Below are 109,717 nucleotides of genomic sequence, written 5' to 3' on the forward strand. Positions count from 1 at the left end.
CAAACCTATTGGTGCGCCGCGCTTTTTTATTGCTTTTGGAAATCGCGAGATTCCGCGAAAAGCCTTACCGCGCCTAGGTCTGTAAGCTCGCCCAAATTGTTGTGGGTGTCGAACGATGCTAAACTGACGAACATTGAGAATGGTTCGTATTAACGTTCACAGAGTTGTGCTAATGCGCCTCTGCGACATGTCGATTGCGGACGTTCCAACGGGAGGTATTGCCCGGCCGACGCCTCTCTTTGAGGCGTCCGGCGCGCCGGTCCGGTACTTCAGTGGCAAGGCTCGCGTGGCACGCGTGCCAGTCGATAACAACAAGGAGTTTCTGATGGGTTCAACGTTGGTGCGCGGCCTCGTCGCCGCCGCAGGTCTCACGGCGATGATGGCAGCATCGGCCGCCGAATATCCGATCGGCAAGCAGCACATCGAAGGCGGCATGGAAACGGGCGCCGTGTACCTGCAGCCGATCACGATGGCGCCGGAAGGCATGATGCGCAAGGCGTCGGATTCGGACATCCACCTCGAGGCGGACATCCACGCGGTCAAGAACAACCCGACCGGTTTCGCCGAAGGCGACTGGATGCCGTATCTGAACGTCACGTATGAACTCACGAAGGTCGGTACGACCCAGACCCTCAAGGGCGACCTGATGCCGATGGTCGCGAGCGACGGCCCGCATTACGGCGACAACGTGAAGCTCTTCGGCCCGGGCAAGTATCACCTGAAGCTGCACATCTCGCCGCCTTCGCAGGAAGGTCATATGGCGTTCGGCCGTCACACCGACAAGGAAACGGGCGTGGGTCCGTGGTTCAAGCCGTTCACGATCGAATACGACTTCCCGTTCGCGGGCATCGGCAAGAAGGGCGGTTACTGATCGTCCCAGGCGCCCGGCATCCCGGACCGGGCGCGTTCATCCTCAGGAAGTACGCATGAAACTGAAAATACAGGTGGCCGCGCTCGCGATGTCCGTGTTCGCCTCCGGGACCGCGTTCGCCGCCGACCTGCCGACGTTCAAGCTCGAAATGAACGACGGCAAGCTCAATCCGGCGCGCATCGAGGTGCCGGCGGGGCAGCGCATCAAGATCGAAGTGCACAACATCGGCAAGGGCGCCGCCGAGTTCGAAAGCGTGCAGCTGCGCAAGGAGAAAGTCCTCGCGCCGGGCGCCGATTCGTTCGTCGTGATCGCGCCGCTGGACCCGGGCGAATACAAGTTCTTCGACGACTTTCATCAGTCCGCGCAGGGCGTGATCGTCGCGAAGTAAGTGTCGTGCCAGCGCGAGGCGTCATGTCGCGCGCGGCCGATCGAAGTGGAATTGCTGGAGGTTGGGAATGGGGCAGGTACTTTTCATCGTGTGGCGGGAGAGCGTCGAGGCGTTGCTCGTCGTCGGCATTCTCTACGCGTGGCTGAAGAACGGCGACCATCAGGCGCGCCGCGGCCTGCCTTATCTGTGGGCCGGTGTCGTCATCGGCCTGCTCGCTGCTGTGGCGCTCGGCGCCGCGCTGATCGGCTTCACCGAAGTGCTGTCGGGCAATGCGCAGGATTACTTCCAGACCGCGATGGTGCTGGTCGCGTGCGTGCTGATCGTGCAGATGGTCCTGTGGATGAAGCGCCACGGCCGCACGCTCAAGCGCGACATGGAGTCGTCGCTGCAAAAGAGCACGCAGGACGGGCACTGGTGGGGCATCGCGCTGCTCGTCGCGCTCGCGATCGCGCGTGAGGGCAGCGAAACGGCCGTGTTTCTGTATGGCGTCGGCTTCGGCCAGTCGGGGCATGTCGACGTGTCGCAGTACGTCGCGATCATCATCGGCTTCGGCCTCGCGCTCCTGACGTTCTATGTGCTGCAGCTCGGCGGCAAGATCTTCTCGTGGCGCTCGTTCTTCCGCGTCACCGAGATCATGCTGCTGTTTCTCGCGGCGGGCCTGTTCGAGACCGGCGTCGACAAGCTGATCGACATGGAAGTGCTGCCGGTCATCGTCAATCAGGTGTGGAACACGTCGTGGCTGCTCGACGATTCGAGTACCTTCGGCTCGCTCGTTGCTACACTCACGGGTTATCGCGCGCATCCGGCGGGCATGAACCTCGTCGCGTATGCGCTGTACTGGATCGTCATCTATCTCCTGATGCGCCATTCGAAAAATCAGATGGCGCAAAAACAAAAGGCGGCAAGCCGTCCAGCATGAGTTCTGTGATACCTAGACCGGGCCGGCTGCAACAAGCCGGTCACTGGATGCAACGTCACGGCAGCGCGATCCGCATGATTCAGTGGGTCGTCGTTGCCGTGTACGCGTTTCTGATCGCCGTTCCGGCCGTGATGCCGCTGCCCGATGGCTCCGCGCATTTGTGGAGCAATCTCACGCTCGCCGCGCAGTTCGTGTTCTGGGGCATCTGGTGGCCGTTCGTGCTGCTGTCGATGGTCATGCTCGGCCGCGTCTGGTGCGGCGTGTTGTGTCCCGAGGGCGCGCTGTCGGAGTTCGCGAGCAAGTTCGGCCGCGGCTGGGCGATTCCGCGCTGGATGCGCTGGGGCGGCTGGCCCTTCGTCGCGTTCGGACTGACGACGATCTACGGCCAGATGGTCAGCGTCTATCAGTATCCGAAAGCGGTGTTGCTCGTGCTCGGCGGTTCGACCGTGGGCGCGATGATCATCGGCGTGCTGTATGGCCGCGAGAAGCGCGTGTGGTGCAAGTATCTGTGCCCGGTGAACGGCGTGTTCTCGCTGCTCGCGCGGCTCGCGCCGTTCCACTACAAGGTCAGCGAAGACGCCTGGCGCCGCTCGTACAAAGAGGGCGAGCACGGTCATCGCGTCATTCCGATCAACTGCGCGCCGCTCGTCCCCCTGCGCAACATGAAGGGCGCCGCCGACTGCCACATGTGCGGCCGATGCAGCGGCCATCGCGATGCGATCGCCCTCACGTGGCGCTCGCCGTCGGAAGAAGTCGTGTCGCTCGGCGACAAGGCCGCGAATCCGTGGGACACCGCGCTGATTCTGTATGGCCTGCTCGGTATCGCGATCGGCGCGTTCCACTGGACCGTGAGCACGTGGTTCGTCGATCTGAAGCAATATCTCGCGGCGTGGCTCATCGATCGCAACATTCTCTGGCCGCTCGATACCAACGCGCCGTGGTTCCTCTTCACGCATTACCCGGAGCAGAACGACGTCTTCTCGTGGCTCGACGGGACGATGGTGATCGGCTATATCGTCGTGACGGGAATCGTGTATGGCACCGCGTTGCTCGCGCTCCTTGCGATCGGCACGCGCATGCTCGGCAAGATGAACGCGACGCGCCTGCATCACCTGACGCTCGCGTTGATTCCGATTGCGGGCGTCGGCGTGTTTCTCGGCCTGTCCGCGACCACGGTATCGCTCTTGCGTGCCGAGCATTTGCCGTTGTGGTGGGTGCCGGGCCTGCGCCTCGGTTTGCTCGGCGCGGCGAATCTGTGGAGCGCGTGGCTCGCGTGGCGCGTGACGCACCGCTATGCGTCGACGCTTGTTCCCCGCATGCTCACGATGGTATGGTTTGTCGCTGCGCTGGCCGTCGCGGACAGCGCGTGGTACCTGATGTTCTGGGGCTTCAGTCGATAAACCGTCCACGCCGTCACGCGCGGCAACGAGAGCGAGAAGTGAGAACCAAACCCGTACTGACCGATGAAGACGTGAAGGCCATGGCCGCCGCCGCCGAGGCGCATGCCAGGGAGCACAACTGGAACGTGACGATTGCGATCGTCGACGATGGCGGGCATCTGCTGCATCTGCATCGTCTGGACGGGACGGGCGCGAGCACCGTCGAAATGGCGACGGGCAAGGCGCGCACCGCCGTGCTGGGCCGCCGCGAAACCAAGGTCTACGAAGACACCATCAAGCAGGGCCGCACGGCATTCCTCAGCGCGCCCATGACCGCGATGCTCGAAGGCGGCGTGCCGATCTTCGTGGGCGCGGATATCGTCGGGGCGGTGGGCGTGTCGGGCGTGAAGTCGGATCAGGATGCGCAGATCGCGAAAGCGGGTATCGCGGCGCTGGGTATCGAGAACGTCTGAAGCTTTCGCGCGATGCGCGCAATAAAAATGGCACGTCTTCGTAATGAAGGCGTGCCATTCTGTTTCCGATGCGGCGCTCGTCGGCGCGCATCGTGAGAACCCAAGCAGGAACCAAAAAAAGCGGCTTCGCTTGCTATCGACGACTGGCTGGTATTTGCACGAAGGGGTCTAAATTCTCGCGTGCAAGTCGTCCTCGCTGGCTAAGGCCAAACACCTCTTGGCGAGGTGGTCCCCACAATACCCGGTACGTCCTGCTGTTCTTGCCTGTCTTGCGCGTTACTTCGTCAGTATCAGTTTGCCCAGACGCGTCGCGCGCAACTGATACGTCTCCCCGTTATGCACGATGCTCACGTGGCTGCGTCCCTGCAGCAGCGCGTCGCTCTTGAGGGAGCGCTCGCCGTTGCTTTCCGCTGCGTGGGCGACGTGAACCGTCGTGACGGTCGTCGCCTTCGGGCGGGTGATCGCGGCGTCGCGGACAGCCGGGCGGCGCAGCCTGAGCGTGGAGGATCGCAGCGTGTCGGTCATGTCGGAAGTGTGCGTTCGTTGATTCGATGGGTCTATAGTAAATGATAACTATTCCTATTTGCAACTAGACTTTCCGATTGAAGCGCAACTTTTGATAGCCAGGCTCGATGCAGCGGCAAAGCAATCGCCGCCGCATCGGGCGATACGCTCAATGCAGCGGACTCTCGTCCTTGCGGCCGTGCACGAACTGGCGAATCAGCCGCACGGTGTCGATATCCGACTCGCGATAAGCCGACTTCACGATTTCCTGCGTCTGACGCTCATCGGGCGTGGCGTTTTCGTTCTCCGGCAGCGTCGTGCTGTAGGTGAAGCGCAGGAATAGCTGAAGCGAGTCGGGCTGCACGATCGCCATCGTCAGCGAGCCGCCGACGTAATCGGCAGTCGGCAGGATGTCATAGCGCACGCTCGACCCGGGCGTCAGCGTCACGCGATCGCGCACGGTGGCCTGGCCGTAGTGCAGTTCGCGCTCCATCGTATCGCCATCGCGCGAGAGGATGTCGCAGCTATCCAGCCCCAGCACGAACAACTGCGGCTGTTCCGCGCGCAGGACGAGCCCTTCCCAAAGCTGTTCGGGCGTGAGCGAATCGACGAGCGGGTTGAGCGGATCGTTGATCTGGATCAGGTGTTCGAAATTCAAGACGACGTTTCCTTGGACGTTCGTGGTGCCCGCGATGCATCACTGCGGCGTGAGACCGGAGTCGATGCGAATCGCGCCGGACAGGACCTTGTGGATCGGGCACGCATTGGCAATTTGCAAAAGCCGTTCCCGCTGTTCATCGGACAACGCACCCTGGAGCGAGATGCGGCGATCGATGTTCGTACCTTCCGCGGTGCTTTTCATCGACAACTCGACATGGACGCCTTCCAGCGGCCATTCCTTGCGCTTCGCGTACATCTTCAGTGTGATGGACGTGCACGCGCCGAGACTCGACAGCAGCAGCGACGCCGGTTCCGGTCCCGTATCGCCGCCGCCGAGGCTTGCCGGCTCGTCGGCGATCCATGAATGCGTGCCATCTGCGAGACGGACTTGATAGTCGATATTGCCGATGTCGGCGGTCACGGAAGGTCCGGCCATGCGTTGCTCCTTGTTTTGAGAGGGACTGCAAGAATGACGAAAAACGGCGCGGCAAGAACGGTCATTGTGACGCAATGTGTCCGTTCATGCCGCACCGTCTCGTCGAATGCGCGCTGGTACGTCGGCGAGGACGCTCAGTGCGTGATCGCGCCCATCCGGCCCGCCTGATAGTCGACCACCGCCTGACGGATCTCGTCCTCCGTGTTCATCACGAACGGGCCGTAGCGCACGACCGGTTCCTTCAGCGGCACGCCGCCGATCAGAAGCAGTTCGACGGGCTCATCGCTGGCGGCGAGCACGATCGTATCGCTGTCGTCGCGAAAGATCACCATCTGCTGCGCGCGCACCGGCTGGCTTTGCGGACCATACAGCGCGGTGCCCGACAGCGGATAGGCGAAGACGCGGTAATCGCGTGGCACGGTCAGCTCGATCGACGCGCCCGGTTTCAGCGAAAAGTGTTGATACAGAATCGGCGTGCGAGTTTCGATCGCCGCCTTCACGCCGAGCGCCTCGCCCGCGATCACCTTCATGCTGACCTTGCCATCTTCGCTGGTCGCGACAGGAATCTGCGCCGACGGAATCTCCTGATAGTGCGGCGCGATCATCTTGTCGCGCTGCGGCAGGTTCACCCAGAGCTGCAGGCCGTGCACGCGGCCGCCACGGCGCGTGAAGTCCTCGGCCGGCATCTCGCTATGCACGACGCCCGCGCCTGCGGTCATCCATTGCACGTCGCCGGGGCGCAGCGTGCCCGAATGACCCGCCGAGTCCTTGTGGCCGAACTCGCCTTCGAGCATGTACGTCACGGTCTCGAAACCGCGATGCGGGTGGTCGGGCGCGCCCTTCGCCTCGCCGGGCGCGTAATCGGCGGGGCCCATTTCGTCTAGGAGAAGGAACGGGTCGAAATCCATCAGAAGACGGGTCGGAAACGGGCGATGCACGACAAATCCGCCGCCTTCGACAGTGCGGGTCGCCGGAATGATGCGTTCGATGCTGCGGCTGGTGGACATGGTTGCCTCGTGTCGCGTATGCGGAAATAGGGGAATAGCGATAAATCTGAAACACAGGTCTATTATATGGGCCGCGTTTCACGGTAAAAGACGCTGCCGCGCAATGGATTGTCGCGCTGGCGATAACGACGGCGTCAACCCGAATTCTTGTCTTCACGAGCGACCATGAAAGCCGACTCGCATGATCTGAACGATCTGATGTATTTCTCGCACGTCGTCGAGCACGGCGGATTTTCGGCTGCGGAGCGCGTGCTCGGCATCTCGAAGTCGCGTCTGTCGCGGCGCGTGTCTGAGCTCGAAGCGTCGCTCGGCGTGCGCCTGTTGCAGCGCTCGACACGCAAGCTCGCGCTGACCGAAGCCGGACAGCTCTTCTACCAGCATTGCCAGGCGATGCTCGCGGAGGCCCAGGCGGCCGTCAACGTCGTGCAGAGCCTGCGCGATTCGCCGCGCGGCACCGTGCGCGTGAGCGTGCCCGTGACGATCGCGCAGACGTTTCTCTCCGCAGTGATGCCGGATTTCATGCATCGTTATCCGGAAGTGCGCGTCGTGCTGCGCGTGACGAATCGTGTCGTCGATCTGTTCGAGGATGCCATCGATGTCGCGCTGCGCGTGCGCTCGGAGCCACCCGCGAGTTCGAACGTCGTCGCGCGGCCGCTGTGGCGCACGGAGCAGATGCTGGTTGCGGCGCCGTCGCTCCTGAAGTCGAACGCGCCGCCGATGACGCCCGCCGAGCTCGCCCAGTACGACACGATCGACACGCCTTCCGCCGATGGCCGCCACGTCTATCGCCTGATTGCGCCGGACGGCACGCGCCACGAGTTTGAGCACGAGCCGCGGCTCGTCACGGCAGACCTGTCGATGATCCGCGAAGCCGTGATGCGCGGTGTCGGCATCGCGGCGTTGCCCGAGATGATGTACGGCGCGCCGCTGCGAACGGGGCAACTCTCGCCGGTGATGCCGGGCTGGACGTTTCCGTCGCCGCAACTCTATGCGGTCTTCCTGTCGCGCCAGGGCATGGTCCCTGCAGTGCGCGCTTTCGTGGATTTTCTCGTCGAGTCGATAGGTAGCGGTCAGCGCTTCCCCGGAGAATGTCCTGTTCAGGAAACGCCGGAACGGGAAACAGTTTGACCGCATCCGCGTTTGTCATTGGTTTATGACATTGAAGCGCGCGTTTGCGATGGTCAGATTCAATTGAACGTCCCTCATCGCAGCGGTATATTGAAACCTCCTTCGCTAAGGAGCTCCTTATGCGAAAACTCACGGCTGCTCTGATAGTTAGCCTGATAGGGTTGATTGCGCTGTCCGTGTCGACCACGGCTGCCGCATGTGACGGAACTTCTGGCTCTGGCTATTCGAACCCGAAGTGACCGCCTCACCCGAATGCGCCGAGTGCGCACGAAAAAAGGCCTTCATCTGACGATGAAGGCCTTTTACTTTTGAGGCTTGCGCGAGCGCTTATTTGCCGCCTTATTTGCCGCTCTTAGGCTCCGTGACGAAACCGATCTTCGTCAGTCCACCTGCCTGCGCCGCCGACATCAGATCGGCGACCTTCTCGTACGCCACCTGACGGTCCGCGCGCAGATGAATCTCCGGCTGCGGATTCTGCTGCGAGGCCTGCGCGATGCGCGCATTGAGCGTCGCTTCGTCGATCGGCTGATCGTCCCACAGCGTCGTGCCGTCGGCCTTGATCGCGATATTCACGTGCGCGGGCTTCTCGTCTTGCGGCTGGCTGCTCGCGTGCGGCAGGTCGATCTTGACCGCGTGATGCATGGCCGGAATCGTGACGAGGAAGATGATCAGGAGAACCAGCATGACGTCGACGAGCGGCGTCATGTTGATTTCGCTCATCATGCCGTCGTCTTCGTCTCCGGCGAAAGGGCTCATGGCCATTGCGAGTCTCCCGGACTTACGAGGCGCGCGTCGCGAGACGCAGGCTGTCGGTCGAGCCGTTCGTCGCGCGCTTGGTCGACGAGAGTTTCGAGCCCGTGACGAAGAATGCGTGCAGGCCGTGCGCGAAGCGGTTCAGTTTCGTGACGATGCCCTTGTTCGCGCGGGTGAGGGCGTTGTAGCCGAGCACCGCCGGAATCGCGACGAAGAGGCCGAACGCGGTCATGATGAGCGATTCGCCGACCGGACCGGCAACCTGATCGATCGAGGTCTGGCCCGTCGCGCCGATGGTCAGCAGCGCGTGATAGATGCCCCAGACCGTGCCGAACAGGCCGACGAACGGCGACGTGGAACCGATCGACGCGAGAATCGCGAGACCCGACTGCATGCGGCCGACGCCTTCGTCCATCACGTCCTTGAGGCAGCGCGTTATCCAGTCCGACACGTCCATGCGGTCGTGCAGATGCGGCTGCGTCTGGTGATGATGGTCGGCGGCTTCCTGTCCGGCGAGCGCGAGCGCGAGGAACGGGTTGTCCGCCGGGCTCGACGACTGGCTGCCGAGCTTCTTGATGCCGTCGCTGAAGTCGTCGGAATGCCAGAACGCCTGTTCGGCGTTCTTGGTCAGGCGCTTCAGGCGCACGACATTCCACGCCTTTACGACGATCACCGTCCACGAAAGCACCGACATGATGACGAGTGCGAGCGCGATGCCCCGCGTCACGAAGTCGCCTTGCGCCCAGACGTGCGCAATCCCGTAGTTTTCCATTTTCTCTTTCCTTCCTTGTATCTAAAAAAATCGATCAGTCGTTCAGACTGAAAACGAATGGCACCGTGGCGGTCGCGCGAATCGCTTCGCCATTTTCCTTGTACGGGCTGCACGCGCTGCCGCGTACCGCTTCGAGCGCCGCGTCATCGAGCCGCGACGAACCGCTGCTCTTTTGCAGCGTGATGTTTTCGATCTTGCCCGACAGCCCCACCGTCAGACGAACGACGGCCGTGCCGGTTTCGCCGCGGCGTTTGGCTGTCGCCGGATAGTCTGGCTGCGCGATGTTACAACTGAGGCGCGCGACATTCTTCGGCGCGGCGAGATCCATGCTCGGCTTGCCGATGGCGGGCGCGGCAGGCGGCGGTGCGGGTTGGGCAGGCGCGGGCGGCGTCGGCTCGGGCGCGGCGATTTGCGATGGCGCCTCGGTGACCGGCATCGGCGTGGGCTTCGGCTCGATCTTCGGTTTGACCTTCGGCTTGGGCTGCGGCTTCGGAACGGGCTGCGGAACTGGCTTGGGCGGCGGCGTTTCGACGGCGACCGGCTGCGGCGCGGGTTGCGGCGTTTCGCTGATCAGTTGCGCCGTGATCGATTTGGCTTCGATCGGGCGCGGCAGCGGCTCATGGCGCATCGTCAGCGCGACGCCCAGTAGCGCGGCGTGAATGACGACGACAGCGGCGCACGCCGCGATGACGCGCGGATTGGCGTTCGATGCTGGCGCTGTCTGAAATGCGGCGGGAGTAGTGGTCGGGGACTGCATTGTTATTGGCTGCTTGCAATACTGCGTGAATGCTTGCTGAAAACGCTGCTTTCCAACTCGAGGTCCAGCGACTGCGCAGGCACGGTGCGGAAGAAACCAGACGACGTCATTTTCGGAAAATAAGCAGGGAGATAAACAGGGTGGCCACGAAGCCGATCAGCAGTTCCATCTTTCCCTCCAGGGGTAAAGGATTGCGCGGCTAGCTAAAAGTGACCGGAACTTCGAAGGTAACGTGGCTTGCTGGAGGCGAGAAAACGACCTGACGGCGCCGCTGGAGAACGACGGGCGCCGCCGGTTGTGCGCGGCGCAGCGGCTGCGCGAGTTGCTTCAGGCGGCTTGACGCTCGTAGAACGTGAGCGGCGCGACATGCTCGCGATGCTCGACGCCGCAGCGCGAGGCGCAGACGCCGCTTTGTGCCATCACATCGCGAACGCTTTCCTCACACTTTCCGCAGCACAGCGCGACGCCGAGCTCGAATTGCAACTCGTCGAAGGTATCCACTCCTTCGGCGATGGCGGTTCGAATCTTCCGGTCGGACACTGACTTGCAGACACAGACAATCATGATCGTTCGCAATAGTTAGCGTTAATGCGAATTATTATCATTCGGTATTGGCGCGTTTGCAAGCGAGGCTCGGTGTTTTTTGTAACAGAGCGCGCAAGTTAGCGGGGTTATTGCTAGAGAGCCTTGCCTGGCGGGGGAAAGCGCGCAGCAAGAGCGGCGGCGCGCGTGAAAAACCCTCAGACGATGTCGGGTTCAGCGAGGCGCGTGCGGCGCGAAGGGATGTCGACGTGCTCGACTTTGGCATCGAGTTGCAGCAGGGCCGCGGCGAGCTGACGCTGGGAATCGCCGTCGGCGGTGGAATAGAAGCGCGGCAGGGTGTCGGGCGGCGCGGCGACGTTCTTCAGCGCGTGAGCGTCCAGCAGACGATCGAGCTGCCGCGCGATGGCGACACTCGTATCGACGATCTGCAGCCGCTCCCCGGCGATATCGCGGATCGCGCGATCGAGAAAGGGGTAGTGCGTGCAGCCGAGCACGAGCGTGTCCGAGCCGGCGTCGAGCATGGGCGCGATATAGCTTTCCAGCAGCGCCATCAGCGCCAGCGACGATGTGTCGCAACGCTCGACCGCCTGAACCAGCCCGTGTCCTGCCTGACAGATGAAGCGGCAATCGCCCGCATAACGATCGAGCAGCGACTGAAAGCGCGCGGAGCGCAATGTGACGGCCGTTGCGAGCACGCCGACCACGCGCGACTTCGACACCGCCGCCGCAGGTTTCACCCCCGGCTCGACGCCGACGAGCGGAATAGGCAGGCGCTCGCGCACGAGCGCGATCGACTGTGCGGTGGCCGTGTTGCACGCGACGACGAGCGCCTTCGCGCCTTGTCCGACCAGCCATTCGCCGATCGCCATCGCACGGTCGACGATGAAGTCGTCGTCACGCTCGCCGTAGGGCGCATAACGCGAATCGGCGACGTAGATCAGGCGTTCGTGCGGCAGCGTCGCGCGAACGGCGCGCAGCACCGACAGCCCGCCGAGACCGGAATCGAAAATGCCGACCGGCGCGCTCGCGTCTGACGAGGCACGCTCGTTCGGCTTCAGGGAAGGCACTGCTCCGGGCATGCGATTACTCGTGATCGCCCATCATGGTTTGCTGATAATTCTGGATGCCGACCTTGTCGATCAGATCGAGCTGCGTTTCCAGCCAGTCGATGTGCTCTTCGGTGTCATGCAGAATCTTTTCGAAGATTTCGCGCGACACGAAGTCACGTACCGACTCGCAATACGCGATGGCTTCCTTGCAGGTCGACTGGGAAATCTGCTCGAGCTTCAGATCGCATTCGAGGATTTCCTTGGTTTCTTCGCCGATCAGCAATTTGTGCAGGTCCTGCAGATTCGGCAGGCCGTCGAGCATGAATACGCGCTGGATGAGCCAGTCGGCATGCTTCATTTCGCCGATCGATTCGTCGTATTCGTGCTTGTTGAGCTTCTCGAGGCCCCAGTGCTGATACATCCGGGCGTGCAGGAAGTATTGATTGATCGCAGTCAGTTCGTTCTTCAACTGCGAATTCAGATATTCGATGACTTTCGCGTCGCCTTGCATGATTTCGTGTCCTGTTCTTAACGTGGGGCTTCTGAAAAGATAAACCTTGAGCGTGACAATGCCAAGGTTGAGTAGAAATTTTTTGTTTCAGACGAAACTGAGAATGAAAACCTTTCTCGACTAGCGACGTTCGAAAGAAAAGAGCCGGGCGGATTGCCCGGCTCCTATCAGTCTCTAGCGGTAATAAACCGCCATTAAGCAGCGATCAAGCCGTCGCGACCGGAATCTTGCCGATCTTCGCCTGCCATTCGGCGGGACCGGTCTTGTGGACCGAGGTGCCGCTCGAATCGACGGCGACCGTCACCGGCATGTCCTGCACGTCGAATTCGTAGATCGCTTCCATGCCGAGATCTTCGAACGCGAGCACCTTCGCCGCGCGAATTGCCTTCGACACGAGATACGCCGCGCCGCCGACCGCCATCAGATATGCGGCCTTGTGATTCTTGATGGCCTCGATCGCGACCGGGCCGCGCTCGGCCTTGCCGATCATCGAGATGAGGCCGGTTTGCGCGAGCATCATCTCGGTGAACTTGTCCATGCGCGTGGCCGTGGTCGGGCCTGCCGGTCCGACGGCTTCGTCGCGCACCGGATCGACCGGGCCGACGTAATAGATCACGCGGTTCGTGAAATCGACCGGCAGCTTTTCGCCCTTGGCGAGCATGTCGGCGATGCGCTTGTGCGCGGCGTCGCGGCCCGTCAGCATCTTGCCCGACAGGAGCAGCGTCTGCCCCGGCTTCCACGAAGCGACTTCTTCCGGCGTCAGCGTGTTCAGGTCGATGCGCTTGCTGGTTTCCGTGTTCGGCGCCCAGGTGACCTTCGGCCATGCGTCGAGCGGCGGCGCTTCGAGCTTCGCTGCGCCCGAGCCGTCGAGCGTGAAGTGCGCGTGGCGCGTGGCCGCGCAGTTCGGGATGATCGCGACCGGCTTCGATGCCGCGTGCGTCGGCGCTGCCATGATCTTCACGTCGAGCACGGTCGCGAGGCCGCCGAGACCTTGCGCGCCGATACCGAGCGCGTTCACTTTCTCGTGCAGTTCCACGCGCAGCTCTTCGATCCAGTCCTGCGGGCCGCGCGCGATGATGTCCTGAATGTCGATCGGGTCCATCAGCGATTCCTTCGCCATGACCATCGCCTTTTCAGCGGTGCCGCCGATGCCGATGCCGAGCATCCCCGGCGGGCACCAGCCGGCGCCCATCGTCGGCACGGTCTTCAGGATCCAGTCGACGATCGAATCCGACGGATTCAGCATCGCGAACTTCGACTTGTTCTCCGAGCCGCCGCCCTTGGCCGCGACCTGGACGTCGACCTTGTCGCCCGGCACGATCTCGTAGTGGATCACCGCCGGCGTGTTGTCCTTCGTGTTCTTGCGGCCGCCTTCGGGCGGACTCACGATCGATGCGCGCAGCACGTTGTCCGGGTTCAGGTAACCACGGCGCACGCCTTCGTTGATCATGTCGGTGACCGACATCGTCGCACCGTCCCAGCGCACATCCATGCCGACTTTCACGAACACCGTGACGATGCCCGTGTCCTGGCAGATCGGGCGCTTGCCTTCGGCGCACATGCGGCTGTTGGTCAGGATCTGCGCGATCGCGTCCTTCGCGGCGGGGCTCTCTTCCAGCTCGTAGGCGCGGCCGAGCGCCTGAATATAGTCGAGCGGATGGTAGTAGCTGATGTACTGCAGCGAATCGGCGATGCTCTGAATCAGGTCTTCCTGCTTGATGACTGTCATGGCTTGGGCTCTGGGGGACGAAATTATTTGTGCGCGTTCTGTCGGACGCTTCAGTCGAGGGCGCTGCGGGGCGCGACGGTTTCGCTGTGAAAGTGCGTCGGATGCGTATGCGTGGTCAGCCGGTCGACATACGCCATGATGAGCGCGGAAACGAGGAAGGCGACGTGGATGATCACCTGCCACATCACTCCGTAGAACGTGTGCTGGTCGGGGTTGATGAAGGTTTTCAGCAGATGGATCGACGAGATGCTGATGAGCGCCATCGACAGCTTCACTTTCAGCACGCCCGCGTTGACGTGATCGAGCCATTCGGGCTCGTCGGGATGGCCTTCCACGCCGAGGCGCGACACGAAGGTCTCATACCCGCCGACGATCACCATGATGAGCAGATTCGAGATCATGACCACGTCGATCAGGCCGAGGACGACGAGCATGATGTTGGTTTCGTCGAGCGTCATCGCGTGCGTGACGAGGTGCCACACTTCCTTCAGGAACAACACGACGTAGACGGCTTGCGCGACGATCAGGCCCAGATAGAGCGGGACCTGCAGCCAGCGGCTCATGAAGATGACTTTCGGCAGCACTTTCATCGAGCCGGGCTGAGAGGGCGAGGCGGAAGAATGCTTGGGAGCGGACATGGGCGGCTTTTCAGTCGAGGTGGATCGGACCGGAAATGATGACGGGCGAATATGACGAAGAAAAACGTACGATGCGCCGGCAAACGCGCGTTTGAGCGCAATTGCGGTGTCAGGAAGCCCGCTATTGTAGCGCGTCGCCGCGCGGGCCTGCCGAAAGCTTTCAGAATCCGCTGAGGAACGGCCTAGCTGTTTCTAAACACCCGTTTCCCTCGGCACGGTTCCGGTGGCGCGCGATTTGAAACTCGCGAGCGCGATGCCCGTCACGACACACGCGAGCGCGACGCCGTGCGCGAGCGTCGGCCGCTCGTCGAGGAAAGCGATGCCGTAGAGCGCCGCCGCCACCGGCAGCACGGCGCAGAACACGCCGGCGAGACTGCCGTCGACGTGGCGGATGCCTTTCATCCACAGCCAGAACGAGAAGATGCTGGCGGAGAGTCCATACCACAGGACGAGCGCCCACGTGTCCCAGGCGACGCTGGTCCAGTCGAACTGCGCGAGCGAAGCCGCCCCGACGGGCAGCATCAGCAGCAGACCGATGGCGTGTGTGTACGCGCAGATGTCGATGGCGGGCAAAGTCTGCGTGAGACGGCGCGACAGGATCACATAGAGCGATTCGCAGCACACCGCGCCGAGCACCATCAGATTGCCGGGCAAGGAGCTCGCGCCCGTGTCGCCGGCCTGAGCGACATTGATGACGAGCACGCCCGCGATCGCCAGTCCGATGGACGCGAACGCGCGTCCGCCCGGCTTCTCCTTCAGGAAGATCCACGCGAAGAGCGCGACCACGGCCGGAATCGTGCTCGTGATGACGCCCGCCGCGACCGCGCTCGTGCGCGCGACGCCGCCCAGCATCAGCAACGTGAAACCAAATGTGCCGAACAATGCCTGCAGGAAAAGATTGACCCACTCGCCGAGCGCGACGCGCTTCATCTTCGACCAGCGCAACAGCGGCCAGAGCACCGCGAGCGCGATCACGAAGCGCAGCAGCGCGAAGAGCGGAACGGGAACGGAAGCGACGATCGACTTGCCGATGCCGACGTTGCTTCCGACGAGCAGCATGGAGCCGATGAGTAATAGGGCGTAGCGATTCAAGCTGGATACCGCGTGGGTAGTTCAGTTACGATTGTGGGGACGCATTGTAGAAGCCGCGTGGACTCCGTGTATACCCCGTGCCCATTGGGCCGGCCACGTAAGAAGCGGGTAAGTTGAACGGCTTATCTTGAATTCAATGCAGGATGTCATGGGCGGCCGAATGTGCCCTGACATGCTTTTCGTGCCGCCCGGCACGGTTCAACGGAGACAAGGTTGGATACGGGAACGCCGCACGCTTCCCGCGTTCGAACCTCATAAACATGCGGCGCACGCAGCCCATTCAGCGATGCGCGCGCCGCCGGATTTTGGAAACACCATCAGGAGAGGTTGTCGATGTCTGCGATCGAATCGGTTCTTCAGGAAAAACGTGTGTTCCCGCCGTCAGCCAAGGCAACGTCGGGTGCGGCAATCTCCGGCATGGACGCCTACAAGGCGCTGGCAGCGGAAGCAGAGCGCGATTACGAAGGCTTCTGGGCACGCGTCGCACGCGAGACGCTCACCTGGCACAAGCCGTTCACCAAGGTGCTGGATGAATCGAAAGCGCCGTTCTATACGTGGTTCGAGGACGGCGAACTCAACGCGTCGTACAACTGTCTCGACCGTCACGTCGAAGCGGGCCGCGGCAACGATAACGCGATCATCTTCGAAGCCGACGACGGCACCGTCACCAACGTCACCTATCAGGATCTGCTCGAACGCGTCTCGCGCCTCGCCAATGCGCTCAGGAAGCGCGGCGTGAAGAAGGGCGACCGCGTCGTGATCTATCTGCCGATGTCGGTGGAAGGCGTCGTCGCGATGCAGGCGTGCGTGCGCATCGGCGCGACGCATTCGGTGGTGTTCGGCGGCTTCTCGTCGAAGTCGCTCAATGAACGTCTCGTCGATGTCGGCGCGGTCGCGCTCATCACTGCCGACGAGCAGATGCGCGGTGGCAAGGCGTTGCCGCTGAAGAGCATCGCCGATGAAGCGCTCGCGGCCGGCGGCTGCGAAAAAGTGAAGGACGTCATCGTGTATCGGCGCACGGGCGGCAAGGTCGCATGGACCGAAGGCCGCGACGTGTGGCTGCACGAGATCGTCGAAAACGAATCGGCGACGTGCGAGCCGGAGTGGGTGAGCGCGGAGCATCCGCTCTTCATCCTCTATACGTCGGGCTCGACGGGCAAGCCGAAGGGCGTGCAGCACAGCACGGCGGGCATCCTGCTGTGGTCTGCGCAGACGATGAAGTGGACCTTCGACATGAAGCCGGGCGACATCTTCTGGTGCACGGCGGACATCGGCTGGATCACGGGCCATAGCTATATCGCGTACGGGCCGCTCGCGATCGGCGCGACGCAAGTCATGTTCGAAGGCGTGCCGACGTATCCGCACGCGGGCCGCTTCTGGGAAATGATCGACCGCCACAAGGTCACGATTTTCTACACGGCGCCCACGGCCATCCGCTCGCTCATCAAGGTATCGGAAGCGGACGAGAAGGTGCATCCGAAGAGCTACGACCTGTCGACGCTGCGCATTCTCGGCACCGTCGGCGAGCCGATCAATCCGGAAGCGTGGATGTGGTATCACGAGAACGTCGGCAAGGGTCAATGCCCGATCGTCGATACGTGGTGGCAGACCGAGACCGGCGGCCACATGATCACGCCGCTGCCGGGCGCGACGCCGCTCGTGCCGGGTTCGTGCACGCTGCCGCTGCCGGGCATCATGGCCGCGATCGTCGATGAAACCGGTCAGGACGTGCCGAACGGGCAGGGCGGCATTCTGGTCGTCAAACGTCCGTGGCCGTCGATGTTGCGCAACGTGTGGGGCGATCCGAAGCGCTATCAGACGAGCTACTTCCCCGAGGAACTCGGCGGCAAGCTCTATCTCGCCGGCGACGGCGCGGTTCGCGACAAGGAAACCGGCTACTTCACGATCATGGGCCGTATCGACGACGTGCTGAACGTCTCCGGTCACCGTCTCGGCACGATGGAAATCGAGTCGGCGCTGGTCGCCAATCCGATGGTCGCGGAAGCGGCGGTCGTCGGCCGGCCGGACGATACGACGGGTGAAGCCGTGGTCGCGTTCGTCGTGCTGAAGCGCACGCGTCCGGAAGGCGACGAAGCGAAACAGATCGCGACCGAGCTGCGCAACTGGGTCGGCAAGGAAATCGGTCCGATCGCGAAGCCTAAGGACATCCGCTTCGGCGAGAATCTGCCGAAGACGCGCTCGGGCAAGATCATGCGCCGTCTCTTGCGCTCGCTCGCGAAGGGCGAGGAAATCACGCAGGACGTCTCGACGCTCGAGAATCCCGCGATCCTCGATCAGCTCGGCGAAGCGCGCTGATCCTGCGCCGGCCGCTGCCCGAAGCGGGCGCGGTCGATCCTTATTGCCGATGCCATGCGGTTTTGTTAAAAAGCCGCATGTCCGATTTCTCCAGCCCGACGCCCGCCTCACCGCCGCCCGTATCGGCGGCGATGGCGCGTGCGCATCGGCGCTACTGGCGCTTCAACCTCGCGCTGATCGCCGTGCTGATGACGATCGGCTTCATCGTCTCCTTCGGTCTGCCGCTTTTCGCGCAACGCTTCGAGCATGTGCGCGTCGCGGGCTTTCCGCTGCCGTTCTACTTCGGCGCGCAGGGCGCGATTCTCGTCTACGTCGCGCTGATCCTCGTCTATATCGTGCTGATGCAAGTCGCCGATGCGCGCCTTTTGCGTGCCGCCCGCTCGGAACAGGGCGACGAAGCATGAAGCTCACGAACCGGCTGATCCTTTACTACACGCTCTACACGCTCGGCTTTCTGCTTTTCATCTTTCTAATGGAGCGCATCGAGCGCACGACGGGGCCGGGCATGTGGATCGGCTACGTGTTTCTGTTCGTGCCGATCGCGGTGTATGCGGTGATCGGACTTTTGTCGCGCACATCCGATCTCGTCGAATACTACGTGGCGGGGCGGCGCGTGCCGTCCGCGTTCAATGGCATGGCGACCGCCGCCGACTGGCTTTCGGCCGCGTCGTTCATCGGTCTCGCGGGATCGATCTACGCGAGCGGCTACGATGGCCTCGCGTACGTGATGGGCTGGACGGGCGGCTACTGCCTCGTCGCTTTCCTGCTCGCGCCTTACGTGCGCAAGCTCGCGCGCTACACGATTCCCGATTTTCTCGGCACGCGCTTTTCCAGCAATCTGGTGCGCGCGCTCGCGGCCGTCGCGGCGATTCTCTGTTCGTTCGTGTATCTCGTCGCGCAGATTCAGGGCATCGGCCTGATCGCGTCGCGCTTCATCGGCATCGAGTTTTCGATCGGCATCTTTTGTGGGCTCGCGGGCATTCTCGTGTGCTCGTTTCTCGGCGGCATGCGCGCGGTGACATGGACGCAGGTCGCGCAATACATCATCCTCATCAGCGCGATGCTGATTCCCGTGTCGATGATCGCCCATCGCGAAGGGCTCGGCTGGTTTCCGCAATTCAACTATGGACGCGTGATGGAGCGCGTCGAAGCGCTCGAACGCGCGGTCGCCGTCTCGCCCGATGAAGCGCGCGTGCGCGCCGATTTTCAGCGTCAGGCCGCGCAGATTCAGCAGCGCATCGATGCGCTGCCGCGTTCGTTCCACGACGAGCACGCGCGCCTCGTCGCCGAGATCGCCGAATTGCGGCGGCACAACGGTCCGCTGCGCGAGATCAACGAGCGTGAGCGCGAGCTCGCGGCCTTTCCGCGCGATCCCGCCGATGCGCAAGCCAAATGGTCGCGCGAACGCGATGCATTGATTGAGCGCGTCGCCGCGCCCGTGCCGATGACCGAGGCGTTCGCGCCCGGCTCGTCCGGCGACGAGAGTCCGCGGCTGCATCAGGTGAACTTTTTGTCGCTGCTCCTGTGTTTGTCGATCGGCACGGCGAGCCTGCCGCACATTCTCACGCGCTATAACACGACGACGTCGGTGTCGTCCGCGCGGCGTTCGGTCGGCTGGACGCTGTTCTTCGTCGCGCTGTTCTATTTGACGGTGCCGGTGCTCGCGGTGCTCATCAAACACGAGATATTGACGGGACTCGTCGGTCATCGCTTCGCGGATCTGCCGCAGTGGGTCACGCAATGGCGGCGCGTGGAGCCGTATCTGATCCGCATCAGCGACGTGAACGGCGACGGCATCGTGCGCTGGGCCGGCATCCAGATGCAGCCGGACATGGTGGTGCTCGCGGCTCCCGAGATCGCCGGACTGCCGTATGTGATCTCCGGTCTGATCGCGGCGGGCGCGCTGGCTGCTGCGCTCTCGACGGCGGACGGCCTGCTGCTCACGATCGCCAATGCGTTGTCGCACGATGTGTACTACTGCATGGTCGATCGTCGCGCGTCCAGTCAGCGGCGCGTGACGATCTCCAAGATTCTGCTGCTCGGCGTCGCGTTGCTCGCGTCGTATGTGGCGTCGCTCAATGCGGGCAACATTCTGTTTCTCGTCGGCGCGGCGTTTTCTCTTGCGGCGTCGAGTCTCTTTCCGGCGCTCGTGCTCGGCGTGTTCTGGAAGCGGACGACACAGCGCGGCGTCGTCGCGGGGATGATCGCGGGGCTCGTCGTGTGCGTGTATTACATCGTGTCGACGTATCCGTTCTTCGTGCAACTGACGGGCTTCGCGGGGCCGCGCTGGTTCGGCATCGAGCCGATCAGCTCGGGCGTGTTCGGTGTGCCGGCGGGCTTCGCGGTGGCGATCGCAGTGAGCCTTGTCGATCGCAAACCGGATGCGTACACGCGGGCGCTCGTCGATTACATTCGTCATCCGTAGGGGCTGGCGCACACGCGGGAAGTTGGTATAATCGCGGTCTTCCGGAGAGATGGATGAGTGGTTTAAGTCGCACGCCTGGAAAGCGTGTATAGGGTAAAACCTATCGGGGGTTCGAATCCCCCTCTCTCCGCCAGAATCTCAAGCCCTTGATCTTCAAGGGCTTTTTTATGCGCGATTGATATTCGATGTTGCGCATTGTCGATTGGCGTGGCGACGAAACGTCGAGCGCCGCCGTTTCGATGATCGTCTGATTTCGACTTCAGAACCCCGCGCACTTTCATCATTTTCCTAAGCCGTCACCGCCGTCGCGAACCGGGTTCATCGACGATTCACGCAGTCAAAATTTCGGATAACTATATAAAACCGACCGCGCAAGATTCGCAGCACGGCAAGCGCGCGAGTGAAGAAAAGGGGAAAGGCAGGAAGGGATGTCGTAAGAGTAGTGGGCGCCGGTATGGCTGCGCCTCTAATAATGCTCGATGAACTCTCGCACATGGCAGGGCGCAGCGGCCCATGCAACCCACCTCTTACGACATTCAGAAGGATAGTCGATACGCGCCAGAAAGGAATCGGATAAGTCGCGTTATGCGAGCGATAAACCTTTCAATTTCAAGATCGCTCAATGGCGTACCGGCTTTCGGGCGAACCCGGCGATAGGATCGTCGTCCGCCGTGGTGACCGCGGTCTGAACCGGTGCCTTATGCGCCGCCTTCCTGGTTTTCTGCGGTGCAGCAGACTTTGGCTGAGTGTGAGCGATCTCCGCGCTCGACATCCACTGCTCTATGTATCTCGCGCAGGCGGGCGAGGCGCTCGAAAAGAGCGCAACGGTGACCGTCGTCAGAATAACGCTGGGTGTTCGCATGGTTGTGATGTAGTTCTGGAACGATAAGGCACCGCGAAACGATGTCATTCGCGGCATGGAGCGAGATGGAAAAGCTCAGTGAAAGGAGAGAATCATCTGGGCGGTCAGATTCTGGATGTCGCGGCGCATCGATCCGGGATATGCGCAGATCTGTTCGAAACCAAGGCGAGCGCGACTCGCGCAATGCTCGCTGATCTGCACCGATTGCGAGAGCGTCGCGTAGCCGTTCGCATCGACAGAAATCTGCAGTTCCTTCATTTTTCAGGCTCTTGTAAAAACAGAAGGTCCGCATTTAAGCCGCTCAAGCATTAAAAAACGCTCGGACAAATCCGATTACCTCGGCACGCGACGATCCTTTACCTTCGGATGCGCTCGCTCACGCAAAAAGCCGCACGAACGCGCGCCAGAACGCGCTCCAGCGACCCTGCGTGACCGTGCGCGACGCGTCCATGTCGCGCTGCCAGGTTGCGTTTTCCTGATCGTCGCGCGCCCGCGTGACAAGTGTCCCGAAGTACATGGCGAATCCTCTCTGCGGATATCGATGACGGAAGGCGTCGCTGTGAGCGGCAGCCATGCGTTCAGGATGCCTGTGCGACCGCAGTCGCAACACCCGGATGACGGCTGCCAACCGAAGGAGGGAGCGCAGATGGACGAAAGGAGGGACCGGCTTGCGCGCGCGTCAGACGGAATGAGGCAGCGAGCGCAGACGCTTGAGCGCCGCGCGCGATTCGTCGCGGGCCGTCTTGTCGAGCCAGCGCGCCGCTTCGTCGATGGCGTCCTTGTCGTTCAGCGCCCGCGCGACACGTCGCAGGACCGCCTCGCTCGCGAGCACGTCGTGGAGTCGCACGAGCGCGGACTGTGCCGCGAGCAGATGCGTCATCGTGTGCCGATGCCCGCGTTCCAGCACCGGCGCGAACATTTCGAGCAGGCACTGCAGTTTCGTCGCCGCTTCCTCGATGCTGCGCAAGGTCTTCGCATCCACGCGCTTCATCTTCGACGCCCGATGTTCCCGCTTGCTGAGCATGTCATCGGCGAGCGAGACGCGCTGGCGCGCGAACTCTTCCAGCGTGCGATCCTCGCCGCGCGCCTCGAGACGCCGCCGCGCATCCGCGAGCGCGCGACGCAGCAATACATCGACGTGCGCCTTGCGCAGCGTGACGCAACTCATCGCCGATGCGTCGCGACGCTCCAGCCGCAGCGTGCGCACGACCGGCCCGAGGCGCATGCAATCCTCGTTGGCATGCGAGAGGAGATCGCACGCCGCATCGAGTTCATGCGGCTCGCCCGCGATGTCCGCGAGACGTTTGAAGCGCTTGCGCACCACGCGCGCTTCCTTCTCGTCGAGCAGCGGTTCGAACGCCCACCATATTGCGCGCAGCCGGCTCAGCGTCGAACGCAGCCGTTCCAGCAGTTCGATGTCGGTACGCTCGGCCATCAGTTCCGTCTGCTGGAATGCTTCGCTTGCGAGCGGGGCGGTCAGCATGATGAAAGCATCGGCGACGGGCTGATCGCGAAGGGCGTACGGATCGGACACGCGCGCGCGTGACTCGCCGGAGTAAGGGCTGAGCGAACCGCTCAGGCTCTTGCGAACAAGCGCTGGGTCGAAGTTCAGTGTCATCGTCTCTCGGTATGCACTTATATCGCACGACGCTTCTTTTATATTTCGGTTTCGTTCGTGCGCCGGCAGTTTTCGCCGTCATTCGGTGGGCGTGCTGGCCGGAAACATAGACATGCAGAATGTCACTCGTATGACAGCGCGGACTTTTCCCGATGAAATCGTTCTCGCGGCGACGGCACGGCTCTCGCCTGCGCATGGCGAAAGTTTTACGCGAGGTGTTGACACAAAAGATTCACAGTCGGCAAGGTCGGCCGAACGTATGCTTTGCACCGCTACGGTAAACGCGCGAGGCGATCATGCCGGATGTTGCATTTCCCCAGCAAGGCGGCGTGAGCGAACGCGCGCGCCGCACCAGTCTCCTCGTTTTCCTCTTCATTCTCATCGGCGGCGTCGGTTATGTCGGATTGCATCTGGCGACCGATCTCGAGTCCGTCCGGATGAGTTCCGCACTACCTTACTTTCTGCTTGGCGTCGCGCTTCTGATCGCGCTCGGATTCGAGTTCGTCAACGGCTTTCACGACACCGCCAACGCCGTCGCAACCGTCATCTATACGCACTCGCTGACACCGAACATCGCGGTGGTCTGGTCGGGTACGTGGAATTTCATCGGCGTGCTCGTTTCGAGCGGCGCGGTCGCGTTCGGCATCCTGCAACTGCTGCCCGTCGAACTCATTCTCCAGGTCGGCAGCAGCGCGGGCTTCGCGATGGTCTTCGCACTGCTCATCGCCGCCATCATCTGGAATCTCGCGACGTGGTATTTCGGCCTGCCGTCGTCGAGCTCGCATACGCTGATCGGATCGATCATCGGCGTGGGACTGATGAATCAACTGATGCGCGGGCCGAACGGCACGAGCGGCGTCGACTGGTCGCAGGCCGCCGGCGTCGGCAAGTCGCTGCTGTTTTCGCCGATCGTCGGCTTCGTCTGCTCCGCGCTGCTGCTGCTCGCTCTGAAAGCGCTCGTGCGCGTGCCGGCGCTCTACAAGGAGCCGAAGAAGAATCATCCGCCGCCATTCTGGATTCGCGCGTTGCTGATTCTGACGTGCACGGGCGTGTCGTTCGCGCACGGCTCGAACGACGGGCAGAAAGGCATGGGCCTCATCATGCTGATTCTGATTGGCACGGTGCCCACGGCTTACGCGCTCAACAAGGCGGTGAGTCCTTCGGAGACGCAAAGCTTCGTCGCCGTGGCGCACGAGGCATCCGCGACCTTCGCGAAGTATCTGAACAACGCGCCGCCTTCCACCGATGCGCGCGAAGACACGCAGTCCTATGTCCGAACCCGCCAGCTTTCACCCGCGACCTTGCCCGCGGTGAAGCAACTGACCGACATCATCGCGAACCAGGTGAGCGCGTCGGGATCGCTCGCAGCGGTGCCGAAGGACATGGTCGATAACGTGCGCAACAACATGTACCTCGTTTCCGAAGCGATCCGGCTGATGGAGAAGGCGAACACGCCCGCGTTCGCGCCCGAAGATCGCAGCGTGATCGACAACTACAGGAAGCAGCTCGATCACGCGACGAAGTTCATTCCGACGTGGGTGAAGGTCGCGGTGGCGATCGCGCTCGGTCTCGGCACGATGGTCGGCTGGAAGCGCATCGTCGTGACCGTGGGCGAGAAGATCGGCAAGCAGCATCTGACGTACGGGCAGGGCGCTTCGGCCGAACTGGTCGCGATGCTGACTATCGGCGCCGCCGATGCCTATGGCCTGCCGGTCTCGACGACGCATGTGTTGTCCTCGGGCGTCGCGGGGACGATGGCCGCCAACGGCTCGGGGCTGCAATGGAATACCGTGCGCAGCCTCGTGCTCGCATGGATATTGACCTTGCCGGCCTCGATCGCGCTGGCGGCCGCTCTCTACTGGGTCTTCCGAAATCTCTTCTGAGGCCCGGACGTTCAGGCGTTCGCGGGGCGGCCGGTCTTGACCGTTTCGAGCGCCTTGATTGCCTCGACGAGACGCTTCTCGGGCGCGGCGTCGAGCATCGCGAGCGCGGCGCGCAGCAGTTCGCTCTTCTTCACGCGCACGCCGTTTTTCTGGCACTTTTCCTTGAGCGTGGCGATCTTCGCGTAGTCCGACTTGGGCATCGTGAAGCTGTCGCGCACGACCTTTTCCTTCTTCACGCGCCTGGTTTTCGCGTCTGCCCTGGGCTGGCTCTCGACGGTCTTCGCGGTCTTCTTCGCAACAGCGGCGGCTTCGACCGAAGGCGTCTTCGCGGCTGGTTTCTTCGCGGTCTTCTTCGTCGTGGCCGGAGCCGCCGCCTTCGTCCGGGTCTTCGGCGTCGCGGCCGCCTTGGCTTGCGTCTTCTTGGCCACCTTGTCGTCGGCCTTCGCGGGGGCCTCGGCTTTGTCGGCGGCGCCCTTCGGGAAATGGAACGCCTTCTTGGTCGGCGCCTTGACTTGCGGTGTGCTCATCCGTTCTCTCCTCGCGTGTGTGGAGAAAACAGTATATACGGTTTATGCTCGTGCGGGCCGTGCGCGCGTTTCCCTAACGCCCGTCGCATCGACGTGACAGGCGCGCGGCGCGCGAGTTATCTACACGTTTGTCCACTGAAACTGTGGACAAGCCTACTTGCCGTGACCATGCGCGTGATCGTGATCGTCGCGATCATGGTCGTTGCGATCGGACCGGCAAGCCTTGTCGTCGCGGCCCTGTGCGCCGGGCAGACGTTGCGCGACATAGTCCGGCAGATCGGCGGCGTCGATCGCGAAGACGAAGAACTGATTCGGATTGTCGATGCCGTTCGGATGATTCGTGTCCTTCACGGTGCCGACGAAGTCGTTGTCGTTGGCGATGAAAAGCGTGTGCTTGAGCACGCCGCCGACGCGCACGTCCGGCCCGAACGCGAGGCTTTCGAGCTTCGCGGGAATCTCCGTCGATGCGATGCCGTGCGCGTTCAACACGCTGACGACGTCGAGAAAGAGCGTCTTCGCGAGCGCGTAGGGCGCAAGGCCGCTTTCGCCGCTCGTCTGGCTCACGTCTTGCGCGCCGGCGATATCGACGCGATACACGCGCTTGATCTTCGCGGTCGAGTCGTCGCCGAGTCCCTTGCCGTCGCGTTCGTCGAGCAGAAGCTCGTGATCGTTCACCGCGACGATGTCGCTGATCGTCGGATAGTTGGGCGCATCCGCCGTGCCCATGTTGGTGAGCGGATACGCGTATTGCGTGGTCTTGCCCGTGCGCAGATCGATGCGCAGGATGCGCGTATAGGCGCCGTTGGTGCCGCCGTCCTGCAGCAGCGGGCTTTGCATCACGCCGAAGAGCGTGTCGCCGTCGGGAGAGATCGCGACGCCTTCCATGCCCTTGTTCGCGACGCGGCCCGAGGTGTTCTCGCTGATCTCGTCGTTGCCGATCGGCGAGAGCGTCGTCACCGCGAACGACGCCGGCACGCGATAGGCCGCGATGCGCTCGCCCGTGCGCCGGTCGAATCGATAGATGTAGGGGCCGTACTCGTCGGAAATGAAGACGCTCGCGCCGTCGCGCGCCACGCGGATGCTTTCCGGATCGAAGCGGGCATCGCGCGGATAGGTGGACGGCTTCGTCGGCGTGAAGTTGTCCGAGCGGCCCGTGAAATAGTGCGTGTGATCCGACGCGTTCAGCGCGGGCGCGCCGTTGCCGACGTTTGCAGCAGCGCCGTCGCCATAGACGAGCGGTTCACGCGCGTGGAGCAGCGTCGTATCGACGAGCTTCGGATCGAGCGTGTAAGGCAGCTTGCCGCCTTGCGAGCCGGCTTCGAGGCGCAGGATCAGCGTCTGAAAGCGATTGATGTACGACGCGGTGTCGTCGATGGCCTTGTTGTACGAGATCGCGTTGGGGCCGCGGTCGGGCACGGCGACGAACGTGTCGCAGCCGGCATACGCGAGGCCCGAGCCGAGTCCGCCGAGCAGATTGCCCGGCGCGCCGTTTTCGAGCGGGGCGGCGGTCGCTTTCGAGCGATCGGCGGCGTTGCCGCTCAACTGGCCGATCGCGATGAGATCGACGCCCGCCCACGCGGACGAACACGCGACAGTCAACGCGGACCACGCAAACGACAAGGCACATGCACGAGCGCGAACCATGAAGCTCTCCTTTCGATGGATGAAGCGAAGCGTGAGCGAGCCTAGCGGCCGAGTTCGCGCAGATAAGCCGCGCGGAACGCAAAGCCGGTGTTGGCGAAATCGGTGAACACGCCGTCGACGCCGAGCCTGAAGAACTGCAGATATTCGCCGGCCGGATCGCCGTTATAGCTGGCCGCGAGATACTTCTTCTCGTTGCGGAACGTGAAGACGTGCACGAAAAGCCCGGCCTTGTGCGCATCGCTGATGACGCTGGTCGGGGTTTGCGTCGCCGCCTGCGGGGTCGAGCCGGTGAACGGCGTGCCGTCGGGATTGGTGGCGGGGAAGGGCGTGATCCTGAGCGGCACGATTTGCGGCTTCCACGGGCCGATGCCATCCGCGTAGGTCTTGATCTGCGCGAGTCCCGAAGGCGTGAGCATCGCGTCGAACCAGCGCGGATCGCCAGCGACGGTCCAGTCGAACGGCCGGCTGTCGGTGATTTCGTTGTAGATCACCGCGCCGGTGCGGAAATCGATGTCGTAGCCGTCGATCAGTTGCACGACCTTCGTATTCAGGCCGTGCGTGCGCATGTACTGGAGACTGCCCGGCTCGAAGCTCTGCACGAACACGGGCGCGTTGCGGGTGTTGAGGCCGTTGTCGTTCAGAATCTTGATGAGCGCGTCTTCCAGCGGATGACTGCCCGGCGCGCCGCAGCCATTCGCGATCGCCTGGGCGTTGTTCCAGGTCGGGTTCTTCGTCTCCGGATACACAGCGATCGCGCGCCCGGTCGAGGCGCTCTTCGCCTTCGCAATATCGATGATCTGCTGAAACGTGAGTATCGGAAACTTGCCGTTGAACTCGGTGGGGCGCTCGTTCGCGGCGTCGTAGGTCGTGCCGCCGAGGAGCGTGCCGAGTTCGGCGGCGGTGAAGTCGGTGATCGACCAGTCGCCCGTGTGATCCTCGCCATCGACGACCAGCGATTTCAGCACCGACTTCGGATCGGCCGGGTTGGTCAGATCCGTGAGATACCGCGATGGTCCCGTGTCGGGCGTGGACTGCCACTTCACATCGACGAGCACGCCGGGCACGGTGCGCTTTCTCGCCGCCACCGACGGGTTCGTCTTCGCCACATCGGCGATATTGGTGTTATCGGAGAGCCACGGATTGTGCCGCGCGACGAGCACGCAATCCTTCGAAAGATGCAGGTCTTCTTCGAGCGCATCGGCGCCACTATCGGCGGCGAGTTCGTAGGATGGCTGCGTTTCTTCGGGGCGCAGGCCCGGCAATCCACGATGGCCGATGACAAGCGGCATCTGACCGTCGAGCGTGGAGAACGCGGTGGGTGTTGCGGCTGCAGGCGGAGGGGTTGAAGCGCCGTCGCCGTGACAGGCCGCGAGCGCGAATGAAAAAGCGAGCGCGGCGCGCGCCGCGATGGAATGCCTACGATGCGTTCGTGCAAGCTTCATTTCGCTTCCTGTCTGCTTCGAATTGTCCCCGCGCATTATTACGAGCGGCGAGTGACGTTTGTATGACTAAGGAAGCGCCCCTTTAACTGTACGAACTATCGGCTGACTGTGGCGATCGCGGGTTACGAAAAAACGCCGGCGCGCGGCCGGCGTCGTGGACGAAACCGTGGGAGTTACTGCTTGATCGTTCCGGTAGATTGAGAACCTTGCGACTGATTCGGCGACATGCCTTGCTCGCGCTGCTGCATGAGCGTGCCGCTGCCGGACGTGCCGGACTGTACGCCGCCTTGAGAGGCGTCGCCTGTTCGCGGAGCGGGCATCGGCTCGTTTTTGCCTGGCTGCATTTGCTGCTGGCGTTGCATCAACTGATCGCGCGACATTTCCTGCGAAAGTGCGACCGTGCTGGAGAGCGCGAGGAGCGCTCCGGCAATCATGATGGGGGTCTTCATGTTCGTCTCCTTGAAACCGGCGCAAGTCGCGCCGCTTACAGGGTTGTCAGCATCGAACGTGCCGCATTGATGCGAATTAGGACTGTCCTTATTTATGTCTGAAGCGACGATAAACGGTCGATAAACGGATAGCATATTCGGTAGGCGATCAAGAGCGCGACTATTACAATTCGCGATCCAAACAATCTCGAATTGCCTGAATCCGACTCAAAAGGGCTGAACGCCACGGAGTATTTCATGTCGATCTCACTGAACGATTTATTGGTATGGCGCGATCGTTCGCTCGAAGAGTCGGGCGAAGAAGCGCACATGCTGCAAACACTAATCGCGCGCCGGGAAGCGGAGATGCGCGCGAGCATCGCGGATTTGATCGCACTGGCCAGCCAGCGCGAAAACTGGAAACTGCAACGCTGTGCAGCGATTGCGCGGCGCGTCGAGCAAGCGCCTGTGCAGCAACTCGAATCAATTCACGAATTTTTTCAGAATCGCGCCAATGAAACGCAGCGAGTCGAAACGCCTGCGGTACTGTCCGACTTCTTCGCCGATGACCAACAGGAACAGGATGCTCCGCGCGCGCCGGCGGAGATGCCTCACGTGGCTAATATCGGCGTCGACGTGCCTGCGCCGATCGAAAATCTGCATGGCGTGATGCGCATGCTCGAATCGCGCGTCGCCAATACGCCGGGATACGCCTGCGGCGTACAGGGCATTAGAATCATGCGCATGGTCGCGCTGATGTCGAAAGCGCGCTCCGCCCAGATCGCGAAGATGAGAATCAGCGGGACACAAGCGTCTTATCGTCACTCCTGATGTTTCGATAATTTCAATCAGCGCGTTCTGATTTCGTCGCGTTATTTTTTGTGGAATGCGCTTACCGCATCGGCGTTTTTCGCTTCAGTTGAAACGTCGAACGTCTGGCCTATACTTGATTCGACAGCTTATTTGATCAAGAACCAATCCGACGTCGTTCGTCATGCAGAATAATCGCGTTCTGCATTCAGGAAATTCGAATAACGTATGTTGCGGTCCTGTTTTCCGCAATGTCACTGCATGATCGCTGATACTCAACAAGGATCAGCCAGGGAGCCATCGTGAAAAGCCTGCTGAGCAGAAGAGGGAGCTTGCTCGACAATGCACCAACGTTTCTGCGCCAAAAAGCGCACAATCCGGTCCGTTTCGTCGAGCCTGAAATTCACGCGCAAGATGAACCGGACGCCGACGAAGTCCCGGTAACGGCTTCTTCGACACGGGTAACGCCGCTGCGGCCCGCTGCGGTTCCGGTGCAGCAACCCTCCAAGCAGGGGCTGCAAGCCGCGCAACTCACAGAGGTCGATTGGCTCGTCCAGCAAGGCGTGCTCTCGACGTTTCGCACCTTTCAGAGCTTCGGCTATTCCGCAAGTCTGCTGTTCTATCCGCGCGATCTTGTCTACTACGCGGTCCTGTATCACGAGGGCGCGATCTGGCGCGTGCTCAAGGCGGGCGACATCAGCGCAGCCGAGCCGGCATTCCGACATTACGTCGAACAGGCGATGCGCCTCGCCGACGCCGAAATGCGGCGCGCGCATCTCGAGGCGCAGAACGAACAGTTTTCGCGTCTCATCGCGGAATCGGAAGCGCAGATCGAGCGCGTGCGTGTCGACCTCGGTCGAGGCAGTGATCAGGATCAGGAGGTCGCGCTGAAACAGCAGGAAGTACGCAAGGCACTCGCGCAACTGGAAGGGCGTCGCGCCGCCTCGCAGGCGCAACTGAACAAATTGCGCCGCCAGCTTCATCAGCTCGAATCGACAGTGAACGAGAGCGTGCCGCACTTGCCGACCGTGCGATGAAGTCCACATCTATTCGTCCGAAGAAAACTTTCCGATCTCGCGTAGAATCGCCCCTTCGGGCAGCTAGTCGATTTTTTCGGCATACTTCGCACCGAACTTCGCAATATATGTGCTGAGCCCGCGTCCTGCGCGGGCGAGCTGCTTCATTTCCTCTACACGCGCGCGACCGGGCACGCGATAGTCATACAAGTATGTCCCGCCGCTGACAAAGCGCACCTTGATGCCATCGCGCAGGATGTCGAAGGCTTCGACCCCGGAGTTGCCGGCAAGATTTCGGTAGGGTTGCATGGTGCGTTCAAGCTCGAAAATGCGCAAACGATTGCGTGTTCGAAGCTGGCCTAAAGTTTTGTCGGCCGGGACCGTTAAGGGTGTCATGGATAAAGATCAATTCCCGTTCCTCGACTCGGACGACCCGCACTTTCAGCACGCACGCGCGCTGAGCCTTTCGGTCGGAGCGATCCGACGTGCACAGGGCAAGTGCAGTCCGAACGACTTCCCGGTCGGCTCGCTCGAATGGCACTTCGCCATCGAGGATTTCGCAGGCGATGTCCTTCGCGCGCTGATGGGCGAAACGGAAAACACCGACGTTCAAGTCGGCGAGCGTCGCCGCGACTGATCGCTCGCACGCGCTTCGCCGCATCCTGGCCGCCGTTCGGCGGCAATCTCCTTTTGTTTATAGCTTCACGCCGCCCGCTTCGGGCGCATCCACGCCGCCTGGCGGGATCGCGCCGCTCGGGCTGACGTCGCTCGCGCGATCGCTCGACCAGTAGGGCTCGCGTCCGTAATGCTGATGCACGGTGCTCGCCCAGACGCGGTCCGCCATCGACGGCCACGAATCCTTGTCGAAGCCCGGCGAGTTGCGCACCTGCTCGGCGGTCGCGTCGAGCCTGAAGCAGCGGTTGTCAGTATCGAGCGTGAGGGCGCTCCACGGCACGGCCAGCAGCTTATCGCCGATGCCGAGAAAGCCGCCGCTCGACAGCACTGCATACGCGACGCGTCCGCTCGTCACGTCGAGCATGATTTCCTTTAGCGAGCCGACGTCATGGCCGTCGCTGCTCATCACCGAATTGCCGTCGAGCGTGCTCGCCGCCATGACATCGGGTCCTGGGCCCGCGGCCGTCGCCGCGCCCTTGCCAACGATCTTCGCGCCTGCCGAAGACGGCTCCGTCGATTCAATCATGATCCGCTCCCTGACTGGTTGTGGGGATGCGTTTCAATCAGCAACGGTCATACCATGACGCGTCACGGACGTCTGCTAAGCTCGGGATTCGTTCAATCCCGTCGACACCCATGATTGCTTTCGAGGAACTGCTTGCCGTTGCGTACAAGAGGGAGCGTGTGCTGAGCCGCCGGCTTGCCAAAGGCGCGGCGATTTCCGAACATGTGGCTCTCGTCAGGACTCTGGAAAAAGCGGCGGCAGGGCAATCCTTGCGCGATCTGGTCGATGCGCGCCGCGCCGCGCAAACCCGACACGCCGACGCGCTGCGATCGCGCGAACGCCGGCACGCCGAGCGTGCGAATCGCACGAAGCGCAATACCGAGATCGAAACTCACGGATGGCGCGGCTGGTTCGACGGCTCCGCGCTGCCGAATCCGGGCCGTCTTGGGATCGGCGGCGTGCTGTTCGGGCCGCTGGGAGAAACCGTCGAGATCAGCGTCACCGCGGGCATGGGCGACAGCAGCGCTGCGGAATATCTTGCGCTCATCGCCGTGCTCGAGGCGGCGGAGCGCGCAGGCGCCACGGACGCGGTGATCTACGGCGACAGCCGCGTCGTGATCGATGACGCCGGCGCGCTGGACGGCGCAGGCATCCGCTCACTCGCGCATCATGCCGCGCGCGTCCGTACGCTCATTGCGCGGATCGGTGATGTGCGGCTGCAATGGATCCCGCGTGCGCGCAACGTCCGCGCGGACGCCCTGTCGCGCGGGGCGCTCGATTCTGCGCGCGCGACGGTCGAAGCGGCCTGACGCGGCGCGCGCGAGCCATAAGGCATTCATAAGCCGCTGGGTTCAATAATCCCTTCGGTCATTTCAAATCGCGGACGTCCGCCGTCGGCGTGTCGCCGAATGCATCGCTCAACAGATAATCGACGACCTTTTGCGCCGACTGCTCGGGCGTTGCGAGCTGGCCATCGCGTTTGAGCGCGTCGAAGCGTTCACGCAACGGAAAGCGTTCGAGTTCCGTGCCGCGAATTTCGGCCTGCATCTCGGTATCGACGACGCCCGGCGCGACGCTGCAGATGCGCAGCGCGCGATCGCCGTCGAGCGCGACCGCGCGCGCGTGATGATCGAGCGCCGCCTTGGTCGCGCAGTAGATGCTCCAGCCGGGATACGCGTTGCGTGCAGCGCCGCTGGAAATATGGACGATGCGCGTATCCGTCGCTGGCGCGGTCGCCTGGACCACGGCCGCCGCGAGCATCAGCGGGGCGGCGACGTTCACGCTGACCGCCCGCGCGACGGCAGCCGGTTCCTGAACCGCGAGACTGCCGACCGGCGCCAGCATCCCGGCATTGTTGACGAGCAGCACGCGCGCCGCACCGGACACGAAGCCGGACAAGGCTTCGCCCGACAGCCATTCGGTGAGCTTCGTCAGATCGGCGAGATCCAGTTCGATTTCGTGCAAGCGGCCGGGATAGCGCGCGGCGAGTTCGTCGTTGCGCTTTCGGGAGATCGCGAGCACGTCGACGCCTTGCGCGAGCAGAAGCTCCGCGAGCGCGGCGCCGAGTCCGCGGGTGTGGCCAGTGAGGACGGCGCGAGTCTGATGGGACATGAGCGTGATCGGGTTGGTGGAAGTTGTCCCGATTCTACGGACAAGCGTGGCCGCGTGTCGGCTACGCCCAGTCTTGACGATCGCGCAACATGAAAACGTGCGGAAAACGGTCGTTCGTTGGTTCCAGGACACAGCAGCGAGCGGCGGCCTTTTTCTGACTGACAAACGGCTTCACAAAATTGACAATCTTCTTCAAACAAGAATCGCCGGAGCCTTCCATGCCGAACCGCGCCAAAGCGTCCCGAGCTGTGCCGTCGATTTCAGGGGCCGGCCATGCCGTTGCGCCCGACACGCGTTCGCTGACGTTTTCGATGGCGGTATGCGCGACGCTCATCGGCTTGCCGGCGGCAGCCTGGGCGCAAAGCTCGGTGCAGCTTTACGGCGAACTCGACGCTGGCCTTGCCTACACCAGCAACGTGGGCGGCCATTCGCAATATCGGCTGACGAGCGGCACCGTCGATGGCAGCTACTGGGGTTTGCAGGGCTCGGAGGATCTGGGCGGCGGCGCGCGCGCGATCTTTCGACTTGAGCGCGGCCTGTCGGTCGCGACGGGCGAAGGGCTCAACGATCATCCGGTGTATGTCGGCATCGGCTCGGATACGCTCGGGACGGTCACGTTCGGCCGCCAGTACGATTCGATTCATGATTATTTTCAGACGTTCACGCTCACCGGCAACACCGGCGGCACCGCGTTCGCACACGTGCTGGACAACGACAACGCCAATAACTCGTTTCTTGCCTCGAACTCCGTCAAGTACACCAGCGCGAACTACGGCGGCTTCAGCTTCGGCGGCCTCTACGCGTTCTCCAACGAAGCGGGCGCGTTTGCGGACAACCGCGCCTACAGCGTCGGGGCGAACTATGCGGCCGGCTCGTTCAATGCCGGCGCGGCTTACCTGCACAACAACGGGCGCGGCAACACGGCGGGTGGCGCCTACGACTCGCTCGCGCTTCCCGGCTCGGGCAATACGGTCTTCAACGCGAACGTGCAGCAGCAGAACACGTTCGGCGTCGGCGTGAGTTACGAGCTCGGCGAATTCACCCTCGGCGGCGCGTTTTCCCGAGCGATCAACTCCGGCGTCACCGACGCCGATAGCGGCAACCTCCTGCCGTCGCTCGCGCTCAACAACTACGAGATCAACGGCATCTACAAGCTGACGCCGGCCATCCAGTTGTCGGGGATGTACGTGTACACCAACGGCGGCGGCGCGCACTGGCACGAGGGCGCGCTGCAGGTCGACTATCTGCTCTCCAAGCGCACGGATGTCTATCTCGAATCGATCTATCAGCGCGCGTCGGCGGGCGCGCCGGCGGTGATCAACACCAACGATCCGTCGAGCGGGCGCAATCAACTGATGCTGGGCACGGGCATCCGTCATCGTTTCTGATACTTTTGAGGGCGTCGCGCGCGTGCTAATTTAGCGGTCTACTTTCCGCTGGCCAGCAGGTGTCACATGTCGCTCCAGACCTTCTCGATTTTTCTGCCCGCGTGCTTCGCCATCAACATGGCTTTCGGGCCGAACAACGTGCTGTCGCTGTCTAACGGCGCGCGCGATGGCGTGCGCGCATCGGTGCTGGCGTCGTCGGGACGGATCGTCGCGTTCGCGATCATGATTGCCATCGCGGGGCTGGGGCTCGGCGCGCTGCTGCTGGCGTCGCAGACGCTCTTTACCGCGATCAAGCTGGCCGGCGCGGCTTATCTCGTCTGGATCGGCGTGAAGCTGATACGCTCCGGCCCGTCGCTCGTCATCGAGGAGGAGGGCGTGGCGCGCGGCCCCGTGAGCCTCGCACGGCTCACCAAACAGGAATTCTGGGTCGCCGCGGGAAATCCGAAGGCGATACTCGTGTTCACGGCATTCTTTCCGCAATTCGTCGACCGCGGCGCGTACGCGACCAGCTTCGCGATTCTCGGCGCGACTTTCCTGCTGCTCGAACTGGTGGCGATCGTCATCTATGCCGCGTTGGGCGCGCGCCTGCGTTCGCTCTCGCGCGGCGCGCGCGGCTTCACCTGGTTCAATCGCGTGAGCGGGGCGCTCATGATCGGGTTCGGCGTGATGCTGGCTTTCGTCCGCCGGCCTGCGACCTGAACCCACGAATATCGATATCGCGTTAATCGCGCGGATTATTACATTGAGTCATGGGGAATGACGGCGCATTAAGTCTTTAGGGCTATCCCCGAGTGACCCGAAACACAAATGACAACAAAATGCGGCACTCGCGAATCGCAATAAGCTTGCGATTCGCTTAATTCAACTGACACGCACGGAAGCGATCCTTCTGCGCGTTCGAATCCGCAACGATCGCATTCTCGCCATACGCGAGATTTCGGTCAGGAAAATGGAAGTTCAATGAAAGTTCAAAGCTCTGCGCGCCCGGCGATGCTGCGTCGCGCGTCTGTCTCCCGCTCCTTCTCCGATAACGCTTTCCGCCGCATCTGTTGACCGCAAGCAGGCTTTTGCCTGTAATTTGCGATAATCAGGTGCTTCGCCCACGGATAATCGCACGCGCTTAATCCGCGCAATCCGTGCGACTCGCTCGTTTCGTCATTGCTTGCGTCCGGCATATTGAATCGCGCCGATTCGCTTATCGTTGTCTGAAGGATCTTCTCCGATGCTTAATCACTCGTCCGGCACCTCGCAGACGCGCTCGTTCACGACCGTCTTTCTCATCGAAATGTGGGAGCGCTTTGGCTATTACGGAATGGCCGCGCTGCTCGTCCTGTTCATGGTCGACAAGATCGGTTTCGCCGATGACCACGCCAACCTCACCTGGGGCGCGTTCACGGCGCTCGTGTTTTCGGCGCCGTCTATCGGCGGCTGGATCGGCGACAAGGTGCTCGGCACGCGCCGCACCATGACCGCCGGCGCGATCGTGCTCGCGCTCGGCTATCTGATGCTCGCGCTGCCCATCGACACGCTCGGATTCATGTACGCGTCGCTCGGTGTGATCGTCGTTGGCAACGGGCTTTTCAAATCGAATGCGGCGAATCTCGTGCGCCGAATCTACGAGGGCGACGACGCGCGCATCGACAGCGCGTTCACGATCTACTACATGGCGGTGAATATCGGCTCGACTTTCTCGATGCTGGCGACGCCGTGGATCAAGGATCATTGGGGCTGGCACGCCGCGTTCGCCGTGTGCTGCGGCGGCATGGTGCTTGGGTTGCTCAATTTCGCGTTGATGCGCCGTACGCTCGCGCACATCGGCTCCGCTCCGGACGATGTGCCCATTTGCTGGAAGCACGCGTTCACGGTGGCGGCGGGCGGCATTGCGCTCGCCTGCTCGACCGTGTTCATCCTGCAGCACAAGGCGGTGGCCGTCGCGTGCGTTTATGCGGCGGGCGTCGCGATTCTCGCGATCTTCGGCTACATGCTCACGAAATGCGACCGCAGCGAGCGCGCCGGTCTTCTCGCCGCGCTGATCCTGACGCTCCAGGTCATCCTGTTCTTCGTGTTCTATCAGCAGATGTCGACGTCGCTCACGCTGTTCGCGCTGCGCAACGTCGATCCGTCGTTCTCGATCGGCGGCGCGGAACTGTTCACGTGGAGCGCCGCGCAGTTCCAGGCGCTCAACCCGATCTGGATCATGCTGCTGAGCCCGATCCTCGCGTTCGTCTACACGCGACAGGCGCGCCGCGGCCGCGATATTCCCGTGGCGGCGAAATACGCGCTGGGCTTCGTCGTCGTGGCGATCGGCTTCTTCGTCTTTGGTGTGAGCGGACGGTACGCGGTGGAAGGGCGCGTGTCTTCGTGGTTCATGGTGGCGGGCTACGGCCTTTATTCGCTCGGCGAACTGCTCGTGTCGGGTCTCGGCCTCGCGATGATCGCGCGCTACGTTCCGGTCCGCATGAGCGGCTTCATGATGGGCGCATATTTCGTCGCGACGGGCGTGTCGCAGTATCTCGGCAGCGTCGTGGCCAACTTCGCGCGCATGCCGTCCGGGAATCTAGAACCGCTGCAATCGCTGCCGCTGTACACGCATCTGTTTTTCGGGCTCGGCTGGCTCGCGGCGGCCGGCGCGGCGGTCGCGATGGCGCTTCTGCCTGTGCTCGGCAAACTGTCGCGAGCGCATCAGCGCGCGGTGGACCAGGCCGCCAATGTCACCTCGAAGGAGCGCACACAGCCGGCGACGGCGTTGAGTACAAACAACGTTTGACTTCGACGAATACTTCGGTCTATAATTTAATTCTTCAGACGCGGGGTGGAGCAGTCTGGCAGCTCGTCGGGCTCATAACCCGAAGGTCGTAGGTTCAAATCCTACCCCCGCAACCAAATCTTCAAGCAAAGAGCCCGGTTAATCCGGGCTCTTTGCTTTTCTGCGCGCGCTTTCTTCGCTTCTGCTTTATATCGACAGGGCGCGCGCCCAATCTCTCAGTCAAAAAAACGCCTCGCCAAGCACGAAAAGCCTGCATGAGCTTTCACTCATGCAGGCTTTGTGCAATCTTGCCAACTTGTATCGATTGGGGCGCAACTCAAAGTGCGCAAATCCGCGAGCTTTCACGCGACCTGCGCGCGAAACCGCGACCCGATCGATCTCAGGCTGCGATGCCGGTCCTCTCAGGACGGACGAGGGCGCGATGCCCCGCGTCGCTCAATAGAATTTCTTCGGCAATTGCGCGCGACGGATCTGCTTGCGCAGACGAGCGACAGCAGCAGCTTTCTTGCGCTTGCGCTCGGTGGTCGGCTTTTCATAGGCCATGCGCGACTTGAGCTCTTGAATCAGGCCCGTGCGTTCGACGGTACGGCGAAAACGACGCATGGCGACGTCGAAAGGCTCGTTCTCTTTCAACAGTACTTTAGTCATTGAAATCTCGGTTGATCTGGCCCTGCCAGAATTTAGGGCAAAACGCAATTGTACACTTTTTGAGAGTCGGCCTGCACGCACTTTGTACGAAAACCCGTACACGCGGACTCGGGAATCACATCGTAGGTCGTTGAATCGAGACGACAATCCCGAAATACCCGGGTTCAGAATCCGCGCGAACGGACAGACCGCGAATCGGGCGCAGCCTCGCGTGCGTCGGGCTGGTCGATGATCACGTCCGATCGAGCGAGCGCGACGCAGGGCAAAATCCATCCCTCGGTCTTTTCCTCGGCGGTGAGTCCCGGCCACTCGATGCGATACGCGATCTCGCCATCGACGAGCCGGCACATGCATGCGCGGCAGGTGCCGTTGCGACACGATCGCGGCAGCGACAGACCCGCCTGCAACGCTGCTTCGAGGAGCGTGACGCCGTCCCTTACCGCGACGAAGTGCCCGCCCGGATCGATGACCATCGCGAAGGCGCGCGGCGCGTCGTCGCTCACGCTTTCACCTCGACAGCCGCGCGGCCATTGGTGAGATCGCGCAGTTCGGCGGCGGCGGGCTCGCGCGCCACGGCGGGCATGCGCACCACCAGGCGCACGCTCATCCCGTATTCGCTTTGAACGAGTTCGGCATCGTGCTGCTCGATCCAGCGGCGCACGCGGGCTTCGTCGGCGTAGTCGATTTCGATGCCGATCAACCCGCGCTCGATGCGTTCGATGCGCTCGGCCAGTTGCATCGCGCTGGCGATCGCGTCGGTATAGGCGCGCACGAGCCCGCCCGCGCCCAGCTTGATGCCGCCGTAGTAGCGCACGACGGCGGCCAGCACGCCATCGACTTCGTGATGGCGCAGCACTTCGAGAATCGGCCGGCCGGCGGTGCCGGAGGGCTCGCCGTCGTCGGACATGCCCGACTGACCGCCCGCGAGCAGCGCCCAGCAAACGTGCGTCGCCGTCGGATGCTCGGCGCGCAGGCGTTCGAGCTCGCGCATGGCTTCATCGCGGTTCGCGACGGGCAGCGCGAGCGCGATGAAACGGCTCTTGCGGATGTCGATTTCGGCGCTGACGGGAGAGGCGAGGGTATACGTGGGCAAAGCGAGAATGCGCGGAAAGGCAAATGTCGAATCATAGCCGCTCGGCGCGCCCGCTTATGCGGCGGCGTCCGAGGCCGTGTTCAGCGCGCGCTGCATCAGCACCGTATCGACCCATCGTCCGTGCTTGAAGCCGACATCGCGCAGCACGCCGACATGCTCGAAGCCGAGCCGCGCGTGCAGCGCGATCGATCCGGCGTTGCCGCTGTTGCCGATCACCGCGATCATCTGCCGCCACGGTCCGCGTTCGCATCGCTCGATGAGCGCCGTGAGCAGCGCGAGGCCGATGCCGCTGCGGCCAGAACCCTCGGCGACATAGACCGAATCCTCGATCGTATGGCGGTAAGCCGAGCGCGGCCGGTAAGCCGACGCATATGCATAGCCCGCCAGCCGGCCATCGAGCTCGGCGACGAGATAGGGCAGGCCCGCCGCCGCGATCGCCGCGTGACGCGCGCGCATGTCGTCGACGGACGGGGCGACCTCCTCGAAAGTCGCGAGCGCGTGTTCGACGTAGTGCGAATAGATGCGCGCGATGGCGTCGAAGTCCCCGGGCGCGGCGTCGCGCACGAGCGGACGCGGGCAATCGTGTGAGTTCATAGTTGTCGTTCGATGCAAGGAAAATCACCGTTTCTGGTCTGGCCATTTTCGCACGGCGCACGGTCCGCAAAAAAAGGGCTCGCGGGCCGTGCGGAAGCCCACTAAAGGGGCGAGTTTTCGGGCAAAGAAACGTTGAATCGGGCGATGCGCGGCCCCTACACTAGGTCGTTTGTCCGAGACTCTCGCAAGAGCGGCGCAACACGAGCCGACGCAGTCGAGCAGGGAACGAAAAACGCGCGCGCGACGTGCCTCGCGCCGCGGTCCATAACACGCAATGAACAAAATTCAACGTGGTGCGCTGGCGGCGCTTCTGATCGTCATCGTGGTAATCGCGGCGCTTGCGCCAGCGGGGATCGGTTTTCTTTTCGCGCAGCGCAGCCAGCGGCATGACGAGGCCGAGCGCCTCAACACGGTCGCGAGAGCCGCGCTCCATCGCGCCGAAGACGTGACGCGACGTCTATCGGGTGCGCTCGGGGAGATCGGCAAGGTGGCGGCGACGCCATGCTCGCCGCCGTATCTGAAAGAGCTGCGGCGCATCGCGCTCACGCACGAACAGGTGCGCGACGCCGGCGCCTACGATCACGATGGCCGCTGGCAATGCTCATCGCTGCTCGGCGCGGTGTCGGCGGGCGTGCTCGATGGCCTCACGCTGCCGCCGCCCGACTGGCGCTCGCGCGACGGCATCATGGCGTGGTACGGCCTGTCGCGTCTGCCGGGCGGCAAGTCTTCGCTCGTGATGGGCCGAAACGGCTTCTACGTCGCCGCCGATCCTTCGCTTTACGTCGACACGCTCGATGCGAACGACGAAGTCGCGAGCGGCGTCGCCATCATCAACACGGAAGTGAGCCGCGTGATCGCGACCACGCCCGCCACCGACGCCAACGCCATCCTCGCCGTGTATCGCACCGCGCCGCCCGCGCGCGACTGCTCGCCGTATGTCGTGCGCCGTTCGGTGTCGATGCCGCTCGCGGTCGTCGTGAGCGCGCCGCATCAGACGCTGCATCAGCGCCTGCGCACGCTGCCCTGGGGCTGGCTGCTCGGCGGCGTCGTGGTGGGGCTCGCGTGCGCGAGCTGGGCGGCGTTCTTCATCGTGCGCCGGCTTTCTCCGCGCGGCCAGCTGACGGACGCGGTGCGGCGGCATCAATTCATCGTCGCGTATCAGCCGATCGTCGATCTCGGCACGAGACGCTGCGTCGGCGCCGAAGCGCTCGTGCGCTGGAAGTATCACGATCGCATCGTGCGGCCCGATCATTTCATCCCGCTCGCGGAACATCGCGGGCTGATTCAGGCGATCACGGATCAGGTGCTCGATACGATCCTGCTGGAGCTCGGCGATTTTCTTAAGCGCTACCCGGAGTACTACGTGTCGGTGAATCTTTCCGCGCAGGATCTCACGACGCATCGTTTTCTCGACGTGCTCGGCCCGGCGATCGCGCAACAGGGCGTGCGGCCGTCGCAAATCCGTATCGAGGCGACCGAGCGCAGCTTTCTCGATGCCGAAGCCGCCAAGGAAGTCATCAGCGCGTTCCGGGACGCGGGCCACGCCGTGTATCTCGACGATTTCGGCACCGGCTATTCGAGCCTTTCGCATCTGCAGAACTTTCGCATCGACGGCCTGAAGATCGACAAGTCCTTCGTCGATACCGTCGGACAGGATGCGGCGTCGAGCAGCGTCGCGTCGCATATCATCGACATGGCCACGACGCTCGACGTGCAGGTGATCGCCGAAGGCATCGAGCACGAGGAGCAGGCCGCGTATCTGCTCGCGCGCGGCGCCCAGTTCGGGCAGGGCTGGCTCTTTTCCGCGCCGCTCTCCGCCGCGGAATTCATCCGTTACGCGGGCAGGACGCGCGGCGCTTGATCGATACCGAATCGTCCTCACATTAGTCGTTTCCAGACGAGGCACGACCATGAACGACCAGACAGCCACCGCTTTCCTGCGCGACGTGCGGCATCCGCTGCTCGCGCTTCATCGCAGCGTGCTCGCGCATCTGCGCGCGCGCCACGAAGCCGAGTTCGGGCCGGTGTCGCCGGGCGAATTCCTGCAGATCGTGATCAACGGTTCGGCGTATCGCTGGCTCGCGCCGCTGTCGACGCTGATCGCGGCCATCGACGACGTGCTCGACGACGACGAAGCCACCGCCGACGCGCGCATCGCGCACGCGAAGGCGGTCGTCGACATGTTCAGCGCCGGGACGCGCGATCCCGTCTTCGCGGAGCAGTTCCTGCCCTTGCTGCAGGACAGCCCGGAGATCGCCGTGGCGAACGGGCAGGTCGCGCAGCTCGTGCGGAGCGTCGCGCGCGCGTGAAAGGCCGGCGCGCGGTCTATCGAAAATGCGACCTGAAAAACGCAAGTTTCGTCCGCCGCGCGTATGCGGGTTTTCCTGTCTGTCGCGCGCGGGCAGCGTTGCGCGGCGGGCGCATGAGCGCGCCGCCGCTCGCGTCGTCCTGATGCTGCGTCGCAGCAAACACACTTCCTCATCATTGAGCGATTGATCTTCGCTTGCGAGTATCGCCGCCATCGCCGGAGCGTGTCTTTCGAAGCGCGCTCCGTCTCTTTCCGATCAACACGAAAGACGTTGGAGGCGACACTTGAACCTGTACGGCTTCGGCCCGGTCCTTTGGGCGGGCGCTAAGGAAACGCTCGCGCTCGCGGTGCTGTCTCTCGCGGTATCGGTGCTGCTCGGCCTGGCCGGCGCATCGGCGAAACTCTCGCGTCACGCGCCGTTGCGCGGCATCGCGACCGCATACACGACGCTCATTCGCTCCGTACCCGATCTCGTGCTGATGCTGCTGCTTTTCTACAGCATCCAGATCGCGGTGAACAATCTGACCGATGCCTTCGGCTGGGATCAGTTCGACATCGATCCGTTCACGGCCGGCGTGCTCACGCTCGGGTTCATCTACGGCGCGTACTTCACCGAAACCTTTCGCGGCGCGTTTCTCGCGGTGCCGCGCGGCCAACTGGAAGCGGGCAGCGCATACGGCATGAGCGGCATGCGCGTGTTCGGCCGCATCCTCTTTCCGCAGATGATGCGCTTCGCGCTGCCGGGCATCGGCAACAACTGGCAGGTGCTCGTGAAGGCGACGGCGCTCGTGTCGATCATCGGTCTCGCCGATGTCGTGAAGGCCTCGCAGGACGCGGGCAAGAGCACGTTCAACATGTTCTTCTTCATCCTGATCGCGGCGCTGATCTATCTCGCGATCACGAGCGCGTCGAATCTCGTGCTGATGGCGCTCGAGCGCCGCTATTCGATCGGCGTGCGGCACGCCGAACTCTGACCTTTGCCAGCGAGCGACAAGCCATGATCCAGATCTTCGCCGAATACTGGCGTCCGTTTTTGTACTCCGACGGCATGCGCGCGTCGGGCCTCGTCGTCACCTTATGGCTGCTCGCGGCCTCGATCGTGCTCGGCTTTTGCGCGGCGGTGCCGCTCGCCTGCGCGCGCGTGTCGCGCAATCGCTGGCTCTCGACGCCGGTGCGCATCTACACGTACGTGTTTCGCGGCACACCGCTCTATGTACAACTGCTGCTGCTCTACACGGGCATGTACAGCCTGGAATTCGTGCGCACGCAATCCCTGCTCGAAGCGTTCTTTCGCAGCGGCTTCAATTGCGCGATTCTCGCGTTCGCACTGAATACGTGCGCCTACACGACCGAAATCTTCGCCGGCGCGATCCGCGCGATTCCCCACGGCGAAGTGGAAGCCGCGCGTGCCTACGGCATGAGCACCTTCACGATGTATCGCCGCGTGATCCTGCCGTCGGCGCTGCGCCGCGCCTTGCCTTTGTACAGCAACGAAGTGATCCTGATGCTGCACGCGACAACCGTCGCCTTCACCGCGACCGTGCCGGATATCCTCAAGGTCGCGCGCGATGCGAATTCGGCCACCTATCAATCGTTCGAGTCGTTCGGCATCGCGGCGCTCCTGTACGTGGCGATCTCGTTCGCGCTCGTCGCGGCTTTCCGGCGCGCGGAGCAGCACTGGCTCGCGTACCTGCGGCCGGCGGGCGCGGCGCGAACGGCACGGCGCGCCTGAGCGGTAGAATTCGAACCCATGCATCAGTCCCTGTCATCACCCGAGGAGAAAGCGTTGGAGCCAACCGCCAAAGACGTCGCGACCAAGCTCGTCGCCGAGGACATTCACAAGCGCTACGGCGACAACGAAGTGTTGAAGGGCGTCTCGCTCGCCGCCCGCGCGGGCGATGTGATCAGCATCATCGGCGCGAGCGGCTCGGGCAAGAGCACGTTTTTGCGCTGCATCAATTTTCTGGAGCGGCCGAACGCAGGGCAGATCATCGTCGATGGTGAAACGGTGCGCACAAAGGCCGACCGCGCGGGCAATCTCGAAGTCGCGGATCACAAGCAGTTGCAGCGCGTGCGCACCAAGCTCGCGATGGTGTTCCAGCATTTCAATCTCTGGTCGCACATGACGGCCATCGAGAACGTGATGGAAGCGCCGATGCACGTGCTCGGCGTGTCGAAGAAGGAAGCGGAAGACCGCGCGCGCACGTATCTGGAGAAAGTGGGCCTGCCGCCGCGCGTCGAGAAGCAGTATCCGTCGCATTTGTCGGGCGGCCAGCAGCAGCGCGTCGCGATTGCGCGCGCGCTCGCGATGCATCCCGACGTCATGCTCTTCGACGAACCCACGTCCGCGCTCGATCCCGAACTCGTCGGCGAAGTGCTGAAGGTGATGCAGAAGCTCGCCGAGGAAGGCCGCACGATGATCGTCGTCACGCACGAGATGGGCTTCGCGCGCAATGTGTCGAATCACGTGATGTTCCTGCATCAGGGGCGCACGGAAGAAGAGGGCGCGCCCGCGGAAGTGCTGAGCGCGCCGAAGAGCGAGCGTCTGCGCCAGTTCCTGTCGGGCAGCCTGAAATAACGTGGCAGGCGCGCCGCTGCAGGTTGCGATCGTCGCGCTCCCGCCGATGTCGATGAGCGGCATCGGCCCGATCATCGACACACTTTCTCTCGCCAACGAGATCGACGGCCATCGTCTCTACGAATGGCGCATCTGTTCCTGGGACGGCCGGCCCGTGCCGCTTTCGGGCGGCGCGCAACTCCCGGCCGATTGCGCGTTCAACGACGCGGTGCGCTGCGACTGGCTCATCGTCGTGTCGGAGCGCTATCAGCAATTCGCCGATTACCGGCTCTTTCTCGCGAGCCTTGCGCGCGTCGCGCCGCGCACGCCGCTCGTCACCGGCATCCATCACGGCGTGTGGTGGCTCGCGATGGCCGGCCAGCTCGCGCAATATCGCGTCGCGGTGAACTGGGAGACGTATCAGCAATTCACCGAGCAGTTCGAACGCGCGATCGTCAGCCAGCAGATTTTCGAAATCGACCGCGATCGCGCCACGTGTTCCGGCGGCCAGGCGAGCATCGACTTCATGCTCGCGATGATCGCGCGCGACCACGGCCCGGATCTCGCGGAGCGCATCGCGGATTCGCTCGGCATCGGCACCTTGCGCGCGGGCACCGAGCGTCAGCGCATTCCGTTCGTCACCGCGCCCGGCGAGCGTCATCCGCGCCTGAACGATGCATTGCAACTGATGGAAGCGAACATCGAAGATCCGCTCGCCACCGATGAAATCGCGAATCTCGTCGGCATTTCGCGCCGGCAGCTCGAACGGCTCTTTCGCCAGTATCTCGGCGCGATGCCGTCGAAGTATTACCTCAATCTGCGCCTGACGAAAGCGCGCACGCAGTTGCAGCGCACGAGCAAATCTGTGGTGCAGATCAGCCTCGCGTGCGGCTTTTCATCGGCGGCGCACTTTTCCAATGCGTATCGCGACCGCTTCGGCGTGACGCCGCGCGAGGAGCGCCGCAACTGGATCGAAAAGCAGCGCGGCGGCGCCATCGACGAGCCGCGCGGCGGCGCGCTGATCGAGCCGCCCGAACCCGCCTGAAAAGCAGCGAAAAAGCCCATCGAAGCATGTCGCGAACGCGCAAGACGGAACGCGCGCGATTGCCTAATATCGAACCTGACTGCCAAGAACCGGTGCACGACACCGATGCACGAACCTGACGAGGAGTGGCTCATGACCGACATCAATGTGAATCGCGGTACATTCGACGAAGTAATGGTTCCGGTGTTCGCGCCGGCCAGTTTCGTGCCCGACCGGGGCCGCGGCTCGCGCGTATGGGACACCGAAGGCCGCGATTACGTCGATTTCGCCGGCGGCATCGCGGTGACGGCGCTGGGCCACGGCCATCCCGAATTGCTGAAAGTGCTGCACGAGCAGGGCGAAAAGCTCTGGCACATCGGCAATGGCTACACCAACGCGCCGGTGTTGCGTCTCGCGAAACGCCTGACCGATCTGACCTTCGCCGATCGCGCATTCTTCGCGAACTCGGGCGCGGAAGCGAACGAAGCGGCGCTGAAGCTCGCGCGCCGCTATGCAATCGACAATCACGGCGACGACAAGATCGAGATCATCTCGTTCACGCAGTCGTTCCATGGCCGCACGTTCTTCACGGTGAGCGTCGGCGGCCAGCCGAAGTACGCCGAAGGTTTCGGCCCGCAGCCGCAGGGCATCCGTCATCTGCCGTACAACGATCTGCCGAAGGCGCTCGAAGCCATCGGCCCGAAAACCTGCGCGGTCATCGTCGAGCCGGTGCAGGGCGAAGGCGGCGTGCTGCCCGCCGATCCCGCGTTCCTGAAGGGCCTGCGCGAAGCGTGCGACAAGCACGGCGCGCTGCTTATTTTCGATGAAGTGCAGACCGGCGTCGGCCGCACGGGCACGTTCTACGCGTACATGCAATACGGCGTGACGCCCGACATTCTCACGAGCGCGAAGGCGCTGGGCAACGGCTTCCCGATCGGCGTGATGCTCACGACGACCGAGATCGCCGCGCATTTCAAGGTCGGCGTGCACGGCACGACGTATGGCGGCAATCCACTGGGCGCGTCGATCGCGGAGAAGGTCGTCGAACTCATCAGCGATCCGAAGCTGCTCGAAGGCGTGAACGAGCGCAGCCGCGCGATCAAGGCGCATCTTGAGCGTCTGAACGAGCGCTTCGGCATGTTCAAGGAGATTCGCGGGCGGGGTCTTCTGATCGGCGCGGAACTGAACGACGCCTACAAGGACCGCGCGAAGGACGTGCTCAATGCGGCGGCGGCGAACGGCGTCATCATGCTGATCGCCGGGCCGAACGTGCTGCGCTTCGCACCGTCGCTCATCATGCCGATGGCCGATCTCGACGAAGGTTTCGCGCGCATCGGCAAGGCGATCGAACAGGTCGTCGGCGCCGCCGCCGTCAAGTGACCCACAGGACCCGATGATGCTATTCGTCCGTCCCGCAAGACTCTCCGATCTCGACGAGCTCGAACGGATGGCGCGCGCAGCGCTTCCCGTGCTGCACTCGCTGCCGCGCGACAGGCGCGCGCTCGAAACGCGCGTCGCGCTGTCGGAAGACTCGTTTCGCGCCGAAGTCGAATTTCCCGGCGAGGAGTTCTATCTCTTCGTGCTCGAAGATTCGCAAACGGGCAGGCTGCTCGGCACGTCGAGCATCGTCGCGTCGGCGGGCTATTCCGAGCCGTTCTACGCGTTTCGCAACGACGCGCTGATCCACGCGTCGCGCGAGCTCAAGGTGAACCGCAAGATCCACGCGCTCACGATGTCGCATGAACTCACGGGCAAGAGCCGCCTGACGGGTTTCTACATCGATCCGTCGCTGCGCGACGAAGCGAACGAAGCAGCGGCGCATCTGCTGTCGCGCGCGCGCATGATCTACATCGCCGCGAACCGCAAGCGCTTCTCGGGCGAAGTCTTTTCGCTGATGCTCGGCGTCACCGACGATGCCGGCGCGTCGCCGTTCTGGGATGCGGTCGGGCGCAAGTTCTTCGGTCGCGACTTCGAGCAGGTGGAATCGGAATCGGGCGGACGCAGCCGCACGTTCATCGCGGAAGTGATGCCGAGCTATCCGCTCTACGTGCCTTTGCTGCCCGGCGAAGCGCAGCGCGTGCTCGGCGAGCCGAACGAAGGCACGCTGCTCGCCTACGACATCCATCTCGAAGAAGGCTTCGAGCCGGATCGTTTCGTCGATATCTTCGACGCGGGCCCGGTGCTCACGATCGCCGTCGGCAAGAGCGCATCGGCGAGTTCGAGCGAACTGCGCACGGTGCGCGACGGCGCGTCCGAAAGCGGCGCGCCGTATATCGTCGCGGCGGGCGGCGCGCATGAGTTCCGCTGCATCGTCGCCGGACTCGCGGGCACGCGCGCCGACGGCGCCGCACTGACCGCCGCCGCGCGCGCCGCGCTCGGCGTGGAGGACAAGGACACGGTGCGTTGCGTGCCGTTGCATCAGGCATCGGGAGAATTGCAATGATCGTCGTGCGTTGCACGCAGCCGGGCGATGTCGATGCGCTCGTCGCGCTCGCCCAGGAAACGGGTCCGGGACTCACCACGTTCAAGCCGGATCGCGATGCGCTCGCGGCACGCGTCGAACGCGCGCGCCGCACGCTCGACGGCGATGCGCAAGCCTTTGAAGCGGGCTATTTCTTCGTGATGGAAGACACCGCGACGGGCGATGTCGCGGGGGTGTGCGGCATCGAAACGGAAGTCGGGCTGGAGCAGCCGTTCTACAACTATCGCGTGTCGACGGTCGTGCATGCGAGCAAGGACATGGGCGTCTGGACGCGCATGTCGCTGCTCAATATCTCGCACGATCTGACCGGTTATGCGGAAGTGTGCTCGCTGTTTCTGAGCCCGCGTTACCGGACGGCCGGCGTGGGCGGTTTGCTGTCGCGTTCGCGCTTCATGTTCATCGCGCAGTTCACCGATCGCTTTCCGCAGCGTTTGTGCGCGGAATTGCGCGGCCATTTCGACGAGAACGGCGAGTCGCCGTTCTGGAACGCGGTCGGCTCGCACTTCTATCAGATCGATTTCAACGAAGCGGATTACCTGAGCTCACATGGCAAGAAGTCGTTCGTCGCCGAGCTGATGCCGCGCTATCCGGTGTATCTCGACCTGCTGCCCGATGCCGCGCAACGCGCGGTCGGCGTCACGCACAAGGACACGACGCCCGCGCGCAAGATGCTCGAAGCCGAAGGGCTGCGTTACGAGAATCACGTCGATATCTTCGATGCGGGCCCGGTGCTCGAATGCCATACGGCCGACTTGCGCACGGTGCGCGAGAGCGTGCTGGCCCGCGTGCGCATCGGCGATCGCACGGAGACGGACAGCAACGCGAAGAGCCTCGTATCGAACACGCTGCTCGAAGACTTCCGCTGCGGTGCGACGACGGGCGCGGTCGAGAACGGCGCGTTCCTGCTGACGGCGGAAGAAGCCGCCGCATTGCGCGTGAAGGAAGGCGATGACGTGCGCGTGCTGACGTCCTATCCGCGAGCAAAATGAATGAGAGAGAACATGGATATTTCGAACCAGTTGTATATCGGCGGCGCCTGGCAGGAAGGCAAGGGCGCGGCGTTCGCATCGCGTAATCCGGGTTCCGATGAAACCGTATGGCAAGGCCGGAGCGCGTCGGCGGAAGACGTGGATCGCGCGGTGTCGTCGGCGCGGCGCGCGTTCGCTTCGTGGTCCGCGCTTTCGTTCGATGAGCGCGTCGCGATCGCCAAACGCTTCGCCGCGTTGCTGAACGAGAACAAGGAAGCGCTCGCGAGCGCGATCGGCCGCGAGACCGGCAAGCCGCTGTGGGAAGCGCGCACGGAAGTCGCATCGATGGCGGCGAAGGTCGATATCTCCGTGCAGGCATATCACGAGCGCACCGGCGAAAAGCGCGCGCCGATGGCCGATGGCGTCGCGGTATTGCGGCATCGTCCGCATGGTGTTGTCGCCGTGTTCGGACCATACAACTTTCCGGGGCACTTGCCGAACGGGCATATCGTGCCGGCGCTGATCGCGGGTAATGCCGTCGTGTTCAAGCCGTCGGAACTCGCGCCCGGCGTCGCGGCCGCGACGCTCGCACTGTGGATTCAGGCCGGATTGCCCGCGGGTGTACTCAATCTCGTGCAGGGCGAGAAGGATACCGGCGTCGCGCTCGCGAATCACCGGCAGATCGACGGTCTGTTCTTCACTGGCAGTTCGGACACGGGCACGCTGCTGCACAAGCAGTTCGGCGGCCGTCCCGAGATCGTGCTCGCGCTGGAGATGGGCGGCAACAATCCGCTCGTCGTCGCGAACGTCGAAGATATCGATGCAGCCGTGCATCACACGATCCAGTCGGCGTTTCTGTCGGCGGGGCAGCGTTGCACGTGCGCGCGCCGTCTCTTCGTTCCCGACGATGCCTTCGGCGAGCGATTCATGCAGCGCTTCACCGAGGTGAGCGCGAACATCGCTGTCGGCAAATTCGACGATCAACCGCAGCCGTACATGGGCGCCGTGATTTCGGCGCGCGCGGCGGCGCGCCTCGTCGATGCGCAGACGCGTCTGATCGAAGCGGGTGCGAAGCCGGTGCTCGAAATGACGCAGCGCGCCGCGAACCTCGGCTTCGTGTCGCCCGCGATTCTGGACGTGACGAACGCCCGCGACGTGCCCGACGAAGAGCACTTCGGTCCGATGGTGCAGGTCACGCGCTACAGGACTTTCGACGAAGCGATCGAGCGCGCGAACGACACCGCCTTCGGCCTTTCCGCAGGTCTCCTCGCCGACGACGAAGCCGCATGGAAGCACTTCCAGCGCGCGATCCGCGCGGGCATCGTCAACTGGAACCGGCCGACCAACGGCGCATCTTCGGCGGCGCCGTTCGGCGGCATCGGACGCTCGGGCAATCAGCGGCCGAGCGCGTATTACGCGGCGGACTATTGCTCGTATCCGATGGCGTCGGTGGAAAGCGCGCAATTGCAGATGCCCGCGAGCGTATCGCCGGGACTCACGTTTTAAGTACGGGAAATGACCATGCAGGCATCGAAAGCATACGAGGCGAACTTCGACGGATTGGTCGGCCCGACGCACAACTACGCGGGACTTTCGTTCGGCAATGTCGCGTCGCGCAGCAACGAGAAGTCGGTGGCGAATCCGAAGGCCGCCGCGAAGCAGGGCTTGCGCAAGATGAAGCGGCTCGCGGATCTCGGTTTTCAGCAAGGCGTGCTGCCGCCGCTGGAACGGCCCTCGATCAGGCTGTTACGCGATGTCGGCTTTTCCGGCGACGACGCCAGCGTGATCGCGCGCGCCGCGCGTGAAGCGCCCGAACTGCTCGCCGCGGCAAGCTCGGCATCGGCGATGTGGACCGCGAACGCCGCGACCGTGAGCCCATCGGCGGACACGGAAGACGGCCGCGTGCATTTCACGCCCGCGAATCTCGCGGCCAAGCTGCATCGTGCGATCGAGCATGGCGAAACGCGGCGCTCGCTCGGCGCGATTTTCGCCGATGAAGCCCGCTTTCGCATTCATCACGCGCTGCCCGGCACGCCCGCGCTCGGCGACGAAGGCGCGGCGAACCATACGCGCTTCGCTCGTGAGTACGGTGACAAGGGCGTCGAATTTTTCGTGTATGGCAAGAGCGAGTACGGTCAGGGTCCGCAGCCGCAGCGCTATCCCGCGCGTCAGACGCTCGAAGCGAGCCGCGCGGTCGCGCGTCTGCATGGCCTGTCCAATGACGCAACCGTGTTCGCGCAACAATCGCCCGACGTGATCGATGCAGGCGTGTTCCATAACGACGTGATCGCGGTCGGCAATCGCACGACGCTCTTTTGTCACGAGCGCGCGTTCGTCGATCAGCACAAGGTCTATGACGAGTTGCGCACGAAGCTCGACGCGCTCGGCACGCCGTTCACCGCGCTCGAAGTGCTGGAAAGCGAAGTGAGCGTGGAAGACGCGGTCTCTTCGTATCTTTTCAACAGCCAGTTGCTGTCGAGTACGGATGGCAGGCAACTGCTCATCGTGCCGCAGGAATGCCGCGAAAATGCGCGCGTGGCGGCTTATCTCGATTCGCTCGCGTCGCGCAAGACGCCCATCGACGAAGTGCTCGTCTTCGATTTGCGCGAGAGCATGAAGAACGGCGGCGGTCCGGCGTGCCTGCGTCTGCGTGTCGTGCTCGATGAAGCCGAGCGCGCCGCGGTCAATGCGCGCGTATGGATGAACGACGCGCTATTCACCCAGCTCGATGCGTGGATCGACAGACACTATCGCGACCGGCTTGCGCCCGCCGATCTCGCCGATCCGAAGCTGCTCGCGGAATCGCGCGCGGCGCTCGACGAACTGACGACCATCCTCGGACTCGGTGCCGTCTATGACTTCCAGCGCTGATTCATCCCTGCTCGACGATTTCCTCGCTTTCACGCTCGAAGGCAGGCGTCCTGCGACGAACGCCGGAACCGCGCCTTCCGGCGTGCGCTGGACATGGCAGGGCGAAGGCGTGTTGCTGCTCGAACCCGCGCGGGAACCGGCGCACAGCGTGCTCGTATCGGCGGGCATTCATGGCGATGAAACCGCGCCGATCGAGATGCTGTCGCCGCTCGTCGCGGATATCGCGCATGGCCGCGCGCCGCTCGCCGCGCGCGTGCTGGTCGTGCTCGGCAACATCGGCGCGATGCGCGCGGGCGATCGCTATCTCGACGACGACCTCAACCGCCTGTTCAGCGGCCGTCATGCGCGTTTCGAGAAGAGCCGCGAAGCACCGCGCGCCGACGAACTGGAGCGCGCCGCGCTGGACTTCTTCGCTGCCGTTGAGCATCCGAAGTGGCACATCGATATGCACACGGCGATCCGCGCATCGGTGTTCGAGCAGTTCGCGCTGTTGCCGCACACGGGCGCGCCGCTCGCACGCGCGATGTTCGACTGGCTGCGCGATGCGCGTCTGCAAGCCGTGCTTTTGCATCGCGAGAAGGGCAATACCTTCACGCACTTCACCGCCGAGAAAGCGGGCGCGCTCGCGTGCACGCTGGAACAGGGCAAAGTGCGGCCGTTCGGGCAGAACGACCTTGCGCGCTTCGCGGCATCGGATGCGGCATTGCGCCGCCTGATCGCGGGCGAGGCAGCCACGGAGCAGACGCCGTTGCGCGTGTTCACGGTCGTTGCGCAGATCGACAAGCAAAGCGAGCACTTCGTGCTGAATGTGGCGAGCGATGTGCCGAACTTCACCGCATTCTCCGCAGGCACCGAACTCGCGCGCGACGGCGACTATCGCTATCGCGTGTCGCACGATGAAGAACGCATCGTGTTTCCGAATCCGAAGGTCAAACCGGGGCTGCGCGCTGGCCTGATGGTTGTCGATACGACCGAATCGACGCTCGCCTCTCTCGATTGAATCCGGTTCGCACGCGCTACAATCGCGCCCCGGTGTCGGGTGCGAATGGGAAATTTTGTGCCGCATGCTTCATCGGATGTGCGAAGCCGCATCATGACACCAGAATCGAACCGCAATGGAAGGAGATGGAAGTTGAAGAAATCGTATCTGGTCGGTCGCAAGTTGGCCGCGTTCGCGGTGCTGGGCGCCACTATCGGCACGGGCGTCGCCGCGTTGAATGCGCATGCAGCCGATAACATGAAGGAACTGCGTTTTGGCGTCGAAGCGTCTTATGCGCCGTTCGAATCGAAGTCGCCGAGCGGCGAGTTGAAGGGCTTCGATATCGACATCGGCAACGCGGTGTGCGCGAAACTGAAGATGAAGTGCGTGTGGGTCGAGAATTCGTTCGACGGCCTCATTCCCGCATTGCAGGCGCGCAAGTTCGACGGCATCAATTCGGACATGACGATCACCGACAAGCGCAAGGTCGCGATCGACTTCACGGACCCTATCTATACGATCCCGAATCAACTGATCGCGAAGAAGGGCAGCACGATCCAGCCGAGCGTCGATGGTCTGAAGGGCAAGCGCGTGGGCGTGCTGCAAGGCTCCATCCAGGAGACCTACGCGAAGGCGAAGTGGGCGCCGGCGGGCATCGATGTCGAGTCGTATCAGGCGCAGGACCAGATCTACGCGGATCTCGCGTCGGGCCGTCTGGATGCGGCGTTCCAGGATGCCGAAGCGGCGTCGAAGGGATTTCTGAAGCAGCCGCAGGGCGCGGGCTTCGCGTTCGCGGGACCGGCTGTGTCGGATGACAAGCTGCTGGGTTCCGGCGTGGGCTTCGGCGTGCGCAAGAACGACAAGGCGCTGAAGGAATCGCTCAATCGTGCGCTGAAGGAACTGAAGGACGATGGGACCATCGATCGCTTCGCGCAGAAGTATTTCGATGTGAAGGTGGTGTTGAAGTAAGGCGACATGCAGGCCGGATGTGAAAAGCCCGCTCGGGGAAACCGGAGCGGGCTTTTATTCGTCTGGCTGGCTCAAGAGCACATGCAGATCACCGACAGGTAATCGGCCAGTTCTTCGCGCTCGATTTTCCCTTCTGCGACTTCGACCATCACTTCGACGAGATCGTCCTCGATTTCGAGCGTGGAGGAAAGGTCGTAGCCCTGGACGCTCAGATACGTCAGGGCACAGACCAGAGCCGTGCGTTTGTTCCCGTCATTGAAAACATGGCCCCGAGCGATCGCGACCGCGTACATCGCCGCAATGCCGAAGATATCGTCCAGTCCTGCGTAGTGCGCATGATTCTCGACTCGCGCGAGCACTGCCTCGACACCGCCGGGGCCCGCTTGCGCAAATCCGGGCAAACCGCCTTCGAGGTCCAAAATGTCATCGTGTACTGCAATGACATAACGAGCGTTGAGCAGCATCAGCGCTTGGCGAGTGCCTTGATTGCGATGTTGTGCGTCTGAATGATCTTCCTCACCGCAGCCGACACACGCTCGCGCGATTCCGGCGTCGACATGTCGATGTCACGGTCGGCTTTCGGCGCGATCTTCTCGCGCGGCGGAATAGCCGAAACGGCTATCCGTCCAATTTTTTTGGGTTCCATTCGAGCTTCCTGCTTTTGCGATCGACTCGTGCATTTTAACGGCATCGCGAATGGCACGGAGAATTGCTCAACTCGAAGGCGCAATCACCACCGTACAAGTCGTCCCCGCGCTCAACAGCACCCCCTCCGGCACGTCATCGATATGCAAACGCACCGGCACGCGCTGCGCCAACCGCACCCAGTTGAACGTCGGATTCACGTCGGCGAGCAGTTCGCGGCTCTGCGGATTGTCACGGTCATAAATGCCGCGCGAGATGCTCTCCACATGCCCCTTCAGCTCGCCGCCGCTCATCAGGCGAATCGACGCCTTGTCGCCGATACGCACGTGCGGCAGCTTAGTTTCCTCGAAGTAACCGTACACCCAGAACGAATGGCTATCGACGATCGCGAGCTTCGCCGCGCCCGCCGTCGCATAATCGCCGCGGAACACGTTCAGGTTCGTCACATAGCCATCCACCGGCGAAAACACCTTCGTGCGCTCGAGGTTAAGCTTCGCGGCGTCGAGCGCGGCCTGCGCCTGCTGCAACTGCGCTTCGGCGGTCGATGCGGTCTGCATCGCGTTCTCGCGCGCTTCCTTCGACACGACCTGGCTGTCCATATCGGCGCGGCGCGCGGCATCCGCACGGCGCATGCGCAGTTCGGCCGCGCGCGCCGCGACGCTCGCCTGCGCCTGCTCGACCGCGATCTGATAGTGCGACGGATCGATTTCCATCAGCAGATCGCCTTTCTTCACGAGCTGGTTATCGCGAACCGGCAACTGCACGACCGCGCCCGACACATCCGGCGCGACATTGACGACGTCCGCGCGCACGCGGCCATCGCGCGTCCACGGCTCGTCCATGTAATGCACCCACAGCACGCGCCCGATGATGAGCGCGACCGCGAAGATGGCGATCGTCAAGACGAGACCGATTATTTTCCGAAGAATCATGATGCAACTCTTTGTTCAGCTTGGAGGAAAGTGACGCCGCTCATCGATACGCGGCGAGCCCGAGCGTGCCGCAGATGCACACGAGCAGACTTGCCCGAAAGAGCGCCGGATGCCAGACCACGCGATAGAGCCCCGTCAGCGAGAGCACCCGATCGACGACCCACGTGATCATCGCGCCCGCGATGAAGAGCAGCAGTATCGTCGGCACATAGGCTTCGAGGATGGCGACATTACGCGGGAACATGGGGCGCTCCTTCGGGCGTGGGTTTTTCGGCGGGCGCGAACTGCGCGAACGGGGATTCGTGATCGAGCAGCGCAGTGCGGATGAAATGCAGATGACTCGCGATGCGCTGCAACCGGTGTCTGTCTTCGCGCGGTCGATCGGCCGACGCGAGTAGCGCCTGCGTATCGGCGATCGCACGTTCCGTCGCGGCGAGCGCGGCGTCGAAGCGCTTCGCCTGCGGCCGATCGAAGAGCCGCGCGACGGCATCGAGCGTCGCATCGACCGGGCGTCGGCATGAGATCGGCTCACGCGGCAGCGCCGCCATTTCGCGCCGCAAGTCGATCACCGCATTGCCGAATTCGAGCACCGCGAAAAGCCATTGCAGCGCGTCGCGTTGCAAATCGGCACGGCCGTTGGCGAGCGCGTTGATCTGCGAGAGCAGATCGCGCGTGCGGCTCTCGAAGTGCGTCGTGAGACTGGCGAGCCGTCCGCGGCGCGCGTTCACGACTTCGCGCCGCAAGTCGCCGAGCAGCAGATGACGCAGCCACGGCGCATCGGTCGGCAGGAGCACGGCGAAGGCGATCGCGGCGACGATCATCGACAGCACGAGCGCGAGCGCATCGTTCATGAAGCCGGTCGGATCGTAGTGGACCAGATTGTCCGGGCCCGCGAGAAAGCAGAAGAAGATGCAATAGCCGATGCCCACGCCCGCGAGCGTGCGCCGCGTGCTCAGATACGCGCCGAGCAGCAGCGCGGGCGCGAGCGCGGCGCACATCATCGCGAAGCCGTCGATATGCGGAAACACGCCGAACACGACGATCATGCCGACGACGCTCGCGAGCATCGTGCCGATCGCCATTTGCGCCGACATGAGCGTCGGTCGCGGCGAGGACGATGCCAGCGCGCACACGGCCGCGGCGTTGAGCACCATCGTGCCGCCGCTCGGCCAAGCGGTTTCGATCCAGAATGCGGAGAGAATGAACATCACGACCGCGCCGCGCAGGCCCGAGATGGCCGCCGCGAGCAGGTTGGTCTTCGGCACGTAGCGCGCGATCCAGCGCTCGCGTTCGTGCGACGGCGATGTCAGCGACGCATACGTTTCGGCATACGCGAGCATGTCGTCGACGAAGCGGTAGAGCAGTTCCGCGGCGGTATCGAATTCGAGCTGCGCGAAGTCCGGATTCGTTTCGAGCGAGACACGCGCCGCGCGCACGCGCTTCGGCAGCGCGGCCTTGTAATCGCGCAACTGCGCGGCGGCGTGCGCGGCATCGGCGGCGTTGCGCACCGGCTCGCCCGACAGCGACAAGAGCGGCGGCACTTCGCGAAAGAACGGTTCGAGCGCGGCGATGGTCGTCGCCGATGCGTTCTCGCGTAGCCGGTTCATCAACTGATGCAGCGCGTGAAAGCGCGTCGACGCGCTCATGAATTCGCTGTTCAGACGCGCGAGCCGCCCGCCGCGCATACGCGACTCGGGATTCTCGAACACGGCGACACTGCGCGCAGCCTCGAAGCCGACGATATCCGACACGAACGCCAGGTTCGTCCGCTCGATCTGCGCGCGTTCCATGTTGCCCGACAGCGCGCGGCACACGTAATCGACGAACTGCGTGAAGCGCCGGCGCACCGTCGTCTTGACCTGCTCGCCCGCATGCTGCGGAAAGATGAGCGCGCTCACCGCGCCGGAACACACGATGCCGAGCGTCACTTCGCCGACACGCGTGAGCGCCGACAAATACGCGGCCTCCGGATGCTGCGCCGCCGGAATGCCGATCAACGCGGCCGTGTAGCCCGCGAGCACGAAGCCGTACGAGCGAAAGTTGCGGTTGCGCGCCGCGCCCGCCGTGCAGATGCCGACCCACAGCGCCGTCGCGGACAGAAACAGCACCGGCTGCTGCGAAAACAGGCTGATGAAGACCATCATCACGACGAGGCCGACCATCGTCCCGCAGAAACGATAGAAGCTCTTCGCGAGCACCATGCCGCTCTGCGGCTGCATCACGACGAACACGGTGGTCATCGCGGTGCGCGGCTGCTGCATGTCGAGGCGCATCGCGATCCACAGCGCGAGGAGCGCGGCGAGCACGGCCTTGAAGATATAGACCCACGCGAGACCGTCGGTGCGCGCCCAGTCGAGCAGGGCCAGCCTGAGCGACGGACGTTCGATGAGCGTAGCGGGCGTCGACATGCTCAGTTGCCCGCCTTGCTGAACGGTCCGATGTGCTTCGACGGCGCGAGCGCGGTCTGTTCCGGCCCGTTCGACGGATCGTCGATGCCGCCGCCGAGCGCCGACGTGAGCGTCGCGTAGGACGCCAGCCGTTGCGCGCGCACGCGTGCCTGTCCGTCCTGCGCCTTGAGCAACTGCGTCTGCGCAATGAGCACGTTCAGGTAATCGGTGAGCCCGCGCTTGTAGCCTGCGTTCGCGAGATCGTAGTTCTTGCGCGCGGCGGCGACGGAGCGGCCGGACGCTTCGAGTTGCGTGTCGAGCGAATGCACGCGCACGACCTGATCGGCGATGTCCTTGAGCGCCGCGACGAGCGTCGCGTTGTAGTGATCGACGGCCTGATCGTATTGCGCCGATGCCGCGCCGAGCTGCGCGCGCAGGCGTCCGCCTTCGAAGATCGGCAGCGAGATCGCCGGGCCGAAGCTGTAGCCCGACGCATCGCGCGTGAGGAAGCTGAGCAGCGCGCCGCCCGCGAACGCCTGCGTCAGAGAAGCCGCGAGATTGATGTTCGGATAGAAACCGGCCTTCGCCACATCGATGCCGCGCGCCTCTGCCGCGACCAGCCAGCGCGCCGCGACGATATCGGGCCGATGTCCGACGAGTTCCGCCGGCAGCGCAGAGGGCAGGGGCAGCGGCGTCGCGAGCGAGAGCGCCGGACGCGTGAGCGCTTCGCCCGCGCCGGGACCGTCGCCAGCGAGCGCGGCCAGTTGATTGCGCGCGAGCTGGATTTCTTCCTTGTAGACATCGACCTGACGCTCGTACTCGGGCAGCGGCGCTTCGGCCTGGCTCACCTCGAGCTGCGTGCCGAGGCCGCCTTTCAGACGCCGCCGCGCGAAATCCGCGATGCGCTCCTGCTGTGCAAGCGTGTCCTGCGCGATATCGAGCAGCGCGAACGACTGCGAGAAGCCGATGTAAGCGCGCACGACGTTCGTTTCGAGTTCGAGCTGCGCGGCGCGCGCATCGGCGGCGCGCACATGGGCGACGTCGAGCGCGCGTTCGGCGTTGTTGTCGTCGCGATGCCAGAGATCGAGGTTGTAGGACAGCGAGAGGGCGGCGGTGTTGTCCCAGGTGGTCGTATCGGCGTATGGACCGGGGCCGTAGAAATCGTTATTGGGCCAGTTCTTGCGCGACACGCTCATCGCGCCGTCCACGTGCGGCAAGAGCTCGGAGCGCGCGACGCCCGCCTGCTGCTGCGCCTCGCGCACACGTGCGGCTGCCATCGCGAGCGTGGGGCTGCCGTGGGTCGCGCGCGAAATCCAGGCGTCGAGTTGCGGGTCCTCATAGGCGCGCCACCATTGCGCCTCGGGCCATTGGGCGTCGGCATTGGCGGCGCGAATGGCGCTGCCGACATCGAGCGTCGCTGCGTCCTTGAGCGAATCCTGCGGCGCGTTCTTGCCCGTGCTCGCGCACCCGGCAATTGTTAATATCGCTGTAAGAACGACGGCACAAGCAGCGCTTTTGGACACGCGTCCTCGCACGATTCACTCCCAAATTCGAATTAGATTCAAGGGAGTAATTATATTTTTGCGCGGATTGTCGAATAACCCGTAAGGATGCAAAGCATTCTTACGATACTTGTGATAATCGTTGTTACGAGCCGTGCAACAATTCGATCCACGAACAGTTCTTGAAGACGGAAAAGCGCCATGGACACGCTCCAGAACATGCGCGTATTTGTGCGGGTCGTCGAAGCGGGCAGCTTCACCGCCGCCGCGCAGCATCTCAATACGACGACGGCCTATGCCTCGCGGGCCGTATCGGACCTCGAAGCGCATCTGCGCGCGCGCTTGCTGAACCGCACGACGCGGCGCATCGCGCTCACCGAAGCGGGCGAGCGCTATCTGCAGCGCTGCGAGCAGATTCTTGCCTATGTCGATCAGGCCGAAGCCGAAGCCGGCGACGCCCACGCGCGTCCTTCCGGCAAGCTCAAGGTCCATTCGATGACGAGCTTCGGCCAGCACTACATCGTGCCGATGATCTCGCGCTATCAGGAGCGCCATCCATCGGTGCAGGTCGATCTGACGCTCGCGCAACGGGTGCCGGACCTGCTCGACGAAGGCTATGACGTGTCCGTCGTGCTCGCGTCCGATCTGCCGGATTCCGGACTCGTTTCGGCGCGGCTCGGCTCGGTGTACAGCATTGCGTGCGCTTCGCCGGCCTATATCGAGCAGTACGGCGCGCCGCACGTGTTGTCCGATCTCGTCCGCCACACGTGCCTGCATCTGATGACGCCTGTGTTTCCGCCGGATCGCTGGGTGTTCGACGGCCCGAACGGACAGGAGACCGTGAGCCTCGGCCCGTCGACGTTTACGGTGAACGTCGCCGAAGCGATGGTCGTCGCGATCCGCGAGAGCATGGGCATCGGCGTGCTGCCGACGTCGTCCGCGCTTCCCGGCCTGCGCGCGGGCACGCTCGTGCGCGTGCTGCCGCAATACACGATGCAGGAGCTGAATGTCTACGCGCTCTATCCGTCGCGCCAGTATCTCGACGCGAAAATCCGCACATGGGTGGAGTTTCTGCGCGAGGCGTTGCCCGATACGCTCGCGGCGGACGCGGAATCGTTGAAGGAATTCGTCGTCACCTGAAGCTGCGGGCGCTCAGTTACGAAAAAAGCCGCGCCGCAACACTTGCTTACGCACGATGTGCCCGCAGCTTGGTACTTTCTGCACTGGTTCCATCGCACTTTTAATCGGGATAGGTCACATGAGTACGCCACTTCTGCTCGCACTCGCCGCGCTTCTGGTGCTGATCGCCGTTCCGGCGTCGCGCGATTTCTTCAACGCCATGCGTGGCCAGTCGGAGCGCAACGCGAAGCGGCGTCTCGTGCCGGTGCGCATCGACGACGATCCCGAGGCGCGGATGCGCCGCATGCGCGATCCATACGATCGCTGAAGTTCAGAGCAGCGTTTCCAGCGGCTCGATGAGTCGCGGCTCGTCGTTGGTCGCACGATTCACATCGCTCGATACGCGATGCCACACGAAGTGCGACGCCGGCACGCCGTCGGCTTTGACGAGCGCCGCGAGATCCTCGAGTGACGCGGCGGGATCGAGCCAGCGTCGCGCGACGGCGGGCGAGAATACGAGCGGCCGGCGGTCGTGCACATCGATCAGGCCTTCGTCCGCCGCAGCCGTCACGATGACGAAGCCCGCGCCGGGCGCCGCGGCATCTCCGTCGCGCATGATGCTGGTGAGCGCGGCGAGGTACATCGGCTCGCCGTCCGCGCGTTGAATGAAATACGGCTGCTTGAAGGGCTTCGCCGCCGGATCTGCCGGGCGCGGTTCGATGCGCCATTCGAACCAGCCATCGGCGGGCACGAGAATGCGCGCCTTCTTCCACAAGTGCTTGAAGTAGGCGCTCGTCGCCGCAGTCTCGACGCGCGCATTGATGGTCTGCGGCAACTTCTTCTGGATGGCCCACGGCGGGCAGTAGCCCCAATGAACCGCGCGGATCGTTTCGTCGGGATAGACGGCGAGCGGATGCGTGCCGGGCGACAGGTTATAGCCGGGACGCCTGTCGGCGGCGTCCACGAGCACGAACGGATTTTTCAGATGCAGGCGCTGCGCGTAATGCGTCGGTAGTCGGTACTGGCTGATTCGGCCGCACATGGCGTCCCTCCGCAAAGTCCAACACGGTTCCGTGCTTCCTGATTCGTTGCTGCGCTATATCTCGACGACCTTGTCCCACGCGAATTCGGGATTCTCCCATTCCTGGCGGCGCCGGCTGAAATAGCCGCGCGGATTGCACACGACCCGCGTGCCCTCGACGACGTAATCGAACGACGTATGTGTATGGCCGTGAATCCACAGCGATACCGGCGCACGCGCGAGCGACGGCAGGTGATTGACGAAGCCCGCCGACACGAGATCTTCCGCATAGCGCGGCGCGAGGCTCGCGCGCATCGGCGCGTGATGCGTGACGACGATGGTCTGTCCCATGAACGGTTTCGCGAGCTCACTTTCGAGCCACGCGCGGGCCTGTTCGTGCAACGCGAGCGAGTCGTCGGGCGCGAACTCGCGGTGCTCGCCGTCCGGCTCGGGCCACGCGAGCTGGATCAGGCCTTTGTAGTCGAGCATGACCTTCGTGCACGCCTCCTTGGCGTTTTCGATGTCCGCGTCGCCGGACCCGAACAGCGCGAAGTCCGTCCAGAGCGTCGTGCCGAGCACGCGCCACGCGCCACGCCGATCCACCAGCGACGCGTTGTTCAGATAGTGCACGTTGTCGACGCTGCGCGCGGCGTCCTGCATCGCCGCTTCCATCGCGCCGAACTCTGCGTCGTAATACTCGTGATTGCCGGGCACGTAGATGATAGGGACATCGGAACCGAAATTTTCCGCGGCCCAGCGCAAACCTTCGGCGTGGTTGTGTATGTCGCCCGCCAGCACGACGAGATCGGCCTCGGCGTAGGGAATCGCCAGCGGCTCGTCGCATTCGAGATGCAGGTCCGACAGCACGCGAATCTTCATGCGATGTTCTCCTTCGCAAGCGCCGCGCTCCAGCGCACGACCTTGCCGGGATTCATCAGGTTGTCCGGATCGAGCGCGGCCTTGATCGTCTGCATGAGGCGCACTTCGACCGGCGACTTGTAGTGCATCGCTTCATCCACTTTCAACTGACCGAGGCCGTGTTCGGCGCTGATGCTGCCGCGATGCCTGTGCACCTGGTCATACACGAGCGCGTTGATCGGCGTCTGGAATTCGTCGAGAAACCGTTTCGCATCGACGCCTTCGGGCGCCTGCACGTTGTAGTGCAGATTGCCGTCGCCGAGATGGCCGAACGTCACCATGCGCACGCCGGGCACCGTGTCCGCGATGATCGCATCGGTTTCGTCGATGAAGCGGCCGATGCTCGAAATGGGCACGGCGATGTCATGCTTGATGTTCAGACCTTCCTCCGCCTGCGCAAGCGGAATATGCTCGCGCAAACTCCAGAACGCCTGCGACTGCGCGAGACTTTCCGCGACGACGGCGTTTTCCACGATGCCTTTTTCTAGCGCGTCTTCCATCAGCCGTTCGAACAACGTGCGCGCGTGCGTGTCGCTTTCGCTGTCGGAGAGTTCGAGCAGTACGGTCTGTCCGTGCGGCTCGTCGAACGGATAGCGCAATTGCGGGAAATGTTTGCCGACGAGGCGCATCGAGAAGTCGGACATCAGCTCGAAGCCGGTCAGGAGCGCGCCCGCGTGATGCTGCGCGAGCGAGAGGAAATCGAGCGCGGCGTGCGGCGACGCGAGCCCGGCCAGCGCCGTGACCTTCGCGACCGGCGCGGGATGCAGCTTCATGACCGCAGCCGTGATGATGCCGAGCGTGCCTTCCGCGCCGATGTAGAGATCGCGCAGATCGTAGCCGGTGTTGTCCTTGCGCAGCCCGCGCAGGCCGTCCCAGATTTCGCCCTGCGGCGTCACCACTTCGAGTCCGAGGCACAGCTCGCGCGTGTTGCCGTAACGCAGCACGCCGGTGCCGCCCGCGTTCGTCGATAGATTGCCGCCGATCGTGCAACTGCCTTCGGCGGCGAGACTCAACGGAAAGAGCCGCTGCGCACTGGCGGCGCGCGCCTGGATCTCGGCGAGCACGACGCCCGCTTCGACGGTCATCGTATTGTTGTGCGGATCGACGCCGCGAATGCGATTGAGCCGCTTCAGGCTGATGACCGCCTGCACGCCGCTCGTATCGGGCGTCGCACCGCCGACGAGGCCGGTGTTGCCGCCCTGCGGCACGATCGCGATGCGATGCTCGCGTGCGAGCCGCACGACTGCCGCGACCTGCGCCGTATCGGCGGGCAGCAGCACGGCGCATGCGTTGCCGCGATAGCGCTTGCGCCAGTCGACGAGATAGGGCTCGGTATCGTGGGCGCCGGTCAGGACATGCGGCGCGCCGAGAACGTCGGCGCAGGCGGCGATGAAAGCTTCGGTTGCGGTCATGGGCAGATCAACAAAATTTCGATGGAGCGTAGTGCACAGTATCGCGCAGGCAGGCGGCGCGCGATCCTCGTCCGAATGGCATAGGCCTGCGCGCCGGATGGCGTTTCGTGCTACAAAGCATCACGTCTGCACGACGCATGCATCGAAAAAGCGGGTTATTCAGCTTTTTTTCGAACGTGCGTCCAGCCGGGCGGCACGTTTGAACGGCGCGACATACGCGAGCGCGCAGACGAAAAACGCGAGCGCGAGGAGCGCTTCGAGCCAGGCGAGCGAAGCGGAAAGGCCCGCATCCGTCATGCCCCGCACGACGCCTTCGGCCAGATAGAGAAGCACGAGCATCGACGCCCATTGCAGCGTATAGACGTTCCTGCGAGCGACGCCCGGCAGCGCGCACGCCAGCGGCAGCGCCTTCAACGCGAGCGCCCATGCGCCGGGCCGCAGCGGCGCCAGCCAGAGCTCCCAGACGAGCGTGAGCACGATCAGTGCGGCGAGGCTCGCAAGCGCGGCCAGCGCGAACGCGGCGTTCGATCGTGCGTTGGCGGCGGCGGGCGCGTTCATCGGCCGGCTCATGCCGAACGTGCGCCGCGCACGAGATTGAGCGCGGTGCGCGCGAGCCGGGCCCCGAGCGCGATGGCGAGCGCCTTCTCGTCGGCGGAAATGCCGTGGCGCTGGTTTTCGTCGCCGCCCGCGCGCGCGTGGTGCGACGCGCCGTAGGGCGTGCCGCCGCTTTGCGTCGTGGTGAGCCGCGACTCGGTGTACGGGATCCCGACGATCATCATGCCGTGATGCAGGAGCGGCAGCATCATCGAGAGCAGGGTGCTTTCCTGGCCGCCGTGCAGACTGCCGGTCGACGTGAAAACGCTGGCGGGCTTGCCCGACAGTGCGCCGGAAAGCCATTGCGGCGTCGTGCCGTCGAGGAAGTATTTGAGCGGCGCGGCCATGTTGCCGAAGCGCGTGGGCGAGCCAAGCGCGAGACCCGCGCATTCTTCGAGATCGCGCAACTCGGCGTAAGGCGGGCCGTCGGCGGGAATGTCGGGGTGAGTGGCTTCGCAGACGGTAGAGACCGGCGGCACCGTGCGCACGCGCGCTTGCATGCCGGGCACGCTGTCGACGCCCTGGGCGATCGCAAGCGCAAGCTCGCGGGTCGCGCCGTGGCGGCTGTAGTAGAGCACGAGGATGTCGTTCATAAGGCTTTTTTAGTGAACGGCTATTATAGGTATTGGGTGATTTTCGTGGCGAGACGCGGCGTGGAGCGTGCGGGCCGCCACGACGGGAGAATGCGTTTGCAGCACGTTTCCATCGATCTCGCGGCGGTCAAGCGCCTCGCCAGTTTTGTCGCGCGACGCATCGGAGAAGATCGCGTCGCGCAAGTGGCGGGCAGCCTCACGTTCACGAGCGTGCTGTCGATCGTGCCGCTCGCCACCGTCGCCTTCGCGCTCTTTACTGCGTTCCCGATCTTCGGCTCATTTCAGGCATCGTTGCAGGATTTCCTCGCGGTGCACCTGATGCCGCCGCAGATCAACGACCAGATCTTCAAGTATCTGAACCAGTTCGCGTCGAAGGCAAAGGGGCTCACGACCGTCGGCATGATCATTCTGTTCGTGACTTCCGTCATGACGATGATGACGGTCGAGTCTGCGTTCAACGTGATCTGGCGCGTGAAGAAGGCGCGTCCGTTCGCGCAGCGCGTGCTCGTCTACTGGTCGATCATCACGCTCGGGCCGATTCTCTTCGGCTGCAGCCTGTCCATCTCCTCCTACGTGTTCGCGCATTCGGTCGCGTTCGCGGGCTCGCACAACCTGATGCCACCGATCGTCGAATGGGCGCTGACGGGCGTGTCGCTGCCGCTCACGGCGCTCGCCTTCACGATCATTTACGTCTACATGCCGAACTGCAAGGTCGAGTGGCGCGATGCGATCGTTGGCGGATTGATCGCGGCGGTCGCGTTCGAGCTCGGCAAGCGCGGCTTCGGCTATTACGTGCGGCGCATTCCGACCTATACCGCCGTCTACGGCGCGTTCGCCGCGCTGCCGGTCTTCCTGTTGTGGGTCTATCTGTGCTGGATGTTCGCGCTCGTCGGCGCGATGGTCACGTCCGCATTGCCCGCCATTCGCACAGGCCAGTACCATCGGCGCGATTTTCCAGGCAGCGATCTGCTCGATGCGCTCGAAATCCTCGCGCGGCTCGTCGAGGCACGCGACGAAGGCAAACCCGGCCACACCGCATTGCAGCTTTCCAGCATGGCCCGCTGCGATCTCGATACGTCGACCCGCCTGATCGCGCGGCTCGATGCGCTCGGCTGGATCGGCCGGCTGGAGGATTCGCGCACGCCGCGTTATGTGCTGATCGCCAATCCGAGCCAGATCACGGTGACGATGCTCTTCGAGCAGTTCGTGATCGACCGCGCCGAGCTGGAATATCAACTGAAGCTCGACGCGGCGCAGGTCGGTTGCGCCGCGCTCATGAGCGCGCTGGAAAATGACAAGCTGGAGATCACGCTCGGTTCGCTGATCGCGGCGCGCGTGTCGGCGCTGACGAGCGCGCGCCCACGCGAGACGCCGCGCTCGTCGATGCCGGGGCAGCCCGCGTGAGCGCGTGCCGGGCGTCGATCAAAGCGAGATCTTGCCGACGCAGATGTCCTTGAACATCACCCAGTCGCCCATCAGGCTGTAGACCGGATGGCGAAACGTAGCAGGGCGGTTCTTTTCGAAAAAGAAATGGCCGATCCACGCGAAACCGTAGCCGCACACGACGGCTGCGGGCAGCCAGAGCCAGTCGCCGGTCGCGATCGTCATCGCGACGCAGCCGATCACGCCTAGCGAGCCGATGAAATGCAGCCTGCGCGAAACCAGATTTCGGTGTTCGTCGAGATAAAAGGGATAAAACTCGGCGAAGTTCGCGAAATGTTCACCGTGTGCGGTGTGCGCCATGACGGCCTCCCTGATGATGCATGCCGGTGTCGTTCGGGCGATGCGCGCCTGTCTGACGATTCACCAGCAAGAACCATTCTGCGACTGCGATGCGCGCCATGCAAGCGGCTGCGGCGAGCCTGAGCGGTCCGCCGCACGTCTGGAATCAGCCGGACGTCGTTTCCGCCTTGGCGGAGGCGAGCGCGAATGCGAACAAGGTGTCCAGCGTCGCGTCGGGCTGCTCGGACATCAGCGCGTGTCCGGCGTCCAGTTCCACCGATTGCACTGTCGCGCCGCCTTTGCGCAGCGCATCGACGAGCGCCCGGGCGGCTCGCGGCGGCGTCATCATGTCACGCTTGCCGCTCACGATGCACACCGGGCAGCGCACGGCGGCCGCCCGTTCGAGCGCATCCGCGTAGGTATTGCAGGCGCTGAAATCGGTATGAAAAAGGAGCGCTTCGCCGCGCAGGCTCACGCGTTCCATGAGCCGCTGATTCACGCCCTGCAACCAGAAACCCGGCGCGGGGCTCGACGGCTTCGCGGCGATCGTCGAATGCGACCACTGATTGACCATCGCGATGGCTTCGGGCTCGTGCTCGCGGGCGGCGTCGAGCAGCGTGTCGGAGACGGCCATCGGCGCGGCGGTCGCGAGCAGGGCGAGGCCCGTCGTGCGATCGGGATAGCGGCCCGCGACGTCGAGCGCGATCAGCGAACCCATGCTGTGGCCGACGAAGATCGCCTTTTGCACGTTCGCCGCGTCGAGCACGGCGATCACCCAGTCGGCGAGTTCGTCGATCGTGGGCAGAGCGGGGCCGTCGCTTCGTCCGTGACTCGGTAGATCGAGCGCCAGCACGCCGAAGCCGTGATGCGCGAAATAGCGCGTCTGCAACGCCCATACGCTGTGATCGTGCTCGGCGCCATGAATGAACACGATGGCGGGCCGGGCTGCGTTGAGCGGCTTGCCGCCGGTGTAGACGTAGGCGGCGCGGCCGTGGACATCGAGGATCATGCGCGGCTCCCGAGCGGCGCGGCCGAGCCGGCGTCCTGGCCGCTTTCGGCGGCTTTCTGCGCGGCCTTCAGCCCGCGTTTGAGATCGTCGATGAGATCGTCCGGGTCTTCGAGTCCGATCGAAAGACGGATGCGCCCCGGCCCGATGCCCGCGGCTTCGAGCGCGGCGGCATCCATGCGGAAGTGCGTCGTGGAGGCGGGATGGATCACGAGCGAGCGCGCATCGCCGACGTTCGCGAGATGCGAGAACAGCGTGAGCGTTTCGATGAACTTGCGCGCAGCCGGCACGCCGCCCTTGAGATCGAAGCTGAACACCGCGCCCGCGCCGCGTGGCAGCAGCCGTCCGGCGAGCGCGTGATCGCGATGCGTCGGCAGTTCGGGATAGGCCACGCTTTCTACCGTCGACGAACTCAGCAGGAACTCGATCACCTTGCGCGTGTTCGCGACATGCCGATCCATGCGCAGCGGCAAGGTTTCGATGCCTTGAAGCAGTTGCCAGGCCGCTTGCGGATGCAGGCACGCGCCGAAATCGCGCAAGCCTTCGCGCCGGGCGCGCAACAGGAACGGTGCGACCGTGCTCTCTTCGGCGAACACCATGCCGTGAAAGCCGTCGTAGGGTTCGGTGAACTCCGGGAAGCGCCCGCTCGCGGTGAAATCGAAGGTGCCGCCATCGACGAGCACGCCCCCGATCGTCGTCCCGTGGCCGCCGAGAAACTTGGTGGCGGAGTGATAGACGAGGTCCGCGCCATGCTCGAACGGGCGCAGCAGATAGGGCGTCGTGAACGTGGAATCGACGAGCAGCGGCACCGCGTGCTCGTGCGCGATTTCCGCGACGCCCGCGATATCGAGCACGTCTAGGCCCGGATTGCCGAGCGTTTCGCCGAAGAAGAGCCGCGTGTTCGGCCGTGCGGCCGCGCGCCACGCGTCGAGATCGTGCGGCGGCACGAAGGTCGTCTCGATGCCGAAGCGCCGCAGCGTGTGATGCAGCAGGTTGTGCGAGCCGCCGTAGAGCGCGCTCGACGCGACGATATGCGAGCCCGCGCCCATCAGCGTCGCGATGGCGAGATGCAGCGCGGCCTGGCCGCTCGCCGTGCCGATCGCACCGACGCCGCCTTCGAGCGCCGCCACGCGTTCCTCGAAGACCGCGACGGTCGGATTCGAGATGCGCGAGTACACGTGCCCCGAGCGCTCCATGTTGAAGAGCGCGGCGGCGTGATCGCTGTCGCGGAAGGTGAACGATGTGGTCTGATAAATCGGCGTCGCGCGCGCGCCCGTGGCGGGATCGGGCGCGGCGCCCGCGTGCAGCGCGAGCGTGTCGAAGCGGTTGGCTGGCATCATAGGCGGCCGGCGCGCGAGGCGGCGCCGGCATGCGGCGAAAAATGAGGGTCAATCATCCTAACATCGGATGCACGCGCCCAAACCTAGGGCGAACGCTTGTCAAAAAAACGCGCAAAGCCTTGTCCGTTCGGCTGATGCGGGCCATGTTCGCTTTCCTTTTGCGGGCCTTTCCGATAGCATCGACCTATGGTTTCATCACCGTTTGGGCATCTGAACAGGCATTTCGCGAGGAGACAGTCATGCGAGTCAGCGACATTCTGAAAGTGAAGGGCAACACGCTCTTTACCGTGACACCCGATACGCCGCTCTCCGACGCGATCGACACGATGGCCGCGCACGATATCGGCTCGCTCGTCGTCATGGAGTACGGCGATCTGGTCGGCATGCTGACCTTCCGCGAGATCATCCTGACCTTGCACAACAACAGCGGCTCGGTCGGCGCTACGACCATCCGCAAGATCATGGACGACCATCCGCTCACGTGCACGCCGGAAACGGACGTGAACGAGGTGCGCCGCATGATGCTCGAACATCACGTGCGCTATCTGCCGGTCATGGAAAAGCGTCAGCTGATGGGCGTCATCTCGTTCTACGACGTGGCCAAGGCCGTCGTGGAAGAGCAGGGCTTCGAGAATCGCATGTTGAAGGCGTATATCCGCGACTGGCCCGAGCAGCAGGAAGAAGCCCGCTGAGCGTCGCCGAGCGTCGATACCATGCGGCGAGGCGTCGCGCTTCGCGGCACGGTGTATCAGCCGATGCTTCGCGCAGAATTCAGCATATGCAGCGCGCCCCTCATGGCGCGCTTTTTTTTGGTCTCCTGAGGGCGAAGCCAGCCTTCGGCCCGCTTTTCGTTTCATTCGGATTCGATCGCCGTACGCACGGGATCAACACCGAACCTAACCTGTACGCAAGACATGAGTGACAAACCGATGCGCGACTCGTCGCGCACTTCCCGACGTTCGCATGCCGAAGGCGAAGGCCAGTTCAGCCTTCTGCGCGAGCGCCGCTTCGCGCCGTTCTTCTGGACGCAGTTCCTCGGCGCGATGAACGACAACATCTTCAAGGTCGGCTTCACGTCGCTCGTGACGTTCCAGGCCGCGCGCTTTTCCGGCGTCGATCCGAAGACGGCCGCGTTTCTGATTTCCGCGATCTTCATCGTGCCGTTCGTGCTGTTCTCGGCCACCTCCGGGCAGATCGCCGACAAGTACGACAAGGCCGTGCTCGCGCGTCTCGTGAAGAGCTTCGAGATCGTCGTGATGCTGATCGGCGGCGCGGGCTTCCTGTTGCACAGCGCGCCGCTTCTCTATGCGTGCACGTTTCTGATGGGCGTGCATTCCACCGTGTTCGGGCCAGTGAAGTACGCGTATCTGCCGCAGCATCTCGATTCGCACGAGCTCGTCGGCGGCAACGGGCTTGTCGAGATGGGCACGTTCGTCGCGATCCTGATCGGCACGATCATCGGCGGCGCGGCGGCGGGCGCGACGGAGCATGGCGCGATGCTGCTCGCCGTCGCGTGCATCGCGTTCGCGATCATCGGGCGTGTCGCGTCGGCGTTCGTTCCGAAGTCGGACGCGTCGCAGCCGGATCTGCGCATCAACTGGAATCCGTTCTCCGAGACGTGGCGCAACCTCAAGCTCGCGAAATCCGATCGCACCGTGTTTCTGAGCCTGCTCGGGATTTCGTGGCTCTGGTTCGTCGGGGCGACCTTTCTCACGTCGTTCTTCAATTTCGCGAAGGACGTGCTGTCCGCGGATCCCGATGTCGTGACCATACTGCTCGCGACGTTCTCCATCGGCATCGGTACGGGGTCGCTCCTGTGCGAGCGGCTTTCGAAGCGCCGCGTCGAGATCGGGCTCGTGCCGCTGGGCTCGATCGGCATCAGCGTGTTCGCGATCGATCTTTTCTTCGCGAGCCATCGCATCGCGCCCGCGGGGCATTTGCTCAACGTCGGCGAATTCCTGCTGGCGCTGCCGCACTGGCGCATTCTCGCGGACCTGTTCCTGCTCGCGATGTTCGGCGGCTTCTACAGCGTGCCGCTCTATGCGCTGATTCAGGCGCGCAGTCAGCCCACTCACCGGGCGCGCATCATCGCGGCGAACAACATCCTCAATTCGTTCTTCATGATCGTCTCCGCGCTGATGGCGCTCGCGCTGACGTCGTTCGGCGTCGGCATTCCGGGGCTTTTTCTGACCACGGCGCTGCTCAATGTCGTCGTCGCGGTCTATATCTATTCGCTCGTGCCGGAGTTTCTGCTGCGCTTTATCGCGTGGATTCTGGTGCACACGTTCTATCGCATTCGTCTCGTCGGCGCGGAGCGTATTCCGTCGCATGGCGCGGCCGTGCTCGTGTGCAATCACGTGAGTTTCGTCGATGCGGTCGTCATCATGGCCGAAAGCCCGCGGCCAATCCGCTTCGTGATGGATCACCGCATCTTCCGCACGCCGTTCGTCGGCTGGATGTTCCGTCATGTGAAGGCGATTCCGGTCGCGCCCGCGCACGAGAACGCCGACATGCTCGAACGCGCCTACGCGGCGTGCGGGCAGGCGCTGAAAGACGGCGACCTCGTCTGCATCTTTCCCGAAGGCAAGCTCACGCGCACGGGCGAGATCAATCCGTTCAGGCATGGCATCGCGGAGATTCTGCGACGCCATCCGGCGCCCGTCGTGCCGATGGCGCTGCGCGGGCTCTGGGGCAGCGTGTTCTCGCGCCACGAAGACGCACAATGGCCACGCCCGATCCAGCGCGGTGCGATGACGCGGCTGACGCTCGCGGTCGGCGAGCCGATCGCGCCGGAAGACGCGACGCCGCAGCATCTGCAGGAAGTCGTGAGCGCGCTGCGAGGCGCCAGGCGCTGAGCGCGACGGCTGGCATAATATCGGTTTCCCCGACACTTTTTTTCAGGTCGACGCTCATGTCCGGCAATACCCTTGGCACGCTCTTCACCGTCACGAATTTCGGCGAGTCGCACGGTCCGGCGATCGGCTGCGTGATCGACGGCTGCCCGCCCGGCATGGCGCTCACGGAAGCCGATATCCAGATCGAACTCGATCGCCGCCGCCCTGGCACGTCGCGTCACGTCACGCAACGGCAGGAGGCGGATCAGGTCGAGATTCTCTCCGGCGTGTTCGAAGGCGTGACGACCGGCACGCCCATCGCGCTCCTGATCCGCAATACCGATCAGCGCAGCAAGGACTACGGCAACATCGCGCAGACGTTCCGGCCGGGTCATGCGGACTACACCTATTGGCAGAAGTACGGCGTGCGCGACTATCGCGGCGGCGGCCGTTCATCGGCGCGTCTGACTGCGCCGACCGTCGCCGCGGGCGCGGTTGCGAAGAAGTGGCTGCGCGAGAAGTTCGGTCTGGAGACGCGCGGCTGCATGAGCGCGCTGGGTGAAATCGAGATTCCGTTCGTCGACTGGCAGCATGTGCCGGAGAACCCGTTCTTCTCGCCGAATGCCGAGATCGTGCCGCAGCTCGAAGCGTACATGGACGGACTGCGCCGCGATGGCGATTCCGTCGGCGCGCGCATCGAAATCGTTGCGTCCGGCGTGCCCGTCGGTCTCGGCGAGCCGCTGTACGACCGGCTGGATGCGGACATCGCCCACGCGATGATGGGCCTCAATGCAGTGAAGGCGGTCGAGATCGGCGCGGGCTTTGCGAGTGTCGCGCAACGCGGTTCGCAGCACGGCGACGAGATGACGCCCGAAGGCTTCGCGGCCAACAACGCGGGCGGCATTCTCGGTGGCATTTCGAGCGGGCAGGACATCCGTGTGTCGATCGCGATCAAGCCGACGTCGAGCATTCGCACGCCGCGTCAGTCGATCGACAAGCAGGGCGCGAGCGCGACCGTCGAGACCTTCGGCCGTCACGATCCGTGCGTCGGCATTCGCGCCACGCCGATCGCCGAAGCGCTGCTCGCGCTCGTGCTGATGGATCACGCGCTGCGTCATCGCGCACAGTGTGGCGACGTCGTCGTCGAAACGCCGAGAATCGCTGCGCAAATGCCTTCGAAATAAAAAACGGGCGCCGGTTTGAAACCCGGCGCCCGTTTTTCTTTCAGCGGCCAACAATCACATGTTCGGATAGTTCGGCCCGCCGCCGCCTTCCGGCGTGACCCACACGATGTTCTGCGTCGGGTCCTTGATGTCGCAGGTCTTGCAGTGCACGCAGTTCTGCGCGTTGATCTGCAGGCGCTCGCTGCCGTCGTCGGACTTGACGAACTCGTACACCGCGGCCGGGCAGTAACGGCCTTCCGGACCGGCATAGGTGCGCAGGTTCACGTTGACCGGCACGCTCGAATCTTTCAGCGTCAGATGCGCGGGCTGGTTCTCTTCGTGATTCGTGTTCGAGATGAACACCGACGAGAGCCGATCGAACGTGAGCTTGCCATCGGGTTTCGGATAGACGATGGGCTTGCACTGCGACGCCGGCTTCAGCATCTCGTGATCCCAGTGCTGATGATGCAGCGTCCACGGCACGTTGCCGCCCATCACTTTCTGCTCCAGACCGACCATGAAGGTGCCCAGATACAGGCCCTTGCTCATCCACTGCTTGAAGTTGCGCGCGCGATGCAACTCGGTCTTGAGCCAGGACGTGTCGAACGCTTCGGGGTAAGCGGTGAGTTCGTCGTTCTGACGGCCCGCCTGCACGGCTTCGAACGCGGCTTCCGCGGCCATCTTGCCCGACTTGATCGCCGCGTGACTGCCCTTGATGCGCGATGCGTTGAGGAATCCCGCGTCGTCGCCGGCGAGCGCGCCGCCGGGGAACGCGAGCTTCGGCAACGACATCAGGCCGCCAGCGGTGATCGCCCGCGCGCCGTAGGAGATGCGCTTGCCGCCTTCGAGGAACGGGCGGATCGACGGATGCGTCTTGTAGCGCTGAAATTCCTCGAACGGCGACAGATACGGATTCGAATATCCGAGCCCGACGACGAAGCCCACCATGACCTGATTGTTATCCATGTGGTACAGGAACGATCCGCCGTAGGTGTCGGGATCGAGCGGCCAGCCCGCGGTGTGGATCACGAGTCCCGGCTTGTGCTTGACCGGATCGATTTCCCACAGCTCCTTGATGCCGATGCCGTACACCTGCGGATCGGAATTCTGGTTGAGCTTGAACTTTTCCATGAGCTGACGGCCGAGATGCCCGCGCGCGCCTTCGCAGAAAAGCGTGTATTTCGCATGCAATTCCATGCCGAGCTGGAAATTCTCGGTCGGCTGGCCGTCCTTGCCGACGCCCATGTTGCCCGTGACGACGCCCCGCACGGAACCGTCCTCGGCGTAGAGCACTTCGGCGGCCGGGAAGCCGGGGAAAATTTCGACGCCGAGCGCTTCCGCCTGCTGGCCGAGCCAGCGCGTGACGTTGGCGAGCGAAATGACGTAGTTGCCGTGATTCTTGAAGTTGTCGGGGAGCAGCCAGTTCGGCACCTGCTTCGCGTCGTTCTGCGTCAGGAAGAGGAACCGGTCCTCCGTGACTTCGACGTCGAGCGGCGCGCCTCTTTCCTTCCAGTCGGGAATGAGTTCGGACAGGCCGCGCGGGTCCATCACCGCGCCGGACAGGATGTGCGCGCCGATCTCGGAGCCTTTCTCCAGCACGCACACGCCGATTTCGACGCCTTTTTCCTCCGCCAGTTGCTTCAACCGGATGGCCGCCGACAAACCGGCCGGCCCGCCGCCGACGATGACGACGTCGTATTCCATCGATTCGCGGGGACCGTATTGCTCGATGAGGCTCGCCGGGGTCATCAATGCTCCTATGTACCGTTAGAATGCCCTTTCGGGATCGCGTATTTTCAGGGAAGGTGAGGCGGGCTGCAACCAAAGCTCGCCAATTTAGCACGATCGTACTATTATTGAGACACCCGCGCTATTGGTGTTGACGCTAACAGCCTGCATTGGCGCATCTTGCGCGTCCGCCGAGGCTGAGCCAACCAAAATAAGGAAGCACAATGGGCCGTTCGATCAACCTGGAAGGCAAGGTCGCGCTGATCACCGGCGCGTCAAGTGGTTTGGGCAAGCGTTTCGCGCAAGTGCTGTCGCAGGCGGGCGCCAAGGTGGTGCTCGCGAGCCGCCGCACGGAGCGCCTGAAGGAACTGCGCGCTGAAATCGAGGCGTCGGGCGGCGCGGCGCATGTCGTCTCGCTCGACGTGACCGACTATCAAAGCGTGAAATCGGCGGTTGCGCATGCCGAGACGGAAGCCGGTACCATCGACATCCTGGTCAATAACTCGGGCGTGTCGACGACGCAAAAGCTGACCGACGTCTCGCCCGCGGATTTCGAGTTCGTGTTCGGCACGAACGTGCGCGGCGCGTTTTTTGTCGCGCAGGAAGTCGCGAAGCGCATGATCATGCGCGGCAACGGCGCGGCCAAGCCGGCGTATCGCATCATCAACGTGGCGTCCGTGGCCGGCTTGCGCGTGTTTCCGCAGATCGGCCTCTACGCGATGAGCAAGGCCGCCGTCGTGCAGATGACGAAAGCGATGGCGCTCGAATGGGGCCGCCACGGCATCAACGTGAACGCGATCTGTCCGGGTTATATCGACACTGAAATCAATCACCATCACTGGAAGACCGAGCAGGGGCAGAAGCTCATTTCGATGCTGCCGCGCCGCCGCCTGGGCACGCCGAACGATCTCGACGGTCTCTTGCTGCTGCTCGCGGCGGACGAATCGCAGTTCATGAACGGCTCGGTGATCTCGGCGGACGATGGCTTTTCGCTCTGAACATCGCCCTTATTCTGATAGCAGGCAATGACCACGCATAACGATTTTCATACTGTATTCGAACTGTCCATGCCGATCCGCTGGGGCGACATGGACGCCTTCGGCCACGTCAACAACACCGTCTATTTCCGCTATATGGAGCAGGCGCGCATATCGTGGTTCGAAGAGATCGGCATCGCGGGCGGCAACGGCGAAGGGCACGGGCCCGTGATCGTGAACGCGTCGATGGAGTTTCTGAAGCAGCTTCACTATCCCGGCGACGTGATCGGGCGGATGTTCGTCGGCAAGCCCGGACGCAGCAGCTTCGACACGCGCTTCGAGCTCTTTCGCGCCGATGCGCCCGGCGTGCTCCACGCGCGCGGCGCGGCGAAGGTCGTGTGGATCGACTATGCCGCGGGCAAGTCGGTGCCGATTCCGGATTACCTGCGGCGGACCATCGAAACGAGTTCGCCCGTCGCACTCTGATCGTGCATGTCAGGTGCCGAGCAATCGCTGTAGCAGCTCGGTGGCATTGCCCGTGTCGTACTTCCTCATGAGCCGCGCACGGTAGATGTCGACCGTGCGCGGGCTGATATCGAGCACGCGGCCGATCTGCTTGCTCGTCTTGCCCGTCACGAGCTGCGCGGCGATTTCCCGTTCGCGCGGCGTCAGTTCGATCGCGACCCGCCGCGTCGCGCTCAAATCTTCGAATGTCCAGACGCCCGCCGCATGCGGCGCGGCCCGATCGAGCGCGCGTCCGGTCACGTGGCACCAGAACAGTTCGCCGTTGCTGCGCTTCATGATCCGGTCGTCGCTGTAAGTGCCTTCCTTGCTGATATGCGCGGCGATGCGCTCGCCGATGCGCGCGAATTCGTCCGGCGATGGATACAGCACCTCGAACGACTTGCCGATGAGCGCGTCGCTCATATAGCCGAAGATCGCGCAGACCTGCTCGTTGCAGTCCTCGATGATGCGCTCGCGCGAAAGCACGAGCCCGACGGGCGCGAGATGAAACGCGGTTTGATAATCCAGTGCACGCATGTGAAATCGGGCGCGCGTGCGCTTGCGTTTCGCGGCGAAAAGGCGCCGGGAACCAAACGTGCGCGGGCAAAGACTTATGTATTTTTGCGTATTGTGCCGGATCGCCGGCTCAAAGTACTCTTTCGCCATGCCAAAAAGGCCGCGCGACGCGCTAAACACAGCGCGGGCCGGCATCAAAAAGCCGATTTTCAGTTGGTTTCAACATGGAAGGGACAATCAGATGAACAAGGTCTATCCCAGCGCGAAGGATGCGCTCGCGGACATCGTCAAGGACGGGCAGACGTTTGCCGTCGGCGGTTTCGGGCTGTGCGGCATTCCCGAGGCGCTCATCGCCGCGCTGCGCGACACGGGCGTGAAGGGCATCACCTGCATCAGCAATAACGCTGGCGTCGATGGCTTCGGCCTCGGCCTGCTTCTGGAAACGCGCCAGATCAAGAAGATGATTTCGTCGTACGTCGGCGAAAACAAGGAGTTCGAGCGGCAATATCTCGCCGGCGAACTCGAACTCGAATTCACGCCGCAAGGCACGCTCGCCGAGAAGCTGCGCGCGGGCGGCGCGGGCATCCCGGCGTTCTTCACGAACACCGGTTTCGGCACCGTGATCGCCGACGGCAAGGAAACGCGCCAGTTCGGCGAGAACCACTACGTGCTCGAACATTCGCTCACGGCCGATGTCTCGCTCGTGAAAGCCTGGAAGGCCGACAAATCCGGCAACCTGATCTATCGCCGAACGGCGCGCAACTTCAACCCGAATTGCGCGATGGCCGGCAAGATCACCGTCGTCGAAGTGGAAGAGATCGTCGAGACGGGCGAACTCGATCCGGACATGATTCATACGCCCGGCATCTTCGTGCAACGCATCGTCCTGAATGCGCATCCGGAAAAGCGCATCGAACAACGCATCGTCCGCGCGAAAGGAGAGTAATCATGGCATGGACTCGAGACCAGATGGCCGCACGCGCGGCGCAGGAACTGCAGGACGGCTTCTACGTGAACCTCGGCATCGGCCTGCCAACGCTCGTCGCCAATCATGTGCCGGACGGCATGGAAGTGTGGCTGCAATCGGAAAACGGCTTGCTGGGCATCGGCCCGTCGCCGTATAAAGACGAAGTCGACGCCGACCTCATCAATGCAGGCAAGCAGACGGTGACGACGCTGCCGGGCTCGTCGATCTTTTCGTCGGCGGATTCGTTCGCGATGATCCGCGGCGGCCACATCAACCTGGCGATCCTCGGCGCGATGCAGATCAGCAAGAAGGGCGATCTGGCCAACTGGATGATCCCCGGCAAGATGATCAAGGGCATGGGCGGCGCGATGGACCTCGTCGCCGGCGTGAAGCGCGTCGTCGTGCTGATGGAGCACGTTGCGAAGGGCGATCAGCACAAGATTCTCGAAGAGTGCTCGCTGCCGCTGACGGGCGTGGGCGTCGTGAATCGCATCATCACGGATCTCGGCGTGATCGATGTCACGGACAATGGACTGAAGGTCGTCGAACTGGCGGACGGTGTGACCGCCGAGGAAATCCAGAAGAAGACGGGCGCGCCGCTCGATGTCACGAGCGTGAAGTAACGCTGACGTGACGCAACGCCGCTTGCGCGGCGTGAGCGCGGCTCGGAAACCATCGCGGGCGGGCGAAGCTTTTGAAGCTTCGCCCGCTTTGTTTTTTGCGCGATCGGCCTCATCTTCGGTGCGCGCGGGCGGGTCGTCCGTTTGGCCAGCGCGCGCTCGATCGGGCGTGATGCGCTTTACAATCGTTTCGACACTTGCCACGAGGAAAACTCTCCATGACCGCATCCATCGTCGTCGAAGCAGTGCATTCCGATTTGAGCGATCCGCGTCAGCGCTTCGTGCAATGCGCGAGCCCGGCGGGTCTGCATCGCATGGCCTATACGGAGTGGGGCGATCCGGCGAATCCGCGCGTGCTGCTGTGCGTGCACGGACTGACGCGTTCGGGCCGCGACTTCGACAAGCTCGCGCAGGCGTTCGCGCACGACTATCGCGTCGTGTGTCCGGACGTGGTCGGGCGCGGCCTGTCCGACTGGCTCGCCGACTCGCGCTACTACGGCGTGCCGCAATATGTCGCCGACATGGTCACGCTGATCGCGCGCCTGAACGTGGAGACGGTGGACTGGTTCGGCACGTCGATGGGCGGGCTCATCGGCATGGCGCTCGGCGGGCTGCGTAATACGCCGATCCGCAAGATGCTGCTCAACGATGTTGGGCCGCATATCGAGCCGATCGCGCTACAGCGCATCGGCGACTATCTCGGCAAGCCGGCGAGCTTCGCGTCGCTCGACGAAGGCGTGCGGCATGCGGCGGCGCTGGCGTCGTCGTTCGGGCCGCTGACCGATGCGCAATGGACGGACATCAATACGCCGCTGCTGCATGAGCGCGACGGCGCGTGGGGCTTTCGCTACGACCCGGGCATCGCGACGCCGTTCACGTCGGCGACCGAAGAGCAGAACGCGGCCGGCGAGGCATATCTGTGGAACGCGCTTGCGTCGATCAGGACGCCCGTGCTCGTCGTGCGCGGCGAGACTTCGGATTTGCTCTCGCGCGAGACGGTCGCGCAAATGGTCGAAAAAGGTCAGGCCGTGACGAGCGCCGAGATTCCGGGCGCGGGACATGCGCCGGCATTTCTTGTGGAAGATCAAATCGCTGTCGCCAGGGGGTTCTTTCTCGGGAATGGCGGCAGCGGGGCATAATATTGGGCTGAGCGTACGCTTGTGCCGGTTTTTCACCATTCATCGATCAGGAACACACAATGGCAGTCATTCGTCATCACGTCGGCCCGCGCCTCTCCGAAACGGCCATCCACAACGGCACGGTCTATCTCGCCGGCCAGATCGCCGAAGACACGGACCAGGACATCACCGGTCAGACGCGCGAAGTGCTCGGCCACATCGACCGCTTGCTCGAAGAAGCGAACAGCGACAAGTCGCATCTGCTGACGGTGCAGATCTATATCTCGGACATGATTCACTTCCCGGGCATGAACGCCGTGTGGGACTCGTGGGTCGCGGAAGGCAACACGCCGCCGCGCGCGACGGTCGAGTCGAAGCTCGCCAATCCGGCGTGCCTCGTCGAAATCGTCGTGATCGCCGCGCAACGCGACTGATTCGTCACATCGCCTGAAGCAGTGGCATTACCCGCATGACTTCGACCGCCGCCCCCGCCGAAACGCTGCCCGAGCCGTCCATCGACGACGCGCTCGCGTTCGTGCGCGAGCACGCGAAGGATGCGCGCGTCTCGACCGGCGAACTGCTCGCGGATCACGCGGCGGGCACCGCGCGCATCATGCAGACGCTCAACGTCGATTCGCACGCGATCGCCGCGGCGGCGCTGTTCGTGCTGGCGCCGCATCTCGACGATCCGGAGAAGGTCATCACCGAGCGCTTCGGCCCGGAAGTGCAGCGGCTCGTCGGCGACGTGCGCAAGCTCCTGCGGCTCGGCTCGCTCAGCTCGCGCGCGACGCTCGCGCAACTGCCCGAGAACACGCGCGATGCGCAGGCCGCGCGTCGCGCGCAGGTCGAGTCGCTGCGCAAGATGCTGCTCGCTTTCGCGCAGGACATACGCGTCGTGTTGATCAGGCTCGCGTCGCGCGTGCAGACCTTGCGCTATCACGCCGCGCACAAGACCGATCCTTCGCCGGACGTGCCGCGCGAGACGCTCGAAATCTACGCGCCGCTCGCCAATCGTCTGGGCATCTGGCAACTGAAGTGGGAACTGGAGGACTTGTCGTTCCGCTTCGAAGATCCCGTCACGTACAAGCGCATCGCGAAACTGCTCGACGAGCGGCGCGTAGAGCGCGAGAGCTATGTGACCGAAGCGATCGCGCGCCTGCAAAAAGAGCTCGACACCGCGCACATCAAGGCGGAAGTGAGCGGTCGGCCGAAGCATATCTACAGCATCTGGAAGAAGATGCGCGGCAAGCATCTCGACTTCGCCGAACTGAACGACGTGCGCGCGTTTCGCGTGATCGTCGGCGACATCAAGGACTGCTACACCGTGCTCGGCATCGTGCACAACCTGTGGCAACCGGTGCCGCGCGAATTCGACGACTACATCTCGCGTCCCAAGCCCAACGGCTACAAGTCGCTGCATACGGTCGTGATCGGCGATGACGGGCGCGCGTTCGAAGTGCAGATCCGCACGCAGGAAATGCATCAGTTCGCCGAATACGGCGTGGCCGCGCACTGGCGTTACAAGGAAGCGGGCGCGCGCGGCTATGCGGGGCAAGTGACGGCGAGCGAGAAATACGACGAGAAGATCGCATGGCTGCGTCAGCTTCTCGCGTGGAAGGATGACGTCGAAGGCGAGGGTCAGGGCGAGCAGCGGGGCTGGCAGCATCTGCGCGACGCCACGCTCGACGACGATCATATCTACGTGCTGACGCCGCAGGCGCGCGTGATCGCGTTGCCGCAAGGCGCGACCGCCGTCGATTTCGCGTATCACCTGCATAGCGAACTGGGGCATCGCTGCCGCGGCGCGCGCGTCGACGGCGCGATGGTGCCGCTCAACACGCCGCTGCAGAACGGGCAGACGGTCGAGATCGTCGCGGTCAAGGAAGGCGGGCCGTCGCGCGACTGGCTCAATCCTCAGCTCGGTTATCTGCATAGCGCGCGGGCGCGGCAGAAGGTGCGCTCGTGGTTCCTCGCGGCCGACGCGGCCGAGCACATCGCGGCGGGGCGGGCGATCGTCGAAAAGACTTTGCAGCGCGAAGGAAAGACGTCGGTGAGCCTGGAGCAGCTCGCGACGAAGCTCGGCTTCAAGACGCCCGAGGATCTTTACGCGGTCGTCGCCAAGGAAGAGTTCAGCCTGCGCAACATCGAGCAGGCGCTTTCCGACGCGCCGCCGCCCGAGCCCGAGCCGGAAGCGCCGGAGCAGTTCGAGAAGCGCAGCAGCGGGCAAAGCGTCGCGCACGGCGCGTCGACAGGCGTGCTCGTCGTCGGCGTGGATGCGTTGCTCACGCAACTCGCGCGCTGCTGCCGTCCGGCGCCGCCCGATTCGATCGCGGGCTTCATCACGCGCGGCAAGGGCATGTCGGTTCACCGCACCGATTGCGCGACGTTCAAGCGCATGGCTCAGCGCTCGCCCGAGCGCGTCCTGCACACGACCTGGTCCGCCGATGTGATGAACGGGCGCGGATCGTCGGTGTATCCGGTGGATCTTTCGGTGGAATCGGCGGACCGGCAAGGGTTGCTGCGCGATATCTCCGAAGTGTTCGCGCGCGAGAAGATCAACGTGATCGGCGTGAAGAGCCAGAGCCGCAGGAATATCGCTTATATGCAGTTCACGGTGGAAGTGTCGAGCGCGGCGCAGATTCAGCGCGCCTGCACGCTGCTCGATGAAGTGCAGGGTGTGATTCGCGCGTCACGTCGCGCGTAATAGGCAGGTGTTGAACGGATCGGCGAATATTTTCGACTTTTCTGAAGATAAGCACTTGCCAAAATCCGAAACGCTCCATATAATCTCACTTCTTTCAGGCTCGTAGCTCAGCTGGTTAGAGCACCACCTTGACATGGTGGGGGTCGTTGGTTCGAGTCCAATCGAGCCTACCAACGAAAACGAAACTCGGCGGACCCTGGTTCGCGGAATTTCAAACCGCAAGAAGCGCTCAGCGCAAAAGGCGAAAAGAAATGGCACGTCGAACGTTGACCGAAACAAATTCGGAGCGACGCTAGTCGAGGACCTATTTCGCCTTCTGCCAAATTGTTTCGCGGTATGTGTGAAAAGTGAATGCGGCCCCTCGATAGCGGGGCCGCATTTTTTTTGCCTTGCGATTTTTGAAGTGAATCGCGTGGCAATGCTTAAATCGAAATCGCTCGGCATGCGCCGGCGTCTTGGAGAACGATATGGTTTCGGTACGTTTGCCTGATGGGTCGGTCCGACAATACGACCACCCGGTGACCGTCGCGGAAGTCGCGGCATCGATCGGCGCGGGCCTTGCCAAGGCGGCGCTCGCCGGCAAGCTCAACGGCGAACTCGTCGATACCTCGTTTCTGATCGACAAGGATTCGTCGCTTGCCATCGTCACTGACAAGGATCCGGAAGGCGTCGATGTCGTGCGCCATTCCACCGCGCATTTGCTCGCTTATGCGGTGAAGGATCTGTTCCCCGAAGCGCAAGTGACCATCGGTCCGGTCATCGACAACGGCTTCTATTACGACTTCTCGTACAACCGTCCCTTCACGCCCGAAGATCTCGAGAAGATCGAAAAGCGCATGCAGGAACTGGCGAAGAAGGACGAGCCGGTGTCGCGTCGCGTCGTCTCGCGCAACGAGGCGGTGGAGTACTTCAAGAGCATCGGCGAAAACTACAAGGCCGAGATCATCCAGTCCATTCCGGAAAGCGATGAGATTCGCCTTTACGGGCATGGCAACTTCATCGACCTGTGCCGTGGCCCGCACGTGCCGTCCACCGGCAAGCTGAAGGTCTTCAAGCTGATGAAGGTCGCGGGCGCGTATTGGCGCGGCGATTCGAAGAACGAGCAGTTGCAGCGTATCTACGGCACCGCGTGGACCAAAAAGGAAGATCAGGACGCTTATCTTCACATGCTCGAAGAAGCCGAGAAGCGCGATCACCGCAAGCTCGGCAAGCAACTCGACCTGTTCCATCTGCAGGACGAAGCGCCGGGCATGGTGTTCTGGCATCCGAAGGGCTGGTCGCTGTGGCAGCAGGTCGAGCAGTACATGCGCCGCCGCGTGAACGATGCCGGTTACCTCGAGATCAAGACCCCGATGGTGATGGACCGTTCGCTCTGGGAAGCGTCGGGCCATTGGCAAAACTATCGTGAAAACATGTTCACGACCGAGTCGGAAAAGCGTGACTACGCGATCAAGCCGATGAACTGCCCGGGTCACGTTCAGGTGTTCAACCACGGCCTGCGTTCGTATCGCGATCTGCCGCTGCGTTACGCGGAATTCGGCTCGTGCCATCGCAACGAGCCGTCGGGCGCGCTGCATGGGCTGATGCGCGTGCGCGGCTTCGTCCAGGACGATGCGCACATCTTCTGTACCGAAAATCAGTTCATCGCGGAATCGATTGCGTTCAACACGCTCGCGATGAGCGTGTACAAGGATTTCGGGTTCGATCACATCGACATCAAGCTGTCGCTGCGCCCCGAGCAGCGCGCGGGCACCGATGAAATCTGGGATCGCGCGGAGCAGGGCTTGCGCGAGGCGCTGACCGCTTGCGGTCTGCAGTGGGAAGAACTCGCTGGCGAAGGCGCGTTTTACGGTCCGAAGATCGAGTACCACATCAAGGACGCGCTCGGCCGCTCGTGGCAATGCGGCACGCTTCAGCTCGACATGGTGCTGCCGGAGCGTCTCGGCGCTGAATACGTCGCGGAAGACAACAGCCGTCGCCGTCCGGTGATGTTGCACCGGGCAATCGTCGGATCAATGGAGCGATTTCTCGGCATTCTGATCGAGCACCACGCGGGCGCAATGCCGCCGTGGCTCGCCCCGACCCAGGCGGTTGTGTTGAATATTGCCGAAAGTCAGGCTGAATATGCGGGTAATCTGGCCCAATCGTTGCAAAAACAAGGGCTTAGAGTAGAGTCCGATTTGCGCAACGAGAAGATTAGCTATAAAATACGCGAGCACACGCTGCAAAAGGTGCCGTATTTGCTGGTCGTCGGCGACAAAGAGCGTGATGCGCAAACCGTGGCCGTGCGTGCTCGTGGCGGTGTCGATCTGGGCGTGATGCCGGTCGACGCATTCCTCGAACGTCTGCAGCAGGAAGTGCGGGCGTTCAAGTAAGTCACTCGCAGCGCGGCTTGTTTTTTCATTTTTAGAGGAAACGTAACATCGCTACTGATAAGTCGTCACATCGCATCAACGGTGAAATTACCGCGCCGGAAGTGCGCTTGGTCGGAGTGGACAACGAGCCGCTCGGAATCGTGAAGCTGGCCGAAGCTTTCCGTCAATCGGAACAGCTCGACGTGGATCTCGTCGAAATCGCGCCGCAGGCGTCACCGCCTGTCTGCCGTTTGATGGACTACGGCAAGTTCAAGTATTCGGAAGCGAAGAAGCAACACGAAGCGAAGTTGAAGCAGAAGATCGTGCAGGTGAAGGAAGTCAAATTCCGCCCCGGCACGGACGACGGTGACTACAACGTCAAGCTGCGCAACCTTACGCGCTTCCTCGAAGACGGCGACAAGACGAAGATCACGTTGCGTTTCCGCGGCCGTGAAATGGCGCACCAGGAAATCGGCATGCGCATGCTCGAGCGACTGAAGTCCGATCTGGACGAATTCGGTCAGGTCGAACAGATGCCGAAGATGGAAGGGCGCCAGATGATCATGGTGCTTGCCCCGAAGAAAAAGGGTAAGTAAGCACGAGCGGTAGGACGATGGATCGCGCGCCGTCGCAAGGCGGCTGGTGCGGCATTGTCGGAAGTTTCAGGGTGTTGCCGCTTCGGCGGCGGCGCTCATGAAAGACAGCGGTTCTTCACTGAGCCGCTGGCACATAAGTGGAGCGTGGGTTTCGAAGGGCGGGAAGGGGTTCGCAGGCAGTATCGGCGAATCAGCCGCACACCCATGACCATCTAATAAACTGGAGTTGTTTCATGCCGAAGATGAAGACCAAGAAGAGTGCTGCAAAGCGCTTCGTGGTGCGTCCGGGCGGTACCGTCAAGCGCGGTCAGGCCTTCAAGCGCCACATTCTTACCAAGAAAACCACCAAGAACAAACGCCATTTGCGTGGCTCCACGGCTGTTCATGATTCCGATCTGAACTCCGTCCGCGCAATGCTGCCGTTCGCCTAACCTCAACTTAAACTCATAGGAGCGCAACATGCCTCGAGTAAAACGTGGGGTTACCGCACGGGCCCGTCACAAGAAGATCATCCGTCTGGCCAAGGGTTACCGCGGCCGTCGCAATAACGTCTATCGCATCGCCAAGCAGGCGGTCATGCGCGCAGGGCAGTACGCCTACCGCGATCGCCGCAACAAGAAGCGTGTGTTCCGCGCACTGTGGATCACGCGTATCAACGCGGCGGTGCGTCAGCACGACATGACCTACAGCGTGTTCATCAACGGCCTGAAGAAGGCGTCGATCGAACTCGACCGCAAGGTTCTGGCTGACATGGCTGTGTTCGACAAGGCTGCTTTTGCTGCGATCGTGAAGCAGGTGAAAGCCGCCGTTGCAGCCTAATTGCGAAATTAGTACTGCGTGGTTCGCCTCTTCGTCGCCGGGTTGTTGACGGCGGCGGGAAGGCAGAAAACGGGGCTCTCACCGAGCCCCGTTTTTGTTGGTCGGACGGTTTTGCACATCGCATGCGAGTCTGCAGGCGTGGATGAGCAAAACCGAACCTCAGTTTGAACTTCGACGTTAAAAGATGGGATCAATGGATCTGGACCAGATTGTCGCCGACGCTAAAAGCGCCTTTGAACACGCCACCGATACCACCACGCTCGAAAACGAGAAGGCCCGGTTTCTCGGCAAGTCCGGTGCGCTGACCGAATTGCTGAAGGGTTTGGGCAAGCTCGATCCGGAAGCGAAGAAGAGCGAAGGCGCGCGTATCAATCAGGCAAAGCAGCAGGTCGAAGCTGCGCTCAACGCGCGCCGTCAGGCGCTCGCGGACGCGTTGCTGAACCAGCGTCTCGCGGCGGAAGCCATCGACGTTACGCTGCCGGGGCGCGGTGCGGGCGCGGGCACGCTGCACCCGGTGATGCGCACGTGGGAACGCGTGGAGCAAGTGTTCCGCACGATCGGCTTCGACGTCGCCGACGGTCCCGAGATCGAAACCGACTGGTACAACTTCACCGCGCTGAACAGCCCGGAGAACCATCCGGCGCGCTCGATGCAGGACACGTTCTACGTCGACGCCAATGACGCCGATGGCCGGCCGCTCCTGCTTCGCACGCACACGAGCCCGATGCAGGTGCGCTACGCGCGCATGAACAAGCCGCCCATCAAAGTGATCGTGCCGGGCCGCACGTATCGGGTCGACAGCGACGCCACGCACTCGCCGATGTTCAATCAGGTCGAAGGCCTGTGGATCGAAGAGAACATCAGCTTCGCGGATCTGAAGGGCGTCTACAGCGACTTCCTGAAGAAGTTTTTCGAGCGCGACGACATTCTCGTGCGCTTCCGTCCGTCGTACTTTCCGTTCACGGAACCGTCCGCCGAAATCGACATGATGTTCGAGCATGGCAAGAACGCGGGCAAATGGCTGGAAATCTCCGGCTCGGGTCAGGTGCACCCGACCGTCATTCGCAACATGGGCCTCGATCCTGAGCGCTATATCGGTTTCGCGTTCGGCAGCGGGCTCGAGCGCCTGACGATGCTGCGCTACGGCGTGCAGGATCTGCGTCTGTTCTTCGAGAACGATTTGCGTTTCCTGCGCCAGTTCGCGTAAAGCGGCGGCCTTGCCTGCGACGTTCGGCGCGCGAAAGAGCAGCCGAACGAGACTCCAAACATTTCGAACGTAGACACACATGCAATTCCCAGAATCCTGGCTCCGCAGTTTCGTCGATCCCAAGCTCTCCACCGACGAACTCGCGCACGCGCTGACGATGGCCGGTCTCGAAGTCGAAGACCTGCGTCCGGTCGCGCCGCCGACCACGAAGATCGTCGTCGGGCAGGTGCTCGAAGTCGCCAAGCATCCGAATGCCGACAAGCTCAATGTCTGTCAGGTCGACGCCGGCACGGGCGAGCAGTTGAACATCGTGTGCGGCGCGCCGAATGTGTCGCCGGGCATCAAGGTGCCGGTGGCGCTCATCGGCGCGGTGCTGCCGCCGGCCGAGGCGGGCGGCGAGCCGTTCGCGATCAAGCCGACGAAGCTGCGCGGTGTCGATAGTCAGGGCATGTTGTGCTCGGCGCGCGAACTGAAGCTGTCGGAAGATCACAGCGGCCTGCTGATCCTGTCCGCCGATGCAAAGGTCGGTCAGGACATCCGCGAGGCGCTCAACCTCGACGACACAGTGTTCGAGATCAAGCTCACGCCGAACAAGGCGGATTGTCTGTCGGTGTTCGGCGTCGCGCGCGAGACCGCCGCGATCACCGGCGCGCCGCTCAAGCAACTGGACATGCCCGCGGTCGAAACGAAGCTCGACGAAAAGCTGCCCGTGAAGATCATGGCGCCCGACCTGTGCGGCCGCTTTTCCGGCCGTGTGATCCGTGGCGTGAACGCGCACGCGAAGACGCCGCAATGGATGGTCGAGCGTCTCGAGCGCGCGGGCCAGCGCAGCATTTCTGCGCTCGTCGACATCTCGAATTACGTGATGCTCGAACTCGGCCGCCCGTCGCACGTGTTCGATCTCGACAAGATCCACGGCGCGATGGAAGTGCGCTGGGGCAAAAAGGGCGAGTCGCTGAAGCTGCTCAACGGCAACACCATCGAGGTCGATGAAACGGTCGGCGTGATCGCGGACGATCACCATCTCGAAAGCCTGGCCGGCATCATGGGCGGCGATAGCACCGCCGTGTCGCTCGACACGACCAACATCTATCTCGAAGCCGCGTTCTGGTGGCCAGACTCGATTCGCGGCCGCGCGCGCAAGTACAACTTCTCGACTGATGCGGCGCATCGCTTCGAGCGCGGCGTCGATTACTCGACGACCGTCGAGCACATCGAACGCATCTCGCGCCTGATCCTCGACATCTGCGGCGGCGAGGCCGGTCCGGTCGACGATCAGATCGTCAACGTGCCCGAGCGCAATCCGGTATCGATGCGCGTGTCGCGCGCGCATCGCATCATCGGCGTGGAGATTGGCGCCGAGGAGATCTCGCAGATCTTCACGCGCCTGAACCTCGCGTTCGAGCGCGACGGCGATACCTTCAAGGTCACGCCGCCGCCGTACCGTTTCGATATCGAGATCGAGGAAGACCTGATCGAAGAGGTCGCGCGCATTTACGGCTTCGAGAAGATTCCGGCGCGGCCGCCGGTCGCGCGCAGCGAGATGCGCATCACGAACGAGACGAAGCGCTCGATCCACACGCTGCGCCATGAAGTGGCCGCGCGCGACTACTCGGAGACGGTGAACTTCAGTTTCGTCGATGCCGAGTGGGAGAAGGACTTCGCGGGCAACGACAACCCGATCAGGCTGCTCAACCCGATCGCGAGCCAGCTCTCGCTCATGCGCACGACGACGTTCGGCAGCCTGATCGAAGTGCTGCGCCATAACCTGAACCGTCGCGCGGACCGCATTCGCGTGTTCGAGGCGGGTCGCGTGTTCCATCGCGATGCATCGGTGAAGGCGGGCGAACTCGCGGTCGAAGGCTTCGCGCAACCGAAGATGATCGGCGGCCTCGCGTATGGTCCGGTGATCGAGGAGCAGTGGGGCGCAGCTTCGCGCAACGTCGACTTCTTCGATGTGAAGGGCGACGTCGAAGCGCTCTTCGCGCCGGTCGCGCCGCGCTTCGTGAAGGCGGAGCATCCGGCGCTGCATCCGGGACGCAGCGCGCGCATCGAAGTGGCGGGGCGCGCGGTCGGCTGGATCGGCGAACTGCATCCGCGCTGGCTGCAAAAGTACGATTTGCCGAACGCGCCGATTCTCTTCGAAATCGATGCTGACGCGCTGATGGATCGTGCGTTGCCGACGCCGTCCGAGGTGTCGAAATTTCCGCCCGTGCGGCGCGATATCGCGATTGTCGTGGATCAACACGTGCCGGTTCAGGCGCTTCTCGACGAGCTCGAAAACGCCCGCTCGGAGGCCGCTTGCAGACACGTCACAAGGGTTGCGCTTTTCGATGAATTTCGTCCAAAATCAAATACTTCCGGCGGCTTGGGAGCACATGAGAAAAGTCTTGCCTTCCGTGTAACGTTGCAAGATACTGGCGGCACGCTTCAGGACGAAACGGTCGATACGGCTATCAAAACGCTGGTGGATCGCCTGGCTCGAGTACACGGCGCGCGGTTACGCGGATAGCCTGCAGTTGGCCCTTTCCGTCTCAATCGCCAAGTCTTCAATGTGGCAAGCGCCGGTCTACCGATATGAACCAAATGAACTCGAGTGATTTCGAAGCCCTTCTTTCGGCGCAGCGTAGCGCCATGACCCGAGATACCCCGACCACGAGCGCGCCCGGCGACACACCGACGCTCACCAAAGCCGAACTGGCCGAGATGCTGTTCGATCACGTCGGTCTGAACAAGCGCGAAGCCAAGGACATGGTCGAAGCCTTCTTCGAAGTCATTCGCGATGCGCTGGAGAGCGGCGAGAGCGTCAAGCTCTCCGGCTTCGGCAACTTCCAGCTGCGCGACAAGCCTCAGCGTCCGGGCCGCAACCCGAAGACGGGCGAGGCCATTCCTATCGCCGCGCGGCGGGTCGTCACGTTTCATGCAAGTCAGAAGCTGAAGGCGCTGGTCGAAACGGGAGCGGAGACCGATCTCACTCGCTGATGTCCCGGCGGCGCGCGGAGACTCGCGCCGCGCTGCATGACCACCGCGCTTCAATCGACATCACTCATAACGATGGTTGATCGACGATGGAAAAAGTCGTCTTGCCTCCGATCCCCGCCAAGCGTTACTTCACGATTGGCGAAGTCAGCGAGTTGTGCGGCGTCAAGCCTCACGTGCTGCGCTATTGGGAACAGGAGTTCACGCAACTAAGACCGGTCAAGCGGCGGGGCAATCGACGCTACTATCAGCATCACGAAGTCTTGCTGATCCGGCGCATCCGTGACCTGCTGTACGAGCAGGGTTTCACGATCAACGGTGCGCGCAACCGGCTCGATTCACAAGGGCGCGCGATCAGCGACGAAGCCGAGATGGACGACGCCCAGGCGTCGGCGCAAGCGCAACCGGGCGTCGATGTCGATCAGCTTCGCAAGGATATTCTTCAGGTGATCGATCTCCTGGGCGGATGAGTGCCGCCGTGATCCGCATCCAAAATGCCGCGATTGGTCGCGGCATTTTTTTCGTCCGTACGACGCGCGCTGCACGCCGCCGGCGACGGCAGTAGCATGGTTGCTTGCTGTTTCCTCGTCGCCGCGCCGGGCGTGGGCGCTGCGGCTTTATCACATCGATTCAGGAGGGCTTATGCGAGTGTTGCTCGTTGGCGCAACCGGGATGTTGGGCACGGAGATCAAACGGATTCTCGAGCCCGCGCACGAAGTGATCACCGCGAGCCGCAAGGGCTCGGACGTAGCCGTCGATTTGTCGGACAAGGCGAGCATCGTCGCGATGTACGAGAAGGTCGGGGAGGTGGGCGCTGTCGTGTGTGTCGGCGGCGCTGCGAAGTTCGCGCCGCTCGATGCGCTCGCCGATGACGACTATGCCTTCAGCCTCGCGAACAAACTCATGGGGCAGGTGAATCTCGTGCGCTGCGCGATCGGCCATGTCGATGAAGGCGGTTCCGTCACGCTGACGAGCGGCACGCTCGCTCAAGATCCGATGGTCGGCAGCGCGGCGGTGAGCCTTGTGAACGCGGGCGTCGAAGGATTCGCGCGCGCGGTCGCGCTCGAGTTGCAGGGCAAGCTGCGCGTGAACGTCGTGAGTCCGGGCTGGGTTTCGGAGACGTTGGCGTCGATGGGAAAGGATGGGTCGCAAGGCATCGCGGCGGCCGACGTGGCGAAGGTGTACAAGCGCGCCGTCGACGAGAACATGACCGGGCAGACGCTGCCCGCGGCTAAGACTTGATGCCCGCGCGAAAGCGCCGCTTCGGGCCGGCCGCCGTTTCGGAACGGGTGACCGGCATCTTCACGTTGATCGACCAATAGACGATGCTCGGCCCGACGCCCCACGGCGGATAGATGCGCCAGTCGTCGGTGCCGTGGTGGAAGAAGTAGAGCGCGAAGCATCGACCGGGCGTGGTCGCGCTCACGCACACATAGCGGCTGCCGCCGGGATAGATGCGCCCGAAGCGCGTGACGCGCGCGCGGCTCGCCGGATCAAACCATCGGGCGACTTCCGCGTGCAAGGCGGAGCAGGTTCGACCAGATCGGATACGCCGCTGTTGGGCGGTCGCTAGGACAGACAAAGGCATGGCGCGCCGTTCCTTATATATCACCTTAAGACTAAGGCTTAAATCACTGACATACAAGTGTTTTTTTGGCTTTTACGTCTGAGTAAAGAGGCGCTGGGCGTCTGTATTGCGGCCGTGTTCGGTCAGCGCGAACGGTGTCAGATGCTCATGCCCATCATGGCGGTCGCGTTGGTCAGGGTTTCCTCTTCGGCGCGGATCCTGAGCATGGCGTCTGCCAGGCGATAGTAGAGTTGCGCGCGCTGTTCGAGGAGCTCGGGTGGCGCGTCGATGGGAAGGCTGTCGCCAGCCATTGCGCCAGCCAGCGCCTGCCCCGCGAAGTAGTCTCGCAGTGACATGCCGTAGTTGCTGTTGCCGGGAAAAGCGCGCGGGTTGTTGAGCTTGTTATATGCCATTGTTCGTGCTCGTCTTCATCGATACGACGGCCTGTGATCGGCCAAAGAAAAAAGGCTCTCCGGCGAAAGCCGGAGAGCCTTTGATTTCTGGTCGGGGCGAGAGGATTTGAACCTCCGACCACCTGCACCCCATGCAGGTACGCTACCAGGCTGCGCTACGCCCCGAAAGAGCAAAAGTATATCAGAGAGAAACGAATAGTAGAACTGCTCCGAACAATTTCGCTGTTGCACTCACCAAATTCACTCGCTGCGCGTCAAAGCGTCAACTCGGATTGCGTGTAAGGCGAGGTTTGAATCTGCACCGCGCCTTCGCGCTCCGTTTCGCTCCGGCCGTGGGCATTCGCGCGCGCGAAGCGCTGACGCCGACGAAACCTCAATGCCATCAGCAGCGATATCGCGCACGGAACCAGATACGTGACGATCCGCTCGCTCCACGCGATCCTCGATCCGAGGCTGTCGTATTTCGTGCGCTCATGGAAGCCCGCGGATGCAAACACCATCGTCAGCGTGAAATCCAGAAGCATCGCCAATACGCAAAGAGCCAGGAAGAGCAGTGCGCCGTTCCATTTCAGCGCGCCGAGGCTCGCGTTCACGGCGCGGCAGATAAAGAGCGCCAGGCCAAGCAAGGTCAGACTGAAGGTCAGGGGAAGCCAAGGGAAATCCATATCGCGCGTGCCTCGCTTTCGGGTAACAGGGACGATCCCGGGCGGCGCAAGATGTAATTTCCTGTCGCGTCTCGAGCGCCGATCCGGAACCGGCGCGATATTCACACGCGAGACTCATCGATAAAATAAGAGTAATCCTAATTAAATTGGCCGATCGGCCAACGACTCCGAGAGGAAGTCGATGAAGGTCCGCACCTTCGTCGTCATGTATTTTCGGCTCGTGTACACCGCGTACACCGACGGCGCGAACGCCGTATAGCTCGGCAGCACGCGTACGAGCGAGCCCGACGCCAGTTCGGGTTCGACGATCCACGCGGGAAAATACGCGAGCCCGAGTCCGGCGCGCACGAGCTGCAATGCCATCGACGTATCGTTGGTCTTGAGCACGGCCTGATTCTTCACGGTGAACACGCCGTCCGGCCCGGTCAGCGTCACGGAGTCGACATTCGTGTACGTCGGCAACACGAAACGATGGCGCGCGACATCGTCCGGATGGCGTAGCTTGCCGTGCTGTTCGAGATAGGCGCGCGAGCCGGCGAGCACGAAGGGCATCTTGCAGAGCGGCCGCACGATCAGCGAGGGCGAGGGCTCGGACGTCGCGCGGATCGCCATGTCGTAGCCTTCCTCGACCAGATCGACGAAACGGTTCTCCAGCCGAAGGTCGACGAGCACGCTCGGATAGCGCGCCTGATACGCGACGAGCAGATCGGCGAATGTGCGATTGGCGAACCAGCCCGGCGCGGTGACCTTGAGCACGCCTTGCGGCTGCGCGGTCTGCACGCCGACCGCGGCTTCCGCCGCCTGCAGGATGTCGAGCGCCTCGCTGCACTGCTCGTAATAGACGCTGCCGGCTTCCGTGAGGCTCAGATGGCGCGTCGTGCGGTTCAGGAGGCGCACGCCCAATTGACGCTCCAGATTGGCGACGTGCTTGCTCGTCATGGCGGTGGAGATGTCGAGCCGTTCCGCGGCCTTCACGAAACTTCCCGCGTCGACGACTTCGCGAAATACGCGCAGGCTGGTCAAAGCATCCATCGATCATTTCCTGTGCGGAAACAAAACGCCAATATTAGCCGGATTTATCGACGGGCGGTGTCTGCCTAGACTTGAGGCAATCCACCTTCATAGGAGTATTCCGATGTCTACGACTCAGGTTCGCTCAGCCTCGCCCAGCGTGCCCGCGCTGGCCAGCCACGCGCACGCGCTGTTGCGCATCGTCGCTTCGTATCTGTTGCTCACGCACGCGAGCGCCAAGCTGTTTCACGTTCCGCATATCGCGATGTTCGACGGCTTGCCGCTCTTCTCCTTGCTCGGTGCGGCAGGCGTCATCGAACTGGTTGGCGGCGTGCTCGTGCTGATCGGCTTTTTCACGCGCGCAGCGGCCTTCGTGCTGTCGGGAGAACTGGCGTTCGCATATTTCATCGGACATGCACCGAATGGGCATTTCCTTCTGCCGCTCCTGAATCAGGGCGAGCCGGCCGTGCTGCTCTCGTTCATCTTTCTGTTCATCGCGGCGGCGGGACCGGGCGCGTGGAGCATCGACAACCGGCGTTAAAGCTACTTGGGCCACTCGTCGAGCTCGTCGTTGAAGAGCGACGCGACGATCCGGCGCAGCCACATCGTGCGCGCGTCGTTGTGGAACTTGCGATGCCAGTGCTGCTTCAGATCGAAGCGCGGCAGCGCGAGCGGCGGCTCGGCGAGCGTGATCGACGCATGCTCGGCGACATACGCGAAGCCGATCGCATGCGGCACCGTGGCGATCAGATCGGTGCGTGACAGGATGAACGGCAGGCTCATGAAGTGCGGCGTTTCGAGCACGGCGCGGCGGCGCACGCGTTCCCTGTCAAGAAAATTCTCCAGAATCTCCTGGCTGCGGCCTTCGGCGCGCACGACCGCGTGGCCGGACTGCATGAAGCGCTCGAGCGTGAGCGGCTCGCTCGCGAACGGATGATCTCGCCGCATCAGACAGATGAAGCGATGCGAGAAGAGCCGCTGCTGAAAGAAGTTGTTGCCGCGCAGGTCCGGAAAATAGCCGACCGCGAGATCGATGTCGCCCGTTTCGAGCCCGCGCTCGACATCGCCGTGCGACACCGACACGGAGCGCAGATTCGCGTTTGGCGCTTCCTTCGCGAACGCCTGCAGGAGCCGCGGCAGAAAGACGATTTCACCGACATCGGACAGCGCGATCGAGAAAGTGTCCGTGCTCGCCGACGCGTCGAAGTGCTGCCGGTCGAGCAGGCCGCGCTCGATGCACGCCAGCGCCTCGCGCGCCGCGGGCACGAGCGCGATGGTGCGCGGAGTCGGTTCCATGCCGCGCGAGGTGCGCACGAAGAGCGGATCGTTGAAGTGCTCGCGCAGGCGCGCGAGCGCCGTCGACACACGCGGCTGGCTCACGCCGAGCCGCTCGGCCGCGCGGCTCACGTTGCGCGTCTCCTCGATGGCGACGAGGTACGGAATCAGATTCAGATCGAGGTCGTTCATGGCGTGATGTTCCGCCAACGATGTTGGCGCGCGGCATTCTCCACGTCAACGCGCGCCATCAGCCGCGCCGCGCGACCATGTCCGACACGCGCTGCGCCGCTTCCTGCAAAGGCTCCAGAAACGCCTTAACCATCTGCTTCGCGTTCTTGCGCTGGGCGTTCCCGCTGATGTTCAGCGCCGCGATCACGCGTCCCTGCCGGTCGCGGATCGGCGCGGACATCGAAATCAGTCCTTCCTCCAGTTCCTGATCGACGATCGCCCAGCCCTGGCGACGCACGACGGCGATCGCTTCCTTCAACGCGTCGCGGTCGACAATCGTGCGCGGTGTGCGCGCGACGAGCGAGCTCGCATCGAGCACTTCGTCGAGACGCGCATCGTCGAGCGCGGCGAGCAGCACGCGGCCCATCGACGTGCAGAACGCGGGCAGCCGGCTGCCGATCGACAGATTCTGCGTGATGATCTTGTGCGTCGGCACGCGCAGCACATAGACGATTTCCGCGCCGTTCAGCACCGCCGCCGAGCAACTTTCGTGAACCTGCTCGACGAGGTCTTCCATCACCGGCTCGGCGAGATTCCAGAAGGGCATCGAAGTCAGGTACGCGAACCCGAGATCGAGGATTTTCGGCGTAAGTTGAAAGAGACGGCCGTCAGCCTCGACGTAGCCGAGCGCCTGCAGCGTCAGAAGAATGCGGCGCGCGCCCGCGCGGGTGAGGCCGGTCGCGGCGGCGACATCGGTCAGTGTCTGAGCCGAGCGGTTCGCATCGAACGACCGGATCACCGCCAGCCCGCGCGCGAAAGACTGGACGTATGCGTCACCGGGGCGCGCTTGGGCGTCTTGCGGCTCGGCATCCGGATTGAGCGTGGCTGAATTCTTCATAAGGCTCGTCAGGAAAGAGGCGGACGGTCGGCGACTCCGTGAAAACCCGAGGTTTGCAGATGCTTCGTTGACACGACAACGAACGCAGGACTAACATGCCGATGTTCGCTAAACGAATCCATGTTCGCATAACGAACATTTCGAAGCAAGTCTGATTACCAACTGGTAAACCCGAATTCGGGAAGCGCGATCGCGGATCGGCAGTCCCGAAACAGGAGAAGGAACGGCACATGATCAACAAGATTTTCGATTCGCTCGCCTCGGCCGTGACCGACGTCCACGACGGCGCGACCATCATGATCGGCGGTTTCGGCACGGCGGGCATGCCGTCCGAGCTGATCGACGCGCTCATCGAGCAGGGCGCGCGCGAGCTCACGATCGTCAACAACAACGCCGGCAACGGCGACACGGGCCTGGCCGCGCTGCTCAAGGCCAAGCGCGTGCGCAAGATCATCTGCTCGTTCCCGCGTCAGACGGATTCATATGTGTTCGACGCGCTCTATCGCGCGGGCGAAATCGAACTGGAACTGGTGCCGCAGGGCAATCTGGCCGAGCGCATCCGTGCCGCGGGCGCGGGCATCGGCGGCTTTTTCACGCCGACCGGCTACGGCACGAAGCTCGCGGAAGGCAAGGAAACACGCGTGATCGACGGCAAGCACTATGTGCTCGAAGCGCCGCTGCACGCGGATTTCGCGCTGGTGAAAGCATTCAAAGGCGACCGCTGGGGCAATCTGGTCTATCGTAAAACTGCGCGCAACTTCGGCCCGATCATGGCGAGCGCCGCGAAATCGGCGATCGCGCAGGTGTCGAAGGTCGTCGCGCTCGGCGAGCTGGACCCCGAAAACATCGTGACGCCGGGCATTTTCGTGCAGCGCGTCGTGGAAGTGCCGCAAGCCGTGCATCAAGCCGAACTCGCAGCTTAAGGACGAAAAGCCATGAAGAAACTCACTCGTGACGAAATGGCCAAGCGCGTGGCCGCGGATATTCCCGAAGGCGCCTACGTGAATCTGGGCATCGGCGTGCCGACGCTCGTCGCCAATCACCTCGCGGCAGATCGCGAAATCTTCCTGCACAGCGAAAACGGTCTGCTCGGCATGGGCCCGGCGCCCGCTGCGGGCTCCGAAGACGACGAACTCATCAACGCCGGCAAGCAGCACGTGACGTTGCTCACGGGCGGTGCGTATTTCCATCACGCGGACTCCTTCGCGATGATGCGCGGCGGCCATCTCGACTTCTGCGTGCTCGGCGCGTTCCAGGTATCGGCGACGGGCGATCTCGCGAACTGGCACACCGGCGCGCCCGACGCGATTCCGGCCGTCGGCGGCGCGATGGATCTCGCGATCGGCGCAAAGCAGGTCTATGTGATGATGGAACTGCTCACGAAGCAGGGCGAAAGCAAGCTGGTCGCGGAATGTTCGTATCCGGTGACGGGCGTGCAGTGCGTGGACCGCGTGTACACCGACCTCGCCGTGTTCGACGTGACGCCGGAAGGCTTCGTCGTGCGCGAGATCGTGGAAGGCCTGTCGTTCGAAGAATTGCAGAAGCTGGCCAAGGTGCCGCTTCAATACGCGCCGCTGACCGAAGCCGCCTGAGCCTGAGAGACACAAGAGAACTGGAGCAACTGATGAAAGAAGCTTTCGTATGTGATGCCATCCGCACGCCGATCGGCCGTTACGGCGGTTCGCTGTCCTCGGTGCGCGCCGATGATCTGGGCGCCGTGCCGCTGCGCGCGCTCGTCGAGCGCAACAAGGAAGTGGACTGGGAAGCCGTCGAGGAAGTGATCTACGGCTGCGCGAATCAGGCGGGCGAAGACAATCGCAACGTCGCGCGCATGTCGGCGCTGCTCGCGGGCTTGCCGATCAGCACGCCGGGCTCGACGGTGAACCGCCTGTGCGGTTCGGGCATGGACGCGATCGGCGTCGCGGCGCGCGCGATCAAGGCGGGCGAGACGAGCCTGATGATCGCGGGCGGCGTCGAAAGCATGAGCCGCGCGCCGTTCGTGATGGGCAAGGCGACGAGCGCATTCTCGCGTTCCGCCGAGATCCACGACACGACCATCGGCTGGCGTTTCATCAATCCGCTGATGAAGAAGCAATACGGCGTCGATTCGATGCCCGAGACCGCCGAGAACGTCGCGGACGACTACAAGATCAGCCGCGCCGATCAGGACGCGTTCGCCTTGCGCAGCCAGCAGAAGGCGGCGCGCGCGCAGAAAGACGGCACGCTGGCGCAGGAAATCGTCGCCGTGACGATTCCGCAGAAAAAGGGCGACGCGCTCATCGTCGATAAGGACGAGCATCCGCGTGAAACGAGTCTCGAAGCGCTCGCGAAGCTGAAAGGCGTCGTGCGTCCGGACGGCTCGGTGACGGCGGGCAACGCGTCGGGCGTGAACGACGGCGCGGTCGCGATGCTGATCGCCGACGAAGAAAGCGCGAAGCGCCACGGCCTCACGCCGCGCGCGCGCATTCTCGGCCTCGCCACCGCGGGTGTGCCGCCGCGCGTGATGGGCATCGGTCCGGGTCCGGCATCGCAGAAGCTGCTTGCGCGTCTTGGCATGACCATCGACCAGATGGACGTGATCGAGCTGAACGAAGCGTTCGCGTCGCAAGGACTGGCTACGCTGCGCATGCTCGGCGTCGCCGACGACGATCCCCGCGTGAACCCGAACGGCGGCGCGATCGCGCTCGGCCATCCGCTCGGCGCGTCGGGCGCGCGTCTCGTCACGACCGCGAGCTATCAGCTTCATCGCACCGGCGGCCGCTTCGCGCTGTGCACGATGTGCATCGGCGTGGGCCAGGGCATCGCGATGATCATCGAGCGCGTCTGACCCGATGTTCGCATCCACGGGACGTCTCACCGATCTCGTTTGCGGCAACGCCGCCGCGAACGAAATCTGGTCGCCGCGCGCGACCGTGCAGGCGATGCTCGACGTCGAAGCCGCGCTCGCGCGCGCTTCGGCGCTGCATGGCGTGATTCCTTCGGGCGCGGTCGAGGCGATCGTCGCCGCCTGCAATGCTGACAACATCGACGCAAACGCGCTGATGACCGGCGCGCAAGCGGGCGGCAACCTCGCGATTCCGCTCGTCAAGCAACTGACGGCCGTCGTGAAGGCGAGCGATGCCGAAGCCGCCAAGTACGTGCACTGGGGCGCGACGAGTCAGGACATCATCGATACGGGCGTCGTGCTGCAATTGCGCGCGGCGCTCGATCTGCTCGATGCCGATTTGCTCGCACTTTCCGATGCGCTCGTCATCCAGGCTCAAGCGCACAAAAAGACGCCGATGATCGGCCGCACCTGGCTTCAGCAGGCGCTGCCGATCACGCTGGGCCTGAAGTTCGCGCAATGGCTCGATGCGGTGACGCGCCATCGTGAGCGTCTTGGCGAGTTGCGGGGACGCGCGCTGGTGCTGCAATTCGGCGGCGCGGCGGGCACGCTCGCGAGTCTGCGTGACAAGGCGCTGCCGGTCGCGGCATCGCTGGCTGAAGATCTGAATTTGACGCTGCCCGCGCTGCCGTGGCACACGCAGCGCGACCGCATTGCCGAAAGCGCGTCGTTCTTCGGCATGTTGACGGGCACGCTCGGCAAAATCGCGCGCGACATCTCGCTCATGATGCAGACCGAAGTCGGCGAAGTCGCGGAACCCGCTGCGGCAGGCAAGGGCGGTTCATCGACGATGCCGCACAAGCGCAATCCCGTCGGCTGCGCCGCGGTGCTCACCGCCGCGACGCGCGCGCCGAATCTCGTCGCGACGATCTTCGCGGGCATGGTTCAGGAGCACGAACGCGCACTGGGCGGCTGGCAGGCCGAATGGGAAGCGCTGCCCGATCTCGCACGTTTAACGGCAGGCGCGCTCGCGAACATCGTGGGCATCGTTCCGTCGATGGAAGTCAACGTCGAACGTCTCGCGCACAATCTCGATGCGACGAACGGCCTCGTGCTCGGCGAAGCGGTGATGCTCGCGCTCGGCGACGCCATCGGCAGGCTCGATGCGCACAAGCTCGTCGAAGGCGCATCGAAGGCATCGGTCGCGAACGGCACGGCGCTCTTCGACGAACTCGCCGCGAACGAAACCGTCACGCGTCATCTGTCGCAAGTTCAACTGAAGCAATTGCTCGATCCGGCGAACTACGTCGGTCAGGCGCAGGCGTTCGTCGCCGCCGCCATTGCGAGCGCCAACTCGAAAAAACAGGAGCAGTAAAAACATGCCTCTTGCCGAAGTGAACGGAACGCGGATTCACTATCGCATCGATGTCACGGCGGGCGACAACGCGCCGTGGCTCGTGCTGTCGAATTCGCTCGGCGCCGATGTCTCGATGTGGACGCCGAACATCGAAGCCTTCGCGAAGCATTACCGCGTGGTGCGTTACGACACGCGCGGCCACGGCCATTCCGATGTGCCGCCGGGGCCGTACACGATCGATCAACTGATCGGCGATGTGATCGGGCTGATGGATCATCTGAAAATCGAGCGCGCGAATTACTGCGGCCTGTCGATGGGCGGGCTGACCGGCATCGGTCTTGCCGCGCGTCATCCGGAGCGCTTCTCGCGCGTCGTGCTGTCGAACACCGCCGCGCTGATCGGCTCGGACGCGGTGTGGACGCCGCGCGCCGTGAAAGCGCGCGAGCCGGGCGGCATGCCCGCGCTGACCGACGCCGTGATCGCACGCTGGTTCACCGCGCCGTTCATCGAGCGCGAGCAACTCGAACTCGCGAATATCCGCGACGTGTTTCGCCACACCTCGGGCGACGGTTACGCGTCGAACTGCGAGGCGATCCGCGACGCCGATCTGCGCGACGAAGCCAAAACGATCACGCTGCCGGTGCTCGTGATCGCGGGCACGCACGATCTGTCGACGACGGCCGAGCAGGGCCGCGAACTGGCGGGTTACATCGGCGGATCGCGTTATCTCGAACTGGACGCGGCGCATCTGTCGAACATCGAAAAGCGCGACGACTACACGCGCGCCGTACTCGATTTCATCGGAGAACAACAATGACCGACGACGAACGCTACGAAGCCGGGATGAAGGTGCGCCGCGCGGTGCTGTCCGATGCGCACGTGGACCGTTCGCTCACGAATCGCACGGAGCTGACGACGGAGTTCCAGAACTTCATCACGCGCTATGCATGGGGCGAGATCTGGACGCGCGAGGGCTTGCCGCGCCACACGCGCAGCCTTCTCACGATTGCGATGATGGTCGCGCTGAACCGCAGCGAGGAACTCGCGTTGCACTTGCGCGCGGCGAAGAACAACGGCGTGACGCAGGACGAGATCAAGGAAGTGCTGTTGCAGACGGCGGTCTACTGCGGCGTGCCGGCGGCCAATTCGGCATTCCACCTCGCGCAAAAGATCTTCGACGAGGAAAGCAAGGCGTAGTCACGCAACGCGTTCGACACGTTCGACAGAAAGCCGTCTCCGGGCAACCGCAGACGGCTTTTCGTTTCTAGGCTCAGAACGCGTAATACGGTCCCGGTCCCGCCGGCGTCGCGCGTCCTTCGAGCGCGGTGAACACGCGGCGCCCGTAGAAGAACGGCAAGCCCCAGTCGAAGAAGCCGCTCGCCGCGCCGGCGAGATTGTCGAAGGCGAAGTTGCCCGTACCGAACAACGCCGTCGATTGCGCGACCGTGAAGCTCACCGCGCTTTGCGCGCCGCTCGACGAGCGGATCGTCGCCGCGATCGTCTGCGGTGCGGACGGGCAGTACCACACGCCGCATCGGGCAAGCGTCGTCGACGGGAAGAAGACGCCGTTCGATCCGCTGTCGATGAAGCTCGATCCGTACTGGCTGCCGCCGAAATCCGTCGTGACATAGCCGGACACCGAGCTCGACTTGAGGACCGTCGCCGAGCCGAGCAGGTTGTTCGATTGCTAGCCGATGCCGAAGGTCATCGTTCCGGTCACGGTGGCCGCGCCGCTGTCCGGTACGTCGGGGAGCTCGATGAGCACGCCGTTGTTGTCGGTGGCGAAATTGGCGACCGGATTGGTCACCTGCTGCGCGACGGCCAGCGTGCTCGCGACGCAGTTGCTGGAGATGCAACTGTAGTACCAGCGCGGCAACGCAGACACCGCGCATCCGGCGCCGCAATCGGCGGTGAAGGGCCCGACGCCGAGTATGCCGTTGCCGCGCAAGGACGACGCGGAGAGCATCGGCAGGCCGGACTGGCTGCAATCCTGCGGAGCGCCGGATGCGGCGCTATCGGCGATCAACTGGACCGATGTGGAGCGCGCGACCTGGCCGGCGAGCCGGACATCGGCCGTACGCACCGCGCCCCACGTATAGCCGGAACCGAACACCGCGCATTCCGCGACGATCGCGCTTTGATTGCCGCCTGCGACGAGCGGCAACGCAATCGACGGGCTGAGCGCGGATGCGAGCACGCGCAGGCCATGCGAGCCGGTATCGACCTGAATGTTATCGATGGTCTGACAGGTGTTCGTGCCGGGCACGCAGATCGTCACGCTGGTTTGCAGCATGTTGCGCGTGTTGGTCGGCGTGCTGGTGACGCGGATCGTCTGGACGTTGGGCGTCGTCGATTGCGGCACGCTCGTGTTCGCGGACGAAGTCGGCGGGGCGCTTGCGGGCACGGCGGCGCTGGCTGTGTTCGGGGCGCTCGCCGTCACCGGCGCGCTTGCCTGCTGGGGCGGCGCGGCGGAACTGCCGTCCGAGCCGCCGCCACCGCCGCAGCCGTGAAGCAGGACGCAGAGCGCGAGCAGGGGCATCGAGAGAAGGGCGCGAGTGTTCATCGTCGGCTCCTTACTGGATGTCGGTCGACATCACGCCCGGCGGCAGGGCGCTCGCGAGCCATGCGCGTCCGCTGAACTCGCGCAGCCGCACACGATTTTCGACGACGAGATCGCCTTGCTCGACGCGCGTCGCATGCAGGCCGGCATCGCCCACCGACGCATTCGCGCCTTGCCTGAACGTCTCGAAGTACGCGCCGAGCAGCGAGTGGATGTCCGGCATGGCCGGCCCGCGCCAGGAAACCGCGTACACCGCGCCACTCGAATCGACATACTCACGCACGACGATGCCTTGCGCGTCGATCGTTTCGCGATATTGCACGAATGCGTCCTGCGCCTTCTGCACGACATCGCCAGCCGACGCTCCGGCGGCGCGCCCGGTCGCGCCGAGTTGCGCGAAGGCGGGCGCGGTCGCGCTGCTCGCGAGGATCGTCAGGCCCGCGATCACGTAGTGAGGAATTCTGATCTTTCTCATGTGCTTTCTCTCCGTTAATTAGGACTCTTCTTATTTTCTGGAAGAGATTTTAGAGATAAGCACGACGAGGCGATACGGGGCGACAGGCGGAAGCAAACGGGTCGATTCCGCAAGTCGAACCGATGAAACTTCATAAGAATCATTATGTTGCAAACGGCGACAGGTGGAATTGCCGTTTTTTGTGATTGTCATAAATTGTCAATTCGATGCGGAGCGACTTAAATACGAGATGGAAATGCGCTATTTAGCTGCTTCCAATCCGCATTCAGCGGCGAAGAGCAACTTTTAAAATGTGCGCGCTCCAAACGTCCGCCAGAGGCCGCCCGGTCCTCTTTTTTTCACGGCGCGGCGCCGGACCGGTAAAATGCTGGGTTGATCCACGGAAGAACGCCCGTGGCGTAGCGGAAGGACTTCTCCAAATGACAGATTTTCGTGTAACCAAGCGCATGACTGCGCTTTTCGCGGTGGCCGGAATCGTGGCGGGATGTGGCTCGTCCAATCCCAACGCATTCAACTACAAGAGCGATCAGCGTTCGAAACAGGTGTCTCTCGCCGTTCCGCCGAATCTGCTCGACGAAGCGGCCGACCAGCGCTCGCTGCCGCCGCAGGGCGGTCAGACGTCGCTGTCCGAGCTCCAGCAAGTCCAGAAAGTCGCACCGAACGCGCCCACGGTGGTTCCGCCGGTGTCGGGCATGCACGTGCAACGCGACGGCACCGAGCGCTGGCTCGTCGTCGATGGCAAGACGCCCGATCAGGTGTGGCCGCAGGTCCGCCGCTTCTGGCAGGAGCAGGGCTTCCTGCTCGTCGTCGATCAGCGCGACAAAGGCGTGATGGAAACGGACTGGAACGAAACCCATCCGCAGATTTCGGACGGCCTGATTCGCGACACGCTCTCCAAGGCAACCGGCAATTCGTATGTCACGGCCGAGCGCAACAAATACCGCACGCGCCTCGAAACGGCGCCGAGCGGCGGCACCTACGTGTTCATCAGTCAGAAAGGCATGCGCGAGGCGCTGACCGGCGTGAACAACGATTCGAGCCAGTGGCAGGCGCGCCCGAACGATCCGGCGCTCGAAAACGAATATCTGAAGCGTTTGATGTCCTCGCTCGCGATGGCCGATCAACGCGCGGCTTCGGGCGGCGCGACGCCGCTCGACACGCTGGCGCCGGCCGGTGCAGCCGGTGCGGCGGGCGCCGCGAAGGGCGGCGATTCGAAGGCCGCGTCGGTTGCGGCGCAGAACGTCACGAACGCGGGCAACTCGCCGATCCGCAACGAAGTCGTGCCTGAGGCCACGTCGTCGCAACTGACGTTGCCGGAAGCGTATGACCGCGCGTGGCTGCGCGTGGGCATCGCGCTCGATCGCGCCAACTTCACGGTGGACGACCGCGACCGCAGCAAGGGCGTCTACTTCGTGCGCTATGTCGATCCGACGGACAAGACATCGGCGGAACAGGGCTTCTGGAGCCAGGTGTTCCACGGCCGCAAGGAAATGAAGGCGAAGCAATATCAGGTCAACGTGCGCGCCGTCACCGAGCAGCAGACGCGAGTGGCGATCGTCGACGAAAAGGGGGATCTCGATTCATCCCCGCAGGCGCGCCAGATCATGGCGTTGCTCGCCGACCAGATCAGCTGAGCATTTCCAGGCTCGATCGCCCGAAAAACCGCCTCGTTCGCGAGGCGGTTTTTTTATGGCCTGCGCCGCCGCCACATCCGCGCAAACGATTTATTCAGCATGCATAGAAATGCGAGCGTCGGGTAAGAATTGCGCAGACAATTCTTTCTATCGGGAAATGTGCGCAAAAGCTTATAGAAATGAACGCGTGGACAGTACATTGCATCAATGGCGTAATTCACCCGCCCGAAGCTCTTCGAAAGCGCGCTCATCAGGCGTGTCGCACCGTACAAACAGACGATTGGTTCGCTACGCGCGAACCCCGATGGCCCCGTCGCCTATCCTCGTAGGGCGACGGTTTTTGCCCGCGTTTCGCTTGGAACGCGGGCTTTTTCTTTTGACACGCTAATCGGGTGTTTTCGGCGATGTCCGTCGCGCACGGTTATGCTCCTGATTTCATCGTTTCAACGAAAACAGGAGAACACTCATGTCGGAAATTGCCGTCGTCGCTATTTTCGTCGCCAAGCCGGGCAAGGAAGAGGAGTTGAGGCAAGTGCTCGAAGCCAACGTCGAGCCGACGCGCAAGGAACCGGGCGCGCTGCAGTATGACTTGCACCGCGACATCAAGGAGCCGCGGCGCTTTATCTTCGTCGAACGCTGGGAGAGCGAAGCCGCGCTCGCGAAGCACGGCGAATCGGCGCATATTCAGGCGTTTCGCGCCAAAGCGCCGGATCTATACGAGCACGGCGAGGTCCGCGTCGCGAGCAAGATCGTCTGACGGCGAAGACCGTCTTCAGTGCGTTTCGTGCGGCACGTCGAGGATGAGGATGATGGTCCAGTCGGCGTCGCCATCGTGATGATACTGGCGCTCCGCGACGATGAACGGTTGCTGCTTGCCGCTCGGCCCGAGGAAAAGCACGTCGCCTTCCATCGGCAGACATTCGACCGGCGGCAGCGCCAGATACGAGTCCTTGTTCACGTTGCGCGGCATCAGTTTTTCGATCTTGCGCGATGCCGCTTCGGTCCATTCGATATCGAGCTGGATATTGCTCATGCTGTCGTTCGCACGGTGAGTGCGCTCCACGGTTGAATCGTTGAAAAGACGATGCGCAATGTAGCACACGCCGTGCTCGATCCATGAGGCGCGCCAAACGGAAAAACGGCCCTGGGGCCGTTTTTCCGTCATGCGTCAGAACCCTCGAAACGCTCAGATTTCCTCGTACAGCGGCAGCGTCAGAAACTCGGTGAATTGCGCCGATGTCGACATTTCCTCGAAGATTTTCGCGGCGCGCTCGTAAGGCTTCGTGTCCGCGCCAGTCGCGCTGACGGCCTGCTTCACCTTCTCCAGTTCGTCGATGGTGATGTCGCGCACCATCGCGGCCGTGACCTTGCGGCCGTCGTCGAGCTTGCCCTTCGGCGAGCGGATCCATTGCCACACTTGCGAGCGCGAAATCTCCGCGGTCGCGGCGTCTTCCATCAGGTTGTGGATCGGCACGCAGCCATTGCCCGCGAGCCACGAACCGAGATAGTGGACGCCGACGTTCACGTTGTTGCGCAGGCCCGCTTCGGTGATCGGCTCTTCCGGACGGAAATCGAGCAGATCGTGCGCGGTAACCTGCACGTCGGTGCGCTGCTTTTCGATCTGATTCGGCTTGTCGCCGAGCACCTTCACGAACTCTTCCATCGCCACAGGCACGAGCCCCGGATGCGCGACCCAGCCGCCGTCGTAGCCGTCGGTCGCATCGCGCGCCTTGTCGGAGCGCACGCCGCCCATCGCCTTGTCGTTCGCCGCCGGATCGTTCTTGATCGGAATCAGCGCGGACATGCCGCCGATCGCCGGCGCGTTGCGCTTGTGGCAGGTCTTCAGCAGTTCGAGCGCGTAGGCACGCATGAACGGCGAGGTCATCGTGATCTTCGCGCGATCGGCGAGGCAGAAGTCCGTGTCGTTCTTGAACTTCTTGATCGCCGAGAAGATGTAATCCCAGCGGCCCGCGTTGAGCCCGGAGCTATGCTCGCGCAGCTCGTACAGGATCTCGTCCATTTCGAAAGCCGCAAGAATCGTTTCGACCAGCACCGTCGCGCGAATCGTGCCGCGCGCAATGCCGACGCCTTCCTGCGCCGCGACGAAGATGTCGTTCCACAGGCGCGCTTCGAGATGGCTTTCCATCTTCGGCAGATAGAAGTAGGGGCCGCTGCCGCGCGCGATCAGCTCCTTCGCGTTGTGAAAGAGGAAGAGCGCGAAATCGAAGATCCCGCCCGACACGCGCTGACCGTCGATGCTCACGTGCTTTTCATCGAGATGCCAGCCGCGCGGACGCACGATCAGCGTCGCGATCGTATCGTTGAGCTTGTACGACTTGCCGTTCTGCTCCAGCGAGATCGTGCGGCGCACGGCTTCCTTCAGGTTCATCTGGCCGACGATCTGGTTGTCCCAGTTCGGCGCGTTCGAATCCTCGAAGTCGGTCATGTACGAATCCGCGCCGGAGTTGAGCGCGTTGATGATCATCTTGCGCTCGACCGGGCCCGTGATCTCGACGCGCCGGCGTTGCAGATCCTTCGGCAGCGGCGCGACTTTCCAGTCGCCTTCGCGGATCGATTTCGTCTCTGCGAGGAAGCCGGGGCGCTCGCCCGCGTCGAGACGTTTGGTGCGTTCGACGCGCGCCGCGAGCAGTTGCTGGCGGCGCGGCTCGAACTGGCGATGCAGCGAAGCGACGAACGCCAGCGCCTCGGGCGTCAGGATGGTCTCGTAGCCGGGCTTGATGTCGGCTGAGATTGCCATGCCTTTCGGAAGCGAAAGCGGATTCGATGGATGCGTCATGGTTTTCTCCTTGGTCGGTCAGACGGTTTTGCTAGTGGTTGTGCTTGAAACAATGAAAAGGCAGCCGCCGGCTAAGTGCCGGGCGGCCGGCGTGCGCTGCCTGACTTGCGGCCCTTCGATGCGGCCGCTGCGCGCGCAGCGCCGCCTTCGATGAAAGCGATGAGTTCGGCCATGCCGCGGCCGCTGCCGTGCGGCGTGACGCCGAGTTCCTCGAACGGCAGCGCGGCGCGGTTGATCCAGAAGGTCGTGTAGCCGAACCATGTCGCGCCGGCGACGTTCCAGCCGTTGCTCGACGCGAACACGATGTCGCGCGCGGCGGCGCCGAAGGCACGCGTGCCGAGTTCGTATGCGGCGGCGGCGGGCTTGTAGGCGCGCGCCGAATCGGCCGACAGCACGTGATCGAAAAGCCCGCTCATGCCGGCGCTTTTCACCGCGACGTCGAGCATCGGCGGATTGCCGTTCGAAAGAATCGCAAGCGGCATCGCGAGGCCGTCGCGCAACGATCTGAGCGCGGGCACGGTGTCGGGAAAGGCGGAAAGGCACGCGTATTCATCCATCAGCCGCTTCTCGGCGGCGCTCGTCAGCGCGTCGGCGAGTTTCAGACGCGCGGCGGCGTGGCGCAGCGCATCGATCGTGATCTTCCAGAAAGGCTCGTAATGCGCGCCCGCCGGATCGGCGAGCGTGCGCAGTTGCGTGTATTCGATCTGCTTGCGACGCCAGAGCTTCGAGAGCGCATCGCCCTGGCCGGGAAAAAGCTGCTCGGCGGCCGCGACGACCGAATGGACGTCGAAGAGCGTGCCGTAAGCGTCGAAGATGACTGCTCGGGGAAGCATGGAGGATTCGAAGGACGATGCGGGTGTCGTTATGGCCGACATAGCCGTGCGCTCCGTTCAGAGGTCGGAATCGATTGTATTCGTGATCTGAGTGATGGAAAAAGCACCGCAGCATCACTTGATCTTTTACTTTTGCTTATCTAATCTGAGCGTGCGTACCCTTATTGACGACGAACACGCATGGATCGATTCAAGCAGATTGAGACCTTCGCCTCGGTTGCCGCGAAGGGCAGCCTCTCGGCGGCGGCGCAGGCGGAGGGCATCGCGCCGGCTGTCATCGGGCGCAGGCTCGATGCGCTCGAAGAGCGGCTCGGCGTAAAGCTGCTCGTGCGTACCACGCGCAGAATCACGCTCACTTTCGAAGGCTCCGCGTTTCTCGAGGACTGCCAGCGCATCATCAACGACATGCAGAACGCGGAGGCGAGCGTCTCGGCGGGCGGCGTGAAGGCGAGCGGGCATTTGCGCGTATCGGCGCCGGCGGGCTTCGGGCGGCGTCACGTCGCGTCGCTCGTGCCGAAGTTCACGACGCTGCATCCGGACGTATCCGTCAGCCTCGATCTGACCGACCGCATGGTCGATCTCGTCAACGAAGGCTTCGACTGCGCGGTGCGTCTGGGCGAACTGCCGGACTCGTCGCTCGTGTCGCTGAAACTCGGGGAGAACCGGCGCGTGTGTGTCGCATCGCCCGACTATCTCGCGAAGCGCGGCGAGCCCGCCGATCTCGCCGCGCTCGCGCATCACAACTGCCTCGCGCTCGGCGCGTCGGCGAATCAGCAGCGCGGCTGGGTATTCGAGCAGGACGGCAAGGTCGTGACGATCAAGGTTTCCGGCACGATGGAGTGCTCGGACGGCGCGGTGCTGCACGAATGGTGTCTCGAAGGCCGCGGCCTCGCGTGGCGCTCGTGGTGGGAAGTGGGCGAGGACATCGGCGCGGGGCGTCT

The 109,717-nt window shown here is 63.3% G+C and carries 116 protein-coding genes, 4 tRNA genes and 1 pseudogene (1 of these 121 cut by a window edge); 65 read left to right on the plus strand and 56 right to left on the minus strand.

Going from position 1 to position 109,717, the window contains the following annotated elements; genetic code table 11:
- The first annotated feature begins 325 nt into the window (after window positions 1–325).
- The 5 genes from PQR08_RS15355 to PQR08_RS15375 all read left to right on the plus strand — a co-directional run bounded on the left by PQR08_RS15355 (window position 326) and on the right by PQR08_RS15375 (window position 4,030).
- Complete coding sequence (locus tag PQR08_RS15355) at window positions 326–871, plus strand: iron transporter (RefSeq protein ID WP_371879821.1); 546 nt, start codon at window positions 326–328, stop codon at window positions 869–871.
- A 55-nt stretch (window positions 872–926) separates the two neighbouring features.
- Window positions 927–1,259 (plus strand): cupredoxin domain-containing protein, encoded by a 333-nt coding sequence (locus PQR08_RS15360; protein ID WP_238210306.1) that lies wholly within the window; start codon window positions 927–929, stop codon window positions 1,257–1,259.
- A 67-nt stretch (window positions 1,260–1,326) separates the two neighbouring features.
- The gene (locus tag PQR08_RS15365; RefSeq protein WP_250483428.1) at window positions 1,327–2,178 is read left to right on the plus strand and encodes an FTR1 family iron permease; all 852 of its coding nucleotides are present in this window, start codon (window positions 1,327–1,329) and stop codon (window positions 2,176–2,178) included.
- Window positions 2,175–3,578, plus strand: coding sequence for a 4Fe-4S binding protein (locus PQR08_RS15370; protein ID WP_250483429.1), 1,404 nt, complete (start codon window positions 2,175–2,177; stop codon window positions 3,576–3,578). The genes PQR08_RS15365 and PQR08_RS15370 overlap by 4 nt, the downstream gene beginning before the upstream one ends.
- A 38-nt stretch (window positions 3,579–3,616) precedes the next feature.
- Entirely contained in the window at window positions 3,617–4,030 is a 414-nt protein-coding gene (locus PQR08_RS15375; RefSeq protein ID WP_187605019.1) for a GlcG/HbpS family heme-binding protein, read from the plus strand.
- 276 nt (window positions 4,031–4,306) lie between these two features.
- Here the strand turns inward: PQR08_RS15375 and hemP are convergent, their stop codons facing one another.
- From hemP to PQR08_RS15395, 4 genes are all read right to left on the minus strand, one after another.
- The gene (gene hemP / locus PQR08_RS15380) at window positions 4,307–4,555 is read right to left on the minus strand and encodes a hemin uptake protein HemP (protein ID WP_162065347.1); all 249 of its coding nucleotides are present in this window, start codon (window positions 4,553–4,555) and stop codon (window positions 4,307–4,309) included.
- A 148-nt stretch (window positions 4,556–4,703) separates the two neighbouring features.
- On the minus strand, window positions 4,704–5,192 hold the full coding sequence (locus tag PQR08_RS15385) for an SRPBCC family protein (protein ID WP_187605018.1): 489 nt from the start codon (window positions 5,190–5,192) through the stop codon (window positions 4,704–4,706).
- Window positions 5,193–5,231: 39 nt separating this feature from the next.
- On the minus strand, window positions 5,232–5,630 hold the full coding sequence (locus tag PQR08_RS15390) for an OsmC family protein (RefSeq protein WP_187605017.1): 399 nt from the start codon (window positions 5,628–5,630) through the stop codon (window positions 5,232–5,234).
- 134 nt (window positions 5,631–5,764) lie between these two features.
- On the minus strand, window positions 5,765–6,637 hold the full coding sequence (locus PQR08_RS15395) for a pirin family protein (protein ID WP_250483430.1): 873 nt from the start codon (window positions 6,635–6,637) through the stop codon (window positions 5,765–5,767).
- Window positions 6,638–6,802: 165 nt separating this feature from the next.
- On the opposite strand from PQR08_RS15395, the gene PQR08_RS15400 reads away from it, so the two are divergent.
- Window positions 6,803–7,765 carry a LysR family transcriptional regulator gene (locus PQR08_RS15400; protein ID WP_238288020.1) on the plus strand — a complete coding sequence of 321 codons (963 nt, stop codon included), beginning with the start codon at window positions 6,803–6,805 and terminating at the stop codon, window positions 7,763–7,765.
- Between the two features lie 339 nt (window positions 7,766–8,104).
- Here PQR08_RS15400 and PQR08_RS15405 read toward each other — a convergent pair whose 3' ends face one another.
- The 9 genes from PQR08_RS15405 to PQR08_RS15445 form a co-directional block, all read right to left on the minus strand.
- Entirely contained in the window at window positions 8,105–8,527 is a 423-nt protein-coding gene (locus PQR08_RS15405) for an ExbD/TolR family protein (protein WP_187605015.1), read from the minus strand.
- Window positions 8,528–8,543: 16 nt separating this feature from the next.
- Window positions 8,544–9,290, minus strand: a complete 747-nt coding sequence (locus tag PQR08_RS15410; RefSeq protein ID WP_035506532.1) for a MotA/TolQ/ExbB proton channel family protein — start codon at window positions 9,288–9,290, stop codon at window positions 8,544–8,546.
- Between the two features lie 34 nt (window positions 9,291–9,324).
- Entirely contained in the window at window positions 9,325–10,047 is a 723-nt protein-coding gene (locus tag PQR08_RS15415; protein WP_250483431.1) for an energy transducer TonB, read from the minus strand.
- A gap of 327 nt (window positions 10,048–10,374) precedes the next feature.
- Entirely contained in the window at window positions 10,375–10,611 is a 237-nt protein-coding gene (locus PQR08_RS15420; protein ID WP_035506537.1) for a (2Fe-2S)-binding protein, read from the minus strand.
- A 176-nt stretch (window positions 10,612–10,787) separates the two neighbouring features.
- Window positions 10,788–11,669: a glutamate racemase gene (murI, locus tag PQR08_RS15425; protein ID WP_250483432.1), complete on the minus strand. Its 882-nt coding sequence runs from the start codon at window positions 11,667–11,669 to the stop codon at window positions 10,788–10,790.
- Window positions 11,670–11,673: 4 nt separating this feature from the next.
- Window positions 11,674–12,150, minus strand: coding sequence for a bacterioferritin (gene bfr, locus PQR08_RS15430; protein ID WP_035506542.1), 477 nt, complete (start codon window positions 12,148–12,150; stop codon window positions 11,674–11,676).
- Between the two features lie 205 nt (window positions 12,151–12,355).
- Entirely contained in the window at window positions 12,356–13,879 is a 1,524-nt protein-coding gene (locus tag PQR08_RS15435; RefSeq protein ID WP_250483433.1) for a fumarate hydratase, read from the minus strand.
- Window positions 13,880–13,929: 50 nt separating this feature from the next.
- Window positions 13,930–14,517 (minus strand): TIGR00645 family protein, encoded by a 588-nt coding sequence (locus PQR08_RS15440; protein WP_187605011.1) that lies wholly within the window; start codon window positions 14,515–14,517, stop codon window positions 13,930–13,932.
- A 192-nt stretch (window positions 14,518–14,709) separates the two neighbouring features.
- The gene (locus PQR08_RS15445; protein WP_250483434.1) at window positions 14,710–15,609 is read right to left on the minus strand and encodes a DMT family transporter; all 900 of its coding nucleotides are present in this window, start codon (window positions 15,607–15,609) and stop codon (window positions 14,710–14,712) included.
- 333 nt (window positions 15,610–15,942) lie between these two features.
- Here PQR08_RS15445 and acs point away from each other — a divergent pair, with 333 nt between their 5' ends.
- The 4 genes from acs to PQR08_RS15465 all read left to right on the plus strand — a co-directional run bounded on the left by acs (window position 15,943) and on the right by PQR08_RS15465 (window position 20,483).
- A complete protein-coding gene (gene acs, locus PQR08_RS15450; protein ID WP_250483435.1) occupies window positions 15,943–17,925 on the plus strand; it encodes an acetate--CoA ligase in 1,983 nt (660 codons plus the stop codon).
- A gap of 77 nt (window positions 17,926–18,002) precedes the next feature.
- Window positions 18,003–18,329 carry a DUF4212 domain-containing protein gene (locus PQR08_RS15455; protein ID WP_187605008.1) on the plus strand — a complete coding sequence of 109 codons (327 nt, stop codon included), beginning with the start codon at window positions 18,003–18,005 and terminating at the stop codon, window positions 18,327–18,329.
- The gene (locus PQR08_RS15460; protein WP_250483436.1) at window positions 18,326–20,350 is read left to right on the plus strand and encodes a sodium:solute symporter family protein; all 2,025 of its coding nucleotides are present in this window, start codon (window positions 18,326–18,328) and stop codon (window positions 20,348–20,350) included. The genes PQR08_RS15455 and PQR08_RS15460 overlap by 4 nt, the downstream gene beginning before the upstream one ends.
- A gap of 43 nt (window positions 20,351–20,393) precedes the next feature.
- Window positions 20,394–20,483 (plus strand) — tRNA-Ser (locus PQR08_RS15465).
- An 804-nt stretch (window positions 20,484–21,287) separates the two neighbouring features.
- Here the strand turns inward: PQR08_RS15465 and PQR08_RS15470 are convergent.
- The 3 genes from PQR08_RS15470 to PQR08_RS15480 all read right to left on the minus strand — a co-directional run bounded on the left by PQR08_RS15470 (window position 21,288) and on the right by PQR08_RS15480 (window position 22,830).
- Window positions 21,288–21,470, minus strand: a complete 183-nt coding sequence (locus PQR08_RS15470) for a hypothetical protein (RefSeq protein WP_250483437.1) — start codon at window positions 21,468–21,470, stop codon at window positions 21,288–21,290.
- 118 nt (window positions 21,471–21,588) lie between these two features.
- Window positions 21,589–21,729, minus strand: coding sequence for a hypothetical protein (locus PQR08_RS15475; RefSeq protein WP_187605004.1), 141 nt, complete (start codon window positions 21,727–21,729; stop codon window positions 21,589–21,591).
- 162 nt (window positions 21,730–21,891) lie between these two features.
- On the minus strand, window positions 21,892–22,830 hold the full coding sequence (locus PQR08_RS15480; protein ID WP_250483438.1) for a CHAD domain-containing protein: 939 nt from the start codon (window positions 22,828–22,830) through the stop codon (window positions 21,892–21,894).
- A 296-nt stretch (window positions 22,831–23,126) separates the two neighbouring features.
- Here PQR08_RS15480 and PQR08_RS15485 point away from each other — a divergent pair, with 296 nt between their 5' ends.
- Window positions 23,127–24,713 carry an inorganic phosphate transporter gene (locus PQR08_RS15485; protein ID WP_187605003.1) on the plus strand — a complete coding sequence of 529 codons (1,587 nt, stop codon included), beginning with the start codon at window positions 23,127–23,129 and terminating at the stop codon, window positions 24,711–24,713.
- An 11-nt stretch (window positions 24,714–24,724) separates the two neighbouring features.
- Here PQR08_RS15485 and PQR08_RS15490 read toward each other — a convergent pair whose 3' ends face one another.
- From PQR08_RS15490 to PQR08_RS15505, 4 genes are all read right to left on the minus strand, one after another.
- Window positions 24,725–25,240, minus strand: coding sequence for a hypothetical protein (locus tag PQR08_RS15490; RefSeq protein ID WP_250483439.1), 516 nt, complete (start codon window positions 25,238–25,240; stop codon window positions 24,725–24,727).
- Between the two features lie 153 nt (window positions 25,241–25,393).
- The gene (locus PQR08_RS15495; protein ID WP_250483440.1) at window positions 25,394–26,884 is read right to left on the minus strand and encodes an esterase-like activity of phytase family protein; all 1,491 of its coding nucleotides are present in this window, start codon (window positions 26,882–26,884) and stop codon (window positions 25,394–25,396) included.
- A gap of 41 nt (window positions 26,885–26,925) precedes the next feature.
- Window positions 26,926–28,326, minus strand: coding sequence for a glycerophosphodiester phosphodiesterase family protein (locus tag PQR08_RS15500; protein ID WP_250483441.1), 1,401 nt, complete (start codon window positions 28,324–28,326; stop codon window positions 26,926–26,928).
- 173 nt (window positions 28,327–28,499) lie between these two features.
- Window positions 28,500–28,775: a hypothetical protein gene (locus PQR08_RS15505; RefSeq protein ID WP_238210337.1), complete on the minus strand. Its 276-nt coding sequence runs from the start codon at window positions 28,773–28,775 to the stop codon at window positions 28,500–28,502.
- A gap of 237 nt (window positions 28,776–29,012) precedes the next feature.
- Between PQR08_RS15505 and PQR08_RS15510 the strand changes: the two genes are divergently transcribed.
- The gene (locus PQR08_RS15510; RefSeq protein WP_250483442.1) at window positions 29,013–29,585 is read left to right on the plus strand and encodes a hypothetical protein; all 573 of its coding nucleotides are present in this window, start codon (window positions 29,013–29,015) and stop codon (window positions 29,583–29,585) included.
- Window positions 29,586–29,866: 281 nt separating this feature from the next.
- The gene (locus PQR08_RS15515) at window positions 29,867–30,601 is read left to right on the plus strand and encodes a DUF2968 domain-containing protein (RefSeq protein ID WP_313761170.1); all 735 of its coding nucleotides are present in this window, start codon (window positions 29,867–29,869) and stop codon (window positions 30,599–30,601) included.
- Between the two features lie 63 nt (window positions 30,602–30,664).
- Here the strand turns inward: PQR08_RS15515 and PQR08_RS15520 are convergent, their stop codons facing one another.
- Window positions 30,665–30,889, minus strand: a complete 225-nt coding sequence (locus PQR08_RS15520) for a hypothetical protein (RefSeq protein WP_187605078.1) — start codon at window positions 30,887–30,889, stop codon at window positions 30,665–30,667.
- Between the two features lie 19 nt (window positions 30,890–30,908).
- Here PQR08_RS15520 and PQR08_RS15525 point away from each other — a divergent pair, with 19 nt between their 5' ends.
- On the plus strand, window positions 30,909–31,217 hold the full coding sequence (locus PQR08_RS15525; RefSeq protein WP_408161737.1) for a hypothetical protein: 309 nt from the start codon (window positions 30,909–30,911) through the stop codon (window positions 31,215–31,217).
- A 57-nt stretch (window positions 31,218–31,274) separates the two neighbouring features.
- Here the strand turns inward: PQR08_RS15525 and PQR08_RS15530 are convergent, their stop codons facing one another.
- Window positions 31,275–31,781, minus strand: coding sequence for a PRC-barrel domain-containing protein (locus PQR08_RS15530; RefSeq protein ID WP_238210340.1), 507 nt, complete (start codon window positions 31,779–31,781; stop codon window positions 31,275–31,277).
- A gap of 110 nt (window positions 31,782–31,891) precedes the next feature.
- Here PQR08_RS15530 and PQR08_RS15535 point away from each other — a divergent pair, with 110 nt between their 5' ends.
- Window positions 31,892–32,569 carry a ribonuclease HI family protein gene (locus tag PQR08_RS15535; RefSeq protein WP_250483444.1) on the plus strand — a complete coding sequence of 226 codons (678 nt, stop codon included), beginning with the start codon at window positions 31,892–31,894 and terminating at the stop codon, window positions 32,567–32,569.
- A 58-nt stretch (window positions 32,570–32,627) separates the two neighbouring features.
- Here PQR08_RS15535 and PQR08_RS15540 read toward each other — a convergent pair whose 3' ends face one another.
- Window positions 32,628–33,371 carry an SDR family oxidoreductase gene (locus tag PQR08_RS15540; protein ID WP_250483445.1) on the minus strand — a complete coding sequence of 248 codons (744 nt, stop codon included), beginning with the start codon at window positions 33,369–33,371 and terminating at the stop codon, window positions 32,628–32,630.
- Window positions 33,372–33,432: 61 nt separating this feature from the next.
- A complete protein-coding gene (locus PQR08_RS15545; protein WP_250483446.1) occupies window positions 33,433–33,705 on the minus strand; it encodes a hypothetical protein in 273 nt (90 codons plus the stop codon).
- Here PQR08_RS15545 and PQR08_RS15550 point away from each other — a divergent pair.
- The 4 genes from PQR08_RS15550 to PQR08_RS15565 all read left to right on the plus strand — a co-directional run bounded on the left by PQR08_RS15550 (window position 33,683) and on the right by PQR08_RS15565 (window position 37,642).
- Window positions 33,683–34,759 carry a porin gene (locus PQR08_RS15550; protein WP_250483447.1) on the plus strand — a complete coding sequence of 359 codons (1,077 nt, stop codon included), beginning with the start codon at window positions 33,683–33,685 and terminating at the stop codon, window positions 34,757–34,759. The genes PQR08_RS15545 and PQR08_RS15550 overlap by 23 nt on opposite strands.
- A gap of 66 nt (window positions 34,760–34,825) precedes the next feature.
- Window positions 34,826–35,458, plus strand: a complete 633-nt coding sequence (locus PQR08_RS15555; RefSeq protein ID WP_238288001.1) for a LysE family translocator — start codon at window positions 34,826–34,828, stop codon at window positions 35,456–35,458.
- A 523-nt stretch (window positions 35,459–35,981) separates the two neighbouring features.
- Window positions 35,982–37,526, plus strand: a complete 1,545-nt coding sequence (locus PQR08_RS15560; RefSeq protein ID WP_250483448.1) for a peptide MFS transporter — start codon at window positions 35,982–35,984, stop codon at window positions 37,524–37,526.
- 39 nt (window positions 37,527–37,565) lie between these two features.
- Window positions 37,566–37,642, plus strand: a tRNA-Met gene (locus PQR08_RS15565).
- 319 nt (window positions 37,643–37,961) lie between these two features.
- Here the strand turns inward: PQR08_RS15565 and rpsU are convergent.
- From rpsU to PQR08_RS15585, 4 genes are all read right to left on the minus strand, one after another.
- Window positions 37,962–38,174 (minus strand): 30S ribosomal protein S21, encoded by a 213-nt coding sequence (gene rpsU, locus PQR08_RS15570; RefSeq protein WP_006999077.1) that lies wholly within the window; start codon window positions 38,172–38,174, stop codon window positions 37,962–37,964.
- Window positions 38,175–38,338: 164 nt separating this feature from the next.
- Window positions 38,339–38,647 carry a 2Fe-2S iron-sulfur cluster-binding protein gene (locus tag PQR08_RS15575; RefSeq protein WP_250483537.1) on the minus strand — a complete coding sequence of 103 codons (309 nt, stop codon included), beginning with the start codon at window positions 38,645–38,647 and terminating at the stop codon, window positions 38,339–38,341.
- A gap of 26 nt (window positions 38,648–38,673) precedes the next feature.
- Window positions 38,674–39,267: an IMPACT family protein gene (locus PQR08_RS15580; RefSeq protein WP_051626923.1), complete on the minus strand. Its 594-nt coding sequence runs from the start codon at window positions 39,265–39,267 to the stop codon at window positions 38,674–38,676.
- 54 nt (window positions 39,268–39,321) lie between these two features.
- The gene (locus PQR08_RS15585) at window positions 39,322–39,861 is read right to left on the minus strand and encodes a GNAT family N-acetyltransferase (protein ID WP_250483449.1); all 540 of its coding nucleotides are present in this window, start codon (window positions 39,859–39,861) and stop codon (window positions 39,322–39,324) included.
- 274 nt (window positions 39,862–40,135) lie between these two features.
- Between PQR08_RS15585 and PQR08_RS15590 the strand changes: the two genes are divergently transcribed.
- The 13 genes from PQR08_RS15590 (at window position 40,136) to PQR08_RS15650 (ending at window position 54,019) form a co-directional block, all read left to right on the plus strand.
- Window positions 40,136–41,722: an EAL domain-containing protein gene (locus PQR08_RS15590; protein WP_250483450.1), complete on the plus strand. Its 1,587-nt coding sequence runs from the start codon at window positions 40,136–40,138 to the stop codon at window positions 41,720–41,722.
- Window positions 41,723–41,771: 49 nt separating this feature from the next.
- Window positions 41,772–42,170: a hypothetical protein gene (locus tag PQR08_RS15595; protein ID WP_250483451.1), complete on the plus strand. Its 399-nt coding sequence runs from the start codon at window positions 41,772–41,774 to the stop codon at window positions 42,168–42,170.
- A 283-nt stretch (window positions 42,171–42,453) separates the two neighbouring features.
- Window positions 42,454–43,143 (plus strand): ABC transporter permease, encoded by a 690-nt coding sequence (locus PQR08_RS15600; RefSeq protein ID WP_250483452.1) that lies wholly within the window; start codon window positions 42,454–42,456, stop codon window positions 43,141–43,143.
- A gap of 23 nt (window positions 43,144–43,166) precedes the next feature.
- The gene (locus tag PQR08_RS15605) at window positions 43,167–43,901 is read left to right on the plus strand and encodes an ABC transporter permease (protein WP_238210348.1); all 735 of its coding nucleotides are present in this window, start codon (window positions 43,167–43,169) and stop codon (window positions 43,899–43,901) included.
- 18 nt (window positions 43,902–43,919) lie between these two features.
- Window positions 43,920–44,747 carry an ABC transporter ATP-binding protein gene (locus PQR08_RS15610; protein ID WP_238210350.1) on the plus strand — a complete coding sequence of 276 codons (828 nt, stop codon included), beginning with the start codon at window positions 43,920–43,922 and terminating at the stop codon, window positions 44,745–44,747.
- 46 nt (window positions 44,748–44,793) lie between these two features.
- Entirely contained in the window at window positions 44,794–45,771 is a 978-nt protein-coding gene (locus PQR08_RS15615) for a GlxA family transcriptional regulator (protein WP_238288238.1), read from the plus strand.
- Window positions 45,772–45,903: 132 nt separating this feature from the next.
- Window positions 45,904–47,130: an aspartate aminotransferase family protein gene (locus tag PQR08_RS15620; protein ID WP_250483453.1), complete on the plus strand. Its 1,227-nt coding sequence runs from the start codon at window positions 45,904–45,906 to the stop codon at window positions 47,128–47,130.
- A gap of 16 nt (window positions 47,131–47,146) precedes the next feature.
- Window positions 47,147–48,193 (plus strand): arginine/ornithine succinyltransferase subunit alpha, encoded by a 1,047-nt coding sequence (gene aruF / locus PQR08_RS15625; RefSeq protein WP_250483538.1) that lies wholly within the window; start codon window positions 47,147–47,149, stop codon window positions 48,191–48,193.
- Window positions 48,190–49,221, plus strand: a complete 1,032-nt coding sequence (astA, locus tag PQR08_RS15630) for an arginine N-succinyltransferase (RefSeq protein ID WP_238287996.1) — start codon at window positions 48,190–48,192, stop codon at window positions 49,219–49,221. The genes aruF and astA overlap by 4 nt, the downstream gene beginning before the upstream one ends.
- Window positions 49,222–49,233: 12 nt before the next feature.
- Complete coding sequence (gene astD / locus PQR08_RS15635) at window positions 49,234–50,706, plus strand: succinylglutamate-semialdehyde dehydrogenase (RefSeq protein WP_250483454.1); 1,473 nt, start codon at window positions 49,234–49,236, stop codon at window positions 50,704–50,706.
- A 15-nt stretch (window positions 50,707–50,721) separates the two neighbouring features.
- Entirely contained in the window at window positions 50,722–52,071 is a 1,350-nt protein-coding gene (gene astB / locus PQR08_RS15640) for an N-succinylarginine dihydrolase (RefSeq protein WP_250483455.1), read from the plus strand.
- Complete coding sequence (gene astE, locus PQR08_RS15645) at window positions 52,055–53,071, plus strand: succinylglutamate desuccinylase (protein WP_408161743.1); 1,017 nt, start codon at window positions 52,055–52,057, stop codon at window positions 53,069–53,071. The genes astB and astE overlap by 17 nt, the downstream gene beginning before the upstream one ends.
- Before the next feature lie 132 nt (window positions 53,072–53,203).
- The gene (locus PQR08_RS15650; protein WP_250483457.1) at window positions 53,204–54,019 is read left to right on the plus strand and encodes an ABC transporter substrate-binding protein; all 816 of its coding nucleotides are present in this window, start codon (window positions 53,204–53,206) and stop codon (window positions 54,017–54,019) included.
- Window positions 54,020–54,090: 71 nt separating this feature from the next.
- Here the strand turns inward: PQR08_RS15650 and PQR08_RS15655 are convergent, their stop codons facing one another.
- From PQR08_RS15655 to PQR08_RS15680, 6 genes are all read right to left on the minus strand, one after another.
- Entirely contained in the window at window positions 54,091–54,483 is a 393-nt protein-coding gene (locus PQR08_RS15655) for a type II toxin-antitoxin system death-on-curing family toxin (protein WP_238287991.1), read from the minus strand.
- Window positions 54,483–54,665: a hypothetical protein gene (locus tag PQR08_RS15660; RefSeq protein ID WP_238287989.1), complete on the minus strand. Its 183-nt coding sequence runs from the start codon at window positions 54,663–54,665 to the stop codon at window positions 54,483–54,485. Before PQR08_RS15660 ends, PQR08_RS15655 begins: the two co-directional genes overlap by 1 nt.
- 67 nt (window positions 54,666–54,732) lie before the next feature.
- Window positions 54,733–55,596, minus strand: a complete 864-nt coding sequence (locus PQR08_RS15665; RefSeq protein WP_035503386.1) for an efflux RND transporter periplasmic adaptor subunit — start codon at window positions 55,594–55,596, stop codon at window positions 54,733–54,735.
- 40 nt (window positions 55,597–55,636) lie between these two features.
- Window positions 55,637–55,840, minus strand: coding sequence for a DUF1656 domain-containing protein (locus tag PQR08_RS15670; RefSeq protein WP_238210360.1), 204 nt, complete (start codon window positions 55,838–55,840; stop codon window positions 55,637–55,639).
- Complete coding sequence (locus PQR08_RS15675) at window positions 55,827–58,004, minus strand: FUSC family protein (protein WP_250483458.1); 2,178 nt, start codon at window positions 58,002–58,004, stop codon at window positions 55,827–55,829. The genes PQR08_RS15670 and PQR08_RS15675 overlap by 14 nt, the downstream gene beginning before the upstream one ends.
- A gap of 2 nt (window positions 58,005–58,006) precedes the next feature.
- Window positions 58,007–59,518: an efflux transporter outer membrane subunit gene (locus PQR08_RS15680; protein WP_408161746.1), complete on the minus strand. Its 1,512-nt coding sequence runs from the start codon at window positions 59,516–59,518 to the stop codon at window positions 58,007–58,009.
- 168 nt (window positions 59,519–59,686) lie between these two features.
- On the opposite strand from PQR08_RS15680, the gene PQR08_RS15685 reads away from it, so the two are divergent.
- Together PQR08_RS15685 and PQR08_RS15690 are read left to right on the plus strand one after the other, a co-directional pair.
- On the plus strand, window positions 59,687–60,625 hold the full coding sequence (locus PQR08_RS15685; RefSeq protein ID WP_250483460.1) for a LysR family transcriptional regulator: 939 nt from the start codon (window positions 59,687–59,689) through the stop codon (window positions 60,623–60,625).
- Window positions 60,626–60,743: 118 nt separating this feature from the next.
- Window positions 60,744–60,932 carry a hypothetical protein gene (locus PQR08_RS15690; RefSeq protein ID WP_250483461.1) on the plus strand — a complete coding sequence of 63 codons (189 nt, stop codon included), beginning with the start codon at window positions 60,744–60,746 and terminating at the stop codon, window positions 60,930–60,932.
- A 3-nt stretch (window positions 60,933–60,935) separates the two neighbouring features.
- Here PQR08_RS15690 and PQR08_RS15695 read toward each other — a convergent pair whose 3' ends face one another.
- The 5 genes from PQR08_RS15695 to wrbA all read right to left on the minus strand — a co-directional run bounded on the left by PQR08_RS15695 (window position 60,936) and on the right by wrbA (window position 65,142).
- Complete coding sequence (locus PQR08_RS15695; protein WP_250483462.1) at window positions 60,936–61,646, minus strand: SOS response-associated peptidase; 711 nt, start codon at window positions 61,644–61,646, stop codon at window positions 60,936–60,938.
- A 54-nt stretch (window positions 61,647–61,700) separates the two neighbouring features.
- Complete coding sequence (locus PQR08_RS15700) at window positions 61,701–62,504, minus strand: metallophosphoesterase (protein ID WP_250483463.1); 804 nt, start codon at window positions 62,502–62,504, stop codon at window positions 61,701–61,703.
- Window positions 62,501–63,955 (minus strand): FAD-binding oxidoreductase, encoded by a 1,455-nt coding sequence (locus tag PQR08_RS15705; RefSeq protein WP_250483464.1) that lies wholly within the window; start codon window positions 63,953–63,955, stop codon window positions 62,501–62,503. Before PQR08_RS15705 ends, PQR08_RS15700 begins: the two co-directional genes overlap by 4 nt.
- A gap of 159 nt (window positions 63,956–64,114) precedes the next feature.
- The gene (locus PQR08_RS15710; protein ID WP_250483465.1) at window positions 64,115–64,513 is read right to left on the minus strand and encodes a DUF2069 domain-containing protein; all 399 of its coding nucleotides are present in this window, start codon (window positions 64,511–64,513) and stop codon (window positions 64,115–64,117) included.
- 8 nt (window positions 64,514–64,521) lie between these two features.
- Entirely contained in the window at window positions 64,522–65,142 is a 621-nt protein-coding gene (wrbA, locus tag PQR08_RS15715; protein WP_238210369.1) for an NAD(P)H:quinone oxidoreductase, read from the minus strand.
- A gap of 90 nt (window positions 65,143–65,232) precedes the next feature.
- Between wrbA and PQR08_RS15720 the strand changes: the two genes are divergently transcribed.
- Complete coding sequence (locus PQR08_RS15720; RefSeq protein ID WP_408161751.1) at window positions 65,233–66,546, plus strand: YihY family inner membrane protein; 1,314 nt, start codon at window positions 65,233–65,235, stop codon at window positions 66,544–66,546.
- Window positions 66,547–66,564: 18 nt separating this feature from the next.
- Here PQR08_RS15720 and PQR08_RS15725 read toward each other — a convergent pair whose 3' ends face one another.
- From PQR08_RS15725 to PQR08_RS15735, 3 genes are all read right to left on the minus strand, one after another.
- Window positions 66,565–66,885 carry an Mpo1-like protein gene (locus tag PQR08_RS15725; RefSeq protein ID WP_187604967.1) on the minus strand — a complete coding sequence of 107 codons (321 nt, stop codon included), beginning with the start codon at window positions 66,883–66,885 and terminating at the stop codon, window positions 66,565–66,567.
- Between the two features lie 145 nt (window positions 66,886–67,030).
- Window positions 67,031–67,873 (minus strand): alpha/beta fold hydrolase, encoded by an 843-nt coding sequence (locus PQR08_RS15730; RefSeq protein ID WP_250483466.1) that lies wholly within the window; start codon window positions 67,871–67,873, stop codon window positions 67,031–67,033.
- On the minus strand, window positions 67,870–69,207 hold the full coding sequence (locus PQR08_RS15735) for an O-acetylhomoserine aminocarboxypropyltransferase (RefSeq protein ID WP_250483539.1): 1,338 nt from the start codon (window positions 69,205–69,207) through the stop codon (window positions 67,870–67,872). Before PQR08_RS15735 ends, PQR08_RS15730 begins: the two co-directional genes overlap by 4 nt.
- 242 nt (window positions 69,208–69,449) lie before the next feature.
- On the opposite strand from PQR08_RS15735, the gene PQR08_RS15740 reads away from it, so the two are divergent.
- The 3 genes from PQR08_RS15740 to aroC all read left to right on the plus strand — a co-directional run bounded on the left by PQR08_RS15740 (window position 69,450) and on the right by aroC (window position 73,228).
- Window positions 69,450–69,902, plus strand: a complete 453-nt coding sequence (locus PQR08_RS15740) for a CBS domain-containing protein (protein ID WP_035503407.1) — start codon at window positions 69,450–69,452, stop codon at window positions 69,900–69,902.
- A gap of 222 nt (window positions 69,903–70,124) precedes the next feature.
- On the plus strand, window positions 70,125–72,065 hold the full coding sequence (locus PQR08_RS15745; RefSeq protein WP_238287976.1) for an MFS transporter: 1,941 nt from the start codon (window positions 70,125–70,127) through the stop codon (window positions 72,063–72,065).
- Window positions 72,066–72,121: 56 nt separating this feature from the next.
- Window positions 72,122–73,228 carry a chorismate synthase gene (gene aroC, locus PQR08_RS15750; RefSeq protein ID WP_250483468.1) on the plus strand — a complete coding sequence of 369 codons (1,107 nt, stop codon included), beginning with the start codon at window positions 72,122–72,124 and terminating at the stop codon, window positions 73,226–73,228.
- A 54-nt stretch (window positions 73,229–73,282) separates the two neighbouring features.
- Here aroC and PQR08_RS15755 read toward each other — a convergent pair whose 3' ends face one another.
- Window positions 73,283–74,956, minus strand: coding sequence for an electron transfer flavoprotein-ubiquinone oxidoreductase (locus tag PQR08_RS15755; RefSeq protein WP_250483469.1), 1,674 nt, complete (start codon window positions 74,954–74,956; stop codon window positions 73,283–73,285).
- Between the two features lie 203 nt (window positions 74,957–75,159).
- Between PQR08_RS15755 and PQR08_RS15760 the strand changes: the two genes are divergently transcribed.
- Together PQR08_RS15760 and PQR08_RS15765 are read left to right on the plus strand one after the other, a co-directional pair.
- Entirely contained in the window at window positions 75,160–75,933 is a 774-nt protein-coding gene (locus PQR08_RS15760; RefSeq protein WP_035503417.1) for an SDR family oxidoreductase, read from the plus strand.
- A 27-nt stretch (window positions 75,934–75,960) separates the two neighbouring features.
- Window positions 75,961–76,398 carry an acyl-CoA thioesterase gene (locus tag PQR08_RS15765; RefSeq protein WP_187604961.1) on the plus strand — a complete coding sequence of 146 codons (438 nt, stop codon included), beginning with the start codon at window positions 75,961–75,963 and terminating at the stop codon, window positions 76,396–76,398.
- Between the two features lie 9 nt (window positions 76,399–76,407).
- Here the strand turns inward: PQR08_RS15765 and PQR08_RS15770 are convergent, their stop codons facing one another.
- Window positions 76,408–76,953 carry a LuxR C-terminal-related transcriptional regulator gene (locus PQR08_RS15770; RefSeq protein WP_250483470.1) on the minus strand — a complete coding sequence of 182 codons (546 nt, stop codon included), beginning with the start codon at window positions 76,951–76,953 and terminating at the stop codon, window positions 76,408–76,410.
- Window positions 76,954–77,173: 220 nt separating this feature from the next.
- Here PQR08_RS15770 and PQR08_RS15775 point away from each other — a divergent pair, with 220 nt between their 5' ends.
- The 15 genes from PQR08_RS15775 (at window position 77,174) to PQR08_RS15845 (ending at window position 91,538) form a co-directional block, all read left to right on the plus strand.
- Window positions 77,174–77,878, plus strand: coding sequence for a CoA transferase subunit A (locus tag PQR08_RS15775; protein WP_035503422.1), 705 nt, complete (start codon window positions 77,174–77,176; stop codon window positions 77,876–77,878).
- Window positions 77,879–77,880: 2 nt separating this feature from the next.
- Window positions 77,881–78,522 (plus strand): CoA transferase subunit B, encoded by a 642-nt coding sequence (locus tag PQR08_RS15780; protein WP_408161756.1) that lies wholly within the window; start codon window positions 77,881–77,883, stop codon window positions 78,520–78,522.
- 215 nt (window positions 78,523–78,737) lie between these two features.
- Complete coding sequence (locus PQR08_RS15785; RefSeq protein WP_250483471.1) at window positions 78,738–79,658, plus strand: alpha/beta fold hydrolase; 921 nt, start codon at window positions 78,738–78,740, stop codon at window positions 79,656–79,658.
- A 59-nt stretch (window positions 79,659–79,717) separates the two neighbouring features.
- The gene (locus PQR08_RS15790; protein WP_035503429.1) at window positions 79,718–80,071 is read left to right on the plus strand and encodes a RidA family protein; all 354 of its coding nucleotides are present in this window, start codon (window positions 79,718–79,720) and stop codon (window positions 80,069–80,071) included.
- Between the two features lie 35 nt (window positions 80,072–80,106).
- A complete protein-coding gene (locus tag PQR08_RS15795; RefSeq protein WP_187604959.1) occupies window positions 80,107–82,341 on the plus strand; it encodes a RelA/SpoT family protein in 2,235 nt (744 codons plus the stop codon).
- A 96-nt stretch (window positions 82,342–82,437) separates the two neighbouring features.
- A tRNA-Val gene (locus PQR08_RS15800) sits at window positions 82,438–82,514 on the plus strand.
- Between the two features lie 294 nt (window positions 82,515–82,808).
- Window positions 82,809–84,716, plus strand: a complete 1,908-nt coding sequence (gene thrS, locus PQR08_RS15805) for a threonine--tRNA ligase (protein WP_238287968.1) — start codon at window positions 82,809–82,811, stop codon at window positions 84,714–84,716.
- Between the two features lie 47 nt (window positions 84,717–84,763).
- Entirely contained in the window at window positions 84,764–85,291 is a 528-nt protein-coding gene (gene infC / locus PQR08_RS15810) for a translation initiation factor IF-3 (RefSeq protein ID WP_075583873.1), read from the plus strand.
- Between the two features lie 233 nt (window positions 85,292–85,524).
- On the plus strand, window positions 85,525–85,722 hold the full coding sequence (gene rpmI / locus PQR08_RS15815; protein ID WP_006052501.1) for a 50S ribosomal protein L35: 198 nt from the start codon (window positions 85,525–85,527) through the stop codon (window positions 85,720–85,722).
- A gap of 28 nt (window positions 85,723–85,750) precedes the next feature.
- Complete coding sequence (gene rplT / locus PQR08_RS15820; RefSeq protein WP_008350196.1) at window positions 85,751–86,110, plus strand: 50S ribosomal protein L20; 360 nt, start codon at window positions 85,751–85,753, stop codon at window positions 86,108–86,110.
- Between the two features lie 193 nt (window positions 86,111–86,303).
- Window positions 86,304–87,317, plus strand: a complete 1,014-nt coding sequence (pheS, locus tag PQR08_RS15825) for a phenylalanine--tRNA ligase subunit alpha (RefSeq protein WP_187604957.1) — start codon at window positions 86,304–86,306, stop codon at window positions 87,315–87,317.
- 79 nt (window positions 87,318–87,396) lie between these two features.
- Complete coding sequence (gene pheT, locus PQR08_RS15830; protein WP_408161759.1) at window positions 87,397–89,829, plus strand: phenylalanine--tRNA ligase subunit beta; 2,433 nt, start codon at window positions 87,397–87,399, stop codon at window positions 89,827–89,829.
- A gap of 65 nt (window positions 89,830–89,894) precedes the next feature.
- The gene (locus tag PQR08_RS15835; RefSeq protein ID WP_035503442.1) at window positions 89,895–90,299 is read left to right on the plus strand and encodes an integration host factor subunit alpha; all 405 of its coding nucleotides are present in this window, start codon (window positions 89,895–89,897) and stop codon (window positions 90,297–90,299) included.
- Between the two features lie 86 nt (window positions 90,300–90,385).
- Window positions 90,386–90,766, plus strand: coding sequence for a MerR family transcriptional regulator (locus PQR08_RS15840; RefSeq protein WP_238287966.1), 381 nt, complete (start codon window positions 90,386–90,388; stop codon window positions 90,764–90,766).
- A 172-nt stretch (window positions 90,767–90,938) separates the two neighbouring features.
- Window positions 90,939–91,538, plus strand: coding sequence for a short chain dehydrogenase (locus PQR08_RS15845; protein WP_250483473.1), 600 nt, complete (start codon window positions 90,939–90,941; stop codon window positions 91,536–91,538).
- Here the strand turns inward: PQR08_RS15845 and PQR08_RS15850 are convergent.
- From PQR08_RS15850 to PQR08_RS15870, 5 genes are all read right to left on the minus strand, one after another.
- Window positions 91,528–91,818, minus strand: a complete 291-nt coding sequence (locus PQR08_RS15850) for a hypothetical protein (protein WP_187604953.1) — start codon at window positions 91,816–91,818, stop codon at window positions 91,528–91,530. The genes PQR08_RS15845 and PQR08_RS15850 overlap by 11 nt on opposite strands.
- Window positions 91,819–92,021: 203 nt before the next feature.
- Window positions 92,022–92,276 (minus strand): hypothetical protein, encoded by a 255-nt coding sequence (locus PQR08_RS15855; RefSeq protein ID WP_250483474.1) that lies wholly within the window; start codon window positions 92,274–92,276, stop codon window positions 92,022–92,024.
- 88 nt (window positions 92,277–92,364) lie between these two features.
- Window positions 92,365–92,441: transfer RNA gene (locus PQR08_RS15860), tRNA-Pro, on the minus strand.
- A gap of 89 nt (window positions 92,442–92,530) precedes the next feature.
- Entirely contained in the window at window positions 92,531–92,941 is a 411-nt protein-coding gene (locus PQR08_RS15865; RefSeq protein ID WP_187604951.1) for a hypothetical protein, read from the minus strand.
- 141 nt (window positions 92,942–93,082) lie between these two features.
- On the minus strand, window positions 93,083–93,973 hold the full coding sequence (locus PQR08_RS15870; RefSeq protein ID WP_250483475.1) for a LysR family transcriptional regulator: 891 nt from the start codon (window positions 93,971–93,973) through the stop codon (window positions 93,083–93,085).
- A 103-nt stretch (window positions 93,974–94,076) separates the two neighbouring features.
- Here PQR08_RS15870 and PQR08_RS15875 point away from each other — a divergent pair, with 103 nt between their 5' ends.
- Complete coding sequence (locus PQR08_RS15875; protein ID WP_250483476.1) at window positions 94,077–94,493, plus strand: DoxX family protein; 417 nt, start codon at window positions 94,077–94,079, stop codon at window positions 94,491–94,493.
- 2 nt (window positions 94,494–94,495) lie between these two features.
- On the opposite strand, the gene PQR08_RS15880 is transcribed toward PQR08_RS15875, so the two are convergent.
- Window positions 94,496–95,419: a LysR family transcriptional regulator gene (locus tag PQR08_RS15880; RefSeq protein WP_035503457.1), complete on the minus strand. Its 924-nt coding sequence runs from the start codon at window positions 95,417–95,419 to the stop codon at window positions 94,496–94,498.
- Between the two features lie 58 nt (window positions 95,420–95,477).
- Complete coding sequence (locus PQR08_RS15885) at window positions 95,478–96,296, minus strand: IclR family transcriptional regulator (protein ID WP_250483477.1); 819 nt, start codon at window positions 96,294–96,296, stop codon at window positions 95,478–95,480.
- A gap of 230 nt (window positions 96,297–96,526) precedes the next feature.
- Here PQR08_RS15885 and PQR08_RS15890 point away from each other — a divergent pair, with 230 nt between their 5' ends.
- Genes PQR08_RS15890 through pcaC form a run of 6 tightly spaced genes read left to right on the plus strand, consistent with a single transcriptional unit; the run spans window position 96,527 to window position 101,674 of the window.
- Entirely contained in the window at window positions 96,527–97,219 is a 693-nt protein-coding gene (locus PQR08_RS15890; protein WP_250483478.1) for a 3-oxoacid CoA-transferase subunit A, read from the plus strand.
- Window positions 97,220–97,231: 12 nt separating this feature from the next.
- On the plus strand, window positions 97,232–97,888 hold the full coding sequence (locus PQR08_RS15895) for a 3-oxoacid CoA-transferase subunit B (RefSeq protein WP_250483479.1): 657 nt from the start codon (window positions 97,232–97,234) through the stop codon (window positions 97,886–97,888).
- A 32-nt stretch (window positions 97,889–97,920) separates the two neighbouring features.
- Window positions 97,921–99,123 (plus strand): 3-oxoadipyl-CoA thiolase, encoded by a 1,203-nt coding sequence (gene pcaF, locus PQR08_RS15900; protein WP_187604946.1) that lies wholly within the window; start codon window positions 97,921–97,923, stop codon window positions 99,121–99,123.
- A 4-nt stretch (window positions 99,124–99,127) separates the two neighbouring features.
- Complete coding sequence (locus tag PQR08_RS15905; protein ID WP_250483480.1) at window positions 99,128–100,495, plus strand: 3-carboxy-cis,cis-muconate cycloisomerase; 1,368 nt, start codon at window positions 99,128–99,130, stop codon at window positions 100,493–100,495.
- A 4-nt stretch (window positions 100,496–100,499) separates the two neighbouring features.
- On the plus strand, window positions 100,500–101,294 hold the full coding sequence (gene pcaD, locus PQR08_RS15910; RefSeq protein WP_250483481.1) for a 3-oxoadipate enol-lactonase: 795 nt from the start codon (window positions 100,500–100,502) through the stop codon (window positions 101,292–101,294).
- Complete coding sequence (pcaC, locus tag PQR08_RS15915) at window positions 101,291–101,674, plus strand: 4-carboxymuconolactone decarboxylase (protein ID WP_035503472.1); 384 nt, start codon at window positions 101,291–101,293, stop codon at window positions 101,672–101,674. The genes pcaD and pcaC overlap by 4 nt, the downstream gene beginning before the upstream one ends.
- A 73-nt stretch (window positions 101,675–101,747) precedes the next feature.
- Here the strand turns inward: pcaC and PQR08_RS15920 are convergent.
- Together PQR08_RS15920 and PQR08_RS15925 are read right to left on the minus strand one after the other, a co-directional pair.
- Window positions 101,748–103,040: pseudogene (locus PQR08_RS15920) on the minus strand (DUF3443 domain-containing protein).
- Between the two features lie 10 nt (window positions 103,041–103,050).
- Window positions 103,051–103,512 (minus strand): DUF2844 domain-containing protein, encoded by a 462-nt coding sequence (locus PQR08_RS15925; protein WP_408161767.1) that lies wholly within the window; start codon window positions 103,510–103,512, stop codon window positions 103,051–103,053.
- Window positions 103,513–103,931: 419 nt separating this feature from the next.
- Between PQR08_RS15925 and bamC the strand changes: the two genes are divergently transcribed.
- Together bamC and PQR08_RS15935 are read left to right on the plus strand one after the other, a co-directional pair.
- Window positions 103,932–105,146 (plus strand): NlpB/DapX family lipoprotein, encoded by a 1,215-nt coding sequence (bamC, locus tag PQR08_RS15930; RefSeq protein ID WP_250483483.1) that lies wholly within the window; start codon window positions 103,932–103,934, stop codon window positions 105,144–105,146.
- 466 nt (window positions 105,147–105,612) lie between these two features.
- Window positions 105,613–105,903: a putative quinol monooxygenase gene (locus tag PQR08_RS15935; protein ID WP_250483484.1), complete on the plus strand. Its 291-nt coding sequence runs from the start codon at window positions 105,613–105,615 to the stop codon at window positions 105,901–105,903.
- Between the two features lie 15 nt (window positions 105,904–105,918).
- Here the strand turns inward: PQR08_RS15935 and PQR08_RS15940 are convergent, their stop codons facing one another.
- From PQR08_RS15940 to PQR08_RS15950, 3 genes are all read right to left on the minus strand, one after another.
- Window positions 105,919–106,179 (minus strand): hypothetical protein, encoded by a 261-nt coding sequence (locus PQR08_RS15940; protein WP_035503563.1) that lies wholly within the window; start codon window positions 106,177–106,179, stop codon window positions 105,919–105,921.
- A 153-nt stretch (window positions 106,180–106,332) separates the two neighbouring features.
- Entirely contained in the window at window positions 106,333–107,943 is a 1,611-nt protein-coding gene (gene aceB, locus PQR08_RS15945; protein WP_250483485.1) for a malate synthase A, read from the minus strand.
- A 71-nt stretch (window positions 107,944–108,014) separates the two neighbouring features.
- A complete protein-coding gene (locus PQR08_RS15950) occupies window positions 108,015–108,818 on the minus strand; it encodes a haloacid dehalogenase type II (RefSeq protein WP_404978587.1) in 804 nt (267 codons plus the stop codon).
- 138 nt (window positions 108,819–108,956) lie between these two features.
- On the opposite strand from PQR08_RS15950, the gene PQR08_RS15955 reads away from it, so the two are divergent.
- A protein-coding gene (locus tag PQR08_RS15955; protein WP_035503487.1) for a LysR family transcriptional regulator crosses the window boundary here: on the plus strand, window positions 108,957–109,717 show its 5' portion. Its footprint extends 142 nt past the window's final position; the window shows 761 of its 903 coding nt (coding positions 1–761); it begins with the start codon at window positions 108,957–108,959; its stop codon lies beyond the right edge, outside the window.

Source organism: Caballeronia jiangsuensis (assembly GCF_046030135.1).
Taxonomy (GTDB): Bacteria; Pseudomonadota; Gammaproteobacteria; order Burkholderiales; family Burkholderiaceae; genus Caballeronia; species Caballeronia jiangsuensis.

What these genes read in the sequence shown, in the direction of transcription:
- PQR08_RS15665 (WP_035503386.1), bottom strand. Translation starts at nt 55,596, where the DNA reads ATGATTCTTCGGAAAATAATCGGTCTCGTCTTGACGATCGCCATCTTC.
- PQR08_RS15775 (WP_035503422.1), top strand. Translation starts at nt 77,174, where the DNA reads ATGAACAAGGTCTATCCCAGCGCGAAGGATGCGCTCGCGGACATCGTC.
- PQR08_RS15395 (WP_250483430.1), bottom strand. Translation starts at nt 6,637, where the DNA reads ATGTCCACCAGCCGCAGCATCGAACGCATCATTCCGGCGACCCGCACT.
- PQR08_RS15720 (WP_408161751.1), top strand. Translation starts at nt 65,233, where the DNA reads ATGCGTTTGCAGCACGTTTCCATCGATCTCGCGGCGGTCAAGCGCCTC.
- PQR08_RS15725 (WP_187604967.1), bottom strand. Translation starts at nt 66,885, where the DNA reads ATGGCGCACACCGCACACGGTGAACATTTCGCGAACTTCGCCGAGTTT.
- PQR08_RS15475 (WP_187605004.1), bottom strand. Translation starts at nt 21,729, where the DNA reads ATGTACTTCGGGACACTTGTCACGCGGGCGCGCGACGATCAGGAAAAC.
- rplT (WP_008350196.1), top strand. Translation starts at nt 85,751, where the DNA reads ATGCCTCGAGTAAAACGTGGGGTTACCGCACGGGCCCGTCACAAGAAG.
- PQR08_RS15440 (WP_187605011.1), bottom strand. Translation starts at nt 14,517, where the DNA reads ATGTCCGCTCCCAAGCATTCTTCCGCCTCGCCCTCTCAGCCCGGCTCG.
- PQR08_RS15480 (WP_250483438.1), bottom strand. Translation starts at nt 22,830, where the DNA reads ATGACACTGAACTTCGACCCAGCGCTTGTTCGCAAGAGCCTGAGCGGT.
- PQR08_RS15470 (WP_250483437.1), bottom strand. Translation starts at nt 21,470, where the DNA reads ATGAAGGAACTGCAGATTTCTGTCGATGCGAACGGCTACGCGACGCTC.
- PQR08_RS15535 (WP_250483444.1), top strand. Translation starts at nt 31,892, where the DNA reads ATGATTGCTTTCGAGGAACTGCTTGCCGTTGCGTACAAGAGGGAGCGT.
- PQR08_RS15875 (WP_250483476.1), top strand. Translation starts at nt 94,077, where the DNA reads ATGTCTACGACTCAGGTTCGCTCAGCCTCGCCCAGCGTGCCCGCGCTG.
- PQR08_RS15740 (WP_035503407.1), top strand. Translation starts at nt 69,450, where the DNA reads ATGCGAGTCAGCGACATTCTGAAAGTGAAGGGCAACACGCTCTTTACC.
- PQR08_RS15685 (WP_250483460.1), top strand. Translation starts at nt 59,687, where the DNA reads ATGGACACGCTCCAGAACATGCGCGTATTTGTGCGGGTCGTCGAAGCG.
- aceB (WP_250483485.1), bottom strand. Translation starts at nt 107,943, where the DNA reads ATGACGCATCCATCGAATCCGCTTTCGCTTCCGAAAGGCATGGCAATC.
- astA (WP_238287996.1), top strand. Translation starts at nt 48,190, where the DNA reads ATGATCGTCGTGCGTTGCACGCAGCCGGGCGATGTCGATGCGCTCGTC.
- PQR08_RS15935 (WP_250483484.1), top strand. Translation starts at nt 105,613, where the DNA reads ATGTCGGAAATTGCCGTCGTCGCTATTTTCGTCGCCAAGCCGGGCAAG.
- astE (WP_408161743.1), top strand. Translation starts at nt 52,055, where the DNA reads ATGACTTCCAGCGCTGATTCATCCCTGCTCGACGATTTCCTCGCTTTC.
- PQR08_RS15760 (WP_035503417.1), top strand. Translation starts at nt 75,160, where the DNA reads ATGGGCCGTTCGATCAACCTGGAAGGCAAGGTCGCGCTGATCACCGGC.
- murI (WP_250483432.1), bottom strand. Translation starts at nt 11,669, where the DNA reads ATGCCCGGAGCAGTGCCTTCCCTGAAGCCGAACGAGCGTGCCTCGTCA.
- acs (WP_250483435.1), top strand. Translation starts at nt 15,943, where the DNA reads ATGTCTGCGATCGAATCGGTTCTTCAGGAAAAACGTGTGTTCCCGCCG.
- PQR08_RS15485 (WP_187605003.1), top strand. Translation starts at nt 23,127, where the DNA reads ATGCCGGATGTTGCATTTCCCCAGCAAGGCGGCGTGAGCGAACGCGCG.
- PQR08_RS15655 (WP_238287991.1), bottom strand. Translation starts at nt 54,483, where the DNA reads ATGCTGCTCAACGCTCGTTATGTCATTGCAGTACACGATGACATTTTG.
- astB (WP_250483455.1), top strand. Translation starts at nt 50,722, where the DNA reads ATGCAGGCATCGAAAGCATACGAGGCGAACTTCGACGGATTGGTCGGC.
- PQR08_RS15905 (WP_250483480.1), top strand. Translation starts at nt 99,128, where the DNA reads ATGTTCGCATCCACGGGACGTCTCACCGATCTCGTTTGCGGCAACGCC.
- PQR08_RS15420 (WP_035506537.1), bottom strand. Translation starts at nt 10,611, where the DNA reads ATGATTGTCTGTGTCTGCAAGTCAGTGTCCGACCGGAAGATTCGAACC.
- PQR08_RS15855 (WP_250483474.1), bottom strand. Translation starts at nt 92,276, where the DNA reads ATGGCATATAACAAGCTCAACAACCCGCGCGCTTTTCCCGGCAACAGC.
- PQR08_RS15845 (WP_250483473.1), top strand. Translation starts at nt 90,939, where the DNA reads ATGCGAGTGTTGCTCGTTGGCGCAACCGGGATGTTGGGCACGGAGATC.
- PQR08_RS15785 (WP_250483471.1), top strand. Translation starts at nt 78,738, where the DNA reads ATGACCGCATCCATCGTCGTCGAAGCAGTGCATTCCGATTTGAGCGAT.
- PQR08_RS15790 (WP_035503429.1), top strand. Translation starts at nt 79,718, where the DNA reads ATGGCAGTCATTCGTCATCACGTCGGCCCGCGCCTCTCCGAAACGGCC.
- PQR08_RS15455 (WP_187605008.1), top strand. Translation starts at nt 18,003, where the DNA reads ATGTCCGATTTCTCCAGCCCGACGCCCGCCTCACCGCCGCCCGTATCG.
- pheS (WP_187604957.1), top strand. Translation starts at nt 86,304, where the DNA reads ATGGATCTGGACCAGATTGTCGCCGACGCTAAAAGCGCCTTTGAACAC.
- PQR08_RS15890 (WP_250483478.1), top strand. Translation starts at nt 96,527, where the DNA reads ATGATCAACAAGATTTTCGATTCGCTCGCCTCGGCCGTGACCGACGTC.
- PQR08_RS15735 (WP_250483539.1), bottom strand. Translation starts at nt 69,207, where the DNA reads ATGCCAGCCAACCGCTTCGACACGCTCGCGCTGCACGCGGGCGCCGCG.
- hemP (WP_162065347.1), bottom strand. Translation starts at nt 4,555, where the DNA reads ATGACCGACACGCTGCGATCCTCCACGCTCAGGCTGCGCCGCCCGGCT.
- PQR08_RS15660 (WP_238287989.1), bottom strand. Translation starts at nt 54,665, where the DNA reads ATGGAACCCAAAAAAATTGGACGGATAGCCGTTTCGGCTATTCCGCCG.
- PQR08_RS15355 (WP_371879821.1), top strand. Translation starts at nt 326, where the DNA reads ATGGGTTCAACGTTGGTGCGCGGCCTCGTCGCCGCCGCAGGTCTCACG.
- PQR08_RS15520 (WP_187605078.1), bottom strand. Translation starts at nt 30,889, where the DNA reads ATGCAACCCTACCGAAATCTTGCCGGCAACTCCGGGGTCGAAGCCTTC.
- PQR08_RS15495 (WP_250483440.1), bottom strand. Translation starts at nt 26,884, where the DNA reads ATGGTTCGCGCTCGTGCATGTGCCTTGTCGTTTGCGTGGTCCGCGTTG.
- PQR08_RS15560 (WP_250483448.1), top strand. Translation starts at nt 35,982, where the DNA reads ATGCTTAATCACTCGTCCGGCACCTCGCAGACGCGCTCGTTCACGACC.
- PQR08_RS15400 (WP_238288020.1), top strand. Translation starts at nt 6,803, where the DNA reads ATGAAAGCCGACTCGCATGATCTGAACGATCTGATGTATTTCTCGCAC.
- PQR08_RS15615 (WP_238288238.1), top strand. Translation starts at nt 44,794, where the DNA reads ATGTCGATGAGCGGCATCGGCCCGATCATCGACACACTTTCTCTCGCC.
- rpmI (WP_006052501.1), top strand. Translation starts at nt 85,525, where the DNA reads ATGCCGAAGATGAAGACCAAGAAGAGTGCTGCAAAGCGCTTCGTGGTG.
- PQR08_RS15510 (WP_250483442.1), top strand. Translation starts at nt 29,013, where the DNA reads ATGTCGATCTCACTGAACGATTTATTGGTATGGCGCGATCGTTCGCTC.
- PQR08_RS15670 (WP_238210360.1), bottom strand. Translation starts at nt 55,840, where the DNA reads ATGTTCCCGCGTAATGTCGCCATCCTCGAAGCCTATGTGCCGACGATA.
- PQR08_RS15540 (WP_250483445.1), bottom strand. Translation starts at nt 33,371, where the DNA reads ATGTCCCATCAGACTCGCGCCGTCCTCACTGGCCACACCCGCGGACTC.
- thrS (WP_238287968.1), top strand. Translation starts at nt 82,809, where the DNA reads ATGGTTTCGGTACGTTTGCCTGATGGGTCGGTCCGACAATACGACCAC.
- PQR08_RS15895 (WP_250483479.1), top strand. Translation starts at nt 97,232, where the DNA reads ATGAAGAAACTCACTCGTGACGAAATGGCCAAGCGCGTGGCCGCGGAT.
- PQR08_RS15765 (WP_187604961.1), top strand. Translation starts at nt 75,961, where the DNA reads ATGACCACGCATAACGATTTTCATACTGTATTCGAACTGTCCATGCCG.
- PQR08_RS15880 (WP_035503457.1), bottom strand. Translation starts at nt 95,419, where the DNA reads ATGAACGACCTCGATCTGAATCTGATTCCGTACCTCGTCGCCATCGAG.
- PQR08_RS15490 (WP_250483439.1), bottom strand. Translation starts at nt 25,240, where the DNA reads ATGAGCACACCGCAAGTCAAGGCGCCGACCAAGAAGGCGTTCCATTTC.
- PQR08_RS15435 (WP_250483433.1), bottom strand. Translation starts at nt 13,879, where the DNA reads ATGACAGTCATCAAGCAGGAAGACCTGATTCAGAGCATCGCCGATTCG.
- PQR08_RS15590 (WP_250483450.1), top strand. Translation starts at nt 40,136, where the DNA reads ATGAACAAAATTCAACGTGGTGCGCTGGCGGCGCTTCTGATCGTCATC.
- astD (WP_250483454.1), top strand. Translation starts at nt 49,234, where the DNA reads ATGGATATTTCGAACCAGTTGTATATCGGCGGCGCCTGGCAGGAAGGC.
- PQR08_RS15795 (WP_187604959.1), top strand. Translation starts at nt 80,107, where the DNA reads ATGACTTCGACCGCCGCCCCCGCCGAAACGCTGCCCGAGCCGTCCATC.
- PQR08_RS15370 (WP_250483429.1), top strand. Translation starts at nt 2,175, where the DNA reads ATGAGTTCTGTGATACCTAGACCGGGCCGGCTGCAACAAGCCGGTCAC.
- PQR08_RS15940 (WP_035503563.1), bottom strand. Translation starts at nt 106,179, where the DNA reads ATGAGCAATATCCAGCTCGATATCGAATGGACCGAAGCGGCATCGCGC.
- PQR08_RS15410 (WP_035506532.1), bottom strand. Translation starts at nt 9,290, where the DNA reads ATGGAAAACTACGGGATTGCGCACGTCTGGGCGCAAGGCGACTTCGTG.
- PQR08_RS15505 (WP_238210337.1), bottom strand. Translation starts at nt 28,775, where the DNA reads ATGAAGACCCCCATCATGATTGCCGGAGCGCTCCTCGCGCTCTCCAGC.
- aroC (WP_250483468.1), top strand. Translation starts at nt 72,122, where the DNA reads ATGTCCGGCAATACCCTTGGCACGCTCTTCACCGTCACGAATTTCGGC.
- PQR08_RS15605 (WP_238210348.1), top strand. Translation starts at nt 43,167, where the DNA reads ATGATCCAGATCTTCGCCGAATACTGGCGTCCGTTTTTGTACTCCGAC.
- aruF (WP_250483538.1), top strand. Translation starts at nt 47,147, where the DNA reads ATGCTATTCGTCCGTCCCGCAAGACTCTCCGATCTCGACGAGCTCGAA.
- pcaF (WP_187604946.1), top strand. Translation starts at nt 97,921, where the DNA reads ATGAAAGAAGCTTTCGTATGTGATGCCATCCGCACGCCGATCGGCCGT.
- PQR08_RS15500 (WP_250483441.1), bottom strand. Translation starts at nt 28,326, where the DNA reads ATGAAGCTTGCACGAACGCATCGTAGGCATTCCATCGCGGCGCGCGCC.
- PQR08_RS15695 (WP_250483462.1), bottom strand. Translation starts at nt 61,646, where the DNA reads ATGTGCGGCCGAATCAGCCAGTACCGACTACCGACGCATTACGCGCAG.
- PQR08_RS15835 (WP_035503442.1), top strand. Translation starts at nt 89,895, where the DNA reads ATGAACCAAATGAACTCGAGTGATTTCGAAGCCCTTCTTTCGGCGCAG.
- pheT (WP_408161759.1), top strand. Translation starts at nt 87,397, where the DNA reads ATGCAATTCCCAGAATCCTGGCTCCGCAGTTTCGTCGATCCCAAGCTC.
- PQR08_RS15595 (WP_250483451.1), top strand. Translation starts at nt 41,772, where the DNA reads ATGAACGACCAGACAGCCACCGCTTTCCTGCGCGACGTGCGGCATCCG.
- PQR08_RS15925 (WP_408161767.1), bottom strand. Translation starts at nt 103,512, where the DNA reads ATGAGAAAGATCAGAATTCCTCACTACGTGATCGCGGGCCTGACGATC.
- PQR08_RS15550 (WP_250483447.1), top strand. Translation starts at nt 33,683, where the DNA reads ATGGCGGTATGCGCGACGCTCATCGGCTTGCCGGCGGCAGCCTGGGCG.
- PQR08_RS15675 (WP_250483458.1), bottom strand. Translation starts at nt 58,004, where the DNA reads ATGTCGACGCCCGCTACGCTCATCGAACGTCCGTCGCTCAGGCTGGCC.
- wrbA (WP_238210369.1), bottom strand. Translation starts at nt 65,142, where the DNA reads ATGAACGACATCCTCGTGCTCTACTACAGCCGCCACGGCGCGACCCGC.
- PQR08_RS15390 (WP_187605017.1), bottom strand. Translation starts at nt 5,630, where the DNA reads ATGGCCGGACCTTCCGTGACCGCCGACATCGGCAATATCGACTATCAA.
- PQR08_RS15555 (WP_238288001.1), top strand. Translation starts at nt 34,826, where the DNA reads ATGTCGCTCCAGACCTTCTCGATTTTTCTGCCCGCGTGCTTCGCCATC.
- bamC (WP_250483483.1), top strand. Translation starts at nt 103,932, where the DNA reads ATGACAGATTTTCGTGTAACCAAGCGCATGACTGCGCTTTTCGCGGTG.
- PQR08_RS15690 (WP_250483461.1), top strand. Translation starts at nt 60,744, where the DNA reads ATGAGTACGCCACTTCTGCTCGCACTCGCCGCGCTTCTGGTGCTGATC.
- PQR08_RS15870 (WP_250483475.1), bottom strand. Translation starts at nt 93,973, where the DNA reads ATGGATGCTTTGACCAGCCTGCGCGTATTTCGCGAAGTCGTCGACGCG.
- PQR08_RS15840 (WP_238287966.1), top strand. Translation starts at nt 90,386, where the DNA reads ATGGAAAAAGTCGTCTTGCCTCCGATCCCCGCCAAGCGTTACTTCACG.
- PQR08_RS15755 (WP_250483469.1), bottom strand. Translation starts at nt 74,956, where the DNA reads ATGACCCCGGCGAGCCTCATCGAGCAATACGGTCCCCGCGAATCGATG.
- PQR08_RS15780 (WP_408161756.1), top strand. Translation starts at nt 77,881, where the DNA reads ATGGCATGGACTCGAGACCAGATGGCCGCACGCGCGGCGCAGGAACTG.
- PQR08_RS15770 (WP_250483470.1), bottom strand. Translation starts at nt 76,953, where the DNA reads ATGCGTGCACTGGATTATCAAACCGCGTTTCATCTCGCGCCCGTCGGG.
- pcaD (WP_250483481.1), top strand. Translation starts at nt 100,500, where the DNA reads ATGCCTCTTGCCGAAGTGAACGGAACGCGGATTCACTATCGCATCGAT.
- PQR08_RS15610 (WP_238210350.1), top strand. Translation starts at nt 43,920, where the DNA reads ATGCATCAGTCCCTGTCATCACCCGAGGAGAAAGCGTTGGAGCCAACC.
- PQR08_RS15865 (WP_187604951.1), bottom strand. Translation starts at nt 92,941, where the DNA reads ATGGATTTCCCTTGGCTTCCCCTGACCTTCAGTCTGACCTTGCTTGGC.
- PQR08_RS15700 (WP_250483463.1), bottom strand. Translation starts at nt 62,504, where the DNA reads ATGAAGATTCGCGTGCTGTCGGACCTGCATCTCGAATGCGACGAGCCG.
- pcaC (WP_035503472.1), top strand. Translation starts at nt 101,291, where the DNA reads ATGACCGACGACGAACGCTACGAAGCCGGGATGAAGGTGCGCCGCGCG.
- PQR08_RS15885 (WP_250483477.1), bottom strand. Translation starts at nt 96,296, where the DNA reads ATGAAGAATTCAGCCACGCTCAATCCGGATGCCGAGCCGCAAGACGCC.
- PQR08_RS15530 (WP_238210340.1), bottom strand. Translation starts at nt 31,781, where the DNA reads ATGATTGAATCGACGGAGCCGTCTTCGGCAGGCGCGAAGATCGTTGGC.
- bfr (WP_035506542.1), bottom strand. Translation starts at nt 12,150, where the DNA reads ATGCAAGGCGACGCGAAAGTCATCGAATATCTGAATTCGCAGTTGAAG.
- PQR08_RS15745 (WP_238287976.1), top strand. Translation starts at nt 70,125, where the DNA reads ATGAGTGACAAACCGATGCGCGACTCGTCGCGCACTTCCCGACGTTCG.
- PQR08_RS15705 (WP_250483464.1), bottom strand. Translation starts at nt 63,955, where the DNA reads ATGACCGCAACCGAAGCTTTCATCGCCGCCTGCGCCGACGTTCTCGGC.
- PQR08_RS15545 (WP_250483446.1), bottom strand. Translation starts at nt 33,705, where the DNA reads ATGAGCGTCGCGCATACCGCCATCGAAAACGTCAGCGAACGCGTGTCG.
- PQR08_RS15730 (WP_250483466.1), bottom strand. Translation starts at nt 67,873, where the DNA reads ATGATCCTCGATGTCCACGGCCGCGCCGCCTACGTCTACACCGGCGGC.
- PQR08_RS15360 (WP_238210306.1), top strand. Translation starts at nt 927, where the DNA reads ATGAAACTGAAAATACAGGTGGCCGCGCTCGCGATGTCCGTGTTCGCC.
- PQR08_RS15585 (WP_250483449.1), bottom strand. Translation starts at nt 39,861, where the DNA reads ATGAACTCACACGATTGCCCGCGTCCGCTCGTGCGCGACGCCGCGCCC.
- PQR08_RS15525 (WP_408161737.1), top strand. Translation starts at nt 30,909, where the DNA reads ATGCGCAAACGATTGCGTGTTCGAAGCTGGCCTAAAGTTTTGTCGGCC.
- PQR08_RS15710 (WP_250483465.1), bottom strand. Translation starts at nt 64,513, where the DNA reads ATGAACGCGCCCGCCGCCGCCAACGCACGATCGAACGCCGCGTTCGCG.
- PQR08_RS15575 (WP_250483537.1), bottom strand. Translation starts at nt 38,647, where the DNA reads ATGGTCATCGATCCGGGCGGGCACTTCGTCGCGGTAAGGGACGGCGTC.
- PQR08_RS15620 (WP_250483453.1), top strand. Translation starts at nt 45,904, where the DNA reads ATGACCGACATCAATGTGAATCGCGGTACATTCGACGAAGTAATGGTT.
- rpsU (WP_006999077.1), bottom strand. Translation starts at nt 38,174, where the DNA reads ATGACTAAAGTACTGTTGAAAGAGAACGAGCCTTTCGACGTCGCCATG.
- PQR08_RS15950 (WP_404978587.1), bottom strand. Translation starts at nt 108,818, where the DNA reads ATGTCGGCCATAACGACACCCGCATCGTCCTTCGAATCCTCCATGCTT.
- PQR08_RS15405 (WP_187605015.1), bottom strand. Translation starts at nt 8,527, where the DNA reads ATGGCCATGAGCCCTTTCGCCGGAGACGAAGACGACGGCATGATGAGC.
- PQR08_RS15415 (WP_250483431.1), bottom strand. Translation starts at nt 10,047, where the DNA reads ATGCAGTCCCCGACCACTACTCCCGCCGCATTTCAGACAGCGCCAGCA.
- PQR08_RS15365 (WP_250483428.1), top strand. Translation starts at nt 1,327, where the DNA reads ATGGGGCAGGTACTTTTCATCGTGTGGCGGGAGAGCGTCGAGGCGTTG.
- PQR08_RS15460 (WP_250483436.1), top strand. Translation starts at nt 18,326, where the DNA reads ATGAAGCTCACGAACCGGCTGATCCTTTACTACACGCTCTACACGCTC.